Genomic DNA, 115,343 nt, shown 5'->3' on the forward strand with positions numbered 1-115,343 from the left:
CGGGGCGACGGGCACGCGTCCTATCCGGACTCGCAAAATGGGCCTACAGACAGCCTGGGGCCGCTTTTGTACCATGTAAATGCGAGTCAATGATAGCTCGCGGCGAGTCAATGTTTCTGCTCGCGATCATGGATACAAGTACACTTGAGGGAGGAATAGACAGACATGCTGAGGGCGGCACTTTTACTTTTCGTTCTGATGGTCCTGGCGACCATCTTTGGCCTGGGAGGCCTCACGCTTGCAGCGCTGAAATTTGTCAAGACTGCGTTCATCATCTTCATGGTCCTGACGGCCATTACGCTTCTGTTTGAGCGTGCGGTGCCCGCGGAGAGCCACCGCTACGATTTTGAGTAAGGCAGCTTTGAGTAAGGCAGCGAAGAGCTGCGATGTCAGCCCCGGCGGATCCGCTCCGCCGGGGCTTTTCTGTAGGATCACCTGACACGGCTGTAGGACCCGCCTGACAACCGGAAGGGCCAACGTCCTAAGGCAGTAGGGACGGCCTGCCTACAGACCAACTGACGGGGTGCCCGTATACTTGAATCGCGGGTCGGCAATACGGCTTCGCGCTATTGATTGACTGACCGCAGCAGGTCCACAACCCATGATTCAGACAGCGACTCTACTATTTGTATTGACTGTTCTCGCCGCTGTCTTTGGCCTCGCAGGGCTGGGCGGCATGGACGCCGCTCTTGCCAAGCTGGCTTTCGTGGTCATCCTGCTTCTGGCGGTCGTGTCGCTGCTTCGCAGCCGACGCGCCATGCCGGTCACCTAGTAGTACACAAGAAGTCGAAGAAGGTAGAGATCGAACCCGCGTTCTAAGTTTCGTCGCGGGGATGGTGCATCGCCTGGCGGACCCGAGTCAAACTCTGGTCCGCCAGGCGTTTTCTTGGCCGGACCGAGAGTGTGTAGGAGATCACCTACGACGGACAGGGATCCAGTCCTAACTGCCTTTGCTGGATGGACTTACAGACTTTGTCTTCTGGCAGTGGTAGAATGGTAGTGCGTTCGGGATAGAGCGCGCCAGAGTTCAACAATCAAGTTTGGAGGACCCATTATTATGCTTAGGGCAGCCCTAGTTCTTTTTGTGATCGCCATCATTGCCGCATTGCTCGGCTTCGGCGGCATCGCAGGTGCCGCAACCGGAATTGCGAAGATTGCTTTCTTCGTCTTCCTCGTGCTGGCCATTATCTCGCTCGTGACAGGAAGAAGCGTCACAGCGTAGCGTAACGCGCCAGCTAACAGCTGCTGCCCTGGCGGATCGGGAATCACACCACCCGGTCCGCCAGGGCTTTTTTTGTGGGTACGGGTGCGGTGCCTAACGCAGTCTGGCCAGGTCTGCTTCTGCTGCGATGTACCCGAAGGCGGGCCAGAAGCCGGTGTCCAGCACGCCTGCGAACGTGGTCAGAGCGCGGGCCGTATCGCCCTCTACCAGGTAGTAATTCCCCACGCCGTAGCCCTGAGTGGCCATTTCGAGCGCGGCCCCATCGCCCAGGAGGCTGTCCGGCTCCATCATTCCGCGATACATGAGGATGCGCCGGTGGTAGCTGTGGTTCTCGAGGATTTCGAGTTCCGGCGTCACAAAGGAGACCGCCGCGTCCGCAAGCGTCTCCATGCCCTGTCGCCGGTAAGCCATGTAGAGCCAATCCGCGGCGGCGACCCGCATGTCATTGTTGGCGGCCAGGTCGAAGCAGGTCTTCATCGCCGCTGCGGCCGCGTCGAATTCGCCTTTGTAGTAGTGAGCCAGTGCGAGGTGATACCAGATGTTGGTCTGCAGCGTGGACGTGGGAATGCCGGCAGCATTGGGCTGGCCGTCCGGTTCGACCTCGTCCGGTTGCCCGTCGGTCAATGCCGCAGCGCGTTCGAAATCGGCGATGGCGTTGTCGAACTCGCGCACTGACAGATAGCGGTGCCCCCGGTGCCGCAGCAGGTGCGGGGAGTCCGGGTGCTTGTCGAGTCCTTCGGTGTAGGTGGCAATGGCGTCCCGGTAGCGTCCCATGTAGGCCATGCGGCGTCCTACCCAGACGTAGGAGTCGACTTCATCGGGAGCGGCGTCAAAATTAGCCTGTGCCTCCTCCAGTTGCGCGGTCTGGCGGGCCACCGTGGCGGAGTCGCCCGGGACCGGGAAGAGCGCATCGCCCAGGAGAGAGGTCGCTTCCGGCTCCGGGGTATCGAGCGGAGCCTCTGAGTCTGTGGATTCAGCGCAGCCCATCAGAAGGAGGGCAGTTGCGAGCAGGAGATGTTTCATGGTCAGTATCCGAGGGCGATGCCGCCCAGTAAGATGGCACCCTGGCCGACGGCCTCGCCCTGGGTTCGCACGTTGATTTCAGCTCCGAGGCCCAGACTGAAGTCCAGGTCTGCCTTTCCCAGCGACAGGGTCCAGCCGGCCCTGGCCGTGGGCTGGGCTACGGTGACTTTGGACTCACCGACGCGCCCATCGTCAATCCAGTCGATGGTCAACTGCCAGACATCCATACGCAGGCCTACCCACGGCCCGGATCGTCTGCCCTGCAGGTACCGGTGACCAGCCACGCCGAGACCGAAGCCGGCACCCCGTTCATCGTCATGTTCGCCCCAGTCGCGCCGGCTGGTCGCGTTCATTCCGGCGTGGATGTGGACCCGGGAAGAGTCTGCCGTGTCGAGGGAGTAGCGGGCGGTCACGATCACGCCGGCCGGGTAGGCTTCAAAGGACGGGCCTACCTGCTGCGCGGAGACGGGTAGCGCCAGAAGCAGGCAGAGGGGGAGCAGTCGCATGGAAGCAGTATACGTCGCGCATCTTCTCCCCATCTTGCGATTGCGCCTGCAACGAGTAAGACTGGGGACCGCATACTACCCTCAACCCCCATCCCGAGGAGGTCAGCATGGCACATCCCTGGCACGACATCCCCATCGGCCCCGAGGCGCCGGAATGGATTCAAGCGGTGGTGGAGATCCCGAAAGGCTCCAAGGTCAAGTATGAGCTCGATAAGGAGACCGGGCTGCTGCGGGTGGACCGCATGCTGTATTCGTCCGTGATCTACCCGGCCAACTACGGATTCATTCCGCAGACGCTGGGCGACGACAACGATCCGCTGGACATCCTGGTGCTCATGCAGGAACCGGTGGTGCCGCTATCGACCCTGCGGGCGCGGCCCATCGGCCTGATGAACATGCATGATCAGGGCGAGGGCGACGAGAAGATCATCAGCGTTCACCTGGATGACCCGGCGTTCAACGGGTACTACCACATCTGGGAGCTGCAGGAGCACCATCTGAAGGAATTGCGGCGCTTCTTCCTGGACTACAAGGTGCTCGAGGAGAAGGAGGTGGTGGTCGAGGACTTTCTGGGACCGGACAAGGCACGGGCCGTTATCCAGGACGGCATGGCGCGATACCGTCAGACAATCCGGGACTGACGGGCGATGGGAACTGAGGCCCGCGGGCCCTCTAGTCGATGTCCACCGGCCGCGGGGCTCGCACGAACAGCACCTCGGTGAGCTCGGGGTGGTTCTCGAATACCGCGGCTCTTCGTTCTTTCAGCCCCTCAAGATCGAATCCGAAGATGGTGAGGCAGGCCTCTCCGGACCGGCGGATCACCTCATCGCGATACTCCTCCACCGAGTCCAGCGCCAGGTACTGGATGTTCTTTTCGGAGACGGGCAGCCTTCCGGTCTCCACGGACGAGTCCATTTTACTCTTCTCCAGCCCCACACGACCCGGAGGCAGGGCTACGAACACGCGGATTTCAGCGTCTGCCCACTCGGGGTGGCCGACCAGGATATAGGCCAGCAGGATCATCATGTTGGCGTTGGTCGCGTCGTTCCACGTGATCCAGACGTGGATGGACTTGCGGTCGCCGAAGAAATTGTCGCCGTGCCGCAGGACCATGGAGGTCATGTCCGTCGAGGCCGCGAAAATGCAGGAATCGACCACGGATTCGCGGGCCTGAGCGTCGTCGTGCACGCTGAAGGAGAACAGCACGGTGTTGTTGGGCAGGCCGGAGATGCCAGGCAGCTGCAGGGTCTGTGCCAGCGCACTGGTCATCGACGGACTTACCACCGTGTCCATGTAGACCGGGCTCTTCTGCTCCCGGGCCAGCCGGATGAGTCTTGCGCGCACGCGCTCGCTCTCGAGGAAGCTCTCGCGCTGCAGCATGCCGGGGATGAAGTGCAGGTAGGTGCCGAAGCCCTGGCGTGCGCACAGCCATCGCATCAGGGCCAGAGGGGCCTTTCGTTCAAACGTGTGCTGATTGACCGATATGATGCTGGGTCGCCATTCCTCCGCGGCCTCTTCCGGAGTCCGCCGCTGCAGGCGCAGGTGAAACTTGCGGTTCAGCTGCGTCATCACCCCCTCAAAAATGGCCGCGAGGTCATTGCCGCTCTGGGATCGCCGCGCAATCACGATGTACATCGCCACCATCACGCCGATGGCGAGAATGGCGAACAGCGGATCCATCTGGAACATCAGCAGGAAGCACATCACTGCGCCAAAGAGACTGATGTACCAACGCGAGCGGAACGAGGGACGGTAGCCGGGCCGCGCCGCAAAGTGCTCCAGGAAGGAGATCGCGCAGAGGGAGCCGTAGGTGATCATGAAGAACATCGAGATCAGCCGGGCAACGATATCCACGTTACCCGCGGCGATCGTGATGAGGGCCACCACGCCCGTCACCAACGTGGCGTTGCGGGGCTCGTTGACGGAGCCGACCCCCCGCGATACCCAGCGGTTGGCGCGGCTCATCGGGACCGCATCGTCCGCTCCCAGCGCCTGCAGCGTGCGCGGCGCAACCAGAATGGAGCCCAGCGCCGAGGACACCGTGGCCGCAATCAGTCCCGCGCGAACCACCCAGTCGAACACGGCGATCTTGCCCATCACCATCTGGTCTCCGGCCAGTAGTTCGGCCGGTGCCGAGACCGAGAGCTTGTACACGATCGCGACGTAGGTCAGCATGCCGACAATGGTCGCTGCGATCGTGCCGCGAGGGATGGACTTGCGGGGATTTGCGAGATCCCCGGACAGACCGACGCCGGCCGTCATGCCGGTGAAAGCGGGGAAACAGATGGCAAATACTATGATGAACGGGTCTGCGTCGACGATCGTGCCCGCCAACTGGCCGCCGGGTTCGTAGCCGTCCACCGGCCCCCCGGCGAAGAAGGCCACCAGCGATACGCCGAGGATCGCCACGACCCCGTAGAGCACCATCACACCCAGGTCGGCACCCTTTGTAAACATCAGGACCAGCAGGAGGGCCAGGGCCGGCATCGAGATGATGCGCGGATCGAAGAACCCGAACCAGGACTGGAAAAAGGGTGCTACAAAGTCGAAGGCCTCGGCGAAGGCAATCAGGTAGAAGGCGACCGAAACGGCCTGCGAGAGGTACAGCGATACCCCGATAACGCTTCCAATGGTGGTGCCGAACGAGCGCGAGATGATGTAGTACTCGCCGCCACCCTCCACACGACGGTTTGTGGCGATCTCGGCCAGCGCAAGGGCTGTGGGGATGGTCACCATGTGCCCGATCGCAATGATCAGGAGCGCCCCGCTGAAGCCGACATTGCCCACCGCGTAGCCGAAGCGGAGAAACATGATCGCACCAAGAATGGTGCTGATTCCCGCGAAGAAGACGGGGGCGGTGCCGAAGCCGTGCCCTCGGTCGTTTTCAGCCATGGGTCAGAATCGCACGACGATGTTGGGGGCGATGCGGGTCTGCTTGCTCTGCCCTACGATACGACCCAATCGCTCAACGGGCTCAAACGTCTGTCGGAAGCGAAAGCCGAGCAGAAGTTTTTCCCAGAATGCGTAGGCCAGTTCGAGCCGCATGATGCCATTCTCGGACGGACCGTTCCAGATGTCCTCGATCTCGTCCATGTTGATGCGGTCGAAGGTGAAACGGATCTGGTAGGGCAGGTCGCGGTCGTAGACGCGCAAGTCGATGTGAAACCAGTCCGATGCGGCCTTATTCCAGGTGCGCTCGAAGCTGGTGCGAACCCTGTAGCGGCGGCGCACGGAGGCCTCCACGGCGATGAAACTGCCGATCAGTGTCTCGTTCTGTCCGGCCAACTGGTTGCGCTTCGACTGGAAGGCCTCGATCTCCCGGTCGCCTGCATCGACGGTGGCGCGTTGCACGCGTTCCACTTCGTACAGGGAGTTGAAGTAGGAGGGCAGGTACTGGCTGCCGATCAGGCGCTGCTCCAGCCAACCCTCGACGAACAGATCGCCGCGGCGCCGCTGACCGTTGAGGCCCAGAGACAGGCCCTGGCCGAATCCGACGATCTTGGCCACCTCCGAGTAGACAAGCAGCTTGTCAACGTGGCGATAATGGAGGGGCATGGCCGCATCCAGAGCGATCATAACCAGGGCGCCGTCGCTTTCGCCGGGCACCACGCCGATGAGCGGGTTGCCGACCTCATCGTCCGCCACATAGGGGACGCCTGCGCGGTCCGGGTTGACCAGGCGGCCCTGATTGTCGAGATCTCCGGCCAGTGTGGCACCGACGACCGCCTCCCGGAACCGGGAGTCCTGCCTGTCCTCAAACGGCCACACAGCGCCCCGCGCACCAAATAGTCCCGGGTCGGTGATACTTGAGAACAGACCCTGCAGGAAGACGTCGCGGCGACCCTGTGATCCGGTCACACCGATCTTGGGGTTGTCGACCGAGATGGTATTCCGATACTCGCTGATGAGCTGGCCATAGCCAAAGGTGACCTCCTCAATTTCGCCGCCAAGCACATGGCGAGGAGAGCGTTTGTCCTCCGTCTCAGGCTCTTCGCCAAACTGCACGAAACGGGCAATGGACAGGATGTCGGCCAGCGAGTTGTAGTCCTCGGACCGAAACCCACCCTGATTCACGCGAAACTTGATCCGGGCGCCGACCGCCCAGTCTCCCTTACTGAACGTCGGCAACAGGACCGTTGAGAAGAACGATTCCTTGTCGCCGGCCTCGTTTTCGATGCTGAGAAGGCCTATTTCGGCGTCTATGTCGGTTCGCCAGGTGGCTGAACGGGTAGAGTCCTGGCTCTGTGCGGAGTGCGCGACGGCAGTCAGGACCAGAAGCAGCAGGAAACGTCGATTCATGGAGGGCCGGGTACGTTGCGCATGGAAACAACCGCTCTATATTCAGCCAAGCAAGTCCACATGACCCATACTTCGATGGTGCGCAATTCCCTTACCGTTCTGCTTCTGATCTTCTTTGTCGCTGCGTTCACGCCGAGCGACGCGTTCGCGCAGCCGCGACTGGGTGTGCATGTCGGCCTGAACACAGAAGGCACGGACCTTCTTCTTGGCGGACAGGCCCAATTCGGCATTGACCTCGGAGAACGCTCCGGAATGGGTCAGCTCGGTTTCGAGATTTATCCGTTCATCGACGGTGCTTTTCTCTCCCGGATCAACGCCAACGTGCTGTTCAACCTGATTGAGAGTGCGGGTGCTGAAATCTACGGTGGCGGCGGCCTGATGATCGGCCTGACTCGCTTCGACGAACCCCTTCCCAATGGTGACGAGACGGATTCTGACATCGGATTCAACATTCTTGGTGGGGTGGTTCTCAGCGGCGCAGATCGCAACTACCGTCCGTTCATCGAACTCAATCAGACGGTCGGCGGCGGGACCGACTTTGCCATTCGCGGAGGCGTGTTCTTCAAGCTCGGTAGCTGATGCGGGCCTGTCTTCTGGCCCTGCTTCTGGCCGTTCCGACGGTTGCGGCACAGCCCGCGTGGCTGGATGATCACCGCGCCGATGCGGAGCGGCTGATCGAGGCCGCGATGGACGGCGAGGACTCCTATGAGCGCCTGGCCTACCTCACCGATACGTTTGGACCGCGCTTCAGCGGCACGCAGGCGCTTGAGGATGCGATAGACTGGATCCTGGCCGAGATGGAGTCTGACGGCCTGGAGAACGTGCGCGGTGAGCCCGTTATGGTGCCCCGCTGGGTTCGCGGCAACGAGTCGCTGACCTTGCTCGAGCCGCGGGAGGCATCGCTGGGCATTCTCGGACTCGGCAACTCCATTGGGACTCCTGCCGGTGGACTGACGGGCGATGTGCTCGTCGTCAAGACCTTCCGGGAACTGGAATCCCGGGCGGAAGAGGCCAAGGGCAAGATTGTTCTTTTCAATGCAGCGTTTCTGACCTACGGGGCCACGGTTCAGTACCGCACCCGGGGGGCGATTGAAGCGGCCCGGGTCGGTGCCATCGCGAGCCTGGTGCGCAGCGTCGGGCCACGCTCGATGTACACCCCGCATACCGGCAACTCTGCCTATGAGGAGGGGGTGCCCCGCATCCCTCACGCCGCGGTTACCGTGGAGGATGCGATGATGATGCAGCGCATGCAGGACCGCGGGCAGCCGGTTCGGGTGCGCCTCTACATGGAAGCGCGCCATGAGCCGGATGTGCTCTCTCGCAATGTCGTCGGAGAGATTGTCGGATCAGAGTTTCCGGAGCAGGTGGTCGTGTTCGGCGGCCACATCGACTCGTGGGACGTGGGGACCGGAGCGATGGATGATGCCGGCGGCTGCGTGGCTGCGTGGGATGCGCTTCGCCTCATGAAGGAGTTGGGCATCCGCCCCAAACGCACCATCCGCGTGGTTCTCTGGACGAATGAGGAGAACGGCCTGCGGGGCGCAAATGCCTACCGTGACACGCATATGGACGCGCTGGATGACCATATCGCGGCCATGGAGTCGGATTCAGGCGTGTTCACCCCGCGCGGATTCGGTTTCACCGGGTCGGACGCAGCCTTTGAAATTGTCCAGGCGATAGGCTCGTTGCTGGAGCCCATCGGATCAGACACGATTACACGTGGCGGCGGTGGCGCGGACATCGGCCCCATCATGCGCGAAGGCGTGCCCGGAATGGGGCTCCAGGTCGAGGGTCGGGAGTATTTCTGGTACCACCACACCAAAGCCGACATGGTGGACAAGCAGACCCCGGATGACCTGAACCGCGTAGTGGCTACGATGGGGGTCATGGCGTTGACGTTGGCGAACCTGGAGGAGCGGCTGCCGCGGTGAACGAGGTCGGGGTTGGCAGGCTGCTGGTCCTGCTTGGCGTGCCCCTCATTCTGGGGGGCGTCCTGCTGCTCCAGAAGTGGCGGCGGCGAGAAGAGAAGCCTGATCCCAAGGTCGCCCGCGAGCGACGCAGAAGGCGGCTTGCCTGGATAATGCCGGTTGTATTCCTGCTCGGGCCTCTGAGCGACACCTCTCCGGTCCGCTGGCTCGATGAGTTCTTCCGCACGCCCCTTCCGCCCGAGCAGGCCGGTCTCGTGGTCCAGGCGGGGCAGCGCGCCCTGTCAGACGGAAGGGTCGCCTACGACCGCTCCGACCGTGACGGCTACGTGCTCTACCTCAGGAACGACAGCGACTGGATTGTCACCAGCGTGTGGGGCACGATTGAGTTTGAGTTTGAAGGGCTGCCGCCTCGCTCAGTCTCCGGCCTGCTGCCCATGTATGTTCAGTCCTCTCGCCACAACGTGTCCTGGCCGCAGAGCGACTTCAGCTTGATTGAACTCGATCTGGATCTGGGCGAAGACCCCATCGCCCAGACACTGACCGTCGAGAGTGTGCGGGGGTACCGGCGCTGAGCGATTTGGCGACGATGTGGAATTCGGTGGCGCGGTTATGTTTGTGGCTTCTCTCGGCCGGTGAAGGTGGAGAATGGGGGTGGTTTTACACATGGGCCAGATTGCGCTCCGGCCGTGAAGTGTAATCGGGGGCCAGTATTACACGTCGGCGCCAAATGCGGCGCGCGCGAAGCCCGCCGGAGCGACCCCAACCTTAAAAAGCCGACAGCCTACCGTTGACTTTTCGTGAAGGGGCGGTTATTTCTCGCTGCCCCCTCCTGAATCAACACAGGCACCATGCGATCCACGATCCCCCTGTTCGTGGGCCTCATTCTGATCGCCCTCCTGACGCTGGTATGCTCGTGCCACGTGGAGCGCGACGTCCAGGCAACCGCCGACGCGGCCCTCGCGGCCGGCGGGTATGACTGGGCCACGGCGGAAGCCGATGGCCGTTGGATCACGCTGACCGGTACGGCTCCGAACCAGGATGTCGTCGCGGCCGCCGTGTCCGCGGTTCACGGCACCGAAGCTGTGACGGAGGTCTACGACCAGACTCTCGTCCACGAAATGAGCGACAACGACGTCGACCCGGTGCGTGAGGCGCTGAGCGACGCAGATTTCGGCTGGGTTGGTATTGAGCGGGATGACCGTACGCTGGAAATGTCGGGCGTGGCGACGGATGCCTCCCAGGCCGACGAGGCCGAGTCCGTGGCCAGACCTCAGTGGCCCTGGGGCCCCCTGGACAACCAGATCCGCACCGCGGAGACCGAGGCAGATCGCCAGCTGTTGGCCTGCCGGGGAAGCCTGGAGCAGGTTCTGGCCGAGGGTACCGTCAACTTCGAATCGGGGAGCGCGGCTCTCACTCCTGCGGACCGCCTGATTTTGGACCAGATGGTCTCCGTGCTTGACGACTGCGCAGACACGCGTGTGCAGATTGAGGCGCACACCGACAACACAGGTGGGTTCGATTCCAACATGACCTTGAGCCGCGCCAGGGCGCAATCCGTCGTGGACTTCCTGGTGCGGCGAGGACTGGATGCGAATCGTTTCACGTCCGTGGGGTACGGGGAGACCCGGCCCATCGCCACCAACGCGACCGAAGACGGTCGTGCCCGTAACCGCCGTGTAGAATTCCGATTCGGTCTGTAGCCATGTCGTATCTCCTCCTCCAGATCCTTATCTGCCTGCTCATTGCGTTTGCGATCGGCCTCTTCATCGGTTGGCTGATCTGGCGTAACTCCAATCGAGACCGTGTCGAGGAACTCGAGGCGGCGCTCAAGAAATGCCGGGAGTCAAAGGCGGCACCGGCAGCCGCTCCTGTCGTGGCTGCAGCTCCGGTACCCGCAGCCGGCGCTGCCGCGGCCGTTGCCGCTGCCTCCGGGGGCGGAAAGGACGACCTGAAGATCATCTGGGGCATCGGTCCAAAGATGGAGCAACTCCTCAACAACGCCGGCATCGAGACGTTTGCGGAGTTGTCGCGCACGCCAGTACCGCGCCTCCAGGAAATCGTGCGCGCGTACGGCTCAAAACGGCTCACCGACATCGCCAACGAGGAAGTCTGGCCGGACCAGGCCGCGATGGCCGCGCGTGGCGACTGGGATGCACTCAAGGCCTACCAGAAAGACTTGAGCTGGCGCGAAGGCGGCGGCAAGCCGCAATAATCCATGGAGCTTGAAAATGAAGTCCTGGTCGGCATTCTGGACTTGCTGGCCAGATTTGGTGGGCGCCTGATCGGATCGCTCACGATCCTCTTTATCGGGTTGTGGGCCGCGCGCAAGCTGTCGACGCTCTCCGGCAAGGCCACCAGCAAGTGGGATCTGGACGAAACGGGGATTCGTTTCGTAGCCAACATCGTTTTCTACGTGCTCTTTGCCGTAGTCGCGCTCATCGCGGTCAACAACCTGGGCGTGGAGATCTCGGCCATCCTGGCCGCCCTGGGTGCGGCCGGTCTGGCTGTGGGCCTGGCCCTGACAGGGGCGCTCACAAACCTCGCCGCCGGCCTGGTGATCGCCGTGCTGCGGCCGTTCAGCATCGGCAATCACGTGGAGACGTGCGATGCCGAAGGCGAAGTCGTGGACATCGACATCTTCTCGACGACACTACGCACGCTCGATAACGAGACCATTGTCTTGCCCAACGCCGAGGTCATTGGAGGGCCGATCACCAACTATTCCACGGCAGAGTTTGTGCGCGTGGAAGTGCCGCTGTCCGTCTCGGTGAACGCAGACCTTGACGCGGTGACCCAGCACCTGATGGATGCGGCCGCGGCCTGCAGCCGCGTGATCCCGGAGCCTGTGCCTGAAGTACAGATCTCCGAATTTGGAGAAAACGCCATTCGCCTCCAATTGGAGGTGTCGGTGCTTCCGGTGGATCGCGAGGACGTCATTTTCGATGTGAATCGTGCGCTGGGCAGCCACTATCGCGCCGGCGGCTGGGCACCCCGGAAACTGGTTCAGCTCCACGAAGCGCCGAGTGCGGACACTCTGTAAAGACGTGTGCGGGTGATTCTGTCCGGGCTTCGGCCCTGCTATCATCCGGCGTGACGCCGAACCGCTTCAGCACATCGTTTCTACTGGCGATGGGGAAAAACCCCATGCGCGCGCTCCTGGAAGTTGCTCGCGAGGACCGTCCGTTTTGTCGCCTGGAGTCCGGTCCGTTCCGGTGTTTCATTGTGACGGACCCGGAGGTAGCGGCCAAGGCCCTCACCGGCCCGGGTGAGCTCTACAGACGCACCCCGGATCTGGCGTTCTGGTTTCCCCCGGCGGGTGAGGGGGTCGCGTCCTCGCCGCATGAGAAGTGGAAGCGCCAGCGTCGACTCCTGGCGCCGTACTTCAAGGCTTCCGCGGAGGATCGGCTGGCCGCCATCACGGAGGGGGAAGCGAAGCGTTTGATCGCGCGTATTACGGACGATGGGCCCGTGGTTGATCTTCAGGCACTGGTCATGGAGACCACCCTGCGAACGGCTGTGCAGCACCTGCTTGTGAAGCCGTTTCCCGGTCCTTCCGGCCGCATCTCGGAGGCGATCCAGACCGCGATGCACTACGCCACCCCCGGGCGCGCCATACGCTACCGGGTCCTGGCACCGGTCAACAGGCCACTGGCCAGGAGATTCCTGCATCCCCGTGCAAAGCGGCGTGCTCTGGCTGTGCTCGATGCATTCGTGGATGAGATGATCGCCACGGCTCGCAAGGAAGTTTCGGTGCGGGCACCGCTGATGGAAGGCCTTCTGGACGCCGAGTCGATGGGGCTGTTGGATGAGGGCGAACTCCGTGACCAGGTGGCGACGTTTCTTGTCGCCGCCGTCGATTCAGTGGGCTCGGCCGTCACGTGGACGCAGTGGCAGCTCGCCCAGGAATCAGGTCATGCGGAACGAGCGGGCCAGGACCCGGTGCATGCCGAGGCCTGCGCGCTGGAATCGATGCGGCTGATCCCACCGCTGTGGATCTACTGGCGGGAAATGCGTCGAGAAGAAGAACTGGCCGGCTTGTCCCTGCGAAAAGGGGACCTGGTGGTCTTCGTTCCGTTCGTTGTGCACATGCGCCCCGACATCTGGCCGGATCCCGAGCAGTTTCTGCCCGATCGGTTTCTGAATGGCGCAGGCACCACGGGCATTGATGCCTACGCGTACCTGCCCTTCGGACACGGAGCCCATGCATGCCTGGGTCGCAGAATGGCGATCAGTGAGGCCCGAATCCTGACGCACCAGCTGCAGGAGCACTTTCGCTTCGAGCTGCAAGACCGGCCGCGTGGAGAGGCGCCGGTCGAAGTGCGCGTAGCGGTCCTGATGGATGGGGGGATGCCCGTGCGGGCGGAGCGGCGCTGACGTACGCGCGCCCGGCGGATGGGCCGTGAGCGCTCACACGCAGGGTCACTGTTGAGTCGGCACCGGCTCCGCCACCTGCTGATTGATGAAGAAGTTCAGCGACGGGGTACCGTCCGGGGCCAGTCCGAAAACCATGAAATCCAGGTCTCCGTCCAGATTGTAGTCACCGGCCACCAGGTCCCCGTTCAGCGCGCCCTGGAAGTCCAATTCTGCCACGAATCGACCTTCCTGATTGCGGAAAACCCGGCCAATCTGTTCGCCGAGGACAGAGGTGGCACCGGAGATGAGAATATCCAGATCCCCATCACCCTCATAGTCACCCCACAACGCTCGGCCACCCATGAGCTGATTCAAGGGCGTGCTTACAATTTCAAAATCCCACGGGGCCCGCTGCCGAAGCAACACCGTGGTGCCTACCAACAACTCGCTGGTCAGCGCGCCGCCTGATATCAGCAGGTCTCCCAGTCCGTCATTGTCGTAGTCGGCCCAGGCGGCACTCGAGAACATGAGGCCGGGCACCGGTAGCGTAATTTCGGCAAAGGAGTCCCCGTCATTGCGATAGACAGCAGTCACAGGGTTACCGATGTCCGCATCCCCCGTCAGGGCGAGGTCGAGGTCCCCGTCGCCGTCTGCGTCAAACCAATCGGCGTCTCCGAACATGGCGCCGGGAAGTGTAGCCAGCTCGACGAACGTGTCGTCGACGCGCTCAAGTATGACGGTCGCTGCCGCGTAGGGTGGTGCGTTCGTTGTGCTGCCCGAGATCAGTAGATCGCTGTCTCCGTCGCCGTCGATATCGGCAATTTCAAGGGGCCCGCCCCAGCGTGCGGCGGCACCCAAGCCGCCTGAGACCATACTGCCTTCGAAGTTGAAATAGAGCGTCAGGGTCGGTTCCCCAGAGTCCCGATGGATCCCGGTTACGATGGCGTCCGTGTCTCCGTCTGAATCGAAATCGCCTACGGTCAGTCGGGGGTCGAGCACAGGCTCGAGCCCTGTCCCGGTATTGGCCAGGCTCTTGAAAAAGAACTCTGCACCTCCAGTGGTTGTCGTTACACCCTGATCGGTGGCCCGGTAGACCCCGCCCAGAGGTTGCTGCCCCGTTGACCCGACCAGGAAGAGATCCAGGTCCAGGTCTCCGTCCAGATCAAAGAAACGAGCCTGCCCGCTCTCCATGCCCGCAAGCGAGTGGTTGAACAAGGCCGGCGCCGTGATGGTCGAAACTGCCCGTGCGGGATCGCCAAAAGTGAATGTGCGAATGTTCGTACTTGGGCGGGCGCTGAATCCGTCCCAGGCTACCACCGACCACGAGTAGACCTGATCCTTGCCGAGTACATCCGTGTCGACGCTCAGCGAAGGCGATGTGAGATTCGGGAAGCGCAGGGTGGTACCCGGTGCGCGAATATGCAGCGTATAGGAGACCGCGTCCGCGTCGGTCGCAGGCTCCCAGGAAAAGTCGATCGCCGTGCGGGAGGTGTCGAAGAAGGCGGCATCATCGGGCGCGTTCACCAGGAAGCGTGAGGGGGGAGGATTGAGGCCTCCCCCTCGGCCGATCATCAGCAGCTGATTCGCCGGCTGCCCGGTAAGTACATCTTCCACACCGTCCTGCCAGGTCACCCGGATTTCGTCAATCTGTGCCGCATCGCCCAGGCCGAAGTGCAGCAGGGCGTCCTGACCCTGAGAGACACTGCCGCCGCCCGGCACCATCACCTTTGTCTGGGTGAGCCCGCCGGCTGTGACTCGAACCCGGGCGCCGAGTCCCTGCCTGTTCGGGCTGGAATCGCGCAGCGCGATCCGGGCCCAGTTGTTGGTTCCATCATTCAGGAACAGGCGATTCCCGGAGGGCGATCCGAACATGATGTCGACCCACCCGTCATCATTCACATCGGCGGCAATGAACCGGGACAACACGGGCTGCACGGGGAAAACCTCCCGCCTGACGTCCACGAAGGTCCCATCGCCCTGATTCATGAACACATGATGCCCGCCGCCATCGGTGGTAACCATGATGTCGGTCCACCCGTCGTTGTTGAAGTCTGCGGCGGCCGAATGCCTGCGCCTGGCGGTCGGGGTGCCTTCAATTCCGGCCGTTCCCGAGACGTCCTCAAAGCGGTTGCCGCCCAGATTGCGGAACAGCTGATTGCTGCCGTTCTCAATGTCGTTGCGCGCATTTACGACAAAGAGGTCCTGCCAGCCGTCATTGTCGTAGTCCAGGAACACCGCACTGTGCGAGAAGCGGGTCGTAGCAACCTGAAACGTCTGCGCGCCCTCATTGAACCGGTCGCGGACGTGGTCATACACCAGCAGGCTGTTTCGGGTATTGCTGCCACAGGCTGCGACATACACGTCCAGGTCAAGGTCATTGTCGATGTCGTTGACGGCGATCCCGCAGCCGCCTCCAAAACTGTTGGTTCTCTTTGTCTGGGAGACGTTGGTGAACTGGCCACCACTCGAAGTCAGGAACAGTTCGTGCGCGCCGTCCGCTGAGCCTACAAACAGGTCAATCCGGCCGTCCACATCAAAGTCACCCCAGGCACCGCCAATAGAGAGCGTCCTCGTATTCAGGTTTCGTTCCCCGTTCGCCAGCAGGTACCTATAGGCCGTTGAGTTCTCGTAGTAGCGCGAATTGGGCGCCTGATTGAGAATCACGATGTCCGGCAGGCCGTCCACGTTCGGATCACCGGGAAGCGCAAGAAGCGGCGCAAGACCCTCGGCCGTGATGCCCGAGGCCCCGATTACGTTGATAAACGTGCCGTCCGGCTGCTGACGATAAAGTGTGCCTGCCTGGTAGATGTCGGATCGTCCGTCACCGTCCAGATCGGCGACGGTCATCCTGATGAGTCCGGTGGGCTTGTCGAGCAGTAATTCGCTTGCCTCCGTGAAGGACTGAGCGTTTGCGCTATGAGCGAGAATCAGGAGCGCGACGCCGAAAACAAGGCGCATGCCAAGGGCGGTTGATTGCAGTCTGCAAGGTCTGCGTTCGCGTGGCCAAAGCAAATACCGATATGCGTGAACGGTCGGCTGACGATGGTGGGGAGTCGACGTCGCGAACCGAGGTCATGAAACCGCCTCCGGAAGCGCTTTTTCTTTTTAATCACCGCGGTTTTCGGGCCGATACAAATCGGGATTCAGCTCCCGAAAATCATGCCTCGACTCCCGGCCGTCCTCCTGCTTTTGTCAGCACTGTTTCTGACGCCGGACGCCTGGGCTCAGACGGCTACGCCGGAGGCAGGTGAAGGAATCTGGGGGCTGCTTCGCCGAAGTGGCATCACCCCCAATGCGGCGCGGGTCGAAGCCTTCAAGGCACTGAACGCCGAGCGACTGAAAGGCAGTGATCAGCTCGTGGCGGGGGTCGCCTACCAGCTGCCGGGCGCGGCTGGCTCGGCCCCGACGACATCGTCGACCGAAACTGTGGCTCAGGCCCCCAAGCCGGCGCCGCAGGCCCGGCGCTACCCGATCTTCGGCCCCGACCACGAGATGGTGGTTCGGAAATCCTCCCGGCTGGCGGGCCACGTGTACTATGTGGTGGCCGGGCACGGAGGTCCCGATCCAGGATCGGTAGGTCGTCTGAACGGCCGCTCCATGCCGGAGGACGAGATTGCGTACGATACCAGTCTGCGCCTCGCCAGACGATTGGTCGAAGAGGGAGGCAAGGTCTACGTCATCGTACGGGATTCGAACGATGGGATCCGTGATTCTGAATACCTCCCGCCAGATCGAGACGAGTTCTTCTACGGCAACGTGCGCATGTCGAGCAACTACGTGACCCGACTGCGTCAGCGCCGCGACGTGATCAACCGTCTCTACGACAAGAATCGGGCAACAGCCAAGTCGCAGCAGGTGATTTCCGTGCACGTGGATGCGATGGCTGGACGACACCAGCCGCAGATTGATGTGCACTTTGCCTACTCAAGTGACTCCGGACGCTCCCTCGGACGCGTCCTGCAGACTGAAATGCGAGCCCAGTACGCGGCCCATCAGCCCGGCCGGGGCTACAACGGCAAGCTGATACGCCGGGACGGACTCATGATTCTGAACAAGACCAAGCCCACGGCGGTGCTCGTGGAACTCGGCAACATCCGCCACACCGGCGACCAGATTCGCCTCATCAAACCCGGCAACCGGCAGGCGCTGGCTGAGTGGATCACCGAAGGCCTGCTCCGGCAGGCAGCGTCGACGCCTTCGCGCGGCAGGTCGCGGGCGGCGCAGTAGCGTGCCCCTGGCGCGCGCTTCGAGAGCGCAGTGGGGTGACACCGGCAGGTCGCGGGCGGCGCAGTAGCGTGCCGCTGGCGCGCGCTGCGCGAGCGCAGTGCGGTGACACTGGCAGGTCACGGGCGGCGCAGTAGCGTGCCCTGGCGCGCGCTGCGCGAGCGCAGTGCGGTGACACCGGCAGGTCGCGGGCGGCGAAGCACGGCAACTTGGGCGAAGGGTCCGGTAGCCCTGCCGTCGGAAGCGTCGTAGACTCGGGTTCTCATTATCTCCCGAGACCCGTGCGCTTCCTGACTCTCTTCCTGCTCCTGGCCCTCGCCGTCGGCCAGGATGTATTCGCCCAGCCCGTCGCCCTTCAAGCTTCTGGACTGATTGATGTTGAACGGGGGGAGTTGGTGACCCCTGGCATCGTTGTGGTGGATGGGGAGGAGATCATCCAGATCGGCGGACCGATTCCGGCCCATACCCGCGTCATCAATCTCGGGGCGCGGGTACTGATGCCCGGCATGATGGATGCCCATACCCACATGCTGCTGTCGACGCAGCAGGCACGCGACTTCGGACGGTTCTTCATTACCAACGTGCTCGAGAGCACCGCGTATCGCGCCATTCAGGGCACCGCGAACGCGCGCTCCATGCTGGAGTCCGGATTTACGTCCATCCGGGACCTTGGCAACAACGGGTACTATGGCGATCTGGATCTGGCCCGCGCAATCCGCGAAGGCTGGGTGGCGGGCCCGGACATGCAAGGGGTCGGCCGGATCATTGCGCCGTTCGGCGGCCAGTTTCACGTGCCCAAGACCAATCCAGACCTGGTAGAGCCCGAATACATCGTGGCGGACACGCACGATGAGCTCCGAAAGGGCATCCGGGCCAACCTGCACTACGGCACGGACCTGATCAAGATTGTTGTGGACGACTGGGGATACGTGTATTCCGAAGAGGACGTGCGATTCGTCGTCGATGAAGTCACGGCAGCCGGAACGAAGGTGGCCGCGCACGTGGCTACATATCGGGGTGCGGCCAACGCGATTGCGGCCGGAGTGCACTCTCTCGAACACGCGTGGGAGCTGACCGATCAGAACCTCGCCGACATGGTCGAGAAGGGCATCGTGCTGGTCGGCACCGACTTTCCGAGGTCCTACAGCGGATATTTCACCGGATACGACGATGAGCTGGCCGAACAGGCCTATCTGTCGCGCATCGAACGGCTGCGCCGAGCCTATGAGGCCGGTGTCACCATCGCGTTCGGCGCTGACGTCACAGACTACAATCCTGGCGAAACCCGCGGATCGATGACCCTGGAGTTTCTGGATTCCTTCAGGGATGCGGGCGTCACGCCGGCGGATCTGCTGCGCATACTGACCGTGAATCCTGCCGGGCTCATGGGCTGGCAGGACACCAAGGGCACGCTGACCGTCGGGAAACACGCAGACATCATCGCCCTTCCGGGAAATCCCTTGGAGGATCCGGAGGTGCTCAAGCAGGCCGACTTCGTTATGAAGCGGGGCCTGGTCTACGTGCGCGACGGACAGTTCGTCTGGGACATCCCGCTGGAGCTGGAGATCCGTGAGAACTGACGGGCGCACATAGCTCACCCCGTGAAGGGTGGAGAACGCTAAGTGAGGGGGACGCCTAGGAGGCGAAGGAGAAGGTTAGCGGCGCTTGTCCCGCTTTTCCTTCCAGTAAGTGACGGGGTCGTCGGCATTACACCAGCGGAACCACCATCCAAACTGATCCTTCGATGAACTCTTTTCCGGCATTCTGGCCCGTGCAGGACCGCTCCCTCTCGGGCGCTTCGGCTTCGGCATGTACTAGTTGGCCGCTTCCAGTGGGTGTGGGCGGGGATCGCGCGTGAAGAAAAAACGCGCAGAGCCCATAACTCGGGAATCCTGAGGACTTTTCCAAGTCAATCCGCCAAAAACTGTGGAACCAACTGCAGTTTGTGGCCCGTGTGAAGCCGTTCGGGTGGTCTGGGAGACGGTTTGGCGGGGGGCTCGGTACCATGGCATTCGTGTGCACGATGTCCAACAAAATCACTTCCGTCTCCAGCCGGACTGGTTACCTGACGCTGCTGCTTGTTTTGGGCGTCGGGATTCGGTCCTCAACGGCTCAGGTCCTGGAGTCCTCGGGCTCGATCTCACTGCACCTGGAGTGGTCGGTGGGTGGAGACGAGTCTGCGGAGGCCGAATACCTGTTCGGCCGACCGAATTGGGCAGCCGCCACCAGCACTGGAGGTGTGGCGGTCTCGGACGCCATGAGCCTCGACATCCGATTGTTCGGCCCGGAAGGCACCCACCTCTCAACGCTTGGCGCCAGGGGGGATGCCCCAGGCGAGTTTCAGGCGGTTACCAGCTTTACAGTCGATTCCCTTGACCGGGTGATCGTGCTGGACGGTCGCCTTTCGCGGATGACCATCTTCGGCCCTGCGGCATCGGAGGTGAGTACCGCCAGCATCAGTCGAGATGAATTGCTCTGGCCACGGAGAGTGCAGAGCAGCGGTGACGGGAGGTTGCAGGCACTTGCCAGGATGCCCACACACGCTCGCCGCGCGCAGGAAGCCGTTGCCAACCTCCTGCACAGCCTGGACGTGACAAGCGCACGTGTGGTAGGCCGGTCCGTCCAGTTCACGACACCCTACACCGAGAGTTCGTCCCTGGACGCACAACTCTTTGAGACCCTTTTGCAGTCCCACCCCGGATCTATGGTTCTGATGGGAGATCACGCGTGTGTCGCCCCCGGCCTGTATTCGGGGCGAATAATCTGCAGCGATGCCCGATTTCAGGGCGATCAATCCCGACCGGCCTTGCCCGAACCGGTCAGGGCGGTGGATTGCGACGCCGACTCAGAGACTGGATTGATCCGCATCCTGCGCAGAACGGAGCCTCGACGCCTTTGCGGTTACATACAGGTGCAAAGTGCGGGTCTATTCGCCCTGTCGACAGCAGAGTTGCTCCACTTCTACTTTGTGTCCGACACCTCCGGTGGAGAATTACGCTACGAGATTATCGGTGCCGGCGGGAGGCTGGTCGAAACAGGTGTTTTTTCCCGCTCCTGGCCGAAGGCCTGGCATACGCAGCCGCCGATTCTACTCGCGACCAGCACAGGCCGCCACATCTACGCAATCGACTCCTCACCGCCGAGTCCGACGGTCAGCAAGTACCTCCTGGTGAGGGACTGACGCCTACGCGGCCCGACCGCGAATCGAATCGATGTCCGCGTCAAAGTCGTCGCGCCGCTTGGCGTCGACCTGGCCACGCAGGTCCGAGATGAAGTCGCCAGAATCGAACTCGCGCTCCAGCTGCTGCTCGACCCACTCCTCTTCCATGTAGCGCAGGACTTCGATGCCGTACTCGATTTCGAAGTAGCGCATGAGCTCCAGGTTTGACGCGCGGTCACCGGCAAATTCAAAGCCGGCGTCCTGGAGAAACTGACGGATCTTGTCTGAGAGGCTATCCATGGGTCCAGGGGGATGTAATACCTGCATTATCGGCGTGGCCGCGCGGTGCTAAACCCGGGGTGGATTCCTGTGCGGGGATCGGGGATTTTGCAGGCCCGCAGTCTGCCGCACATCATGCCGGAATCCGCCGTAGTCAGTGTCGACATGTACGTCTTCCGAACGACACCGGAAGGCCTCAAGCACCTGCTCATGCGCCGGGCTGCTGGTCGACTCTACGAGGGTTCCTGGCGCATGGTGGCCGGCAAGATCAACGACGGCGAGCAGGCCTGGCAGGCCGCAGTGCGCGAGCTGTGGGAGGAAACCGGCCTGACGCCCATTTCCCTGTTCGCCGTGCCCAGCGCGAACCACTTCTACGAGTGGCAGACCGATCGCTTGCAGCTCATTCCGGCGTTCGCAGCAGAGGTCGCGGGGGATCCGCAACTCAACGAGGAGCATGACCGCTTCGAATGGCTGCAGATGGGCGATGCGGTCCGTCGCCTGGCCTGGCCCGAGCAGCAGCGATTGCTGCGGCTGGTGGACGAGTTGGTGCGGGAGGATCGGGTGCCGCCGAGCGTGCGCATCCCGGTGTAGCCCGTTACTGCGACACGACCCCAATCGTATTTCAGCCCCCCTGTTACGTCTGTGGCGCAAGGCTTCTCTGGTGAATACGGCCGCGGGCCGCGGCGGGCAGTCCGGAGCCCGGGTCCGCAAGTTCACTACAGGGCCCGGATTCAACCTAATCGCCCGAAAGGAGCCCCAAGAGGTTCCATTTAGGCCCAATTTGAACCTGTATCGCCCATTTTCCTCCCCAGAAGTTGAATTGGGGTGCCTTTCTCAATTTTAGCCCCAAATCGGAGGCGGTTCGGCGCCGCGGGCGGGCTGGTCGGCGCCGCGGGCGGGCTGGCGCGGCGTCGCGGGCGGGCTGGCTCGGCGCCGCGGCGGCCCGCCGTCACACCGGCTTCCTGAACCTCAATTCTCCGGCCTCAATGCGCGCATCGATGTGATGCGAGCGCGGTGGAAGCGGGCAGGTGGCAAACTCCGTGAAGGCGCAGGGCGGGTTGTACGACTTGTTGAAGTCCAGAATCACGGGCCCGGCGCTTCCGAGCGGCTTGTCGAACCAGACGTACCGCCCGGCGGGATAGGTGCTCTCATTGTTCGTCTCGTCCGAGAAGATCACGAAGTAGCCCGTTTCACTGGTATCGGTCACGTCCAGAGCATACTCCTCGCCTGCCACCGAAAACGTCACCCGACCGGGCGATTCCTCCAGGACATCTCCTCCGGTATAGATGGCCACAGGAAAGCGCTTTGGTGGGTCGTAGGGTTCATACCGAGCGTACAGGCGCCATTCCGGGTTGACCGGGTAGTACTCAAGGCCCGGGAAATCGGTGCGCAGCGAAGCCCGATTGTCGATCACGCGCACGGCGTACTGGTCCTGGAAGCGGCGTACAAACCAGGTGAGACCGTCCTGTCGGAATCGAACGGCACCGCTGTCGGAGATGGCGGGTACGGGCTCGGTCATTTCCACGCCGTCGGCTGTCGTCGGCGCGCTGCCATAGAACCACCATGCCTCTTCGGCGGCCGTGGAGTCCGTCAGCCCATCGTTCACAAACATGCCCAACATCTCCGGCCCACGGGGAACGGCGATGTTCATCCCCTGCCGGGAGCCCATCGTCATGGGATTGTTCCAGAGGACCTGGTAGTTCACCAGCGTGAGCCACGAATCCTCCGCAGTCAGTTCCGCCAGGCGTGCTTCGCGCCACTCGAGGACCTCCGCTTCGTGCGCAGCCGGATCGTACTCAGAACAGCCCGTCATCAGGGCCAGCAGCAGGAGGAGAGGGAGAGTTCGCATATGGATCACGTTCCGACGGGCCGCGTTGGCAAGCGGTCTAACCCCGAGGCCCTGTGGGATCGCTCGCGCAGCTAAACCACTACTACGTCAAGTATAAGCATCTCTTCCTGCCAGGATTGCTGGCGGCGATGGCGTCCGCGGCGGCCTCGATCGTGGTGCCGATCATAGTGCGGCAGGCGGTGGATACCATTCCCCGGATGGTGGCCAACTACAGGGCCTTTGAGGGGACTCCGGTCGGCGACTACCTGTACGCCCAGTTCTTTACCACGCTGCTGGGTTTTGCGCTGGTGATCCTGGGATTGAGTTTCCTGAGTGGCGTGTTCTCTTTTCTGATGCGCCAGACCGTCGTGGTGGCATCGCGACACATCGAATTCGATCTTCGCAACCGGCTGTACGATCACCTGCAACGGTTGAGTCACGGCTTCTACGTGCAGCACTCCACCGGAGACCTGATCACGCACGCGACGAGCGATATCGAGCAGGTGCGGCGCTACATCGGCCCCGCGCTCATGTACACCACGCGCGCGGTGGTCGTCATCGTGATGGCGATGTCCGTGATGTTCATCATCAGTCCGGGACTGACGGCGTGGGCCCTCATTCCAATGCCCTTCCTGGCCCTCAGCGTCTTCTTTGTGGCGAGGATGGTGCACGAGCGCTCTGACAAACTGCAGGCCCAGTATTCGGTGCTCACCAGTCGTGTGCAGGAATCTCTCTCGGGCGTTCGCGTGCTCAAGGCCTATGCCCGCGAGCACGCGGAGCAGGACGCGTTTGAAGTGGAGAGCGCGGGGTATCGCGAACGTTCCCTGGATCTGGCGATGGTGGACGCGGCGTGGCGACCGGTCTTCCTTGTCCTGGTGGGACTCTCGACAATCCTGGTGGTCTGGCAGGGCGGGCACCTTGTTGAACAGGGTGTCATTACCATCGGCAACATCGCCGAGTACATCATCTATGTGGCTCTGATGACGTGGCCGGTGGCGGCATTCGGGTTCGTGATCTCCATGGTTCAGCGGGCCGCAGCGTCCATGAGCCGGCTGCAGAAGATCTTCGACGCCGAGCCGGATGTGTTCGATGGCGACGAAACCGACGCCTCACTGGTGTCCGTCAAGGGTGCCCTGAAGTTCGAGCGTGTGGGCTTTAGATACCCCGACGGCGACGAGCCTGTCCTGCGCGACCTGGACTTCGAGGTGCCTGCCGGCACGACGCTGGGAATCGTCGGGCGCACCGGTTCCGGCAAGACGACGCTTGTCGAGCTGATTCCACGCCTCCTCAACGCGACGTCAGGGCGGGTTCTTGTCGACGGACGCCCCGTGGACCAGTATCCGCTCGAGGTCTTGCGAACAGCCATCGGCTACGTGCCGCAGGAAGTCTTTCTGTTCTCGGACACCGTGGCTGGCAACATTGCCTTCGGCCGCATGGACGCTTCGGAGGCACTGATTGACCGGGCTTCCGAGGAGGCGGACCTGCTGGAGAACATCCGGCAGTTCCCCAAGGGCTTCGAGACGTTTGTCGGGGAGCGCGGCATCACGCTGTCGGGCGGTCAGAAACAGCGCACGTCCATCGCCCGGGCCCTGGTGCGTGAACCCAGCATTCTGGTCATGGACGATGCGCTCTCTGCCGTGGACGTGCAGACTGAGCGTACCATTCTCGGCCACCTGCGCAAGCACTTCGGGCAGCGCACGATAGTGATCGTCAGTCACCGCATCTCGGCCGTGCAGGAGGCCGACCAGATTCTGGTTCTCGATGACGGTACGATCGCGGAAATGGGTACGCACGACGTGCTCATGGCCAGGGACGGTCTGTATGCCAACCTGTACCGCAAGCAGTTGCTGGAGGAAGAACTGGCAGCGATGGCCTGATGGCAGAAGAAACCAAAAAAGAGGGCCTGGACCGCAAGCTGCTGCGGCGCATCATCCGTCTGCTGGTGCCCTACAAGTGGTGGGTAACCATCGCTTTCGTGACGGTGATGACGGCCGCCTTTTTGGGGCCGCTCATTCCGAAGCTGGTGCAGGTCACCATTGACCAGTACATCGTGCCGGGTGATCTGGGCGGCATGAACCGCATGATCGGCCTGCTGGTGCTGGTCCTGATGGGGGAGGGCATCCTGTCTTTTGTAAACGCCTACCTCACCCAGTGGATTGGCCAGCAGGCCATCTATGACCTGCGTACCCGCGTGCACCAGCACATCTTCCGGCAGCCACTTCGATTCTTCGACCGGCAGCCGCTGGGCAGGCTGATCACCCGGGTAACCAGCGACGTGGAGTCGCTCTCGACGGTGCTTTCGGCCGGCGTCGTGACCATCCTGGGCGACACCTTCCGCATCATCTTCATCGCCTGGTTCATGTTCTCCCTGAACTGGGTGTTGGCGGTGGTGACGCTGGCCGTGGTGCCGATCATGCTGTACGCCACCTTCTGGTTCAAACGCAAGGTCCGGGACGCCTACCGGGACACGCGCAAACAGGTAGCGCGACTTAACTCCTTCCTGCAGGAGCACATCACCGGCATGCGCATCGTTCAGATGTTCTCCCGGGAAGAGGAGGAGTACCGGCGGTTCACCGACATCAACGACGACCATCGCGCCGCCCACATCAAGACCATCTTCTACTTCGCACTCTTCTGGCCGGCCATCGACATCATCGCGTCCTCCGCCCTGGGCCTGGTGATCTGGTTCGGCGGGCTGTCGGCGATGGGGGGCACGCTCACCCTGGGCGTGCTGATTGCCTTCATCCAGTACGCGCGGCGATTCTTTGAGCCCATCCGCAACCTGTCGGACCAGTTCAACACGCTGCAGAGTGCGATGGCGGGGGCAGAGCGCATCTTCGGGCTGCTGGACCAGGACGACGCGCTACCTGAGAAAGAGGACCCAAAACCCCTCAGGGAAACGCGTGGCGAAATCGAGTTCCGCAACGTGTGGTTCGCGTACGTGGACGGGGAGGACGGCAAGCCGGACTGGATCCTGCGGGATGTCTCCTTCAAGGCTTCCACGGGCGATGTGGTCGCGATCGTAGGGGCCACCGGTGCCGGGAAGACCACCATCATCAGTCTCCTGCTGCGCTTCTACGACATACAGAAGGGCCAGATACTGGTCGATGGAGTCGACATCCGGGACTACCGGCTGGCGGATCTGCGGGACCGTATCGGCCTCGTACTGCAGGACGTCTTCCTGTTCTCCGGCTCGGTGGAGAAGAACATTTCCCTGGAGAATCCGGAGATAGACCGCGCCCGAGTCGAGGCAGCCGCCCGGGAGATCGGCGCCGACGCCTTCATCTCCAGGCTGCGGGACGGCTACGATCAGGATGTGAGGGAGCGCGGCATGTCGCTCTCGCACGGGCAGCGGCAGCTGCTGTCGTTTGCTCGGGCGCTGGCGTTCGATCCCAAGGTGCTGGTGCTGGATGAGGCGACTTCCAGCGTGGATACCGAGACGGAGCACATCGTACAGAGTGCCCTGGAGCGGCTCATGAAGGGGCGCACGTCCATTGTGATTGCGCACCGGCTGTCCACCATCCAGCATGCGGACCAGATTCTGGTGATGCATCGCGGCGTGATCCGGGAGAGCGGCACGCATCAGGAGCTGCTTGCTGCCGATGGGCTCTACCGGCGTCTGTACGAACTGCAGTACAAGGACCAGGAGGCCAGCGCGGCGTAGCTACAAGGACTTTTTTCCCGACCGAGTGCAACTGACGGGTCTTTAATCGTATAATTACGATATACAATCAAACAGCCATGGCAGGCAGCAAACTGACCGCATTTACCGCAGCGCAACAGGACGTCGCACGATGGGCGAAGGCCCTCGGGCATCCCGCGCGTGTGGCCATTCTGGAAACGCTGGCGCGACGCGGTGCCTGCATCTGCGGGGAGATCGTTGACGAACTCCCTCTGGCGCAGGCTACGGTATCGCAGCATCTGAAGGCGCTGAAAGAAGCCGGGTTGGTGGAGGGCACGATTGACGGGCCCCGATCCTGCTACTGCATCAACAAGGAGGCCTACGCACGCATGGCGGAGTACCTGCGGCAGTGGATCTACGAGCAGGGATGCGCCTGTGGCTGTTGTTGATCACCAAACCAAGAGGACAACCATGACCTACGAAATCGTGCTCACGCGCCCCGAGAACAACGACGGAGGCTGCTGCGGCGGCGATTGCTGCGGCGACTGATCCCGCTCTCTCAAGAGAAGGGGAGTCGCTCAAGCGGCTCCCCTTTTTTCATGGCCCATCAGTAGAGCCACATGTCGAACGTGCGGCGGTGTGAGCGTGTAACGGCGTGATCCGGGCCGAGCACGGTGAAGAGCGCCACGCCGGTCTTGCGGGCAAAGTCGTCGTGGTAGTAGCGGTCCGCCTGGAGCAGAGCGAGCAATTCGAGCACCGCCGTCTCGTAGTCCTGCTGCGCGAGGGACGTGATGGCGGTCGCGGCGTGATTTCGGCCGGTCCCACCGGGGAGTGATTCCGGTCCAGACTGCATGACGTCTGCCAGGACCCGCACGGATTCACTGACCTGCACATGGCGCGGCTCGCCGGACATGCCGGTGTCCGCCAGTTCGCGCGCCCGAATCGGGTCCTCAAAGACAAGAATGCCAGATAGAAGTGCGCTGGCGGCCGGGCTGCTGGGCTCCTCGGTGAGGGCCGTCTCGAGCGCCGTGCGCGCAGCGAGTCCATCGCCCGTAACCAGCGCCTGCTCAGCCTGCTCGACCAGGTTGGAGGAGGCGGACGGCAGTGCTTTCTCCAGCCATTGCTTCACCGCGTACGCTGGAAGGGCTCCGGTGAACTCGTCTACCACCTGGCCATCCACGAAAAGTTTAACCGCCGGGATGCCGCGAATGCCGAACTGCGCGGAGATCTGCGGGTTGGCATCCGTGTTGACTTTGGCGAGTTTCCAGGCTCCGTCCGCCTCGGCGTCCAGCTTCTCCAGCACGGGCCCAAGCGTACGGCACGGGCCACACCAGGGCGCCCAGAAATCTACCAGGATGGGCGTGGTGTGGCTGGCCTCAAGGACCTCCGTATTGAAGTCAGTTACGTCGTGGCTCATCGTTCTTCACTGCGGATAAACAGGGCGTCGGCGTAGTTTTTTGGTCCCCCGAAATCAAAGATTCCGACGCGCATGCGTACCAGCGCTCCCATTTCCGGGTTCGCCCTGATCGTGATTTTCACCGCGGCACTGAGCGGCTGTGCACCGGTCGGCGATGGCGACTACGAGCCGGCAGCCGACAGCCTTCGATTCGCCGGCGAGGAGCATCTGCGCAACATCCGTCAGCTGACGTTCGGCGGCAACAATGCCGAGGCCTACTGGAGCCCGGACGGCGAGCAGTTGGTGTTTCAGTCAGAGTGGTCAGCGCTGACGCAGCAGGGCTGTGATCAGATCTTCGTGATGAATGCCGACGGTACGCCGCGGGACAGTGGCAACATGTACGATCTGGTGTCGACCGACACAGGGCGTACCACATGCTCGTATTTCATGCCGGATGGCCGGGTGGTGTTTGCGTCCACGCATGGTGCCAGTGCCGAGTGCCCGATTGCACCCATGTTTGGGCAGGGGCGCTACGTGTGGCCTGTATTTCCGGAGTACGATATCTACGTGGCGGATGCGGACGGCCAGAATGTGGAGCTCCTGATCGGCGGCCCCGGATACGACGCGGAGGCGACCGTCTCGCCCGATGGACAGTACATCATCTTCACGTCCACCCGAACCGGAGACCTGGAGTTGTGGCGGTACGAAATCGCGACCGGGGACCTGTTGCAGCTGACCGATGAACTCGGCTACGATGGCGGGGCTTTCTTCTCGCCGGACTCGCAGATGATCGTGTGGCGTGCGGACCGACCGGAAGGCGAGCGCGCCGAGGTCTACCAGAATCTCCTGCAGGATGACCTGGTGGAGCCGAGCGAGCTCAACATCTTTGTGGCCAACATCGACGGGTCGAACCCGCGCCAGGTGACGAATCTTCCGGGAGCGAACTGGGCCCCGTTCTTCCATCCCTCGGGAGAAAAGGTCCTGTTTTCGACCAACCACCACGTGGACGGCGGGCGCATCTTTGACATCTTCATGGTGAACCTGGACGGCACGGACATGAAGCAGCTGACGCATTCGGGCACGTTTGACGCGTTTCCCATGTTCTCACCGGACGGCACGAAGCTGGTCTTTTCTTCAAACCGGAACGGGGCGCGCGAGCCGAGCTCGGATACGAACGTGTTCGTCGCCGACTGGGTGGAAGAGCCGGGCGAGGCGGACCGCACGTTCGGTACCGACTGAGCGGGTCCCGAACCAGGCTAGCCGCGGCGCAGCTCCGGATCGCCGGAACGCGGCGGGGGATCCACGGCACCCACAAATGTGTTATTTTTAGCCAAGGCTAAAAATGACTTGTGGTCTATGCTAAAAAATGTCGTGGGGCTGTTGGGCCTCGTGATGCTCGCAGGCGGTTGCGAACCCGATTCTGCCCGCGATGTCGATCTGTCCCAGCGCACGATCCGCGTGGTGGCAACCACCTCGATGATCGCGGAGATGATTCGCGAGATCGGCGGGGATCGGGTTGAGGTCTCCGGACTCATGGGGCCGGGGGTCGATCCACATCTCTACAAGGCCAGCGAAGGGGATGTGGCCCGCATGGCCCAGGCAGATGTGGTGTTCTACAACGGCCTGCATCTGGAGGGCAAGATGGCTGAGATCTTCGAGCAGATGGGCACGCTCGGAGTGTATACGTTCGAGGTGGCGGCTGCCGTGCCGGAGGATTCCCTGCTCGAGTCGGACTACTTCACCGGCAATTATGACCCGCACATCTGGTTCGACGCCGGCTTGTGGCGACTCGCGGCCTCCAGCGCAGCCGATTACCTGACCGCGCTGGACTCCACTTCCGCCTCCGCGTATCGAGAGCGAGCCGAGGCCTATGCGGCATCTGTGGAGGATGCACACGCATACGTCCGGTCCCGGGTGTCTGAGCTGGATCCAACGCAGCGCTATCTGGTCACCTCGCACGACGCGTTCGGCTATTTCGGCAGGGCGTACGGCTTTGAAGTGAAGGGTCTGCAGGGCCTGTCCACCGCCACGGAGGCCGGCACGGCGGATGTCCAGGAGTTGGCTGACTATGTGGCTGAGCGCCGCATCCCGGCACTGTTCATAGAGTCCTCGGTGTCTCCTCGCGGCATTGAGGCAGTCCAGGCCGCCGTGCGCGCTCGCGGGTTCGAGGTACGCATTGGGGGCACGCTCTACGGGGACGCGCTGGGGCCGGTCGGTACCAGCGCCGATACTTACGTGGGTATGGTGCGGTCAAATATCGATACCATCGTGAACGGCCTCCTCGGTCAGGCGCCATGAACCACGCGGTCGACGTCCGGGACCTGACGGTAGCCTACCGGGAGCGGCCGGTACTCTGGGACATCGACATGGAAGTCCCGGAGGGCGTGCTGACGGCCATCGTCGGGCCGAACGGTGCCGGGAAGACGACGCTCATCAAGGCCATTCTGGGCCTGGTCAAGCCGGCCGCTGGCGACGTGCTGGTCTACGGCAAGCCCTACAGGCGGCAGCAAAGTCGCGTGGGGTATGTGCCGCAGCGTGGTTCCGTGGATTGGGACTTCCCGACAAACGTGCTGGATGTCGTCACGATGGGGCTTTATGGGCGGATCGGCTGGATTCGCAGGCCGGGACGCAACGAACGCGCTCTGGCCCTGCAGGCACTTGAGAAGGTCTCGATGGCGGACTACGCGGACCGGCAGATCAGTCAGCTCTCGGGCGGACAGCAGCAGCGGGTGTTCCTGGCACGAGCGCTGGTGCAGGACGCCGATGTCTACTTCATGGATGAACCCTTCCAGGGCGTGGACGCCACGACTGAGCGTGCCATAATGGCGCTGCTCCGGGATTTGCGCTCCAACGGCAAGACCGTGGTAGTGGTGCACCATGATTTGCAGACCGTGCCGGAGTACTTCGACGAGGTGATGCTGCTCAATGTGCGGCGAATCGCACTCGGTCCCGTGGACGAGGCCTTCACCGAGGAAAACCTGCGCCGTACCTACGGCGGCCGTGTGGGCTTCATGACGGCTCGCCGCTGATGCTGGAGCTGTTCTCCGACTACACGTTGCGCGTGGTGGCTCTGGGGGCGGCTGTGTTGGGCATGTCCAGTGGCGCGCTCGGCACGTATGCGGTCCTGCGGAGGCAGAGTCTCCTGGGAGACGCCATTTCCCACGCGGCGTTGCCGGGCATTGCGTTGGCTTTCATGCTGACCGGCAGCAAGGCGCCGTTGGTGCTTGTCCTCGGCGCGGCGCTGGCCGGATGGCTCGGCACGTTGGTCATAATGGGGGTGACCGAGACCTCGCGCATCAAATACGACAGTGCACTGGGCATGATGCTGTCCGTGTTCTTCGGATTCGGGCTGGTCCTGCTGACGTTCCTACAGCGTCGGCCGGATGCCAATCAGGCCGGGCTCGACAGCTTCCTGTTCGGCCAGGCTGCGGCGCTGCAGGTGGCTGACGTGCTTACGATGGCCGGAATCGGAGGATTGGCGCTGGTTGTGGTCGTCCTGTTGTGGAAGGAGTTCAAGGTGTTGTCCTTCGATCCCGACTTCGGTCGAACCACCGGCCTGCCAATCCGGAAGCTGGATCTGGCGCTGACGGGGCTGCTTGTCATTTCGATCGTGATCGGGCTGCAGACCGTGGGGGTGGTCCTTATGAGTGCAATGATCATTTCGCCCGCCGCTGCTGCCCGCCAGTGGACGGATCGACTGGGGCGCATGGTGCTGCTGTCCGCCGGATTCGGCGCTTTGGCCGGCGTGGTGGGAGCTGCCATCTCAAGTACCCAGGCCCGACTGCCGACCGGTCCCACCATTGTCGTCGCCGTCAGCGTGATCGTGGGCTTTTCGCTGTTTCTCGCTCCAAACCGCGGAATCGTCTGGGCACGCCTTCGGGCGTGGCAGGCAGGCCGTCGGCTACGCATGGACGCGGTTCTCATGGACCTGTATCTGCTGGCTACACAGCACGAGAGCCATGAGCATCCGCATGACCGTCGTGTGCTGGATGCCATGAGTTTTCCGCGGGGTGCTACACGCCGCAACCTTCGCCTACTCAAGGAACGCGGCTATGTCCAGCGCATCGACGCCCGCCGTTGGGCCTTGACCGATACCGGAGCCGAGCGCGCGCGACGGCTGGAGACCGATCTGCCCGAGGGCTGGGTGCAGGGATGATTCAGCCCCAGATCGAGATCCAGCTGATTGCCATGGTAGTGGCTGCTGCCTGCGCCATCCCGGGGGTGTTTCTCATCCTGCGCCAAATGGCCATGATGAGTGACGCCATCAGTCATGCCATCCTGCCGGGTATTGTGATCGGGTTTCTGGTGACGGCCGATCTCGGCTCCCCGCTGCTGATTGCCGGTGCAGCTCTCACCGGCGTCCTGACGGTGGCCCTCGTGGAGCTGATCTCATCGACGCGCCTCATCAAGGAGGATGCGGCCATCGGGATCGTTTTTCCGGCGTTGTTCAGTGTCGGCGTGATTCTGATTGCCCGATTTGCGGGCGATGTGCATCTGGATGTCGATGCGGTTCTGCTGGGTGAACTGGCCTTTGCGCCGTTTGACCGTATGGTGTGGGGCGGGACAGACGTCGGCCCACGATCGCTCTACATCATGGGCTCGATTCTGCTGGTGAATGTGCTGTTCGTGGCGCTCTTCTTCAAAGAGCTGAAGCTGGCCACATTTGATGCGGGACTGGCTGCGGCACTGGGTCTGATGCCCGGCCTGGTCCACTACCTGCTGATGGGGCTCGTCTCCGTGACGGCGGTCGGAGCGTTCGATGCGGTCGGGTCCATTCTGGTGGTTGCGCTGATGGTAGGCCCCCCATCGGCCGCCTACATGTTGACGGATCGACTCTCCGTCATGCTGGTGTTCAGTGCAGGGCTGGGCGCCGTCAGTGCGATCGCGGGCTACTGGATGGCGCACTGGATGGATGCGTCCATCGGAGGGGCAATGGCTACCATGGTTGGCGTCGTCTTTGGCCTGGCGTGGTTACTTGCGCCGGAGCGCGGTTGGCTGGCCAAACGTCGCCTGCGCGTTCGGCAACGGTGGCAATTCGCCACCAAGATGCTGACGGTACACCTGCTGTCACACGAGGGGCAACCGGATGCGGAACGCGAGTGCCGCGAGGATCACCTGACCGAGCACCTTCGGTGGAACAAGGCCTTCGCCGAGGAGGCTGTCCGAAATGCATTAACGCACGGACTGATCGAGCGTCAGGGGGCCCTCCTGGCGCTCACGGAAGCAGGGCGGGCGCATGCTGCCCGTGCGGTAGTGGAGATCTAGGGAGAGGCCCACAGGGGCGCGTGGCAATTCTGCAACGAAAAATTTCGGACGCGAATTGCGAAAAATCGGACGTACCCACCTAATGAGCCGACTGTACCTCGCGGGTTTCCACCCAGGAGACAACCACCCCGCATTCAATTATCGCCCTCTAGCGATGCACAATTCCTACGCAAAGCTGCTGATTTTGGCAGTTCTGATCGCCGCTGCTTCCATACCGGCCTCAGCGCAAACACGCTACGTGCGCACGTCCGGATCGGATGCTGCGAATGATTGCACGACCTCCGGCAGCCCCTGCCTGACGATCGTTCACGCACTTGACCAGGCCAACTCGGGCGATACGATTGACATCGGCCCGGGCACGTATCCGGAGAGCCTGTCGCTGGAGAAGTCCATCACCTTGCAATGCGCTCAGAATGGGACGGATGTCTCTGGTCGCACGGCCGGGGGGGGCGGAGAGACAGTCATCAAACCATCCGGTTCAGCCGATTACGTGATTCAGGTCCGTACGAGCAACGTGGCGATCAACGGATGCGACATCGACGGTGATTTCGACGGTGATGTCTGGGCGGGTATCAAGATCTGGAACTCCGGATCATCGTCGAGCCCGGACAACATCTCGAACATTGACATCCTCTACAACTTCATTCACGAAATCGACCAGCCCAACCCCAACGGTACGTTCAATTACGCCTACGGGATCTGGGCCATCGGCGGCGGCTCCAACGGTAATCGCGGCGACGTCAGCGATCTCGTCATCGACGACAACTCGATTTACATGATCGGCAACGGGCCGGATATCGGCTCCGCGTTGACGGGAGCTACAGAGGTAGCGGGTGCCGGCATGTACGTCAAGAGCGTGACCGGGGCGAGTGCGGGCCTGGGCACGACGATCACCGACAATACGCTGGACGACCTTTCCGATGGAGATCCCTCGTCGGCGACGACCCTTGCCGGGGGCACTCGCGAATTGGGTCTGGGCATCGCCGTGCTCCAGGACAACGAGACATCAACGAACGACAGCGGCGCCAGTGTCTCGGGCAACACCTACGGAGACGGCGACGTGGACGGCCCGTATGTGGGTGTGCTCGTGCAAACCAGCTCCAGCACCGTCGCAGAGGCACTCTCGGGCTTCGGAAGCCAGGTGGTGCCGCTCATCATCAACTTGGCGCACCCGGACATCAGTACGTTGCCGCTGGCAACCATCGATACGTCCGATTTATCCACGGCCACGGTTCCGGTATTTTCCGTCGACGGCCTGACGTTCTCCTCTTCGGCCAACGTGCCGAATTCGATTGGCTATTTCCGCTCCATCTCGGACGCCGCGGCGAATTCCACTACGGACGAGATCATGCCGCAGCCGCAGAACGGTACCGTTACCGGTGCCACGGTGACGCTTGGAGCAGGGCCGAGCATCGTGTTCACTTTTGCGAATGGGGACGTCTTTACCATTCTGCTGACGGACTATGGTGCTGCAACCCCGTCGATTGTAGGCACCCCGGGCGACGAGAACGTCACGATTGCCTCCGACCTGTTGGCGTCGACCAACCTGAACGTCGTGCTTGAAGGCGGCAGCGATGCCATCACGATGCAGGCGTTCACGGCGTGCACGCCTTTCGATACGACGCACAACCCCACGAGCGCCAACGACGGGACCTTCGTGTTCACGGCGGCTTGCACCGCAGGAGCCGGCACCCTGACGTATTCAGGGCTTGAGCCGATTGACGACTCGGCCAATTTCCCGGCCAACCGCACCTTCAACTTCTCCGCGAGCGCCGAAACCATCGTGCTGAATGCCGGCACGACGGCAAACGACAACATCTCGTTCATCGACTCCGAACTGGTGGAGGAGGTGGTCTTCGGCAACCCGACCGGCAGCCTCACCATCAACGCCGGGGGCGGCGACGACACGCTGAATCTGGGCGCCCTGGACACAAGTGGTGGAACGATTCCGGCCATTACGGTGACCGTAAACGGCGACGCTGGTGCAGACACGTTCAACGTGACTCCGGTCAATGCGTACACCAGCCATACCATCAATGGTGGTGCACCCGCGACATGCCCGGGCGATGCCCTGTCGTTCACACTGCCGACCGGCGCCACCGCTGACTATTCCACGTCCGGAACGGTAAGCTTCACCGGCGTCACCCTCGGTTCTGTCACCTACACGGGCATCGAGGCTTTCGGGGACTTCCAGGCCGACATCTCCGTCTCGGCGGCATCGACCCTGTACCCCGGCGACGTGGCGACGTACACCCTGACGGTGACCAACAACGGGCCGAATCAGGCGCAGTGCATCACGATCGCGGATGCCGTGGCCAACCTGACGTTCCAGTCGGGCCCGACCCTGTCGACAGGCATCATCGTTGGAGACGACTGGGTGATCGCATCCCTGGATTCCGGGGCCTCGGCTACGCTTACCGGCACGGTGTTCGTGAACTCGGCGACTGCGGTCACGGCAACCGCGTCAACTCAGACGACCGATACCGATTCCTCCAACAACTCGGACGAGGTTATCGGCACGCCCTTCAAGTTTCCCGCCAAGGCACATGGCCAGGTGGGCCTGGTCTACGAGTACACCGTCGGTGGCGTCACGTTCGAGCGCATCATCCTGGGCCTGTTCCAGGGCAGCCCGGGCGGATCCAGCGCCGTGCTGTGCCGCATTCCTGAGCCGGACGGCGTGGTGTTCACGGTCAATCCAGCGTTTGTAGACGAAACCTGGCGCGAGTGTGGCACGGGACTTCCGTACCCGCTTCACGTGAACGACCTGTTCTACGACGCCTCAGCCGACCGCATCTATCTGGCCTCCTGGGGCTCTGCCGGTCTCTACTACAGTGACGACGGCGGCATTTCATGGACGGCCTCCGAGCCGAACCTGCCGGACCAGGCCACGGGTTGGGTAAACGTCTACGCCATCACCGAGGACAGCGCGGGCATCCTGTATATCTCAGCCAACAATGGCTTGTTGTTCCGCTCACTGAACGGTGGAACGAGCTGGCAGCAGATCTCAAGTCTGCCGCACGGCTCGGCGGACACGCCGTGGGGTCTCGAAGCTGATCCGACCGATGCCGGTACCATCTACGCCGGAACGCGCGGCAAGGGTGTCTGGGTTAGCGCCGACTTCGGCCTCAGTTGGGCACCTGTGGTTGCCGCCACAGGCACAGGCGGTATCCCCGTGGACGCTCTGGCCAGCGTAGGCGCAGGAGACATCTACGACCTGAAGTTCTCTCCGGACGACTCGGACCGGCTCTATGCAGGCACGGCTGAGGGGCTGTACAGCATTGATCTCAGTGCGGGAACGCCGGCCTGGACCAGCCAGGGCCTCACTGTGACCGTGGACGCAGGTACCGTGGTACCCGAGGTCCGAGGTTTGGCCTTCACCGACGACGCTGGTGACGCGGACGACGACCTGTACATGGCGCTATGGGGCTTCGGAGTCTATGTGGACGGCGATCCGAATACCGATGGTTCAGACCAGGTGGAGTTCTCCCTGCGTGGATCAGACGTGACGTTCGTGGCGGTCGGCAGCAACGGGTCCGTCTATTCGGGTACGGCCGAGGGCACGTTCCACACGTCGCCGCTATCCACCCACACGAATACGGAGCCGGACGGCTCGCTGGAGGTCCCGACCGACTTCGCGCTTGAGCAGAATTATCCGAACCCGTTCAATCCGGTGACGACGATCGACTTCTCTCTGCCTGAAGCAGCGACCGTACAGATCACGGTGCACGACATGCTCGGACGCACCGTGGGCACGCTCTCCACCGGCTCCATGACGGCCGGCCGGCATTCGGTGCAGTTTGATGCGCGCGATTTGCCGAGCGGCACCTACCTGTATCGCATGGAAGCCGGCGGCGAAGTCATGACCCGTCTCATGGTGCTGCTCAAATAATACTTCGCTTGTTTGTCCTCTGGTTCTGGCAGACAGCGTCGGGGCCTTCGGTTGGCGGACCGAAGGCCCCTTTTTCTTGGGCGACGGGATTGGAGCGGCATTTGCCTCAGGAAGGGCAGAGTTATCATGCCGCCCATGCGCCCCCTCATCGCCCTTGTTTTCCTGACCGCCATTCCGGCGTCCGCACAGTCTTTCCTGGAGGTACCGGCACCCTTTGCCACCCCACCTGACGGATCGGCAATCATTTTCGGCTCGTCGCTTGCCGACGTCAACCGGGACGGGCGCCCCGACTACTACCATCGAGGCCGTCTTTATCTGCAGACCGACTCCCTGGTCTTCACTGATGTCATGGGCACGGGCCGATTTCCGGCCATCGACGGCACCGAGGTGTTCGGAGGAGTCGTTGGGGATGCCGACGGAGACGGATTCCGCGACCTGTACGTCGAGGACTTTGACCCGGGCTCCCGTTTCTTTCGCAATCGCTACGGCCTTCGATGGGATCTCGCCTCCGCCGAAAGCGGCATCGACATGTCCGAGGCACAATCCCAGGGCGCCGTGTGGGGCGACTACGACCGGGACGGAGACGTAGACCTCTTTGTGGGCGAGGAGTTTGGCGGCAACAAGCTCTTTGAGAATCTGGGCGGCGGCGTCTTCAGGGATGCCGGAATGTCCGCAATCCTGAACGAGCGCAAGTCCTACGGCGTTGCGGCGGCCGATTTTGACCGTGACGGCGATCTGGACATCTACATTGCGGCCTGCAGTCAGGGTGACCCCGCGCAGTCCCGGAATTCGCTCTTCCGCAACGAGGGAGACGGCACGTTTGTCGATATCGGGGCAGAGGCGATGGTAGCGGACTCCCTGGCCGGCTGGGCTACGGTCTGGCTGGACTACGACCGTGATCAGTGGCCCGACCTGTTTGTGGCCAACATGCCGATCTACGGCCCCAATGCGCGCACGGGAGTCAACAAACTCTACCGTAATCTGGGCGATGGGACCTTCGAGGATGTCTCCGTCGCGGCGGGAGTGGCCGGCGGGGATGATGACTGGGGCTTCGGCGCGTCGGCCGGTGACTTCGACAACGACGGTTGGGAGGACATCTACCTGGCCAATGATTTCTCGAACCATCAGCTCTTTCGCAACAGAGGTGACGGCACGTTTGAAGATGTCTGGCCGGATCTGGGCGTGGATCCGTTTACCGGTACCCTCGCAGTAGCCACGGCCGATCTCAACAACGATGGATGGCTTGACCTGGCATTCGCCTCACGTGAGGGGAACCGGGTGCAGACGGGAACCGGGGACGGCAACTGGCTGCGCATGCACCTGAGAGCCGAAGGAGAGAACCGGGACGCACTCGGAGCTCTGTTAACCACGTGGGTGAACGGCAATGCGATGATCCGCGAGGTGCATGCAGGCGACGGAATGACATCCCAGAATCACGACCTGTCGGTCCACGTGGGCCTGGGCCAGGCAAGCGTCGCAGACTCGGTTACGGTGAGATGGCCCGCGGGTGCCACCACGCGGTTCCTGGATGTCGGCGCCAATCAGGTGCTTCACTTGTCCGAATCCAGCGGCATCGCTGACCCGCCACCCTTCCCGGAGCTCGAGGAAGGAGACCTCGGCACGCAGGCGGGCCCTGAGATCCGATTCGCGTTGACGGCCACGGAAGCCGGCGTCAGTTACCAGTTGGTGCTGGCCCATCTGGAGTCGACAACCCTGGCGGAGTATGAACTCACTGGTTCCGAACTGTCGGTTGACGTGACCGGCCTGCCTAACGGCGACTATGCCTGGACAGTGATAGCGGAGCGTGACGGGTTTGTGCGTGCCTCGAGATCCACCGGGAGCTTCACGTGGTCTGGGGCCACGCATACCGACCGACTCGACGAGCCTTCATTGTGGTCCATGTGGCCGAATCCGGTATCGGAGATTCTGACGATCGAGACCAACGCGCGAGACCGGCTGGTAGTATTTGACCTGCTGGGCAGGGCCGTACTGCAGGCACAGGTCACGCCTGGCCGGAATCGCCTGGACGTGTCCGGCCTGGTGCCCGGTCTGTATGTGCTCCGGCTCGAATCGGGCCGCCTGACGCGTCCGGTTGTGCGGCGCTGAGTCGGACGAACCTGAGGCTTAGCTTCGCTGAAGCACCTTGCACAAGCGGTCTCGTTCCGCACGCATGCGATTGGCAATGGCCGGAAGGTCCTTTCGGGCTCCGCGACGGACGGCGTCCTCCGCTTCCCGGGCACACGTGCTCAGGCCGGTACCGCCAAAGGCCGCACTGGTGGATTTGAGCGCGTGCGCGGCACCGGAGACGGCGTTGAGATCATCTGCCTCAAGTGCGGACTGGACCGTGCTAACCAGTTCCTCGGAGTTCTCGACGAACTCGTCCACCAGCTCGGCGAAGAAGTCGGCATCTCCCATGTTCTCGCGAAGCTCCTCCAGCGTGTGTACGTCGATAAACTCGGTGAGCTCTGACAGCGTCTGCTCCGAAGTCTCGATCAGGCCACGGATGGTGTCCATGCGGATGGGTTTGGTCACGTAGTCGTTCATGCCGGCATTCATCGCCTCGATGCGGTCTTCCGGCATCACGTTGGCGGTTACCGCGAAGATCATGGGCGGCGCCGAAGGCCGACCGTCACGAATGCGCCTGGCTGCTGCAATGCCGTCGAGTTCCGGCATCATCAGGTCCATGAAGATGATGTCGTAGTCCTTTACCTGGGCGGCCTGCACGGCCTGCAGGCCGTTGCGAGCCACATCGGCCGTATGACCGAGGCGCTCAAGCATGCGGGTAATGACCATCAGGTTCACCGGGTCATCTTCGACGACAAGAATGCGAGGGGGCGTGTTCATGACGATACATGGTTGGTAGCCCATGTATCGGCCGCTCGGCTCTGAACTTTAGGCGCGGCCCGGAAAAGGGCGCTGTCGCCTATGCCGCCTCAGCGCGACGATACGCATGAGCCTGATCCTGGGCGCGCCGCACGATGGCCACAATGAAGCCGATCGACAGCAGAATGATTCCCAGCCAGACCAGGCTGATCAGCGGCTTCTCGTAGGCCTGCACCACAACCCAGTCTGCGGGCGCGGTGCGAACGCCCTCAACCACGATGTCGATCGTGCCGGAATCGACGTTCATGGCGGCAAAGCCCAATGCCAGGCCCCAGTCGTCGATGGTTTCGGGCACGACCTGAACCCTGCGCTCCTCGTCGATGCGGTACACAGGAGTGAGAAGGCGACGCTCCCCGGTTGCCGTATTCGTCACCGCGAGGAGGGCACCAACAGCAACTTCTCCGGTGTTCGGGTTGGCGGCCTCGTGTTCGACTTCAAGGTCATACTCCAGGAAGGCGATGGCGTAGGCGCCGTCCCCAACCAGAGTCGAGTCATTGCGGGCCAGGGTAATCGTCCCCCCGTTGTCGGAGTCGTCGACGCCCAGCATGACGTTCGGCGAGACGGCCACGAAGATGTCCTTCTCCAGGAAGCGCGTCACGTCAGGGTGCTGGATCCACTGATCCTTGTTGCTTCGGTACACCACCGGAGAAACCGAGAACGACCGTCCGTCAGGATCGACGAAATCGAGCAGGTACTCCGGTCGCGCCGCGTTGCTCATGTCCTTGCCGTTGTACGTCACCGTATAGCCGTCAATGGCCACGGTTTGGCCGGCTTCCAGCACGAAGTTGTCCCGCGAGTCTCCGATTCGCACCCCGTTGCCGGAGCCCACCGCGTCAGAGAACCCGCTGGAGGCAATGATGCCCAGAATCATGAGCGAGAAGCCCACGTGGGAGACCGCGCCGCCGGCAAGCTTCGGGTTGCCCTTCCAGATTCTTAGCACCACTTCCAGATTGCCGTAAAGGGCAAAGAAGGACACAAACAGCAGCAAGAGCAGCATGAGCCCCTGGCCGTAGGTGGCCCAGAAGGTGCCCAGGCCTGCGGTCAGAGCACCTTCAGGCACGCCGACGGAGGCCAGCACGCTGGTCACCGCAGATTCCTCCACGAAGGGCGTGAGCAGCAAGACCAGCAGGGTGGAAGCCACCGACAGGGCAATCGGTCGCGTCAGAACCTTGTTGACGCTTTCGACGGACATCTTCTTCCACCAGAAGAGCTGCCCGAGTCCTGCAAGGAAGGTCAGCGCCACCGACAGCGGAAGCGTCCACTTGTTGTAGAACGCTATCGGCACGCTGGATGGATTGTCCCGGAAGAGGCGGCCGATGATGGGTGCGCTGGTCCCGAGGATCACCACGAGGGCGATGGCGCAAAGCAGCAAAGCGCCCGCGAAAATCATGAACTCCCGCGAGAGCATTTCCGGCTCCTGGGCGGGTGTCGGCAGTTCGCGGTAGCGTACCGCGAGCAGCCCGAAGCCCACGGCTCCCATCGCCAGTATCCAGAGCAGCAATTGGTTGTACAGGCCCAGGTCCACAAAGGAGTGCACCGAGATGTCTCCCAGGATGCCGGATCGCGTGAGGAAGGTCGAGTAGATGACCAGCATGTACGCGAGGATGTTCAGGAAGAGGGCCGCCTTCTGGCTGCGCCCGCTGCGCTTCTGAACAATCATGGTGTGGATGGCTGCCACGCCAATCAGCCAGGGTACGAGGCTGGAGTTTTCCACGGGGTCCCAGGCCCAGTATCCGCCGAACGAAAGCGTCTCGTAGGCCCAGTAGCCGCCCATGGCGATGCCGACGCCGAGGATCATGGTGGCGAACAGCGCCCAAGGCAGGGCGGGCCGCACCCACTGCGTGTAGCGCCGCTTCCAAAGGGCCGCGACGGCAAAGGCAAACGGCACAATCATCGCCGCGAAGCCGGAGAAGAGCGTCGGCGGGTGAATGACCATCCAGTAGTTCTGAAGCAGATCATTCAGGCCCTGCCCGTCTTCGGGCACAAGGCCGGCGGCCAGCATCGGCGCGTTCGGGAATTTCTCTGACAGGAGTTGGAACGGCGACGCACCCAGCTTGATGAAGCCGAGGTCCAGCCCGATCACCATGGAGACCAGGAAGAACTGGCAGAAGCTGATGACCGCCATGACCGGCGCCTCGTACTCCCGCGCCCACTTCATCACGCTCCAGCCTACCAGGATGTTCATGAAGATCCACATCATGAACGAGCCTTCCTGGCCGGCCCAGTTGGCCGAAATCAGGTACTTGAGGCCGAGATCCCTCGCTGTGTGCTCATAGACGTACGCATACTCGAACTGGTGCGTCAGCGACAGATAGAAGAGAATGCCGTAGGCCACGATCAGGCCGACACCCATCACACTCCACGCCGCGCGACCGATGCGCAGCCAGTCCTGACCTCCGCGCTCGATCTGCGCACTGCGGAAGTACGCCAGTCCAGCGAGTCCTGTGGCCACGAAGCCGAGCAGGATAAGCAGCTTGCCTACGACTCCAATCATGTCCTGGGGGATGGGGCGAGGGAAGGGGGGATCCACCAAATGGATCGGGCTAAAGCACGAATCAGGATAGCCCGGGTTCATTAGGACGCCGTGAAGACCGCGCCGGCTGTCGGAATGCTGGCAAGAGGCGGGAGTGGGGCCGCCGGAGCAGTCGCGGCCCCCCTATTTCGCGTAGGACACCGCGCGTACCTCTCGTATCACCGTGACCTTGACCTGTCCGGGGTACTGCATCTCGGACTGGATGCGCCGGGATATTTCCACCGCCAATTGCTCGGCCCGCCCATCGGAAATGCGATCCTGGTTGACGATCACGCGGACCTCCCGGCCGGCCTGTATGGCGAATACCCGCTCGACACCCTCAAACGTGCGAGCCAGCTCCTCCAGCTGCTCCAAACGTTTGATGTAGCTCTCGAGCGCCTCCCGCCGGGCTCCCGGCCGCGCCCCGGAGATGGCGTCTGCCGCCTGCACAATGGGCGAGATCATCGAGGTCATCTCGATCTCGTCATGGTGGGCGCCAATCGCGTTGCAGACCTCATCGTCTTCCCCATTCCGGCGGCACAGATCCATGCCGACCAGGGCGTGCGGACGCTCGACGTCATCCTCGACGACCTTGCCGATGTCATGCAGCAGACCTCCGCGGCGGGCTTTCGCCGGGTCGAGGCCGAGTTCGGCGGCCATCATGGATGCGATGCGGGCCGTCTCAATGCTGTGCGCCAACAGATTCTGGCCGTAGCTGGACCGGTAGCGCATGCGGCCGATGTGCCGGATTACCTCCGGATGCACACCCTGCAGGTTGAGATCGATCACGGTGCGCTCGCCGATCTCGACCAGCTCCTCCTCGATCTCCTCACGGGTTTTTTCGACCACCTCTTCGATGCGCGCGGGGTGGATGCGACCGTCCTGAATCAGCTTCTCGAGGGCGATGCGGGCAATCTCGCGCCGGACCGGATTGAAGCCGGACAGGATGACGGCCTCGGGCGTGTCGTCCACAATCACCTCGATGCCGGTGGCGGCCTCGAAGGCGCGGATGTTGCGCCCCTCGCGGCCGATAATGCGGCCCTTCATTTCGTCCGAGGACAGATTCACCACGGAGACCGTGTTCTCGATGGCATGGCTCGCCGCCGTGCGCTGGATGGCCGCCAGAATCACCCGGCGGGCCTCACGTGCAGCCTTGAGCTTGGCTTCATCCCGAATGTCCTTCACGAGCGATGAGGCCTCCAGCTCCGCCTCTGTACGGATCTGCTCTACCAACTGGTGGCGCGCCTCGTCCGCGGTCATGCCCGAGAGCTCCGCCAACTGCTCCTCGAAGCGCCGCACCAGGGCTGTTGCGCGCTCCTGCTCGGCGTTCAGCTCCACCCGCGCAAGGGCCAGCTCGGTCTGACCAGCCTTGACCTCGCCGAACTCCCGCTCGAGGTCCGCACGCATCTCGCCCAGCCGGGTGGCCTGGTCGAACAGGCTGTTCCGTTGCGACTCCGCCTCGTGGGTGAGAGCCGATAACACGTCAGACGCCTCATGAAGAAGCGTCTCCTTGTCGTTTACGCGTCGGGTCCGCTCATTGAGGGACTCGTGCCGCTCTTCCAGTTGCTGTCGTGCGCGCCGCCAGCTGCGCCGGGACGATTCCGATTTCTCCTCAAGCTCCGCCTCGCGGCGTCTGAGGTCTGCTTCTGCCTTGACGATGCGCTCCTCACGAAGCGCTTCTATTTCACGCTCGGCATCGGCTACGAGGGTTTTGGCCTCCTCGCGGGCCTCAGCCAGCTTATTAAGTCCGACTACCTTCAGCAGGTAGCGGTCAACGATGAATCCGGTCCCGAACGCAGCGGCGATGGCGAGCACGATTTGCAGAATCGTGACTTCCATCCCCGTTGCAGCCAATCAGGCTGGAGCCTGATCGACTATTTATGTGCCTCAAACATACAAAAAAGCCCCGACAGGCGGATCCGCAAACGCGGGGGCCTGTCGGGGCCGTAGAGTCAGCACCACCCGAAGCGATTTGATATGAAGAACCTCCCTCATATCACAGTGGGCACCGCTCAGGCTCTTCCGCCTTCCCCGGTTCGTCTAAGACGAGACGACGCTACAGGAGCGCCGCTGGGGCCTGGCGTCCAACCCTGAAGGATGGTTCCCGCAAGTAAATCATTAAGGTTCTTACTTACGCTCGCAACGGGCCGTGCTGACAGCAGGATAGAGTCTTCGGCCATGACCGTCAACCACTTAAGGCCGACTTGGCAGGATGCTCATGCAGGCGGCGGCAGGGCACGGCGGATCGCGTGGCGGGCGGTTGTCGAGCTTCCGTAGCGCGCCGGACCCGGACCGCCAGCTCGCGCTAAGGTCGCGCGGTAAGCGCCCCGGCCAGCGCCTTCTCGAGGTCTCCCAGCTGCGCATCTACCGAGTCGCGCACCTCTTCCCGTGTCGCCCGCTCCAGAAACAGCTCTTCGGCGATGGCCAGTGCAGTGATCACGGCCGCCGTGGTATCCGACTGCTCGGGATGGGAATCCCGAAAGGCGGTCATTTTGCTGTCCACATACTCAGCCAATTGCCGGGTAAGCTCGTGATTCTCCTCACGCACCCGCAGGGTGTAGTCGCGGCCCAGGATCTGTACGCGCAGCGCGGTGCCCATTTCAGTCGATCCCCGCGCGTTCGCCGCGAATCTCGTCCGCCAGGTCCTCCTGCAGATACTGGTCGATGGCCTCGATGAATCCTTCCACCTTGGCGCGCAGTCCCGCGGGCGTCTCGGTGAAAACAATCGGCGTGCCTTCCACGGGGCTTCCACCGCCGGCCTTCAGGTCCTCCACCTGGCGCTGAAGCTCCGCATTCTCTGCCCGCAACCGAGCGAGTTCGCGCGTGGTCAGCTGCACGCGATCCCTGAGCCGCTCCAGAGACTTGTAGCTCTTAAGCTGCACGGTCCGGCGTCCGCCCACATCCTCGGCCACCGAAGGACTGTCCGTGGCGGTGAACATGTCCTGCTGGCGCTGTTCGTCCGGTTCGGGGAGGGACGGAAGGTCGTCCGGGTCCTGGTCGTGAGGCGGGATTTCCGACATGGAAGGGCGGGATGGGGCCAAATATACGCTCAGCCCCGCAGTTCTGCGGAGAACTGGTTGGACAGCGTCTTGACCACCTTGGAGACGGCCTTGTCCACCTCCTGGTCTTTCAGCGTGCGGTCCGCTCCGAAGGCCATGCCGATGGCCACGCTCTTGTGTCCGTCGGGGATACCCTTGCCCTCGTACACATCGAAGACGCGCGCGTTGCGGAGCAGCTTGCCCCCGGCCCGTTGCGCGGCCTGAAGCATATCACCTACCGGGGTGCCGCCGGAGACCAGCACCGCGATGTCGCGCTCCACCACAGGGAATCGGGACACCTCCTGGTACTGCACAGGTCGGGAAGAGTGGATGGCCGCAACCAGCGCGGAGAAGTTGATCTCCGCGAAGTACACCGCTCCCTCGATCCCGAACTCGCCGGCGACTTCCGGAGATACCGCTCCGATGGTGCCGATGGACTTCCGGTCCAGCGTCACGTTCAGATGGTAATGGGTCAGGTCCGAGCCTGTCGGCTCCGGGTTCATGCGCACCCGACGGCCCAGGCCAAGCGACTGCAGCAGCCCTTCCACAGTGCCTTTAGCTTCGAACAGGCTGGCTTCGGCGGCCGGACCGCTCCATGCGTCCAGGCCGTCCTTGCCGCTCACGAGCACAAGCAGATGCTCCTGTTCGCGGTACCCGGGAAGGATGGTGCCGCCGTCGTGCCGGTCAAACACGTGGCCGAACTCGAATGCCTGCAATCCGGGCTGTCCATGGTTCAGGTTGTGCGCCAGCACCTGAAGGGCACCGGGCAGGAGGGAGGGTCGAAGCGCGGCCATCTCCTGTGAGATGGGATTCAGTGTGCCCACCGGGGCCCCAACAGGTTCGCCACCACGCAGCCCGGCCGAAGCGAACTGCTCCGCTCGATCCAGCCGCATCATGCTGTTGGTGTACAACTCCCGATAGCCTAGACCCACCAGCCGGTCGGCGACCCGGATGCGCAGCGGCAACGGCTTCGGCGGAGCGAGGCGTGCGTTGGGCACCGTGCCGTGGCTCGGCTCTTCGATGCGGTCCAGTCCGTACAGTCGGGCCACCTCTTCGATGAGGTCGATTTCCCGTTCCACATCCGGGCGATGCGGTGGCACTGTCACCAACCATCCGTCGTCGGTGGCTTCGGTGACGAATCCGATGGCGTTCAGCAGGCGCTGGGCCTCAGCGTCCGGAACGGAAACGCCCAGTACCAGCGTGATGCGGTCCCGCCGGAGCGTCACGCGGGAAGGCTGCCAGCGCACCGGGTGTGCGTCCACCATGCCGGGCACGATGGTACCGCCCGCCAGATCACGCATCAGCTCCGCGGCCCGCGCCGCCGCCCAGGCCTGCCCGGTCGGGTCAACGCCGCGCTCGAATCGGTAGGAGGCGTCGGTTTGCAGGCCCAGTTTCTTGGAGGCACGCCGCACATCGCCCGGATCGAACCATGCGGACTCGATCAGCACGTTGGTCGTGGAGTCAGACACCTCAGAGTTCTGGCCGCCCATGACGCCGGCGATGGCCACGTCGCGCTGGCCGTCGGTGATCATCAGGGTGCCCACCGGAAGCTCCCGCTCCTGGTCGTCGAGCGTGGTGAACTTCTCCGGCCCGTTTGTGCGGCGCACGCGGATGGTCGCGTCCGCAAGGAGGTCGAAATCGAACGCGTGCAGCGGCTGGCCGCACTCCATCATCACGTAGTTGGTGATGTCTACCACGTTGTTGAGCGGCCGCAGCCCGGCGGATTCCAGGCGCGACTTCATCCATGCCGGAGAGTCGCCGATGGTTACGCCGCGCACCAGGATGCCCACGTAGCGGTTGCAGCCTTCAGGGTCCAGGATCTCAACCGTGACCTGGGAAGCGGCATCACCGCCCGCCTCCGGTACCGCCACGTCGGGCCGCGAGAGCGCCACGTCTGCGAGGGCCGCCACATCCCGGGCCACGCCGATGTGGGAAATGGCGTCCGGGCGGTTCGGCGTAATGGCGATGTCGATGGACTGGTCCGAGACGGCCACGCCCTGCGAAGCGAGGTACTCGGCAAACGGGCGGCCGAGCGGCGCGTCATCTGCGAGCACCATGATGCCGTCGTGGTCGTCTCCCAGGCCGAGTTCGTCCTCGGCGCAGATCATGCCGTTGGACTCTTCACCACGGATTTTGGAGCGCTTGAGCGTCACCGGCACAAGCGTGTCGGGGTCCTTGCGGTCCGGCAGATGCAAGGCGGTGCCGACCGTAGCCACGGGTACGCGCTGTCCGCCTGCCACATTCGGGGCACCGCAGACAATCTGCACCGGGACCCCATCGCCCAGATCAACGCTGCAGACTCGCAGGCGGTCTGCATTCGGGTGCTGCTTGACGTCCAGCACGTGACCGACCACCACGCCGGTCATGTCACGTCCCATCTGGTCGACAGACTCGACCTCGAGGCCGCTCATGGTCAGCCGGTCCGCGAGCTCGTCCGCGGACCATCCCGGCTGCACGTAGTCGGCGATCCAGTTGTAACTGATTCTCATGGTTAGCTGAACTGCTCGAGGAAGCGCACGTCGTTTTCGTACAGCACGCGGATGTCTGAGATGTTGTAGCGCAGCATGGCGATGCGCTCGACGCCCATGCCGAACGCGTAGCCGGTGTATTCCTCCGGGTCTACGTTCACGGCCTTGAGGACCTCAGGATCTACCATGCCACTGCCGAGGATTTCCATCCAGCGGCCGCCGTCCGGCAGGGAATCATCCTTCCACCAGATGTCGACTTCGGCGCTGGGTTCGGTGAAGGGGAAGAAGGAGGGACGGAAGCGCATGCGCACATCGTCCCCGAAGATCTCGCGTGCGAACGCGTGCAGGACCTGCTTGAGGTCCGCGAGCGAAACGCCCTTGTCCACGTAAAGGCCTTCCACCTGATGGAACAGGCAGAACGACTTGTAGGAGATGGCCTCGTTGCGGTAGACCCGGCCCGGTGCAATGATGCGGATGGGCGGCGGGTTCTGCTGCATGACGCGGATCTGCACTGGTGAGGTGTGGGTGCGCAGGAGCACACCCTTGCCTGCGTCATCCGGGGCGTCCAGCCAGAACGTGTCCTGCATGTCCCTGGCCGGATGATCCGGCGGGAAGTTCAGGGCACCGAAGTTGTGCCAGTCGTCCTCGATCTCCGGACCCTCGGCCACGGCAAAGCCGAAGGACTCGAGCACCCTGCGGATCTCGCGTTCGGTCTGCGTGATGGGATGCAGGCTTCCGAGGCTGCGGCTGATGCCGGGTAGCGACAGGTCGATGTCCACCGGCGCGGCGCGCTCGGCTGCCTTGAGGGCCTCCTGTGCATCCGCGATGCGCGATTCCACCGTGCGCTTGAGAGCGTTGACCCGTTGGCCGTAGGCCTTGCGGTTCTCGGGCGCCACCGACGGGATGCCTTTCAGCAGTTCGGTGATCTTGCCCTGCTTCTTGCTCAGGTAGCGGATGCGGAACGCGTCGATCTGCTCGGCCGAGTCCAGCGCTTCCTGCTGCACGGCGCCTTCAAGTTCGGCGAAGGTGCTGTCGAGGGGGTCTGACATGGATTGATGCGATAAAACAGAAAATCCCGCCGTGGCCATGGCCGCGACGGGATTTCCGAAACACTCAGAGTCCGGCAGGCGGCAATGACTAGCTAAGCCGCCCGATAAATCGTGTCGAGTGCCGGGTCTTGGTCATGACTACTTCGATGCGGTCTCAACCACTTTGGAAAACGCCTTGGGATCGTTCATGGCGAGATCAGCCAGCACCTTGCGGTTCAGCGTGATGTCGGCCTTGCGGAGCGAGCCCAGGAAACGCGAATACGACGTGCCGTTAAGGCGAGCCGCAGCGTTGATGCGGGTGATCCAGAGGCGGCGGAACTGACGCTTGCGCTGCCGGCGGTCCCGGTACTGGTACTGGAGCGCCTTCTCGACGGCGTTCTTGGCGACGGTGTAAATGTTGCGGCGGCGGCCCCAATAGCCTTTGGCCATGGCCATGATCCGCTTCCGGCGGGCGCGGCTCGCAACTCTATTCTTTGCGCGTGGCATGCTGCTCTATCTGTTTACGACTGGATGAGCCGCTTCATGCGGGGCTCGTCCGCCTTGTCGACCAGAGTCGTCTCCCGAAGATTTCTCTTCCGCTTGGGGCTCTTCTTGGTCAGAATGTGGCTGTGAAACGCCTTCTTTCGCTTCAGACGGCCCGAACCGGTCACTGAGAACCGCTTCTTGGCGCCGCTGTTGCTCTTCATTTTCGGCATGATATCTATCCGGCTGGAGGCCGTTTTGTGCAGTTGCCGAGGGGCAATTGCGCTTTATCCAGAGCCGACTAAAGTACGAATCCAGGCTTGGTTTCGCCAAGATCGTATGAGGCTCCGGCGGGAAGAAGCAGTGAAGCAGGGGGGCGTTCGGCCTCGGGCTCGGCGACCGCTTCAGCGCGGCTATGCGCTACGGCTTCTTCTTGTTCGGACTCAGGATGGTCGCCATGCGGCGGCCCTCCATGCGCGGCTCCTGGTCAATCCGGGCCAGGTCCTGCAGTTCGCTCATGAACCGCGCCAGGATTTCCATGCCGTGGTCCTTGTACACGATGTCTCGACCGCGGAACTGTACGTATGCGCGCACCTTGTGACCGTGCTCAAGGAAATTCTTGGCGTGCTTGACCTTGAACTCGAAGTCGTGCGTGTCGGTGTGCGGGCGGAAGCGGATCTCCTTGAGCTCCGCGTTATGCGACTTCTTGCGCATCTCCTTTTCCCGCTTCTGCTGCTCGTACTTGTACTTGCCGTAATCCATGATCTTGCAGACCGGTGGATCGGCGTTCGGGGAGATTTCGACCAGGTCGAGCTGCTGGTCCTGGGCCATCCGAAGGGCTTCACGGGTTTCGTAGACGCCGTGGTTGCCTTTGGGATCAACGACGCGGACCCGCGGGGCGCGGATGCCGTCGTTCACTCGTACTCGTTGCTTGGAGATAGTCTTCGTTCAGTTAGTGATCGGGCGGGCGGAAACAGGCCTGGAAGCAAAAGCCTCGCCAAACACCGTGATACCGCAGGCGATACCCCGGAGTTTCGCACGCATATTACGCGCTGGAGGCTATTTCCACTATGAGGCCGCCTGCGCCGTCACCTGATTCTCACGGGCGATGTGGTCCAGGAATGCCTGGATGTCCATCGAGCCCTGATCGCCTTCGCCGTGCCGGCGCACCGCGACCGTACCGGATTCCATCTCACGGCCACCGACAACAAGCATGTAGGGGACCTTCTGCATTTCGGCCGAGCGGATTTTGTAGCCCACTTTTTCGTTGCGCAGATCGGTCTCCACGCGGATGCCGGCTTCCTGCAGTTTGGCCGCCACTTCCTGGGCGTACCCCTCGAAATCCTGCCCCACGGGCAGTACGGCAACCTGCACGGGGGCCAGCCATACCGGGAAGTTGCCGCCGCAATGCTCGATCAGTACGCCGATGAAGCGCTCGAGCGAGCCGAACGGAGCGCGGTGGATCATCACGGGGCGATGCTTCTCGTTGTCCGCGCCGGTGTACCAGAGGTCGAAGCGCTCCGGCAGGTTGTAGTCGATCTGGATCGTGCCCAGCTGCCAGGAGCGACCAAGCGCGTCCTTGACCATGAAGTCCAGCTTGGGGCCGTAGAAGGCGGCCTCGCCGACCTCCTCTACCGTGTCCAGGCCCATCTCCTGAGCGGCCTCGCGGATGCTCTGCTCGGCGACGTCCCACAGTTCGGCACTGCCGACATACTTGTCCGGGTTGTCCGGGTCGCGCAGGGACACCTGTGCCGTGAAGTCGGAAAATCCGAGCGAACGGAAGACGAGCAGTGTGAGGTCGATAACGTCCTTGAACTCGGCCTTCACCTGATCGGGCATGCAGAAGAGGTGGGCGTCGTCGACGGTGAAGCCCCGCACGCGGGTGAGGCCGCCCAGCTCACCGGACTGCTCGTACCGGTAGACGGTGCCGAACTCCGCCAGACGTACTGGCAGCTCGCGATAGGAACGCGGCCGCGCATCGTACACCTGGGTGTGGTGCGGACAGTTCATGGGCTTGAGGAGGTAGCCGTCCTCCTCGTCATCCATCATGGGTGGGAACTGCGAGTCGCTGTAATACGGGTAGTGGCCTGAAGTCCGGTACAGGTCCAATCGCCCGATATGCGGCGTGATGACTGGCAGGTACCCGCGGCGAAGCTGCTCCTGCTTGAGGAAATCCACCAGCGTCTCGCGCACCATCGTGCCCTTGGGCAACCAGAGCGGCAGGCCGGAGCCGACCTTCTGGCTGAAGGTGAAAAGCTCCAGCTCCTTGCCCAGCTTGCGATGGTCGCGCTGGCGGGCGAGCTCCAGCATCTCCAGAAACTCGTCCAGCTGCGCCTTCTTGGGGAAGGTGATGCCGTAGAGGCGGGTCAGCTGCGGGCGATCCGAGTCGCCGCGCCAGTAGGCCCCGGCTACATTCAGGATCTTCGGGTTCTTGAGGTTCTTGCTGGAACGCACGTGCGGACCCCGGCAGAGGTCCACGAAATCACCCTGCTGGTAGAAGGTGATCGTGCCGTCCTCGAGCTCCTCGATCAGCTCCAGCTTGTACTCGTCGCCTTTTTCGGAGAAGTAGGCGTGGGCCTCGTCCTTGGAGACCTCGCGGCGCTCGAACTCCACGTTCCGGCGCGCGAGTCCCGTCATCTTCTTCTCGATGGCTTCCAGGTCCTCCGGGCCGAGGGTGCGGTCTCCGAGGTCCACGTCATAGTAGAAGCCCTTATCGATCGAGGGTCCGATGCCGAACTTGACACCCGGGTACAGCGCTTCGAGCGCCTCTGCCATGAGATGCGCGCTGGAGTGCCAGTACGTGGCACGGCCCTGATCGTCATTCCAGGTGAAGACCTGGAAATCGGCGTCCTCTTCAATGGGCCGGTTGAGGTCCCGCGTCTCGCCGTTAACGCCGACGGAAAGCGCATTGCGGGCCAGTCCCTCCGAGATGGAGCGGGCCACATCGAATCCCGTCACGCCGCTGTCAAAGGAGCGTTGGGAGCCGTCGGGAAAAGTCAGGGTGATGGTGTTTGCCATGAGTGCCGTTCGATCAAGCCGGCGAAATCTAGCCGATTGGGAGGGGGGAGTCTGTGGATCTTCGGGTCAGAATCCGAAGCCGGAGGTGCCGGTGCCCCGGCTGGGCGGCGTTCGGCGCGGCACTTCCTCATCGTCCAGAATGCGATTCAGGATGGCGGGCGTGATCTGGTGTTCGGCGCAGATCTCCTCGCGCGTCATGTCGGAGTCCAGATAATCCGCGACGACAGCGCGGACCAGTTCCTGATCCAGGGGCTGCTTGCGCGGGCGCGGCGGCTCGCCGTGCACCTTGAGCACCTTGATGAGCAGGCTCACCGGGATGTGGAACTGGTCGCAGATTTCCTTCTGTGTCAGGCCTTCCCGGGCGGCATCGATCAGGCGATAGTCACGCACGCCGTACTCATACTGCCGCTCCAGCGCGCCGGACTCCAGCAGAATCCTGCGCACCTTGTATTCCTGCATGCCAATAAGGCGGGCGATGCTGGCCGCGCCGAGTCCTTCGCCGTGCAGTCGGTGGATTTTATGCCACGTTTCGCTTCGCATAGAAAACGGGAAACGCGTGAGCGTGGCGGAGGTGCCGGGGAGTTTTCCACAGGGGGGCGCTGTGGCGCTCGGGCGGGGCGTGGCGCTGGCGCGGGGTGCGGGCGGTCCGTGGCGCGGGGCGCGCGGCGTGGCACTGGCGCGGGGTGCGGGGCCCGCCGCGATCGATCCGCCGCCGAACTGGAATCGGGGGGCTGGATTCCACATCTTCGGCACCCAGGCAGGCCGAGATGTCGAAGAGTGCCCCCGTTTTCGATATCGAGACCAGACGCGGAGGATCAATTATGGAAACAGGAGGGTGATTCCATGTCGTGTCACTCGGTTGGGCGCCATCGGGAGGTGCCCGTCAGCCGAACCGCATCAGTCACTTCTACGCCGCTGGCGTTGTACGGGTACGAATCCAGGGTAGACGGCTGCACGAGCCGGAGCCGTGGTCGGTAAGCGAACTCGTCAGCTATTGCCTGATGCAGGAGCCGTGAGGGTCTTGGGGCGATGCCTAAACCTGATCAGGGACCTGGTTCAGTGTGTCCCTTCGGCCGGCTTCAGGTACCGGTCGTACCACTCCAGATAGCGCTCGTACCGGTCCTTCTGATAGGACGGCACCCGTAGTCCGTGCCCCTGCCGGGGATAGACCACGAGCTGCGTCGGCACGCCGAGCTTGCGCAGCGCCTGGTACAACTGCTCCGAGTTCTGAATCGGCACGTTCCAGTCATCCTGCCCGCCCATGAGCAGCGTCGGCGTGGTTACGCGGTCCACGTAGTTGAAGGGGCTGATGCGCTCCCAATTCTCGGCCGTTTCCCCCCATGGCACCCCGAGCTCAGCCACCCATTGCCGCTGGTAGTGGTCGTGGCCGTAGTTGGCCCGGTACAGCACCTCGGAAGCCCCGGAAATGGCTGCCTTGAAGCGATCGGTCTTCGTGATCACATGGTCAGTCAGGATGCCGCCGTAAGACCAGCCCCCGACGCCCAGCCGATCGGGATCGGCCCATCCACGGGCGATGGCGTGGTCAACGCCCGCCATGACGTCCATGAAGTCCGGACCGCCCCAGTCCGCCCAAAGCGCCTGGGAGAAGTCCTGCCCATACCCGCTGGACCCGCGTGGATTGGTCTGCACCACGAGGTAGCCATGCGCGGCAAACAACTGCGCCTCGAAGCTGAAGCGATGCGCGTACTGCGACACGGGGCCACCGTGGATCCGCAGCAGGGTGGGGTAGCGTTGCCCGCTGTCGTATCCAATCGGAAAGGTCACGAAGCCTTCCACGGGGGTGCCATCGGGACTCTCGAACTGGATGTCCTCCACCCGGGCAAGCTCAATGCCGCCCAGAAAATCGGCGTTGACCTGCGACAGCTGCCGAAACGTACCGTCCTCGAGCACGTGGATCTCACCCGGCAGGTCCATCCTGGAAACCAGGGCTGCCGTGACACCGCCGGATACATCGACGCTCGAGACACTCATGGGCCCATCGGCCATGCGCGTGACCCTTCCGGTGCGCGCATCCGCAGAGGCCAGATGGAAGTCTCCCGAGTCCTCCAGAATGAAGCGGATTCTGCTCCCGTCTTCGGTGAACTCCGGCGAGCGGGCGTTGCGGTCCAGCCGGCCGGTGATGCTTCGGGATTCGGCAGTGGCCACATCTACCACCGCGATCTCGTTCACGTCATACCAGATGATTTCGGGCTCCAGGTTGCGCAGGTAGGCGATGTGGGATCCGTCGGGACTCCAGGAAGGCCACCAATCCGAGCCCGGCTGCGTGGTCAGCCGGCGTGCCTCGGCGCCGGGCTCGGCAGCAATCACAAAAATGTCGGAGTTGCTGTTGGTGTCGGGATCGTCGGTGCGGTTCGACACAAAGGCAATGTGGCTGCCGTCAGGACTCCACTCGGGCGACGACTCGTCCCAGCGCCCATCGGTCAGCTGCGTGACCTCACGGCTTGCCACATCGAACAGGTAGAGGTGTGTCTTGCGATTCCCGGTGAGGTAGCCGGCGTAGTCCCGCTTGAACTGCAGCCGGTCAATCACATACGGCTTGGTGGTCTTGGCCCGCGCACCTGACAGAGTATCGGGCTCCTCAGGATCGGTGATGGTCAGGACCAGCTTCGACGCATCCGGACTCCAGGCGTAACTGCCGATGCCCTGTTCGACTTCCGTGAGTTGCTGGGCCTCGCCGCCGCGACGATCCAGCAGCCAGACCTGATTCTTGCTGCCGTCCCGGGACGCAGTGAACGAGATGTACCGGCCGTCCGGGCTCCACGCCACGCTGCCGGCGGATCCGCCCTTGGCCGTGAGCGGAATGGCCTCGCCGCCTGCGGTCGGCATCATCCAGAGCCGGGTCTCGCTGGATTCCTCCTCCAGACTGGTCTCGCGCACGGAATACGCCACCCATTCGCCATCCGGGCTGACGGCTGGGCTGCCGACGGAGTGGATCTCAAACAGATCATCCACGGTGAGGGCGCGACGCTCCTGCGCGGAGGCAGTCGACACGAGCAGGGCAAGAACGATGGCAGGGAGAGCTTTCACGACATCAGGGCGGGATAGGTGGACGCAATCTAGTTGATCCGGCAGCCCGCGGGGAGGTACTCTGGCTCCGATCCACGCTCGACCCTACTGTCATGTCCCCCGACGCAGCCTTCAGCATGGCCGGCACCCTTGTGATGCCGTGCTGGCTCCTCCTCATCTTTGCGCCCCGCTGGTCCTGGACCACACGGCTCATCACAACCGTCGCCGTGCCGGCCCTATTGGCGGTGGCCTACATCTACTTCCTGGCCAGCGGGTTTGGAGAGACCGACGGTGGATTCGGCTCGCTCGATGAGGTGGCTACGCTGTTCTCGGACCCCCGCAACCTGCTGGCGGGCTGGTTGCACTATCTGGCGTTCGACCTCCTCGTCGGCAGCTGGATCGTGCGCGATGCGGCCCGTGTGGGGGTCAACCACCTGCTCATCGTCCCGTGCCTGGTGCTGTGTTTCCTTGCCGGGCCGGTCGGCTACCTGCTCTACCTGTTACTGCGCGCGGGCATCAAGCGGCAGATCCTTATGGATCCAATGCCGAAAAAGGGATGATCAAGCAGTTCTACGCACGCAGCAAGCCGCTGACAGTCGGTGGCCTGATATTCGTTGTCGGGTTCGTCGTTGCGGTGGTGCTCTCGTTCTTCGACGACCGCATCATCACCGGCCTCAACGCGTGGTACAAGCCCATCAAGTTCGCTGCGTCGCTGGCCATCTACATGTTGACGCTGGCGTGGCTGGTGACGCACCTAAGGGAGTTCGCGCCGCGCTCCATCAAGGCGATCGAGTGGGTGATTGCCCTCGTGATGACCGCAGAGGGCGCCGCGATCTTCTTGCAGGCCGCCCGGGGCGTGCCGAGTCATTTCAACTTCTCCACGCCCCTCGACGGCAGCATCTTCGGCATCATGGGGCTGCTCATCATCGTCAATACGGTGACCGCCGCCTGGTTGACGATCCTGTATTTCCGGTATTCCCCACCGCTTCCGACCGCCTATTTGTGGGGCATTCGACTCGGTCTGGTGGTATTCCTGTTTTTCAGCATGGAAGGCTATCTGATGATCCAGCGCATGGCGCACGCCGTGGGCGCTCCGGACGACGCCGCCGGACTCCCGATCCTTGGCTGGAGTCGGGTAGGAGGTGATTTGCGATGGGCTCATTTCATCGGTATGCATGCGTTGCAGCTCCTCCCGCTCACCGGCTGGTTCCTGAACCGGCGCGCTGACCGACTGCCCTTTCGGCCGGTCCTGGGAGTCGTCGTCGTGGCCCTGCTACATACGGCTCTGGCCGTCTGGGCGACTCTGCATGCGTTGGCCGGCAAACCCGTAATTCCCCTCCCGTGATGATCCGAGTTGTTTGTCTGGGCATGATGATCTTGCCGTTGGCTGCCCAGGCCCAGCAGGGCAAGTCGTTTGTCTCCGAACACATCGACGCCCATGCAGCGGCATTCTCCGAGACCGCCCAGACCATCTGGGACCTCGCCGAGGTCGGCTATCAGGAAACCGAGAGTGCTGCACTGCTTGCGGTGCACCTGGACGAGGCCGGTTTCCGCATCGAAATGGGAGTGGCCGAGATTCCGACCGCGTTCGTTGCCGAGTGGGGCTCGGGCTCGCCGGTTATCGGCATCATGGGTGAGTACGATGCGCTGCCGGGCATCGTGCAGGACCGGGTGCCCGAACGTTCCGTCATCGAGGGCATGGGCGCGGGACACGCGTGCGGTCATCACCTGTTCGGTGCCGGATCTGCAGCGGCCGCTGTGGCCGTCAAGGCCTGGCTGGAGGCCAGTGGCACTCCGGGGACCGTTCGCTTCTATGGCACGCCGGCCGAGGAAGGTGGAGCGGGCAAGGTCTATATGGTGCGCGCCGGTCTCATGGACGATGTAGACGTGATGCTGCACTGGCATCCGGGCGATGGGAACTCTGCCGGGGCGGAAAGCACGCTTTCCAACAAGTCAGCCAAGTTTCGCTTTCACGGCGTCTCGGCGCACGCAGCTGCTGCCCCGGAACGTGCGCGCAGTGCGCTGGACGGCGTGGAGGCCATGAACCACATGGTCAACATGTTGCGGGAGCACGTTCCGCAGGAGACGCGCATCCACTATGTGATCACTGCGGGCGGTCACGCGCCGAACGTTACCCCGGATTTCGCCGAGGTCTTCTACTACGTGCGCAATCCGGACCCGGAAAACGTGCGGTCCATTTTTGACCGCGTGGCTGCTGCGGCCGAGGGTGCGGCCTTGGGCACCGGCACGCGCGTCGAGTTCGAGGTGATCCACGGGCTGTACAACATGCTGCCCAACGAGACGCTGCAGGAGGTGATGCACGCCAACCTGGAACGTGTCGGCGGGGTGCACTACACCGCCTCCGAACGCGACTTTGCCCAGGCCATCCAGGCCACCCTTCCGGACCCGCCGTCACTGGCCACCGCCGCCGAAGTGCAGGCGTTTTACGTCACGGACCGCGCTTCTCCCGGCAGCACGGACGTTGCCGATGTGTCCTGGATGGTGCCCACGGCCGGCATGAGTGCCGCCACCTGGGTGCCGGGCACGTCGGCACACTCCTGGCAGGCGGTGGCGGCCGGCGGGACCTCCATCGGCAACAAGGGCATGGTCGTCGCGGCCAAGACCCTTGCCATGACCGCGATTGACCTGTTCCTGGATCCTGATCTGCGACAGGCTGCCATGGCTGAGTTTCAGGTCCGGCGCGGAGACGACTTCGAGTACCAGCCGTTGCTGGGAGATCGGGACCCTCCCCTGAACTATCGAAAGCCGGCAGGACAGTGAATCCCTCTATTCGACCGAGGCGGAGGCACCCTTCGCTACGATTCGGGTGACGATTCGCCGGCGCTCTCAGGGCGCATGTATACGGTTCGGCGCGGGAAGGGGATTTCGATGCCACGCTCGTCGAATCGTTGCTTGATCAGCTTGAGCATGCTGCGTTCGGCGATCCACTGCTCTCCCGGCAGGACGCGAACGACCACACGCAAGCGCACGGAGGAGTCGGTCAGCCGCAACACCGAATGCACTTCCGGCTCCTCATCGAGCATGATGGAACGGTTGGTCTCGGACCACTCGGCCGCGATTTCTCCCAGCGCGTCGGTGACCTGATTGATGTCGGCCTCGTAGGCCGTGTCCACTTCACACACCACGCGCGCGAAGTCAATGCTGCGATTGCCGAAGATGCGTAACTCTCCGGCCGGGATCATGACCAGTTCCCCATTGAACCGGCGCATCTTGATGAGACGCAGGCCGATGTCTTCTATGATGCCCTCCTGACCGTTGACGGTGATGACGTCGCCAACGTGCACCGTATCGTCAAACAGCAGGAAGAAGCCGGCGATGACGTCTCGCACCAGCGTTTGGGCCCCGAAACCCAAAGCGATGCCCGCGATGCCGGCCGTTGCCAGCAGTGCGTTGAGGTTGAATCCGAACTCTGTCAGGATCAGCACGACGGCTGCGGGCCACAGGAGATAGCGTGCCGTCGAGCTGAACAGGGCAGCGAGCGTGGTAGCCCGCTGTTTTCTCGGATTGCCGTGTGGCAGATCCTCAAACTGGCGCATGGAGGCGCGTGCCACCCGATCGATAATGCGGATCAGGATGAGCGTGGCCACAAGCAGCACGACGACGCGGGCTCCCATCCATGCGAGATCGGTGGCCGTCAGGTCGTCGGGAAGGCCTTCAAACCAGACAGGAGCATCTGAGGCGGCCGTGGTATCCGTTTGCGCCGAGGGGCTGCCGGATGTTGCGGTCGTATCGGCCGCCGCCGCGCCGGCGACGGCGCTGCTATCCTGGAAAAAAAGGTTCATTTCTGCCATGCAGAATAGTCATTTGACACTATTGAGATTCTCCGGAAAGGAACGATGTTGGTGGTCATGGCGGAAGAGGAACGGACCAGAATGGCGTTCGAAGAGGTGTTTGTAATCCAAATGGGACGATTCGTACCCATGTTGACTGTCCGGGTGGGTACCGAGACCCTGGAGAAGGGACATCCCGTGCACGGCTCCTACAAGCTGGACGGCATCCCGTTGTACGCACTCATGGGTACCGAGTTGGAGTTGGTCCGGCTCATGGATTCCGTGCCCGAATTGCGAGTGCCTGGGCTCGAGCTCGGAGAGACGTCCGCCTAACTCTTGTTCTTGCGGACGAACTCGGCCTCCTCGAAGGTCTTTTCGTACTCGTAGACGTCTATTTCAAAGACCCCCAGGCGCCACGCCCAGGCCACGATGGCCGGCCGCCAGCGCACTCCGCTGGCGGCCTTGAGGCGGTCTACCTGGTTGCGCACCGTGTGCTCGGACTTGAACATCTTCTCTGCAATCTGGGCATTGTTCTGCCCCTGCGCGACCTGAAGAAGAATGCGCAACAGCTTGGGAGTGATGCCGAGCTTGAGCAGTTGCTGTGTGGCGTTCTCGATCTCCTTTTCGCGATTGTGACTGTTCATCTGACGTGTCACAATCTGCTGAGAGACCCGCGGGCTGATGTAGACGCCGCCACGCAGCACTTCCTTGACGGCGTTCACGATGGTCGACAGCGACTCGTTCTTCATCACATAGCCTGAGGCTCCCGCCTCAAGCGTGCCCATGACGTACTCCGGGTCGGCATGACCGGAGAGAGGCAGGACCTTGGACTCGACACCGCGCTGATGGAGAAAACGCACCACTTCAAGCCCCGTCATAAGGGGCATGTCCATGTCGATTAGCAGGAGGTCCGGCGGGTTGGCCGTAACCAGTTCCAGCGCCTCTTCGCCATTATACGCGCGTCCAACGATCTTGAGGTTCGTCTCTCGCTCAAGCTTCATGGACACTCCTTCCATGAAGGCAGGGTGGTCGTCTGCCAGGACAATGCTGTGGATCGACATCAGTCGGTCACTACGGGGATGGTCAACGTGAGCCGGGTACCGCTGCCGCGGGAGGATAACACCTGCAGGGTGCCTCCGGCGCGCTTGGCCCATTCATGCATGCCCAGCAAGCCAAAGTGTCGGTTCCTGGCGAGGGCCACGAGCGATGTGCTCGAGTCGAACCCGCGGCCGTTGTCGTACACCGAGACCTCCAGGGCGTTTCCGACTCGTCTCAGTGCCACATCCACGGCGGAGGCGGCGGAGTGGCGCGCCACATTGCCCAGGGCACTCTGCAAGACACGATAGGCGGTAACGGCCACCGGTTCCTCCATCATGCCGACCGCTTCCAGGTCGGTCTGGACCTGGATATCCTCATGGTCCAGCTGGAAGTCCTGGCAGTAAGCGCGGAACGTGCGTTCGAGCGGGGTAGTGAGCAGGCCGGACGGCCGCAGGTTGGCGCAAATGCGGCGCAATTCTTCGATCGTGGAATCGGTGCGCTTCTGGATCTCCTCCAGCGTCTCCTCCGACCCGTCCTCATGCAGCATTTCCGCCAGGTGCCGGAACGTATACAGAGCTTGCAGCGGCCCGTCGTGGATGTGTCGCTGCAGCGTTTTTCGTTCGTCCTCCCGGCTTTCCGCAAGCGCTGTCTGTATCTCGAGCGCCTCTCGACGGCGGCGTTGCGTTCTTGTGAGGATGCTGCCTCCGACCGTGCCGAGTATGAGGCCTCCAGCCAGGAGCTGGAACCAGAGCGTCTGGATCAGCGGACGCCGCACGACTACGTCGTACAGAAAGCGGCCGGTCTGGCCGTTCCCGGCAAGCGTGCGGATCTCCAGGCGATAGGGCTCACGACGGGGCGGGATGTCGCGGAAGACCTGGCTCACCATCGACTGCCGGTATTCTCTCGGCAAATCGTCGTCGCCGTGGAGCTGGGTCCATATCCGAAGATGTTCCAGTCCGCCGAGGTCAGCCAGGGTGATGTTGGCCTCGAATTCGTAGGCACCGCGGCGGAGCTCAAGACGTGAACCCTGTAGCGTGCCGCCGGAGGCAACCAGGGTGATCTCCGGCTCTGGTGCGGGAGGAATCTCAAGGTCCGGATCGAAACTCCAAAGGCCGTTCTCGCGGGCGGCGACCATGCGATCGCCGACACGGATGAGCTGCTTCTGGATGAATTGTCCGGCTCCATCCCTTGGGTCAGGCCGAATGGTGCGCCATCCCATTTCCGGGCGCAGGGGATCGAAGCGTGAGGCTGCCGAGCTGCTCAGGGCCCAAATCCGACCCAGGTGGTCAGCTTCTACGGCGATCTGCCCGCCCGGCGGGAGCCCCTGATTGGTGTCGAAAAGGGAGGATGTTTCGGATTCGGGGTCCCAGCGGAGGACGCCGCCGTCAGTGGCAGCGAAGATTTCTCCCCCGCGGGCCTCGGTTAAGTCGTTGGTGGTGAAGAATGCGCCCGCCAACGTGTCCGTCGCCCAGGGCCCCACCAAATCCCATTCGCTGCTGTCTGACCGGGCTTCCGTAAGTCCTCCCGTACCCGGGCGTGCGTACAGCTGCCCAGACGAGTGGGCAAGCAGTTCAAGCATGTTCGCACCCGCTGCGAAGGACTCCACACTCAAGTCACGTACTATGCCGATACCCTCTCCAACGGTAGAGACAGCAATCGCACCCTGCCATGCCGCCAGGTCCATCACGCTGAAATCGGTCGGAAAGGCTCCTGCTAGGGACAGCTTCTCGATCGGGCGATCTCTCGGAATTCGGAAGAGTCCGTGCTGCGCAGTTCCCATGGTAACTGCGCCGTCTTGCTCCAGCATTGCAGTAGGTTCTCGGGGGCGCCCTTGGGACGGCTGCGGAATGGGTTCACTACGTTTGAGGTCGCCGTCGAGCGCGAGCTTTTGAATACCTTCTGTTGTGGCAGACCACAAGGTCCCGTTTTCCGACGCCGGAGCAATCGCTGTAAGGGGTGCCACGCGATACTCACGGATGGTGTACCCGTAGCGAGTTCGTGAGACGCCACAAACACCGTTGTCTGTGGCAGCCCACAACATGCCGAAGGCATCGGCGTGGAGCTTTCCGACGTCGTCGTTGCATAAGCTCGAATCGTCGCCGGGTCGATGACGGTACTCCACCAGCCTACCCGTCTGTTGAAGGAAGACGTAGAGGCCTTTCTGGTTGCCGATCCAGAGTTCGCCGTCAGCAAGCAGGAGGTTCCAGACCACGGTGTCGGCCATTCCGGTGCCGTCGAAGGTCAGCGTCTTCAGCCGGGCAATTTCTCCGCTTGCGAGGTCAAGTCGCTGGACACCCATGCCGGAGGTCCCCAGCCATAGATATCCAGCCGGGTCGTAAACGAGGTCGTTAACGTCCAGACTGACGCCCGGTACCGATTCTAGGCCACTCAACTGACCGTCCTCCCACTTGAAGCGGATAAGCCCGGCTCCGCGGGTGCCCATGTAGACGGCTCCGTCGGGCGTGCGCACCAGCCGGGTCGGGTTCGTGGCCACTTCACTTTCTTCAACGCTGGCGAACGGCACCGGGCAGAGGCGACCGTCCCGAATCGAGATGACACCGGCGCGTGAGGTCGTCACCCAGACTTCTCCAGGAACAACGCGGTCCAGAGAGCGAGGTCGGCCGAGCTCTACTGGGATGGGATCGCAGGCTGGATCCACCGGGATCGCTGCAAGCGATCGGGTAGTCGGGTCAAGCCGAAGAGGGTGGCCGTCCAATACTGCGACGAGGATGCCCTCGTCGGTTTGGAGCAGGGAATAAACCCACGGGTTCGCAAGCAGAGAGTTGCTCTCATTGAACGTGGTCCTGACCTGCCCGCCTTCCCACTCCTGCAGGCCCTGCTTTGAGCCAATCCAGAGGCTGCCGTTCTCGGTTCGGAGTGCAACCCAGGTCTCGGGGCTTGCCAAGCCCCCCTCGACTCCGATCCGAACAAATCGATCGCCCTCCTGGGCCGCTGTTGTTGTCGAAAAAAACGGCCAGAGGAGCAGCAGGATCAGGTATTTGCGAGGAATCAGGGACAGGGGATGCAATGGGGAGAGCAACTTCCGGGTAAAAAAAGGTCATTTTTGACCACCCACAATAAGGTGAAACGACTATTCGTAAGTCGGAATGACCGGCGAGATTGGTGCAAATCGGGCCGAAAAACGAGCAATTCTGCTCTTGATTCGCTCCTCAACTCCACCAAAGCCCCCGCTGCACAATGCAGGTATTCTCTCGCCTCCAAGTCCTCTGCGTCGCTGCGCTCATCGCCTTCACACTGACCGCCTGTGATTCGAATCCTGTCGGTCCTATAGACCACTCTGAGCGCGTTCAGCCAGTCGAAGAGTACGCCCCGGTTCCAACCGGTACGATTCTGAACATTGACGTGGTGGACCGTACACCCCAGGTTGCTGCGAAAGACACTCTCAACGGCTAGCACATTACCCAAAGGCTGCTCGGTCCCGGCTATCACCCTCGACAGTTCCGGTGCCAGTCCGGTTGGGTTTCGCGGCCCAGTCAGGGAGGGACGAGCGGGTAATCAGGTGAGCGAGTCCCCCGCGCTCTGGCGCGGGGGCATCGCCTGACTGATCTCCTTTGCCCATGACTCGAATCGAGTCATGGCGGAGAAGAGCGCAGGGCGGCATGGCAGGCTGTCACCGGAGACGGCATCCAGCCCGGCGCCCCCAAATGCGAGCCGGAATGGGGCCTGACCCGCGATGCGCTCGAGGCTCAGGCCGACTTGCCGAATTTCCGGAATCACGGGCGCAAGCGTGATAGACACGCAAACCAGGTCGGCCCGATAGTCGAGTTGTGCAGACGCGATGTCCTCGGGGGGCACGTTCAGCCCGAGGTAATGAACCTGCCAACCCAGTCTTCGCAGCACGAGCCGCGCCATCAGTGCGCCCAGTTCGTGGCCTTCCCCTCGCGCGCACGTCACGAGCGCCCGAGGTCCGAGCGTGTGCGGCAGCGCGACAGTCCGCGCGACGACGAGGTCCCGCAACAGATAGGACACCGCATGTTCGTCCGCGATGCCCATGCGGCCTTCGTGATAGGCCTGGTCGACTCGAGCCATGACACCGGCCACTACGCCGTCCAGAAACGGCCCGGCCGCTGCAGCCTGCAACTGGTGATCCAGCATGGCTAGTAGCGATCTGCCATCTCCCCCAAGGGCCCAGTAGTACGCGAGTCTGGCGAGCGCCTCAAAGTCGTCCTCCTGGTGCCGCAGTTCCTCAGCCTCGAGGTAATCCCGCAGACGGTCGCCAAAAACCGCCAAGGCGAGCCCCTCGCGACTGATCAGAGCCGCAAGGTGGCGGGGACCAATTCGCCGGTGGCCCCCGCGGGTCACTTCATGCGGTAGTTCGCCCCCGTCGCACCACCGCTTGACGGTGGACTCGTGAACGCCGCATAAGTCGGCGGCTCGACCGGTGGTGATCAGCATGTCGCGAAATAAAAAACGATCATGGTAATACGTATGATCGTTTTTGGGTCCGTTCGTGGCGACTAGTGGAGTAGGGAAGCGATCGCGGAGGTTGGATCGTGCGCGACGGCAGTCGACTTTTGCAACTGGATTCGTTCAGATGTGGTTCCGTGATCGTTTGTCATACCCGATAGGCTCTTGGCGAACCCGCGGAAACGATCTCTGGACGAGCCTCCACGTTGTTTTAAACTTGAATTGCGGGTCCAATCATGGAGCTCCCAACCCTCACTCCAGGCGAATACAGTCTCGTCTACAACTTTTTCTCGCTCACGATCGCCTCAATGCTCGCAGCGTTCGTGTTTTTCATCATGGGTCAGTCCCGCGTGGCACCGAAGTATCGGATTTCGCTGATGGTCTCGGCCCTGGTCGTAGGTATTGCCGCCTACCACTACTTCCGAATCAGTTCCTCCTGGGCCGGAGCGTACGTGATGGCTGACGGACTCTACACGGCCAGCGGCGCTCCCTTCAACGATGCCTACCGCTACGTGGACTGGCTGCTGACAGTGCCACTCCTGCTTGTCGAGTTGGTGCTCGTGCTGCAGCTGACGCGCGAGAAGAGCGGTCCGATGCTGACCAAATTGGTCATTGCCGCGACGGCCATGATCGCGCTCGGCTACCCAGGCGAGATCACGACGGACGTCACCGCACGAGCCATCTGGGGTGCGCTCTCCACGGTGCCGTTCATCTACATCCTCTATGTCCTCTGGGTGGAGCTGGGCAAAGTTCTGGTGACGCAGCCGGAGCGTGTGCGCATCCTGACACGCAACATCCGCCTGCTACTTCTGGCTACATGGGGTTTCTATCCCATTGCCTACCTCGGCCCCATGCTGGGCTTCGGGGGTGGTGAAGCGGTGGTCTTCCTGCAGGTCGGCTACTCGCTCGCAGATGTGCTTGCGAAGGCCGGCTTTGGCGTCATGATCTATGCGATTGCGCGTGCAAAGTCCGATGCCGACGGCTGGGACCTGAACGCCCAGCCCGCGATCCTGCGCGCCTGAAAACCGCGATAGCGTGTCGTACACGACACATATTGCCTCGGGTGTTCCCGATGCGGCCATGTCCCGCCAGGCCGACTACCTCCCGGTAGTCGCTGCCCTGGCGGGACTGGCCGCATCCGGCGCCCTCGCCGGTGGACCGATCTGGACGCTCCTGCTGCCTCTGGCAGTCAGCGCCGTCTGGTTCGGACTGCCCCATGGAGGCGCAGATCACATCGTTGCTGCTGCTCTGCGCCAGCGACTCTGGGGACCCATCGCCGCCTACCTGGCAGCGATCGGTCTCTTCCTCGCAGTCTGGTGGATCAAAGCGCCTCTGGCGTTCTGGCTGTTCATCGCCATGACGGTCTTTCACTGGGGTACGGGCGATGCCCATTTCGCGATTTCCAGAGGGTGGGTGCCTCGTTTCGCGGCACCGACCTCCGCGTTGGTCAGAGGAGCGCTGCCGATGCTTGGCCCGCTGGCATTCTTTCCAGGGCGCTTTGCCGAGGTCGAGCGCGCAGCAACTTCCCTCTTTGGAGGGTCCGGGGTTGTCGCAGGTCCCATCGCCCAGATGGTTGCACTGGGGATGTTGGCGATGATCATTCTCGCGCACGTCGGGCACCTGTACCATCGAGGAGCCTTGCGGCATTCCGGGCGTGACGTGATGGAGCTGGCCGTTCTGCTGGTCCTGTTTGCTGTCGTCGATCCGCTGGTGTCTGTCGGGGTGTATTTCACGTTCTGGCACAGTGTGCGCCATCTGGACAGGCTCGGAGGCTTCTATGAGCGGAGACTGAATGGGCGCAGTCTGCTCCGGGACGTGATTCCAACCACCCTAATCTCTTTGGTCGGCATCGCTGGTCTTGCCATTCTGGTGCCTCAGACGCCCGATTCGGGGTTTGCCTTGCTGGGTGTGTACCTGGTGGCGATTTCCGCGCTCACATTCCCTCACATGCTGGTCGTCCACCTGATGGACCGCGCTGAACACGCATTTCCGTGGAACGGCTAGAGACTTGGTATCAGGACCACTTTCTCGGTCCCGAAGCAAAGGAGCAATGGGAGCGCCGGATCGTGTGGCTCGCCATCGGCGGTTTTCTGGTGCACCTCGCGCTGATCTTCCTCACCCGGGCAGAGTGGGTAGTGCTCCCGCCTGAGTCGAGGCTTCTGGGAAGCCCCATAGCAGCCATATACACCCCGTTCTCGTTCATCTTGCTGTACGAGGTGTATCTGCTCATTTACTACCTGCCGCACTCGATCAGCACGTACATCGGCAAGCAGTATGAGATCGTCGCGCTGATTGTCATCCGGCGCATATTCAAGGACATCTCGAACCTGGACCTGACGACCGAGTGGTTTTCAAACCCGGACGACCTGCAGTTCACGTACGACGTCGTGTCGACCGTACTGCTTTTTGCGCTGATTCTCGTGTTCTATTGGCTGAACAAGAGGCGCCACGTCATCGAAGGGAAGGGCGGCGAGCTGACTCCGAAGCTGCAGCGTTTCATTCGCATAAAGACCGGACTTGCGATGGTGTTGATACCGGTCTTCATCGGTCTCGCAGTCTACACGCTCGGCGACTGGCTGTTGACCATCTTCTCAGACGCTTCAGTCGAGCGCAGCCTCTACGATCTGAATACCATCTTTTTCGATGAGTTCTTTTCGGTGCTGATCGTGACCGATGTGCTGTTGTTGCTGGTTTCGCTGATTCACACGGACCGCTTCCGCAAGGTGATCCGCAACTCCGGGTTCATCATTTCCACCATCCTGATCAAGCTGTCCTTCAGTGCCGTGGGTCTGTTGAATGCGGCGCTGACTACGGCAGCGGTGCTGTTCGGAGTGCTCATTCTTGGCCTTCACAACCTGTACGCCCGACTTGAAAATGACTGATACCAGAGTTTCTCCACTTACTCCCTCCGCAGCGGTGGCGTTGGGGATGGTCTTCATGGCGGCGCTGGCCGTGTCTTTCCGACACGGAGCGTTCATTTCCCCTCCGGTCGTATTGGGTGTCGGGCTGGCCCTCCTGTGGATCTTCCGGCCTCGGTCAGTCGAGGCGGCCAAGCGTTAGCGCGACACGACCAGGATGCGCGAGAGGCGTTGCCCGGCGGCCTCCAAGTGCACCACGCACATGCCCGCCGAGAGGTCGGCTGTGCGTAGCGACGTTTCGTAACTGCCTGAGGAGTGATGCCCCTGTTCGATGGCCATCAGCCTTCGCCCCAGGATGTCATACAGGCTCAGGACAACGGGGCCTGGCTCGGAGAGCGAATAACGCAGCCGGGCTTCACCCTTGGCAGGGTTGGGATAGGGCGACTCCAGCGTGACGGCGATGGCAGGCCGCTCCGGCTCAATGGTCGTGGCTGTCTCGCACTCGACCCCCGTCACTTCTCCCGGGCCGCCGGGGCCGTCAAACGCCGGCCCCATGGCGAATGCCCAGTCCCGCATGGACTCCGTCGGCGGCAGACACAGGCTGGTAAAGTTGAACCGGAAGTTGGACATGGAGAGATTCAGGAACGTCTCGGGGATGGGACCGCTCAGGTCCGCGTTGTAAAACACCTCCAGCGAGCGCAGCTGTGACAGCGAGCCAAGAGACGACGGAAGTCCACCGGTCAGATTATTCGTTCCGAGATCCAGGCCGCTGAGCTTCGCGGCGTTCCCAAGCGAGTCAGGTATGGGCCCGGAGAGTTGGTTGTCTCCAAGGTTGATGTAGCGAATCTGGGGAAGCATGCCCAACTCTGACGGAATCCCGCCGGACAACTCGTTGTTGTTCAAAAGCAGAATGCGCAGTTGGGGCATGTCTCCGTATTCCGACGGAATCGGCCCTGTAATGCGGTTGTGCTCGAGGTTCAGCTCGGACAATCGTTCCAGGCGACCCAGTTCTGGCGGGAGAGGCCCGTCGAGGCGGTTCATGCTCAGGTCCAACTCGGAAAGGTTGTCCAGATCGCCAAGCGAGCCTGGAATCGCCCCGGTCAATTGGTTATTGAACAGATTGAGGCTGGTCAGACCTGACATGCCCCCGAGGCCCTCCGGCAACGTCTCAATCAGGTTCTGGTGCAGGTCGAGGGACTGCAGCGTAGTGAGCGCACCAAACTCCGGTGGAATGGTCGTAAAGAAGTTTCGCGACAGGTCCATAACCCGCACGCTGGCCAGTTGACCGAATTGACCGGGAATCGGCCCAGACAGGTAGTTGCCGCGGACGTCGAGCACGCGCAGTGCGCTCAGAGCGCCGAGTTCCGGGGGCAGGGGTCCTCCCAGACGATTGGCACCAAGGTCCAGGTAAGTCAGTTGCTTGAGATTGCCGAGTTCAGGAGGCACCGTGCCTTCCAACTCATTTCGCCGCAGGGTGAGATACTCCAGGTTCAGCAACTGACCGAGCTGCGGAGGAATGGCACCTGAGAGGCGGTTGTCGTCCAGCCGCAGCACTTTGAGAGCGGACAGTCCACCGATCTCAGCAGGAAGGCCGGTCAGCTTGTTGTCGCCTGCATCGAGGTGTTGCAGCGAGCTCAGGTTGCCGAACTCGGCCGGAAAGGAGCCCGAGAAACTGTTGTCGTGGAGGTCGAGAAACTCCAGCGCCGATAGCTGCCCAATCTCCGGCGGCAGACGACTGTACAGGTTGTTGCCCAGGTGCCATTCCCTCAGCGCAACCAGGCCGCCAATGTTGGTCGGCAGCGTGCCGCCGAGCAGGTTGTCATTCAGCCAGGCGACTTCCAGGCTGGCCAGCGTGCCGAAGCCTGCTCCAAGGTTGATCAGCCGGTTGCGCGAGAGATAAAGGTGGGTCAGTGCCTGAAGGCCTGCCAGGCTGTCGGGTAGGCGACCTGTCAGGCGGTTGTGCTGTAGCCTCAACTCCGTCAGCTTGGTGAGCCGTCCAATCTCCGACGGGATGGTTCCGTGCAGGTCGTTGCTGGGGAGATACAGAAAGACCAACTCCGTCAATTCCCCGATCTCGGGCGGCAATTCGCCGGAAAGGTTTCGTCCTCCCAGATTCAGGCCTGCCACGCGTCCGGAGATCATCACAACTCCCGACCACGAGATCAGAGGTCCGGTCAACCAGTTGGTATTCACGTGCCAGTTTGCACCTCCGGTGGACCGGTAGAGCGCGACCAGCGCGAGAGAGTCCGCCTGATTGGCGGCCGATGGGAGCGAAGGTCGCGCCGGCGTGTTCACAGTGGCCCCGACCGCCAGGGCCAACGTCAGCGCAGCGGCCAGGCCTGTAACCTTGTGAGGGAGTCGTTTCAGGGGAGCTTCGGGAGAATGCCCTGCAAGCTATCCGATCGAACGAGGTCAGGCCGAACCCTTCCGGGCGGGTCGCCTGCGCACGCCTCCCGCCCGCGTCTGCGAGATGTCGAACCGCACATCTACCCCAGCACATCGACCGGGTCGCCGACCCGAATCAGCCCGTCCGAAAGAATCTGCACCCGCAAACCCCCGCGCCCGATCATGGCGGGGAGCACGGTGATGCCGGTTTTCCGCTCCAGGTATTTGCAAGGCTGGCAGAGGCGCACTCCCTTGACGTCGATCTCTCCAAGGCGAATGCGCTGTTTGACCAGCGCATTCAGTTCAATGCCGGAGACCAGCACGTTGCGCCGACTGTCGGCCGCAGTCAAGGGAACGCCTTGCCGATTCAATTCCTCGAGAGCCTCGGTAGAGATCAGCGTCAACTCTCGTTTGGGTCCGGCCCAGCGAGAAAGCGAGCCGGCATTGGCATAGTACCGGTCTCCCACCAGACCGCGGCCTGCGACGGCCCGGGCCTCCGCGACCGATTGCATCGGAGCGCCGCGATCGGCGGCGATGAAGATGGCTTCGATGCGGCCGGGAGGGACCGTCACCTGTCGAGCACGACGCTTGTGACACGAACCCCTCCCGACTCCACGAGTCGGATGAAATACATCCCGGGAGCAAGGTGTGACAGATCCAGGCCAGTCGGCCCTCCGCTCGTCTCATGCCGGGTCATCACGCGTCGTCCCAGAAGGTCCACCACCTCAATGGTGACTGGCGCCTGGTGGCTGCCCGCGACGAGGGTCGTCCGGCCATGTGTCGGATTCGGAAACACGTGCAGACCGTCTTCGGAAGGTGAGTCGGGTGGTGCAACGGACGTGGGCGATGTCTCAGGTGCCCAAAAGGTGGAGTCTGTGGCCCAAATAAACAGGCGGTCGCTGGGCGCCCAGGAGACGAGTTTGTCGGCCCGCATCCCTCCGCGTGCCATCAGCCGACCTTCAGCGCCAATCGTGCCCACGGCGCCTGCCGCGTCAACGGGCTGCCCGAGCGTGCCGTCTTCGGACCGGGCATACCAATAAGCTGTCCGGTGGCCGATGGCCGAGAGCCAGGCCTCAGAAGGGGGCATGACGATACGCAAGACGGACTTGCCATCCGGGGAGTCGAAATGTGTCGGGTCTGAAAGGGCCCCTGTAGCGGGATCGACCTGCCATCGCGAGAAGCCGCCTGCTCGACCGGTGAAAGCTTCGTCGCCGGCCGCGGTGAGCGTGATCGACGACATATCGTCATCCTGAACGACAAAGGAAAGCGCGAGCGATCCGTCTGCAGAATTACGAGTCCAGATTCGCATCTGCACATCGCCCTCGTCATACACCGTATAGACATGCGCTCCATCCGGAGATACGGCGATGTCGGAGGCCCGTCCCTGGTACTGCTCTCCCGCGCTGAGCCTGCCGGTGACCGCGTCCCGACTCAGGACACCGATGGGTCTCCCGGAATACAGGTGGTTCCAGTCCGGGCTGAATGCCACGGCTCTCGCAGATAGGGGAAAGTCGGCGTTGTTGTAGGACTCGATCAGGGACGGGACGCCGCTGTCGTCGTCCACGGCGTACACCGCGATTTCGTCATCGTTCGTGTGGGGGAACTGCCAGAACAGGTAGAGAAAGCGATCGTCGGGGCTGACCCGCACGGACGTCAGGATGTTCGGCCATCGCGCTCCCGAGTCAGCCACCTGGGTCGACGTCCATCGAAATGGCGCATGAGCATCAGTCCGCACAAACGTGTCCAGCGTATTGTTCTCCGTGATGGCCCAAACCCGGTTGCCGGAGTGCGCGATGGCAACGTCCGACACACGCCGCAGGCCCCAGCCCGGGTAGTCAACGCCTGAAACGGTCTTGACCAGCGTCAGCTGGCCATTCTGCTTGTCTCGTGCATAGATCGCCCATCGATTCACGTCGGGCATGGCTCCGAGCAGGTATTGGTCGTCGAGCACCGAACGTATCCATTCCAGGCTCCAGAGCCCATCGTCCGCCACCACCTGGTGGGCTTCGAGCCCTCCGTCTGCAGCAACGCTGTAGCCGTGAATCCGGCCGGTTTCGGACTCCAGCGCGTAGACGAAACGCTGATCCATGGACCCCGCCACTGCCGCAATCCTCACCCCTGCCAGGAGGCGATCGGTCGTAGTGCCCGTGCCGGACCCATCTGCGGCGAGAATGGAGAATCCCCAGTAGTGGTAGACGGGTTGGCTCAACCCTTCCGGCACGTGCAAGTCGATTTCGTCCGTCATGGGAACCGGAAACTCGACCAGAGTCGGGGTACCCAGTTTCCCCGTGGTCTGGTCGATGGGAATCCAGTGGTAGCGCATGGTTCTGTGGCCACTGAAACCCGCAGCGACCGACGTATTCACGTAGACACCCTGGTCGCCGGCGCGGTAGAAAACCGACGCGTGTTCGTTGTGGGCATACGAAATCTGATCCGTCTCGACGAGGGATCCGTTGTCGGAGGCGCGCCGGAAAATGCGAACCGGCCCTCCTCCCGGGTAACCGAGAATCGTCGTGACCAGGAAGTCACCGACGACCGCAAAGTCGCTCATTTCGGCCTCCAGGCGCTGCACCAGAGCCGGCGGGTCCGAGCGGCCTGCCTGCCTCCACACTTGGAGTCCATCGGCGGTGCGCAGGTAGATGGTGTGGCCATCGTCCGCAAGCTCCAACTGCTCAAGGTCGGCAGGACCGACGTCGGTGCTGAGACGGTGCTCCGGCACGCCGTCGGTTCCCAACTCAAACAGTCTGAGTTCACCTCGCGTGGCCGACAGGGCCCAGAGATAATCGCCGCTCTCGGTCAGTGCCCAATGGGTAAGGCCCGCCGACGGATTGCTCCGCCCGTCCGCGGTATCTCCGTAGCCGAAGACGGCCGGCGCTTCCAAGTTTGGGGCAACCTGTCCCGTCGCCCATGGCGGAAGGCTGAGCAGAGCCGCTGCGCACAAAAGGACGGTCCGTGCCCTCGTGCGACAAGTCATTGCAGCCGTTTCGAGCACCCCCAGGCAACCCATGTTTAGTCCCGTGCCGGAGTGATCATCACGTGGGCGCCCGCAGTCCCTGGATACATCAGCCACGGTTGCAGCGGCCCGGCCGGGGAGGTAGCCAGGCCCGTGGATTCCGCTGTGGCGTACGGCGTGTAGATGACATAGCGGAGGAATCGATTCTCGACCGTTCCGGTAGCAGCATCGAAACTGTCGCCTGTCAGCACATAGAGCGCCGCGGGCGTTTCCGGCATGGGCAACTCCCCCGAATCTGCGGCGGCGTAGCGCCTGGTTCGCACGGTCTGGTTGTCCATGCCCTGGGCGCGAAGCTCGCGTCCCATCGCCATGAAGGGCTCAATGGAGGCGTGATAGCAGGCTACGTTGAAGCCATCTCGGCTGGGGTCGTCCGCGAGACAGACCAGTTCATTTTCTCCGACGCGCAGGTCGGTATAGGCACCGTTCGCGTCGAAACCAATCACCCTCGCGCCGTCACGCAGATCTTCCGGGGCGGCCTGAACGGCCCCCGCAATCTGGTCGGCGGCAGGGACCATCTGGGCGCTGCTCGTTGCGGGGTTGCAATGCAGGAGAAGCAGACCGAGCAGTGAGGTCAGCAGGACGGCTTTCATGGATTACGCAGGGGACGTGTCTGGTGTCATTTGAACGAAGTCTACGGGTGTGAATTCGTTCCGCGCCAGGCACGTTCAGGCGGCCGGGACAAGGCGGCCGATTACCCCTCGCAATTCCTCGATATAAACCGGCTTACTCAGGTACGCGTCTGCCCCTGCGGCGAGGTATTCCTCCCGGGCCCCGCTCAGTGCGTTGGCGGTGACGACGATGATGGGTACGCGTGCCGCGAGCGTGCCGGACATCCGGATCCGCTGGATAGCCTCATCTCCGGTCATCTCCGGCATCTGGATGTCCATGATGACCAGGTCGTATTCGCCGCTGCACGCCAGCTTGAACGCGTCACGGCCGTTAGTCACGGTGTCGACGCGGTCGAAGCCGTCGACCCGCAGGAATTTTTCGATCACCCGCTGGTTCAACTCATTGTCCTCTGCCAACAGCACACACCGACCGGTGGGTCCCCTGTCCACTTCCGGGATCGACACAGGCGCCGCGGTTGCCCGGGGTTCGAGCTCGACATAGAGCCCGCCTGTCGGCACGTCTACGCTGAATGTCGTTCCCCGCCCGATCTCGCTTTCCACCGCGATGCTGCCTCCCATCAGTTCGACGAGGTTCTTTACGATGGAAAGTCCAAGTCCGGCGCCGCCGTGTCGGCGGGTGTGGGAGCCATCGGTTTGATAGAACCGCTCGAAGATGTTCGACAACTCCTCCTGCGGAATACCGGGTCCGGTGTCGACGATTTCGAAGCGAACGGTCTGCTGATCAAGCGGGATGGTGCGCACCGACACCGAGCCCTGTTCGGTGAACTTTGCGGCGTTACCCAGCAGGTTGACAAGAATCTGCTTCAGCCGGTCCGGATCCGTGTTGAAGCGGGCGTTGCGTATCTCTCCGGTCTCGATTGAGAGCCCTTTATGCTCCACGGTGCCTCGTACCGTATCGACTGCCTCCGAAACGATTGTGGCCAGCTCGGCCTCCCGCTGATCGATGGTTACGTAGCCGGCCTCGATGCGAGCGATATCAAGCACATCGTCGATAAGGCTGAGCAGGGTGGTCGAGGACGCCTTGATCACGTCGAGCCAATCCTGCTGGGCCGAGTCGGGGCCCATCGCCTGAAGCACCTGGCAACCACCCACAACACCGTTGAGCGGTGTTCGAATCTCGTGACTCATGGTCGCGAGGAATTCCGACTTGAGGCGAGACGCCCTTTGGGCTTCTGCGGTCTGTTGTTTGAGCTCTTCTCGCACGGCAATGTCGTCAGACACGTCGTAGTTGACTCCCGTCAGTCTGTAGTCACCCTGTTCACCGGTGCGCTGGGCCTGAGTTCGAATGTGCCGAACCTGCCCGTCCGGGTGGTGAACCCGGAACATGCCGTGGAACTCGCCTCCGAGCTCCATGACATCGGCGACCTTGCCCTGCACCCGTTCCAGATCCTCCGGATAGACCCGCTTGGACCAGAACTCGTACGACCCGTCAAACGCCTCCGGGTCTGCCCCGTAGAGTTCGAACATGGTCTCGTCCCAGCTCAGTTTGCCCGTTTCAGGATTCCATTCCCAAATGCCGATCTGACCTGCCGTCGTGGCCAGCGACAGCCTCTCGGACAGCTTGCGGGACTCACGCTCCGCCTCGGATCGCGATTCGATTTCTGACTGGAGAAGCTCGTTCTGATCGCGGTAGTGCTGGGGACCCGGAATGGCCAGTGCATCTGGCAGCAGCTTCCAGAGCATTGCCGCCGTAATCAGGGAGACGATGCCCGTAACGGCCTTCAGAAGGCCGTCTGGACCGTAGAGGGGGTTCCAGACCAGATAGATATTGAACAGGTGGGTCGCACCGCAGAGCAGTATGAACGCAGTGAACAGGTAGAACACGCTCTTGAAACCCAGGTCCTTCCGCCGTTTGGTGAAGAGGTAGAGGGCGATGGGAATCGAGAAGTACGACAGCGCGATGACGGCATCGGATATCACATGCAGCCAGAGGATTTCTGGCTTCCAGAGGTAGCACATGCCGTGTGGCATGAACGAGCCGGACTGGAAGAATTCGGCGATCTTTTCCATGAGACGGAAAAACGGTCAATTTGAGGGTAGGAGGCCGGTTTTTGACAATCGGCCCTTGGTGCGTCGAAATGGGGCGCCTACCTCTCGTTCGTCGCGCCGAAGCACGGGGGATGCTCCGTGGGAATGCGTGGGGCCACCATCATGCCAGTTGGAGCCTGCGGGGCGCACCGGGGCGCATCAATGCGACAAGCGGCTGTCGCGGCACCGTAACGAGAAAGCCAGAAACAACTCGTAGAGCCGACTTCCATCTAGTACAGGTTCTACAGCATGCAACGCATACTCATAACAGGAAGCAGCAGCGGATTTGGATTCCTTGCGGCACAAACACTGACAAAAGCCGGCCATGTGGTTTTTGCGACCATGCGGGACCCCGCCGGGCGCAACTCCGAGGCGGCAGCCAGGCTGACCGAGTCTTCCTCTCAGCAGGACGGCAGATTGCACGTGCTTGATCTCGATGTGACGAGTGATGCGTCCGTCGAGGCGGCCGTGGAGCAGGCAAATGAGTTGGAGGGAGGCATTGATGTTCTGGTGAACAACGCCGGATTCGGCGGCGGTGGCCTGACGGAGACATTCACGCCGGCGCAGTTCAGCCGGATGTTTGAAGTCAACGTGTTTGGTGTTCAGCGCATGAATCGCGCCGTACTGCCGGCGATGCGGCAGCGGGGTTCCGGGCTGCTCATCCACATCTCCAGCACCATGGGCCGCATCGTGATCCCGTTTGCCGGTGCCTACACGGCCACCAAGTTTGCCCTGGAAGGGCTCTCTGAAACCTACCGGTACGAGCTGGCGCCCCACGGCATTGAGTCGGTCATCATCCAGCCCGGCGGGTTCGGCACCGACTTCTTTGGATCCATGCTCCAGCCGGAAGACGCTGCCCGGGTCGAGACCTATGGAGAGGCGGCCGCCATGCCCCAGCAACTCTGGTCCGGCATGGGCGAGATGATCGCGAGCGGGCAGGCCCCGGATCCGCAGATTGTCGCCGACGCCATCCTGGAGGTGATTTCGGCTGAGCCCGGCGCCCGACCGGCGCGCATGGTTGTCGATCCAATGACGGGCGGCGAGGGTCCCAAGGCGCTGAACCAGACTGCAGCAGCCGTTCAGGAGCAACTACTCTCCGGGTTCGGCATGGAATCGTTGCTGCACGTGGCGGAATCAAGCGAAGTCTGATCCCGCCTCCGGATAGACAGACACCCATCCGCCGGGTGCTGGTCACAGCCAAAAACAGGGGACGACCGGCAGGGTCGTCCCCTGTTCTGATTTTGTGCGCCTCTGACAGCGACGGGCGGCGTGTTTCCCTCCGCATGGCCTTCTTCGAGTGGGCCGCCCCGACAGGGCAGTTGCAGCTACCACACTGAATCCTGTCAGGCCAGCATGCGTAGGGACGCGTGATGCGCAGATTCCGCGCCATAGCTTCCATCAGCCTGCTCGCCAGCCTTTTGCTGGGCACGCTGGTAGCTCCGCTGGCCCACCTGGGCTGGATGGAGATGGGCGGCATGGAAATGACGGCCATGTCCCACTCGATGGACATGGAGTCTGCGGCCGAAGACGGGGACTTCTTTAGCCCGTTCGAGGAGTGCATCGAGGAATGTCCGTACCTCCAGCTTCTGCAGACCCAGTCGCCCGGACTGGCCGATCTGGCCGCCCGGGACCGGGGTGCCGAGGCCGTGGAAAAGGAATTCTCGGAACAGGGAAGGCAGGATGACGGCCGGTTGGACCGCACCATCCGGCCACGTGGACCGCCAGCAGTGGCCTGAATGGTGCCGCTCGGCACCTTGATTTAGGTAATTCGCGCTCCCGGACGCGTGTCCGGGCTCGCCATTGGCATTCGGCCCCACGAGTTGGACGATCCGCTGCTAGCGGTTCGCGTCCGCATATCCCCTTGATTCCATGTCTCGTCTCGTTCTGCTTCCGCTCTTTCTGGCTCTGCTCATCACTGCCTGTGACTCGAATGTCATGGACGATGAGGACATGATGGCCATGACTACCCTGCGCCTGGAGCCCGTATTCGACGGTCAGCCGCTGGTCATGGGCAGCACATACACCCACAACGGCACGGCCATCAATTTCTCCGCCGCTCGTGTCTACATCTCTGACATCACCCTCATCGCCGAGGATGGCACCGAGACGGTGATTCAAAGCGATCCGCTGACGGTCCCGGCCAAGGCCGCCGATGACTCGGATGTGACGCACACAGTCTCGAACCGGGTAATTTTCGCCAAGCACGACCACGCGCATCACGAATACGATCTGGGTCACGTGCCGGTCGGCGAGTACCACGGCGTGGAATTCAACGTCGGCATTGCCGGTACGGACAACCGCATCGACGCGACGCAGGTGCCTGCAAGCCACCCGTTGGCCAAGCAGACCGACCTCAACAACCACTGGAGCTGGTCCAACGGCTACATCTTCGTGCGCCTGGACGGCCAGGTAGATTCCGACGGCGACGGCACGCCGGATACGGCCTGGGAGACCCACCTTGGCAAGGACAACTTCCTGCGCGAAGTGCACCTGCACGCAGACTTTGAAGTGGATCAGGAAGGCACGACGCAGATCCATGTGATGCTGGACTACCACAAGCTGCTGGAGGGCGTGGACCTCGCTGACCCGGTCCAGCGCATCTGCCACACGGGCAACAATCTGCCGGTGGCCAACGCGGTTGCCAGTGAGATCTCGGGCTCCTTCATGTTCCACGGCGTGCACGACTCCGACCACGACGGACACGACCACTGATGCGAGCCTGGACTGCGCTCATAGCGGTCCTGGTGTCGGGTTGTGTGTTGGCGGGGCCGGAAGGCTCGGAATCGCTGTCGGTGCCTGATGACCTGCCGGCCGGCTTCGAGCCGATTCCGGTGCCCGCCCACACACCCCTGACAGCCTCGCGGGTGTCGCTCGGTGAACGCCTGTTCTTCGATCCGTCGCTCTCGGCGGATGGCAGCGTTTCCTGTGCGTCCTGCCACAAACCCGAACTGGCGTTCGCGGATGACGTGGCCGTCAGCCCGGGAGTGGAAGGACGAACCGGCATTCGCAACGCACCTTCCCTGGTCAATGTGGCATGGCAGGACCTGCTGTTCTGGGACGGAGGGGCCTTTACGCTGGAGCTACAGGCCGTCGGGCCACTGGAGGCCAGGGACGAAATGGACCGGCCCCTCGCCGAGGTACTGGAGCAACTGAACGGCGACCCTTCCTACCGGGAGGCCTTTTTGGACGCGTTCGGCGATGAGGCCACGGTGCAGACGTTCACGCAGGCACTCGGCGCGTACCAGCGCACTATTCGCAGCGGGGGATCCCGCTTCGACCGGGAGGCGCTGACGCCCCACGAGGACGCGGGTCGTGCGCTTTTTTTCGGCCGGGCAAACTGCGCCTCCTGTCACAGCGGGTTTCTGCTGACGGATCAGAGCTTCCGCAGCAACGGACTGTCCGTCGCTGCGGACTCCGGCCGGGCACGCATCACGCTGCGTCCGGAGGATCGCGGCCTGTTCAAGGTCCCTTCCCTTCGAAATGTGAGCCTCACGGCACCCTACATGCACGACGGCCGCTTTGAGTCCATCGAAGATGTGATCGAGCACTACGACAAGGGGGGCGAGACCGCATCGCCCGGCATCCGGCCGCTGAATCTGACCGCGGCGGAGAAGCGGCAGCTCGAGGCGTTCTTGCGCGCGCTGGAGGACACCTCAATTCGCACGGGACTATGAAACGAATCCTGTTGACCCTATTCGGCCTGTCGCTGGTCGGATGTGCCCCTGACATCACGGAGACGGACTTCTTCAGCCGTCACCCGGACGCACCGGTGGGGGACGAGAGTGTTGAGGTAACGTCGGTGCAGGACGGTGCCCTGGAGCTTCGGGTCACGGCGCCTCGCCCATTACAATGGGGTCACAACCTGATATCACTGGAAGCCTTTGCGGGCGGCGACCCTGCCGGCGCGGAGGCAACCGTCACGCCCTACTTCCTTGTTGAGGGCGACCGTATTCCGGTGCCTTTTGATCCCGTAACGCTCAGGAGCGGGGACGAACCAGCGGTCCTTTATCTGCTTGAGCCTGTTGAGCTCGATGGGCGCTGGGTGCTGGATGTGGTCTGGCAAAGTGCCGGCAGCTCGGGGACGCGCACGGTCGATGTCACAGTCCGCCCCGGTCTCTGGGTGGGCACGGTGCCCGGAACCGGAGAGTACCTGACGTGGGTCCGTCCCACGGAGCCGCGCACCGGGCAGGACGTGCTCGAGCTAGCGCTGCATCGCTTCATTGAGGGCCGCTTCCAGCCAGTTGAGGGCGTGCCGTTCGACCTCTATCCGTATATGGACATGGGCGGGGGAGAGGGTCACAGCACGCCGTATGCGCCCCCCGGAAGTGTCGGAAATGGACGGTATAGGGGCGAGATCAACTTCATTATGTCCGGCGGTTGGGACCTGACTGTGTATGTGGGCGCCAACCGGACGGCGGTGCTCTTTGAAGGATTTGAGGTGCGATGATGATGAGACTCATTCTCCTACTCGTTTTGCTGACGCCGGCGCAGGTGATCGCGCAGTCGCTGCATGGTCGCGTGCTGGATCACGCCACCATGGAGGGCATCCCGCTGGCCACCCTGCTTGTGGTAGGTACCGATCAGGGCACGGCGGCCGACATCGACGGACACTTCCACCTGGATCTGCCCGAGGGCGCGCGCGAACTCCGCGTCTCTGCCGTTGGTTACACGTCGGAGCGCTTCCTGATTACGGACGCCATGCGTTCCGGCGAGCCCTTCCACCTGCATCTGCATCCCAACGTGATTCAGCATCAGGAGGTGGTGGTGAGTGCAGACGGCGGTGCGGTGCGGGACCCAGCGGCATCGCCCCATGTGCAGCGCGCCACCGAAGATCTGATGGATCGCGTGCCGGGTGCCGACTTCATTCAGCGCGCCAATTTTGCCTGGGAGCCCGTGATACGCGGCATGAGTGGCGGCCAGATTGGCCTGGTGATAGACGGCATCAAGGTCATCGGCGCCTGCATCGATGAGATGGACCCCACCTCAGCGTACGTGGAGGTGGAAAACCTGGAGCGCCTCGATCTGACCAAGGGCGGGTTTGATCTGAGCAGCGGCTCCCAGATTGGTGGTGCAATCAATCTGGTTACCCAGAAGCCGTCACTTTCTGACCCGTTCAGCCTGTCCAGCGAAGCCGGCTTCGAGTCGGCCTCCGGGCTTCGGCGCGGGCGCGTGGTAGCATCCGCCTCCGAAGGTGACGTCGGTGTGCGTTTCAGCTATTCGTACAAGCGAGCGGCGGATTTCCGGCCCGGGGGCGGCGCAGCCGACGTGGCCGGTTCGGGGTACGAAAAGAACAATTACAAGGCGGACGTCGCGTGGCAACCGCACCATGCCCATCGTCTGGAGGCCTCATTTCTCGGGGACAATGCGTGGGGCGTCGGCTATCCGGTTCTTCTGATGGACGCCACGCTTGCCAAGGCCCGGATTTACAGCCTGACGCACACGCTGACGCCCCATAGCGGTGGCGCGCCGCATCATGTCGAGACCAAGGTGTATCACAACACCGTGGATCACTGGATGGACGATTTCGGCCGCGATGTGCTGGAGCGCCAGGTTATGCGCGGCATGAATATGCCCATGTATGGCCTCACGCGCACGAGCGGTTTGATCAGCACCGCGGACATCCGGCTTGATGGGGGCAATCGCGTGGGGGTGACCCTCGATGCCTATCGCACGAAGAGTTTCGGTGACATGTGGATGTTCAGTGTCTTCGAGGGCATCCAGGACATGTACCTGTTGAATCTGGGCGATGTGGTGGTCAACCATGCGGCCCTCGCAGTGAACGGTACGTACCACCTTTCAGAGCGGCTGTCGCTGCGGGCCGACGCCCGAATGGACGTGTCGCCTCGAGATGTGAAGCGGGAGGAATCCCGGTCGATTCTCGAAGGACGATGGGACACGGATGATCTTTCCCGCACGTACGTGCTGGGCAATCTCAGCACAACGCTGGAGTATGCGTTTTCGCCGGCCACGCGGGTGCGGTTCGGCATGGCCAACGTCAGCCGTCTGCCCACACACATCGAGAACTACGGCCACTACGTGTACAACTACGTGGACGGCTACTTCTATACCGGAAATCCCGATCTGAAGCCGGAGCGTTCGAGGCAAGCGGAAATCGGCATCGATCATTGGGGGCAACGAGCAGGATTGCGCGCCAGCGTATTCGCCAACCACGTGCGCAACTACATCATCGGTGAGGGGGACACCGGTCTGACGGAGGGGTCATCTACCTACCGGTTTCGGGTGTACCGCAACGCGGACGCAGCGCTATTGATGGGCGGCGAAGTGTCTGCGGTTGCCGAGTTGGGCAAGGGCATCTCAATCGCAGGCGCGGGGTCGTACACGTGGGGGCAGAACCTGGAGTTCGACGAGCCGCTTTACCTGATGCCGCCCCTCAGCGGCATGCTCAGCCTGCGGGCTGATCGGGGGAGACGCTGGGCGGAGCTCGAAGCACGCATGGCCATGCCCCAGAACCGCGTGTCCCGCCAGGTTGCCCGGGAGGACGGCACGGACGGCTACTTCATCCTGAATGTGCGTGGCAGTCTGCCGGTGCCGGGTGGCGCCGAGCTGAAGGTGGGTGTGGAGAACCTGCTCGACACCTTCTACCAGGAGCACCTCAGCTTCGGCAATCTGCCGAACGAGGGGCGCAACCTGTACGTAGCGCTCGCCTGGGCGTACTAGAGTCAGTCTGCCTACCCATCGCCCAATTTTTGAAAGGCCCAGTAGCCGATGCCCGCGATGCCGGCGAGTTGCAGTAAGTGCAGCCACCACAGACGGGTGCCCTCAAGCAGCACATAGCGGGAGCCCATCAGGGCCTCTATGCGCTGGGCCTGCACCTCCACCGGGCCCCGGTAGAAAGGGGCCCACATGAGGTCGCCGGAGGGTTCGACCTGCCAGGGGATGTAGAAGACGGCAACGATGAGAAAGGCGATAACCGCCGTGCCCAGGGCGCCGCGCTGGTTGTGGTTCATGGCTACAGGTAGACGCGATAGACCAGACGCACGTTGCGACCGGGTTCCGGCATCACACTCTTGACACGGGACAAGTGGTCCCGGTACTCCGTATTCGAGACGTTGTCGATGGCCAACGTCAGACTGTGGAGTGAGGTGCGGGAGCTGAACAGGTACTCCAGGAACAGATCTGGGACCAGATAGCCGCTGGTCGGCTCCTCGAACTCGCCCAGGCGCTCCTGCCGGGCCGAGCCGCGCAGGGTCGCCCCGACGGTCAGCGGCGAGCGATCGTAGCGAACCGACAGGCTTTGCCGAAACGGCGGTGTCCACGGAATTGGCTCGTCCAGCTCAGTCAGGGTGCCACGCACGAAGCTCAGGTTGCTGGAAACGGACCAGATATTGGACAGTCGGATGTCCACACTGCCTTCGGCGCCCTCCATCCTGGCATCGGAGCCGGCGTACTGGAAGATGGGCAGGTAGATGCGCGTGTTGAGCTCTCCGGTGTTCCTGGGAAAGATGTATCCCGAGAAGCGGTTCAGGTAGGCGGCCGCGTACCAGGAGACCCGGGGGCCTTCCCATCGGGACGATAGTTCGAAGCCGGTACCAGACTCCACCCCCAGGTCCGGATTGCCCACCTCGAAGGAATAAGCCGCAAGGTGCGGGCCCTCGGAGAAGAGTTCTTCGATGCCGGGCAGGCGAATGGAGCGCATACCGGACGCGGCGAGGGTGAGTCTGGGATTGAGGGGCCACTTCAGGGCCGCTGATGCCGAGACTCCTCCGAACTTTTTCTGGGCGATGAGGCCGATGTCGGACATGAACTCCCGGCTGGGCGTCACCTGGCGGAGATCGTAGCGCGCTCCGACTTCGAGTGAGGTGCCGCCCAGATCCACCGTCTGGTGACCGAAGCCGGCAACAGACCATTCGGTCGTCGCAGGCGTGGACGAGAACCCTCCCGATGCGTAATCGCGATGCTCGACCCAGAACCCGACAGCTCCATCCGTCAGGCGCCCGCGTCCTGCCGTGTGGGCGATGGCCGTCGCGTGATAGGAGAGGAGGCCGAATTCAATACCAACCGAGCCGTTGGATTCGAACTCCTGGTGGAAGTACCTGGAATAGCTTCCTTTTGCTTCCAGATGTCGAATGCCGCGGATTGGTGTGATCCACTCGCCCCTGGTCCGAAAGTGGCGTCGGTTGAGCTCGATGGAGACTCCTTCCGGGTGTGCACCTACAAATCCCCCGGGGATACCGTAGTGCGAATCATACAGGGACCCTGAGACTCCCAGGTAGCCCCAGGACCGGACAAGACTGGCGCCCAGGGACGCGGTACCCGTGTCCAGGGCGGTGTTGCCTAGTCGACCGTCGGGTGTGGCTACATCACCAGCAGCTCGATATGCGCCGTCCGCCCGGACCACGGCGCTGGTGCCTATCGGAGCCACGACCACGGCGCCGCCCGCCAGGCCTCGACTGGCACTCTGTCCCTGTCCCGAGAGGGTTGTGCGGACTTTGGAAGGCACGGAGCTCGGCACGTAGTCTCGCACCACGTTCACCGCACCGCCCAGCGTATTGGGGCCGTAAATGAGCGCGGCAGGTCCGCGCACGATTTCTATGCGGTCCGCGGTGATCGGGTCTACCACGAGGGCATGGTCCGATGTAGTGGCCGACAGGTCACCCGTGCGGCCTCCATCCTCGAGCACGAGCAGGCGCTCCCCGCCCAACCCGCGCAGCACCGGTCGGGCGGGCGCGGGGCCCATCGACCGCATGGAAAGTCCCGGCTCCTGGTCCAGAGTTTCGGCGATCGTCGTGCCGAGCTGTTGCCTCAGTCGGCCGCCCCGCAGTTCGGAGGCAGCTTCGACAGTTTGCGCACCAAGTCCTTCGTCTACGACTACGACCTCAGCCGATTCGATGACGGAATCGCGCATGCGCAGCGTCAGTTCGAGCGTGTCCCCGGTAGCCACCGTGATGGTGGTTTCGAAGGGGAAGAAGCCGATGCGGAAGGCCTTGAGGGTGAACTGGCCCGCAGGCATTCTCCTGAGCAGGAACGCACCGTTCCCATCCGAAGTGGTGGAACGGTGCGCTTCCTGCACCAGGATCTGAGCAAACTCGACCGGCTCGCCTGAGGACGCACTAACTACGCGGCCCGTCAGCACGCCGGATTGCGCTCTTGCCGGAGCGCTGATCATCCAGATCGCCAGTAGGGCTATGGCGATCCGGATTGTTCTCATTGAACGGTGATCTGAATGGCGTTGCTTGCGCTGACCGGCGGCGTGGTGAAGTCCGCGTGGTCATTGTGAAGCAGGCGCAACTGGAATCCAGTCGTTCCGGCGGATTCACCGTGCAGGTGGAAGGCCCATTTGCCGTCTTCGGAGTGCTGCTCGAATTCGGCGATGCCCTCTGTGGCAAACGCGTGGCCGAGGGAGAACTCCGCTCCGAGATCCTCGGAATGAATCTCCTCACCTTCGTGGCCGAGGAATTCGACCGAGATCAGCGGGGTCTCTTCACCCGCCGAGATGGCGAAACCGCACTGTGCGGTGGCACAGGTGACTTCGCCCTCCAGGACGCGCCAGACTTCGGCGCCATTCATCATGACGGCGATGCCTTCAATTTCGTCTGCATGATCGTCGTGGTCGTCATCATCCACGGGGTTGCTGTCACATGCAGCAAGAAAGAGGACAGCGGGGAGTACAAAAAGGGTGGCCCAGCCGCGGGCCGTAAGGAACGTGGGTTTCATTGTTTCCTGTTCGCAAAGCTTGAGTCAATCGGATCGTTGGGGCGATGGGCTCCGCAACGATCACGTTGCAGAGGCTCAAGCGGCGACAGGGGGGCCACGTATCGGCGCGCGGTCACGTGTGAGCGCACCGGAGGTCTCATGGGATGTCAACCAGGCCTTGCCGAGTCCGCTCAGGTCAACGAGGTCCTCCGCTGTCCCGGATTCGGCGACGGTGCGGGTTACGCAAAGCGTGCAGTCGTCCGGAGAGGCCGCGGACAGGTCGTGCCCATCGCTGAAGCCGCCTTCCGGGCCGTGGTGGTGCTCGGTGCCGGCCCATTCGAGCGCATGCTCAATCTGGTGCAGTGGCGGCGCGAGCACCCACCCGAAGACCAGGAGGGCGAGCAGGGTCAGGGCGCTATGTCGGCGGTGGCTGGAGGCCATGGATACAGGATCTCGGCTAAAGCCCGCCTCCGTGAAGGGGTTCCCGAGTTCGCGGCCGATGGCCATGTTATCCGGGGGCCGGGGCCGCGCTGTTGGCATTGCCACCCGTATACTTCCGGTCACCCCGGTTTGCTTCCCATCGCCTTATCTCGTGATCCCACCCATGTCTCGATTCGGACCCCTTGTTCTGCTGCTTGCGCTGAGCCTGACGTCCTGCACGACCGTCAACGTAGACCCAGGCATGCAGGCCGCTTCCACTCCGACTGCGACGACCGCAAGTCGCCCGGCCACCCCTTCCTCAGCGACTGCTGCGAAGAGTCCATTCAAGAAGGCTTCCGAAGTACTCAAGGACACCCGCAAGGTGGACGGATTTCTGACCTTCAACGTCAAGCGGGACCAGACGACGTATCTGACGCTGCCGCCGAGCCGCATGGACGCCGACATGGGTCTGGTCATGCATTACTCGTCCGGCAACGGCACGTTTGGTATTCAGGAGGGGCTGTACCTCTTCGATACCCGGTTGATGCGTTTCGAACGCGCGGCGGACAAGATCCATCTGGTGCACCGCAATACGCGGTTCATCGCCGATGAGGGCACCGGCATGCAACGCGCGCTGGAGGACAACATCGGACACTCGATTGTGCAGACATTCGACATCGCCGGTTTCGACTCCACGTCGGGCGCCTATGTGATCGACTTCACGCCTTTCCTGGTGTCCGACTATGCCGACATCGCGAGAGGCACCCGCTTCTACTTTCAGAGCCAGCGGGAGGCGCGGTTCGACAAAGGATCGAGCTGGGTGGAGCGCGTGCAGTCTTTCCCGAACAACTCGGAAATAGACGCGATGCTGACATTCCGGCCGACCGCTCCGGCCACCGCACAGGCGATCGGGATGGCGGATGCACGCTCGTTCTCGGCAGGGGTCCGGTACTCCTTCTTTGGACTGCCGGAGGTGCCCATGGCTGCCCGCGCCGCGGACAATCGCATTGGCTACTTCATCGATGCGGCGAAGGATTTCTCACAGGACAAGGCCTTCGATCCCATGGTGCGCCACATCAATCGGTGGCGACTTGAGAAAAAGGACCCGAGTGCCGAACGGTCGGAGCCGGTCACGCCGATCACCTTCTACATCGACTGGTCGGTGCCGGAAGAGTATCGGCCGTATGTGCACGAAGGTGTTGAGGCCTGGAACAAGGCGTTCGACGCGGCCGGATTCATCAACGCGATTCGCGCCGTGGACCCGCCGAAGGATGATTCCACGTGGAGTGCAGAGGACATTCGTTACTCGACCATCCGCTGGACCGCGGCATATCGCATGGGGTTTGCAATCGGCCCATCGCAGACCGACCCCCGCACCGGTGAAATCCTGAACGCAGACATCCTGCTCTCCAGCGAGTTTGTGAGCGGTTGGAGCAGCGAGTACGACGAGCTTCTGGAGACCAGGAGTTTCGAGCAGATGGAGGCGGAAATGGCCGAGTCGCTGGCGTTCGGTCTCCATGAGCGGATCTGCACCAACCAGATAGGGCGCCAGCAGTCCATGGGCTTGCTGAACGCCACGCTGCTGAGCGACGGTGTGGTTGCGAAGACCGGCGACATTCCGCTGGAGCTGATCGGAGTGCAGCTGCGTGACCTCACCATGCACGAGGTGGGGCACACGCTCGGTCTCATGCACAATTTCGAGTCCTCATCGGCGATCGACTTCGGCATGCTGCAGGACAAGGACTACACGCGGCAGAACGGCGTGTACTCGTCGGTCATGGACTACGCCATCGTCAACATCAATCCCGACCGGGAGCGTCAGGGCTACTACGTCAACCCGGAGCCGGGTGCGTATGACGTGTTTGCCATTCGCTTTGGCTACACCCCGGAGGAAGACAAGATTCCAGGCATCCTTGCCGAGTCGGCCAACCCGCTGCACATCTACGGCTCGCACGAGGACGGGCCCAACACCGGAATCGACCCTTACGTGAACACCTGGGATCTGTCGAGTGACCTGCTGGCTCACGCGCGGACACGCGCTGAGCTCGTCTCGGACATTGAGCCGAACCTGACCGAGCGCATGGTGGCCGATGGAGAGTATTTCGATGCCCTCCGCGGTGCGTACGCCGGGCTGCTGTTCGAGCGCTACAACACCGTGAACCACGCCACCAAGCTCGTCGGCGGTGTGCGGCTGAACCGCCTGCACAAAGGGCAGGGGATGGAGCCTATGGTGCCGCTGTCCGCGGCTGAGCAACGGGAGGCCGTTGAGTTCGTCATGAGCCAGTTCATAGACGATGGGGTCATCGTGCCGAACGAGACGCTGCTGAACCGGTCGGTCCCGAGCATGCATCTGGACTTCGAGCGGCGCCCGACGGGGGCGCGCGACATTCAGATTCACAACCGGGTGGCCCAGCTGCAGGGCATCCTGCTCTCGAATCTCACGTCAGCCACGCGCCTCACGCGCATGATCGACAATGAGGTCCGTATGCCGGGTGGGGCAGAGGCCTACACCGTTTCCGAGCTCTTCGGAACCATGACGGACCGTATCTGGAGCGAGTTGTCGCACGAGAACGTCATGATCAGCTCGATTCGGCGCAATGTGCAGCGCGCCTACGTGGACCGGATGACCCAGATCATGCTGAATGACCGGCCGTTCCCCTCATCGCCCAGCTGGCCTGAGGACGCTCGTTCGATCGCGCGACTGGATCTGAGCAACGTGAACGCGCAGATCGAATCGGCGCTGTCAGCAGGGATTTCGGATCGCACGACGCGGGCGCATTTGATGGAGTCGCACGCGAGGATTCATCAGGCACTGACGCAGAGTATCAGCAAGTCGCTGGACTAGAAATACTCCCGGCCGGGTGCCCGGGGTGTCCTGACGTTGTGCCAGGTGTTTTCCGGGTTGCCTCACGCTTGCTACTTGAGGTAGTTGGGTTTAAGAAACCTTCAGCTCCGACGTGCCGATACACCTAGAACCATTCCGGGACGGCCTTCTGGTTACCTGCACCGGGAGCGTGCACATCGCCGAGATCATGGAATCCCACGCGGCGAAGTACACCTCTGGCAGGAACTCCCGCTTCGTCCTGTGTGATCTGACCGACCTCGACGAACTTGCGGTGACGCACCGCGAGCTTGCCTTTGTTGCGATTCAAGACGCAAAGGTGGGCGCCAGGGCCCAGGGCATTCCGCTGGCGGTGGCTGTCACCCGTGCGGATATTCGGCGATCTGTCCTGGAGTATGGCGGAAACGTGGTGCAGGCCGGAGGCGGCGACCCCCGCTGGGCGCTGGAAGTGTTTCCGGACATGGAGGCCGCGAAGGCCTGGTGTCTCGAGGAGGCGGTGAAGGCGGCCTGAGGGGCGGCCTCTTCGGTGGTGCGGTTGCTTGGGGGCTGGGCTCGGCTCTTGTGGGGGCGGCGCGACCTCTGCGAGCGCCCGAGTGGAAAAACCGCCCCCGTTTCCACAAAGCTCCCGTTTCAGGCTTGCCCGAGGTGGACTCAGGCGGCGTATTACACTTGGGGTAGCGCCGGCCGGCAGGCGATGTGGAATCGGGCTATCGGATTCCGTTTAGGCCGGTGCGGGATGGGGCTCGGAGAGCGCACCTCTTGTCACACTGGCCGAAAGGAGTGCCGCCTGGAAGCAGTGATGGCGGTATGGGTGTCTTCCCGGCACCCTCGGCCACGCTCAGCTTAGTTCAAGGGTTTGTCGGTTGGAGTTTCAGGGATCTCCCGGTTGCCTGGTGGCGGGCTGGATGATTTACCTGACAGGAGCTACACGCCGGACTCATGCCAATTCACTCGAAACCCCTTCGAGACGGTCTTCTGGTCACCTGCACGGGCAGCATCCGTATCGGCGAGTTCATGGAAACGCATGCTGCCAACTATGCGTCTGGCGTGAATGCTCGGTTTGTCCTAGCTGACCTTACTGGAGTTGACGAGTTGGATGTCACCCTGCGTGAACTTGCCTTTCTGGCCGTACACGACGCGGGCGCGGGGGCAATGGCTCAGGGGGTGCGGATTGCGATTGTGGTCAAGAACGAGGCAATCAAGTCGAAGGTATTTGAATACCGGCGGAACGTGGCTTCAGCGGGTCGGGACAACACGGGCTGGGCGATGGAGCTGTTTCCCGACATGGATTCCGCGGAGGCCTGGTGCCAGGCTGAGGTCGTCGAGAAGTAGCACGTGCCCGCGCCAACGCCGGGACGGCCTCATCGGAAAGACCGTCCCGGCGTCAGGCTGGCGCTAGCTCGACTCTTCGTCCCCATCGCTTGGCGGACGGAGAGGGACTTAGCTATTCCCCGTCCCCGGTGGCCTCCGTCACCACGACGTAGTTGCCGAGGAGTAGATCCAACTCCAGCGTGAGCTCGGCCTCGTAGTCAGGCCCGGAGTACCCAAGGTGCCGGAATGCCTCTCGCCCATCGGGGTCCAGTACAACGGTAGTGGGAATGCCGCGCACCCGGAAGGCGGTGGTCATCACCTCGTTGTGATCCATGGTGTAGGGGAATGCGTAGTCCTGCTTTTCGGCAAACTCGCGGGCATCCTCGATGGTGTTGCTCCAACCGGTGTTGACGACGAGGAACTGCACGCGCGGATTGTCCTGGTACTTGAGATAGGTTTTGTTCAAGTCAGGAAACGCTTTCAGACAGGGGCCGCACCAGGACGCCCAGAAATCAATCACTACCACTTTTCCGCGCAGGTCGGCGCCGGAAACGGTCTGACCTGACGCCAGCATGGTGGTTTCAAATGCTGGCGCGAGTTCGGTCCCGCGCTCCGCCACGAGCTCCGCCGCCCGCTTGACCCGCCAGGCCGCCTCGATGTCCGCCACGGCCTCGTAGTAGCCCTCATCGCTCCCCTTCCAGCCGATCCAGGACGACTTCAGGCCGGCGCGGGCCTCCTCGTGAGCTGGGGAAAGCATCGCCACGGCCTCGAAGCGCTCAAACGCTTCCTCGTGCCGGTCCCCAAGAGCCAGGGTCTGGCCAAGAAGCAGAATGCCCTCCTCCGAGTCGCCAAGCAGCGCCTCCGCGTCCATCGCAATGCGCACGCCGCGGTCCACATTCCCCGACATCGCCTCCACATAGCCGCGCGCTACATCATTAGCGGCGGCTACGCCGTCAAGGAACGCCTCAGCCTCGGCTTCCTTGCCATACATCGGACGGGCGCGGAACGGCTCTCGGGAGATCGGCCGCATGGAGTCGTAGCCGTACTCGTCGGCCTCCACCTTCTCCGCCCGACGCACGTAGGACTCGGCACCTTCCAGATCGCCGGCGCGGGCCAGCGCAATCGCTACCCGGCGGAGCTCCGACGACGCCCGGCCATACATGTCGTCCCAATCAACCTGGTCGGCCATGCGGGCAATGCCCTCGGCATTCTCGGCGTCGATGTACGCGCTCAAGAGGGTGCGCTCGTACCGGTCTGCCATGGTTCTATCCCGGAAACCCGCGGACGCATTGCCCCACTCGGCAAGGAACCCTTCTATCAACTCAACCTTGTTGGCCGCATCTTCCTCATCGGAAAGCTTCTCGGCAAACGCCTCGCGCGCCCAACGCGCCTCAAAGTCCCGGTTCGGCGGTTCCGCCTTGTACCGCTCCTCGATGGACTCCGCCTCATCGTTCAACTTGGCCGTTTCCAGGGCACGCACGGCCAGGCTGAAGTTCTCCATGGACTCCGGATCTTCGGTCAGAAGCTCGTCCGCCATCGCCCGGGCTGCCTCCTGAATCGGCTCCAGCTCGAAACCGAGCAGAATCTGGTTGCGCCAGATTGAAATCTGCAGTCCGGAATTCTCCGGATCACGCGCCAGGTCGGCCATCAGGTAGCCGTTGCGAAGCGCGATGGGGTCCACGCCCGCGGGCAAAAACTGCTCCTTCAGTCGTCCGATCCACGAGGTGGTGTACTTGCCTTCCTCGTCCAGCACATAGAGCTCCCAGTACTGGCCGCCGTTCGTGTCCGTCCTGCCGTCCGCACTTTCTACGCTCAGCAGCGCGCCGCGGCTCATGTCCTCGTAGGTTTCGTAGCGGACGGTCCATCCCTTCCGGGTCTTCCGCATCGGGATGCGCTCGGTGCCCTCATCCATGTACGCGTGGTCCACCAGGAACAGGTCGGCGGCGTCCTGGATAGCGGCCCCGTGGGCATCCGGATGGTAAGTGAACACCACGGTCTCTCCGGCGCGCGGCATGGCCGGATCCATGGTCAGAATCTGGGCCCAGGCGGCAGTCGCGCCGAGAGCCAGAACAAGCAAGAGGGAGGTCAGACGTTTCATGACAGCGGAGGGTTTGGGTGACGCCCCCCAACCTCCCCCTCGCACGCACCGCGCTCTACGGGATATCTCGCATAGTCTTGCACGGATCTCTGCGCGAAGGCTCAGCAGCCCGCCTGAGGCGGCGCGAGATACCGTCAGGCCTGCTGGCGGAATGCGCTCGGAGATGTCCCGTAAACAGCCTTGAAACAGCGATTGAAGTAGCTCAGGCTGTTGAAACCGACGGCGTAGGCCGCCTCGGAGATGGTACAATCCTCGCGCTCGAGCAGGGCCACGGCGTGCTCCAGGCGAACCCGCCTCACCAGTTCGGTTGGCGTCACGTCGGCCTCGGCCTTGAGCTTGCGGTGGAGCTGCGAGTAGCTCAGCCCAACCTGGGCGGCGAGGTCCTCCGAGGTCAGGTCCGCATCCGCCAGGCGCTCCTCCACGACAGCGCGGACCTTGCGCTCAAACGGTCCGAAAGGCGCCTCGGGCTCTGCGGAGACCTGCATCGCCCCCCGAAGCCGATCCACCAACCTGCGCCGTGACTCGAGGACCCCGGCCATCTCGGCCAGCAGCAGCGCGGGATCCAGCGGCTTGGTCAGATACCGGTCTGCGCCGCTTCGCGCACCCTCGAGGCGATGTTCGTCGTCGGCCAGCGCCGTCAGAAAGATGAACGGCAGGCCCTCGGTATCGGGCGTTGCCTGAAGCGCCCGGTGAAGCTCCATCCCGTCCATCCGCGGCATCATCACGTCGCAGACAATGACGTCGGGCAGGAGGCCTCTCTCCACGTGATCCAGCGCATCCCGCCCATCGACCGCTTCCACAACCGCATAGGTCGCCTGGAGCGCCGACCTCATGAACGTTCGAATGTCCTCGTTGTCATCCACGAGCAGAGCGGTCGGGCGGTCTTCCTCGCCCGGCGCGGGGCTCGGATCCGCACCAAGGTCGGCGGTCGTGGACACGGGCCCGTCGCCCCGCACATCCGGCGTGATAGTTTGACGTGCGCCGTCCAGCTGGTCAGGAACGAGCGGCATTCGCACGAGGAATGTGGAGCCGTGGCCCTCGCGACTCTCCACGGAGACGTGCCCTCCGTGCAGCTCCGCAAGTTCCTTGACGAGGCTGAGTCCGATCCCTGTCCCCTGGTAGCGACGGGTGGAAGTGGGGTCGGCCTGGTAGAAGCGATCGAAGATCAAGGGGAGCTTGTCGGCGGCAATGCCGATGCCAGTATCGCGCACCTCGATAAGGGCATGCTCACCCGCTGAACGAACGTTCACGAAAACGTGCCCGCCGCGGTCGGTGAACTTGACGGCGTTCGAGACCAGATTGGTGACGATGCGCTCCATGAGACCGCGATCAAACAGCGCAAACAGGGGCGGTGCGGCACCCACAATCAGCGTCAGCCCTTCGCGCTCGGCCAACGCCGTCATTCCGAGCGCAGTCTGACGCACGTGGGCGGACAGATCGATGCACTCGGGCTCATAGGGCAGGGTCTTGCTCTCCAGACGGGCCAGCTCCAGAATGCGGTTCACCATCCCGAGAAGCCGGTCTGCGTTGCGCTGCATGAGCTCGAGCGATTCCCGGTCCGGATGGCCTTCCCGCGCCAGAAGCTGCCGGAGTGGACCGATGATGAGTGTCAGCGGCGTCCTGAACTCGTGACTGACATTGGCAAAGAACCGGCTCTTGGCCATGTTCAACTCGCGAAGCTCGGCCGCCTGTCTTTCAGTCAGCTCTTTCTCTCGTCGAAGGTCCAGCGTGCGCTCCGCCACCTGGGCGTTCAGGCGACGCTCCCGCTCCCTGGCCTGCCGGGACACAAGTCGTCCGGCCCCGAAAACGAGTCCTACGGCCGCAAGCACCATGAAGAGCCTGAAAGCCAGCGTCTCGTACCAGAACGGCAGAATCGTGATGACCCTCGCCGCCACCGGCGCAGCGTCCGCATGGGCGCGCGCGCGCACCTCGAACGTGTAGGCTCCGGGATCAAGGTTGGTAAAGGACACCTCGCGGGCGGGTGTCACGCGCCATTCGTGATCGTATCCCAGCAGGCGATACTCGAATCGGAGGCGCTCGGGCGCGGTGAAGTCCGGAGCCGTGAATCGAATGCTGAAGTCCCGCTCGTCGGGGGCCAGCGTCGGCCCGGCCACTGAGCCGTTTGCACTCATCCCGAGGATCGCGGCCCTGGGGGGCGGCCGCTCCGAAATGCGTGCTGGGTCAAACTCGGCCAGGCCTCCCTGCGTGGGAAACCAGATGTGCCCATCGCTGGACTTGAGGCCGGCGCTGCTGTAGCCACCGTTTCCCTCGCGGTTCGCCAGCCCCTCGCGATCGGTGTAGACTACCGGCTCCACGCGAGCACGGAGCCCATCGGCCACCGCATTCAACTCGTCCTTCCAGACCCAGAACACCCCGTAGTTGGTGTTCATCCACAATCGCCCAAAATCATCCTGGAGCACGGCGTGAAGTCCGTTCCGGAAGAGCCCCTCCCGTTCGGTGAAGTGCACGATACCGACCGGATCCGCGGTGTCGCGGTCCAGATCGACCCGGTTCAGACCGTTGTCCTCCGTGGCCACCCACAGGCGGTCCGGAACGTCCGGATCGGTCAGGATCCAGCGAATGGTATTGCTCCCCAGGCCCTGCTCGTGGCCGTAGAAGGTGAAAGCGCCGTCCTTGTGCCTGGCGATGCCCCGCTTCTCGCTGCCCAGCCAGACGACGCCAGGCTCCGATTCGGCCACGGTGCGGAACTGGGCGCCCTGATGGACGAGCGATGAGCCCGTGCCCTCGATCACCCAGAGGTCCCTTCCCGGCGCCGCGAGCCAGATGCGACCCAGGGAGTCCTCGAAAATGGCCCGTACGGGCCCCCCGCGGTGGTTGTAGGGTACGCGCTGCCACTCGTCCGGGCGAGGCAGGCGATGCGGCACCGTCCGGGTCCAGTGGCTGTCGAGGAACAGCCGGCCATCCCTCGCCGCCATCCCGACAGGGTGCCCGTCCGAACCCGGGACCTCCCTCCAGGCTCCGTCCGTGAACACCCAGTCGGTCACCAGGCCCCACGAAGACGTCCACATCCTGCCATGTTGGTCCTCAATGATGGTGTAGACGTTGTCGTCGCCGATGCCCGTGTGCATCCGGACCTCGGACGGGATGTAGGCGTGCAGGCCCTTCTCGCTGCTGGCCCAGACGGTCCCGTTCGCGTCTTCGATCAGTCGGGTGAAGTTGGTGCCCTCGTCCAGGACCGTTCCATTGCGAACCAGGGTCGTTCCGGTGGCCATCCAGAGAATGCCGCGGCTGTCCACGAACTCGTGGCAGCCTCCAGCCCGAAGGGCCGAGAGCCGGGTGATCTTGCCGTCGTGATAGCGCCAAAGGCCATCCCGGGCGCGTCCGATCACAAACGCTCCGCCCGGCTCCCGTGCAAAACAGTTCCAGCCTCCCTCCAGTTCGAGGAACCACGTCGGGAGGTCCATGGAGACGCGCTCAAACCGGCTCCCGGAGAGGCGATACAGGGCCCCATCCGGTTCGAGGTGCCAGACCACACCCTCCGGATGCTCATAGATGGGACCTCCGGCCAGGAAGCGCCCGTCCACTCCGCGGAGGGGCCTCGCCTCGCCTTCCGTCCAGTCGATATAGCCCCTGATGTTATCCTTTGTCACGGCGAGGCGGCCGTCCCGGATCCAGACCGTGACCTCCACCCCCGGAGCCTCCGGGAGTCTCATTTCTGCCGGACCCTCGATGTTGGTGACGCCCGACTCGGAGAACGCCAGCCAACGAGGCTTCTGCCCCGGGTACCACCCGCCCTGATGTACGTCCACGACGACGTTCGGCCCAGAAGACCGGACTCCCCGCTCGAATCGCTTTATCCAGCCATTGATGACCTCTCCACCGACCAACAGCGGCCCGAAGCTTCCGTCCGGTTGGCGGACAAACAGCCCGGTACCCTCCAATTCTATCAGGAGCTGTCCACCCGAAACGGCGGCCACCCGCAACAGGCGATTGTTTGGAAAACCGTCCGAATTGCCGGCGTTGAATACCGTAAACTCCTGCCCGTCAAACCGCACCAGGCCTTCCACCGTGGCCAGCCACAGGAAGCCTCGCTCGTCCTGCGCCAGGTCCCGGACGGCGTTCACCGGCAGGCCGTCTTCCACGCCCCAAAATCGGTGAATGAACCGCGTGTCGTCCTGGGCATGGGCTCGGGATGGGTCCAGAGCGACGACCAAACTCGCGATGACTATGCAGACAGAAGGCCGCATACCCTAAAGATGCAGGATTTGGGCCGGGATTTCCCGCACCATGCCCGCAGGGGCTTGCACGTATCTCGCCTGGTGGCGCTGGCACTCGATGTTCGGCGGCCAAGGCCCTACGGCGCTGCACGGGGAGAGTGTGGCCTACTGACGCCCATCGATTCTTTGCGCCATGAACCGCCCCGGGTTTTTCGGAGACCGGTTTATGTGAGTGCCGCCTGAAGGGTGGTGTCTTCGAGGCGGTGGTGAAAGTGGTCCTCGCATTCTGCTGGCAGGTATCCAAGGGGTGCGAGAGCCGGTGGTTATTGTACCACCAGACCCACTCCAGCGTTGCCAGTTCGACGTCTTCAAGGCTCCGCCAAGGACCGCGGCGTCGGATTAGTTCGGTCTTGTAGAGTCCGATGACCGTCTCGGCCAAGGCGTTGTCGTACGAGTCGCCCTTGCTGCCCACCGACGGCTCGAGGGCCGCGTCGGCCAGGCGTTCGGTGTAGCGGATGGACAGATACTGGACGCCGCGGTCTGAATGATGGATGGGCGGCCGTTCCCAGCCGTGCTCGCGGTCCCAGAGAGCCTGCTCCAAGGCATCCAGAGCCAGGTCGCTCTTGAGCGAGTTCGATACCCTCCAGCCGACAATCCTGCGGGCAAAGGCGTCGATGACGAAGGCCACGTAGACGAAGCCGCGCCAGGTCGCCACGTAGGTCAAGTCCGATATCCACAGGCGATTCGGAGCGGCAACCTTGAACTGGCGATCCACCAGGTCCTCTGGCCGCTCCTCCACGCTCGCAGGAACGGTGGTGTAGACGCGGCGGCCACGAACAGCGCCCTTGAGGCCCATCTGACGCATCAGGCGCGCCACCGTGCAGCGGGCCACGGAGAAGCCCTCCCTTAGCAGTTGCCGCCAGACCTTGCGGACTCCGTAGACCGAGTAGTTCTCCTCGAATACCCGCCGAATCTCGACAGAGAGTTCCTCGTCTCGTACCGATCGGGCGGACCGTGTCGACGGATCGCGTTCACGCTCTCTGAAAGCGTAGTAGGTGGACGGAGCAATCGGCAAGACCTTGCAGATTGGCTCGACTCCATAGGCTTCTCGGTGATCGTTGATAAAGGCCACAATTACCGATGTCGGCGGTCGAGCTCCGCCTGGGCAAAATAGGCCGACGCCTTTCCGAAGGATCTCGTTGGCGCGTCGCAGTTCGCGGTTCTCACGCTCGAGTTCCTTCATCCGGGCGCGCTCCTCAGTCGTCACGCCCTCTCGCCGCCCCGTGTGTTGTTCTACTTGCCTTACCCAACGGCGGAGCGTCTCCTTGGTGCAGCCAATCTTCGGGGCTATGGCCTGGATCGTCGCCCACTGGGAGCTGTGCTCGTGCTGGTGATCAAACACCATCCGGACGGCCCGCGCTCGGACCTCCGGAGAATACCGTGATGCTGGACTCATGACTCCAAGTTCTCATACGTTGGAGTCTCCGGCAAACCCGGGGCGGTTCAAAGATTACCACCCCCGTGGCTGGTGTGCAGGAACTACCGTAACCCAACAAGCTCCTGCAGGCACTAGCGCCGGATCCAGTCAGTCGATAAGTGCAGGCTATCGATATATGGAGTGTATCGCTACGACCGGCACAAAATACAAAGTGGATTCCTGAAGCGTACGGCAGGGTGAAATCCTCAGAGCCCGAGGGTTGATAGTCACGGCCGACCCCGAGGGTTGACGGTAATCTCCTTTTGTACGGGATTGGCTTGGCGGTCGACCTTCGTGGGCTTGATCAACGACACTTAGAAATTCGCCTCGCATTGCCTCACGTTTTCTGCTACTGAAGCCGGCCCGTTGCCTCACCTTGGATGCTACCCACCGCCATCCAGAGGTAACCCATGTCGAAATTGGCCCGCGAAGCCCGCGCTCAACTCATCCTCGCTATCTCGGAACGCTACAGGCGGGCGGACAAGACCGCGCGATCGGTCATCCTTGACGAGTTCGTCGCCGTCACCGGATTCCACCGCAAGCACGCGATTCGTGTGCTCAACGGCGGCCAGGAACTGCGCCCATCCACGCGAAGCGCTCGGCCGACGCTCTACGACGAGGCCGTCCGGCAGTCGCTGGTCGTCCTCCGGGAGGCGTCTGACCGCATTTGCGGGAAGCGGCTGAAGCCGCTGATTCCGCTCCTCATCGAATCTTTGGAACGGCATGGTCATCTGAATTTGGACAGCGTGGTGCGGTCAAAGCTACTTAAGGTGAGCGCCGCCACCATTGATCGCCTGTTGGCCCCGGCCAGGCACGCGACGGGTGACAGGCGGCGACCCAGCAAGCCTCGCGTCAGAGCGAGCATCCCAGTCCGAACGGCCGGCGACCGGCCGTCCGATGTCCCCGGATTCGTGGAGGCGGATCTGGTCGCCCACTGCGGCGGAAGCATGGCGGGCAGCTTCGTGCACACCCTTGTTCTCACGGATGTCGCTACGGGATGGGTGGAGTGCCTGCCGATCGCCGTGCGGGACGCCTCGATCGTCCTCGATGCCGTGCGAGCGATTCGACGGAGCCTACCCTTCCCGCTTCAGGGTCTGGATACCGACAATGGAACCGAGTTCGTGAACGCAGCAATGAAGGCCTACTGCGACGAGGAAGGAATTGAGTTCACGCGTTCGAGGCCCTACCGGAAGAACGATCAGGCCTGGGTGGAGCAGAAGAACGGTGCGGTCGTCCGGCGAATGGTCGGATACGGCCGGCTCGAGGGTGTCGCGGCTGCGGAATCACCCGGGCGGCTCTACTCGGCGACGCGACTGTTCGTCAACTTCTACCAGCCGTCTTTCAAGCTGATCAGCAAGTCGCGGCATGGCGGAAGGACCCGCAAGCAGTACGAGACGCCCACGACTCCTGCGGCACGTCTCGCGGCACACCCGTCTCTTTCAGACGAGATGAAGTACCGGCTACGCGCGGTCACGCTGAGCACCGATCCGCTACGGCTGCTCGAGGAGATCCGAGCCGTTCCGCACCACATCGCGAACCTGGCGGCCGGAGCCAAGCTCACCGGTGTACCAACACGCGACGCCGACCTCGACGCCTTTCTGGCCGGTCTATCCACCCTGTGGCGGTAAGGCGATCCCCGGCCGACACACCGCAAGCCGGCCAAGGCGAAGCGGTGGTGGCGAACACACCCCGACGATTTCGAGGACGTCTGGCCGAAGGTTTTGACCTGGCTCAACACCGAACCACACCGGACCGCGAAGGAGCTCTTCGAGCGACTCCGGGAGGAGCACCCCGGCACCTTCTCTGACGGCCAGCTCCGCACGCTCCAGCGCCGGGTCAAGGCGTGGCGTGAGCAGGAGGCCCGGCGCCTAATCTTTGCCCAATCACCAATCTGACCCGTAGCCTTGGGTAACATTCCATGTGAGGCACGCGGGTAGCAAAGTTTGGTGAGGCAACGCGCCGGGGAATCTTAACCGTCGTCAATCGTGGGCTTGACGCTCGCTCTCTGAAGGCCGTGATCGTTTGGCCGGTGTACTTCTTGAAGACTGGTCCGGCCGTTTCCTCGCGCTTGAAACCCACTGCTGGTGCAACAGAAAAACACGGAAGGTCAGTCCCGCGAAGAAGCATTTTCATCTGCCTGACGGGTCGAGCCCGATTGCTTCGCCCAAAGAGTGGCCGCGAGCCCTCCTGGTAGGACTTTCGAGTTGTCTCGCAATTCAGGTTTGCCTGTAGGCAGACGTCTGTAGGCGAGCTGATTTCGGGCAGTCTGAACGCAAGAAATCGTTCAATCTCGGTGGGGCTGTTTGTGCGATTGTCGGTTCCCGACGAGACTGAGACTTCGCGCCGGCGAGAGGGGGCTACTCACCTATGCAAGCGGAAATGGCAGCACTTTTCCGACAGGCTTTGTCGACTCAGACCGTCAGCTTTTTGGCACGACTTGCTTAACGGTTGTGAAGAGTCCGGCAGAGCGAATTCAAAGACAGGTTCGCGGTCGGCCGAAAAGAAGAGAATCCGACTTGACCAAGCCTGGGGTCTGGCGTATCTCGACCTCAGCGGGTAGCGAATACCAGCCAACAACAGGACAAGAACATGGTGAGTCGCGAGGAACTTGATGCAGCGCTCTTAGACGCGGGGATTCCCCGCGATGCAGTAATTGACCTGGCTGGCCTCGCTGAAGGCCGGTCCATTGAAATAGATGGTCAGGTCCTCGATACGGCAAACACTGGCTGTCCTGGGGTCGTCTTGAAACGACTGTCCGGGGGGCGGTGTCTCAAACTCACCCTTGCCCCGCCAAAGCTCTATGTTTGCCCGGACTGCGACTAGTCTTCTGGTGGCCATTAGCCTGCTGTCGGGTGCTCCGAGCGCACAAGCCCAGGACAAATCGGACGTGGAGCGACGAACAGTGGAGCGGCTCACTCCCAGGTCATTCTTCAACCTCGGCGCACTCTCTCTTCACCGGACAACAGGGAAACCTTGGAACGCAAATGAGCAGGACATTGCCGATGTATGGATCCGCGAGAAACTGACCTTCGAAGCCTACTTGTCGACTGCGGTTGACTGGGACATGAGTGGTATTCCTCGGAGTATTGGGATAGGTGGTAGGTTTTTTGGCGTGTTGGCGATGAGGACCCACATTCGAATGCTCGAAGAGTTGGGAAGCATCCAAGTCGATTCTCGGCCGGTCCGTTCACCCTCGTACAACCCCGGCGGATACGTTATGTACTTCCCTAGGACCAACTTGGGCGCCGGTGGCGGCTACTTCCACTATTCGAACGGGCAAGAGGGTCAGACTTTCCACCCGAACTGTGGTCTAGACACTAGTGGTGCCTTCTGCGTCGAGGAGGGGTTCTTCAACACCTCGGACGGGAATTTTTCGACCAACTACGCCTACCTGGTAGTAGCCTGGACACGAGGTCCCCGGCTCTTCACGATCGAGGGATTTCACTACACATCTACGGATGCGCTTCAGGCGCCGCATTGGCCGAAGCGTCGATTGGCGGTGTCCGCGTACTTCGACACCAAAGACATCGCCGGAAAGGTGCTAGGGTCCCATTCCAAAATCACCGCGACCCTTAGTAGCCAGCCCAGCCGAGGCGACAGGCAGGCCGGCGTTGAACTGTTCCACGGCCTATTTGGCCACGAGAAACTCGGCGGGGCGGAGATTGGAGTTCACGTCTACTACGGTTACGACACATACAACCTCCGATTCAAGGCTCGGAGATTCTCTGCGGGAATAGGCTTGTCGGTACCGATGCATTCTCGCCAGAATGAATCGTAGAACTGACTTTGCTACGCTGGAAGACTCCCAAGGTGACCCCGGACAGGTGGTTTGGCCCCGATTGGCCACCTTCGCATTCGTTAAATCGCTTCTTGAGCGGTGAGACCTGCTCTCAATCGCGGCGAGGCGGGCGAGAAAGGTCTTGGAAGTGGCCCCTCCCTGACCCTTGCATGACCCATCTAGACTGTATCCGAGCATGGCAAACTTCTGGCAAATCGCACTCACCGTATCCGGCCTTGCTGCTATTGGAGCGTTTGTTTTTTGGTCGCTGTACAAGGGCTGGCTGAGTCTACCCGTGTGGGTGCCGATGACAAAGGAGCAGCAATACTCCCTGTTCAAGTTATTCCTGATTCTGGTCTTCCTGTTTGCGCTTGTCCTGGTTGGCGGATACATCTTCATGACGACCTACGAATCGGAAATCGAAGCCGGGCAGGAGATCAGTCTAGAGGTCCCGGCACCCATGGTTCGCGCGACCTACCACACCGTTCAAGGTCACGCTATAGCACTACTTTCTCAGGGAATGCTAGGAAGCCAACTCCAGCGGCTTGTGGGGGGGACACCAGTGGTCGCCGAGAACGAAGTACTGGGAGCATTCGCCAATCTCCAGCGACGGTTCGGCTGGTCGCTGGATGAGGAACACACACAACTTCTGGAGGCTGACTCGGCCTTTGCGCCCCCCGAGACCCTTAAGGTAGTCCCGAGCGTCTTCGGGGCAGCCGGGTCGATCGAGCTCGATAGACTCGCTTCAGAGCCCTTGTTTGCCCAGCCGTTTTCTGGTCCAGACTGGAGAGGAGACGTCGTTTCCGACCCGAACTTCGGCGGGACTCCTTCGGAGATTATTGCTCAACTGTCAGAAGGTAGAATCAGCGCCGGCAACCTTCTGTTGCGTCGAAACGTTCCGCTGGCAAGAATCGGACTATTTGAAGGGGCTGCAACCTCGTTCTTCGAAGAAGTAGCTGGGGACGGGCACCCCGCAGACTTTTTCTCGGTTGCGGTGGGCTTCGAGGGGTGCGGAGACTATTGGGCAGCGGACTTAACTACGCCCTTGCTGGCGATGAGGCTCCTAGTCGTGAAAAACGTCAGTGTCGATCCCATCCAATTCGAAGGCGGAAGTGGTGTGATCGGCAGAGCGACGGGTATCGGCTCTGTGGGAGAGCGCTTGGACTCCGTCGCCGTCAGTCTGAACCTCGAAGGCGCGGTCATTGAGGCCGGCCAAGCCCTGGTGATTCCGGTTGCTCTGTTTTACACGAATCAACAAGATGAGGTGGGCGAGTCAGAGGACCGAGACTGGGAGTCGCCAATCGCGATAGATGCGGATAGCCTGGCCGAGGCTTTGGCTGGCATCGAGTCGTTGGAGGTTTTGCCCCCTGAGGGATGGTGCGCCGATTGTCCGGCGATCAGGGTCTCGCCATCAATCTTTACAGGCTCCACCCGGAATACTCTGGCCGGGGATAGTACGGTCGACCCGTACAGATATCCGCTGAAGGTACTTCGGGTGGACACTCTTCAGTACAACGGATTCAAACGCCCAGTGCTCTCCGATTCCGGCACAGCCGAACGTCCGGTATTCATCTCCGCTGGCAATCGGTTTCCCTTCGGAAGCTGTCCATTCGTCTACTCTACCGATGGGCGGGCGCTAGGTAGGACTTTGACCGGCAGAGACCGTCGGGAAAAGCGAGGGACCTACTCAAAGTGGATCGTCCCCCCGGCGGAGGGCATCGTCATTTCGGAAGAGGAGGATGAGACTTCATTCATTAATGCCGTCTCAATGACCTGTCGAGACGGGCAGGGCAGGTGGGTCCAACACCTGCCCGAAGACTCGGTGATCGTCAGAGAGGATGAACGCTACCACATACTCCGGAAGGGTGACCAGATTGAGGTGCAGTTCAGTTTCGACCGCGAATACGTCGAGTGTCGGATGGATGTTAGTGGGTACTATATCCCTGATACTCCCGGACCGGCGACCCTTCCACTCTAAGGTCCATGGCGAAAAACATCGCGCTGTTCCTCCACGGCACCCCCAATAAGGCCTCGACGAACACGAATGTCTGGCGGCTACATGAGGCGCTGTCCGATAGACGATCGGACGATGTTGCGCAGCAGAAGCATTGCGACGAGGGTGTCGGCACTGAGTGGTTTCATTGCTGAGGGCGCCGCATTTGGGAGGGGGCTCAACAGGAATGTGAGGCAAGCTTGTGCCTTCCTTCGCGGCCCTGAGGGGAGGCGAGTTCGATCCAAGCCCGGGCGCGTCGGAAGAATTGCGGGGCAAACACGCTAGAAGCTCTGGCATTGCGTGACCCGCCCCCAGGTTACCCCAAGGGCCTCATCAGACTTCCCGGTTTGCCCTCCAGGGCTAGTCACCAGCGATATCTGGACCGTATCGCTATACGAGGACCGACAAAGGAGCGATTTCCGTTCAAACTTCCTCCCGTCTTGTCGTCGGTCTGGACGTCCACAAAGACACGATTATGGCCTGCACATTTGATCCCGCCTCAGGGAAGATCGGCAAGGCCCGTCAGTTCAAGCACACGCCGGATCGGCTACACCGGTTCATTGATGGTCTTCGGGGCCCAGGGTTGGAACTCCAGGTCTGTTATGAGGCATCCTCGTGTGGCTTCGTGATCTACCGGCAGCTCGCCGCGATGGGGGTGGCCTGCGCGGTGATTGCCCCGAAATCAATTCCGCGCCGAGCCGGCGACCGGATCAAGACCGACCGCCGTGATGCGGAGAAGCTGGCTACCATGTACGCCGGTGGCCTCCTGGAGTCGGTCCGCGTTCCGGACAAAGAGCTCGAGCAAGTGCGGGTGACCTGACCTGATTTTCTATACCACCCGCTATGCTAGGATTGGCGCAGGTTTGAGGTTTAGGCTCTGGGCAAACTCGGCGGGCGTTCTGTAGGCGAGACTGCCGTGCGGATGTTCTTTGTTGTATTGCTGACGCCAGAGCTCGATCAGCGTCTTGGCCTCCAGCAGGCTGCCGAATTGCTCTCGGTCCAACACTTCGTCTCGAAGCCGGTTGAATGGAGATGTTAGAACGGCACGCGGGTACAACAGAAGATGTTGTCCATCATTTGAGACAGCTTGAGATAGACTTGGGTCATGGCCACCCCACGCGCGAGGTCTCAATTGCCGACATTAGAGAATGCGCTATTCCGATGGCAAGGTTTCAGGGATTGGCGAAGACATATCTTCAGGACTGCGAGTGGGAGAGGTTTGAGAAAGAGCGTTTCCTCGGTAGAAGGGGGATCCAGCACGGAGATCTGCATCCCGCCAATGTCCTTTTGATAGACGAGAGGCCGCTGCTTATCGATTACGAGAGGTACGAATCCAGCGCGCTACTCTGCACAGATCCCGTGACGCTGGAGTTCAGTCTCCTGTTCCACCCTGACGCCGTTCGTTGGCGTGGCGACTGGCCGTCAGAGGAGCAGGCGGCCGAATGGCACGACATTAACACCTACACCAGAAACTGCCCGGCGGCGGAGTTTGTAATCGCGTGCCGAGAGTGGGCTTACGCCACGGAAGAGGACCCGCGAGCTGTGGCTGCATCGGTCTACGCATACGCATGTCGTCAATTACGCTACCCGAAGACCGACAAGGCGCTCGCCATAGCCCTCATCCGGAGGTCGATCGCCATGTTCGAATGAGGCAGCGGGGACAGAGTTTTCAACGATTGTCCCTTGGGTGGTTCTGATCCGGCGATTAGGGGGGCGGGGTTCGCTGTCGAGACCGGCACTATCCCCTCGCCGAGGTGGCGTCCATGGCCGGTAGGGGGTGTCATCCTCCGACGCCAATTCAAAACAGGAATGGCCCACAGTCCGAAGGAGAATCAGGCTGTCCACGCCGATGACGAACCGCTGGCTCCCGAATCCGGCGGATGGCTAGGTCCCTGCCCGGGGACGAGCGCGGACTCCTCGCTCTTGACGTCTTGACACGCTTTAGCCTTGGACTCTGAAGCCCAGCGCCTATCGGACTCTTGCTGGTCTTGCCTCCATCTCCATCCGCATGCGATTCAGCCTCTGCTCTCGAGACATCTCTCTCTCATCGTGTGGGATAAGCCGTCCGGTGTTCACCACCAGGACTCTTGCGTCTGCTCGAATTGTCCCAAACAGTCCCAGGAACAGGTGAAGACCGGCTATGCCGGAGGGTTCGGCAAGAATCCCGTTTGAGGCGGCAACCATCATCGCCTCTTGGGTGAACCGGGGGTCCACCTCGACAAGGCCTGACCCGCTACCACAGACTCCGCGAAATTCATCCATGATGCGATCCAAATGATGGGGCTGAGCGTGGTAGAGTTTGTCGAATTCATCCTTGTCCTGCTCGTTTCGACAACATGCCCCGTAGAAGACACATTGGGACAGCCGTTCAGTGTCACCACGCCAACGAGGGTCTTTCGTATCCGCAGATAGTTGCTCCTTTAGTGTTCTCAGCGTCTTACGGAATAGATCTGCCGAACCGACAGGAATGAAGCAGTAGTCCGGATTGGTGTTGAGGATTTCGAACGCCATCCAGTCGTAGTAGTCCTCTGTTATTCTCTCCAGGTCCGGACCAGTCCCAAGCGTCAGATCGATTCCACTGGGGTTGTTCGTCAGCCGGAGAATATCACGCGAGTCGAGGTCCTTCGGCTCAAGAGGACTCGTGAAAACCTCACAACCATCGGCCCTGAGCGAATCAATCATCCTTGGATTCGTTGCCTCGTCCACCAATACCCTCAGCGGAGGCAGTGCCAGTCCCGTTGGTCCTTGCAGTTCTCGCTGAATCGCAGTCGCTGCCGAACCTGCGGACAGGATTGACAGGCACCTAGGTTCTCTCCCTGCGTCCCGGTCGTCTTCTACTGCCTTGGCGAAGGCCTTCGCGACCTCCCAGCCCAACCGATCCTTGTGAGTGCCGGACCGCCTATTGTAGCTCTCGTCCTTGACAAACAGGCAGAATCCTTTCGCTTCAATGGGAATGGTTGGCGTAGCCGGAAACAACGGTGCCTGCCTCGGGAACTCCGGATTGAATGGATCACTTTCTGACACTGAGCTAGCGAACGTTCGAATAGCTCGAGCCTGGTCAAAGGGCGCCCGACGATCCAACCACAAAGCGAGCCCATCCTGGTTTCCCTTAATGAAGGAATAAATCCTCGCGAGAGTCGAGGTGAGGATCTGCTCCTCGTCATGCTCCTCAAGCTTGCTCAGTCTGTGCTCCAGATCTCGCAGGTACGTCGATCCCATCCCCATTTTCTGAGACAGACGTGCCTTTTGCTGTTCGCTGAGCAAGTATCTACCGAGTTCCGGATAGGCGTGCTTGTAGAGTTCGTCAAGTAGGCGATTGAGCTCCCCTTTTGACCACGCGTGTCTTGACACTGCACTTCCCGTCTAACTGAAATGTGACCATTTCGGCGCTTTCTGGCAGGAACGGACCTGGCCAGCTGCACCATCCAACGACCATAGGGAAATCTCAGGACGGTCGCCATGGGCGTTTCGCCTCGTTTCTACCATGAGGGGCTCCGGAACCAACAATCGGGAGCCACGACCGGAGGCGTGTCGGTTCCGACCGAAAAACGTTCGGGTAGTTCTGATGTGAAGGTGTCCGGGATGTGTCGGCGCGTCTGGCGCTCGGTGTCGCGACCTCCGTCGGCGTTGGCGCCGAGTACGCCTTGATTGGAGGTCCTAGGCTCTAGATGGCGCTCAAAAACTCGGTGTCGCGACCTCCGTCGGCGTTGGCGCCGAGTACGCCTTGATTGGAGGTCCTAGGCTCTAGATGGCGCTCAAAAACACAGCTGCCGGAGGCGGCCTCCCGGTGGTGTCCTGTGCCTAGGTTAATCATAGCTCGACACGCGCTTCGAGCGCGGTCAGCCGAATTGGCCTCTCTAGGTCCGACGAATTAGCCTCTCCTGCAACCGCGTTGGACTGGACAAACGAGTTGTCTGAACTAGCCTCCCGAAGCGGCCGAAAATCTGACCTCGGTGACCGAGAGGCGTCTGCTCCCTGTTGCCATTGGAGCGAACGGCGACCGATAGTTGTACGGAAACAGATCGGGGCCCACGTCTATCGCCGGACAGCTGCAGACGGGACCCCCTTGAAGAACCCCTCTCGGGGCGCATTCTGACCGAAGTCTAAGGAACCTGGTTCGGAATTGCCCTCCGGGAATCAAGAAAGGAGGAGGGAAATGTCTTTTGGTTCAACTGAGCATCCCCACCAACCCGGCGGAGGCATCCCTCTGTGTCCCGAAGTGGTCCAGAAGGCCATGGAACCCGACCGTTGTGTGGTCGAAGCGGTCGGAGGCCCGGCCGGAGGGTTTATCACGTTGACCCGGGTTGGCGTCGGTCCGCTCCTGACGCCGGCTGGGAGGTTCTGGATGTACCAGTTCGTCGCCGATGACGAATGGGGGAACTACCAGGCTCTGGTTAAGGTCGATGAGCTTGGTCAAGACCTGCGGCCTCGCTTCGTGCGAGACGAGTCACTGCTGGTACGCCTTGACTCCGGCTGCGCCACCGGCCAGGTGTTTTCGGATGTAACATGCGAGTGTTCCGAGCAACTCCGGCTGGCCATGGAGCGCATCCAGCGGTCTGGCCAGGGCGTGGTAGTCCACTGCCGGGCCCAAGATGGCCGTGGAATGGGCACCGCCTTCAAGTTGGGGACGCTCTGGATGCAAAGCGATTGGGGCCTCGATACCGTCGGGGCTGCCGTGGCCCTCGCCGGAAGCCAGCACATCGACCGTCGCACATATGGTGGGATGATCGCCGTGCTGCAGTACCTCGGGGTGCGTCAGTCCCAACCGATAACGGTTGCGACCAACAACCCTGACAAAATCGCGGCGTTCATCTCCAACGGATTCTCGGAGGTCAAGCGCCAGGAAATCGTCATCGGAGCTACTCGACACACGGGTAGGCACCTTAGGGCGAAGGCAGAGCACCTTGGCCACCTCGGACTGGGGGCGCGGTCGTGAAGGATCGAGCATGGACCGGTGTGCTTGCCGTCTCAGGTCCGTCGGGCGTCGGTAAGACAACTCTGCGCCAAGCGCTGCGCGCGCGCGACGGGCGCTTCGAGAACGTCGCAGCATTTACCACACGACCCATCCGCCCGGGCGATTCAGATAGACTCCACATTTCCGACCAGGAGATGGACCGATTGATTTCTTCAGAGCATTGCATTGGCGTCAACGATGTCTACGGTGCGAGATACGCAACGCCTGTACGCCCCATCACGGATGTGGTAAGGCAAGGGAAGGTCGCTGTGCTAGACTGGCCGTGCGATCGCATTGGCGAACTCCGGTCGACGTTTAGGGCAGAATGCGCCGTCGTTTATCTGATCCCCCCGAACAGTCGGGTACTTCGGGAACGACTTACAGCCGACACGAGAGATCCGTCGGGCGAGCGACTACGGCTTGCGATAGAGGAACTGTACAGGATCCGGGCGTCCGGCTACGCCCATGTTGACCATGTCCTCACAACAGCCTCCGATCCGCGCGAATTGGCGAGGGTAGTTGAACAGCTCTTGGCCAACGCATAAACCAAGCGAACGTGGGAAAGAGAAAGCTTCGTCGCGATCGTTTCTTCAGTGCCCGTGGTGGAACTGCGACCATCTTGTCTATCCGTTGTGCGCGATGTGGTGCCATTCTTCTAGAGTATCAGAAAGACGGCCGCGGGAGGCTATTCCGACTGTACGCCGACAGGATCAGGAGTACCCATCGCATGCTGGCACCAATGCTCAAAACAACTAGCGTATCGGAAATGTCACCGCTGATTTGTCCGGATTGCGACTCAATTCTGGGTATTCCGACTGTCTACGAGCGCGAGGGACGGTTGGCCTGGCGACTCCAGAGAGGAAGTATCCAAACCGCGCGGCGATAAGTCACCTACCCCGCACCACAGCAGGAGTCTCGGCCGCGGCTAGGGTTGAACTCACGGACCCTGCGTGCAAGCCTCTGTCGTAACTCATATGCCCGCAGACAGGGGGGCGATCCGATTGTGCCGCGTGCAACTCCAATGTGTGGTCGAACTGCCGCGGGGGGCCGCAGAGACGTAGCGCGACAAGCCCCAGAGCTGAGCCTTGCAGCATAATGTGTCACCACGGTGGCACCATGCCGGGCTAACGCCTTGCACAGCAAGGGGTTATTCTATCCTGTGTGGGTCCTAGTGGATTCGAACCACCGACCTCTACGATGTCAACGTAGCGCTCTAACCAACTGAGCTAAGGACCCGACTACGGGCAGGGCGGCGAAAATAGGGGGGTGGTTCAGATTCGTCAAGCACTTTGCGGGGTCTTGACGGGCGACCCCGGAAAGCGAAGCCCGCGGCGGTCGCGTGGGCAAGAAGCCCCAGGCGGGCGCGTGGTTGCGCCACACCGGCAAGCCCCCATCCAGTCGCGCCCGCGACTTGGCACGCCATTGGCAACACGGTGCGCAAGCCGAAAAGGGAATGGGGTGCTTGAAAACGCACCCGGTTCTGGCCGATACCCCCCGTAGGCACTCTGGCACTTACCACCAACATGAAGTACGACGTCATCATCGAAGGCAAAGGGCAGCGCTCGGGACAGTCTGAAGGCTGGTCCGCGGATTCCACCGAGGGGCCGCGTCCGGTGCCAGTGGCCCGGCGCTATCCGCCGGTCATCCAGGTGCTGACCCCAACGGATGCAGCGATCGAGCAGCAGCTTTCTGCCTTCGCGCGCCAGTCGTACAAGCAGGGCAAGCCGCTCAAGGACATCTGTCGCGACCTCTATCACTTTGCCCATTCCCTGGGTTTTGAGGCCACAATCGGGGTTCAGGAGGTCTACAGCGCCTCCATGCCGTCCTTTCCGGGACAAACGGTCATCTCCGCATTGCTCATGGTGGACATCCGCCCGCTGTGGATGCAGGATGAGATTCGCGGCGAAGCAAGAATGGGCTACGCATCCTGACCCAAACGGGTTGATGCGGGTATAAGGCGGCCTTTCAAAACCGCCCCGACACGCCTTTGACCACCGACCAGCTGCTGCGCACCCGCCGCACGGTGCACAACTTTGAGCCACGCAAGGTGGACCTCGCAATCGTGCGGGAAGCGGTCGATTCGGCCCGGTGGGCGCCCAACCACAAGCTCACCGAGCCCTGGGAATTCGTGCTGATCGGCGGGGAAACCGCTGCCGCCATTTCGGAACGGAATGCCGAGATGTTGCGGGAGACAAAAGGCGAAGCCCGAGCGGCCCACAAGCTGGCCCGATGGCGGGCCATCCCGAACTGGATGCTTCTGACGTGTCGCCGTTCGGACGATGCCTTTCGGGAGCAGGAGGACTACGCAGCGTGCTGCTGCGCGGCCCAGAACTTCATGCTCAGCCTCTGGGCGCGCGGTATCGGTAGCAAGTGGGGCACGGGCCCGGTGACCCGGGACTCCGAGTTCTTCAAGCTGGTGGGCATCAACCCCGCAGAGCAGTTCGTGGTCGGCCTCTTCTTTTTTGGTTACCCGGCGGACGAGCCCAGGTCCGTGAGGAAACCGCTGGGCGATGTGCTCCGCAGCCTACCCTAGAACCTGACGGCCACGTACGCGCCGTTCGGCGCAACAGCGAATGCCATCGCCGATCTCCCTGCCCGGCCTGCGCGGCGCGCTGCGCTGAGACCGGAGACCAACCGGTTCGCCACCAGGCTGGCCACCAGGACAGTACGCCTGCGCCGCAACGTCTCGCTCTCTTCCCGCAGTTCGCGGTACTCCAGGTAGTCTCGCTCCTCCTGCCAGTTCCATTGGAAACTCGGGTCGGCGACGTAGTCGATGTCGTCCCACGCACGATTTCGAAGGCTCACCTCCAGAAACTCCTCTGAGCTGCGATAGGTGGCCAGCCGCAGAAAGAACGTGCGATTCTTGCCATTGAGATCGGCACCTGCGCCTCCGGCCGCCAGGGTGCGGTAGCTCTCGACCGCAGCACCCCGGCGCCACTCCGCGCTGCCGGCACCCAGCACCATTCCGACGTCCGCGGTCGCAAACAGGCTTCCTGTCGTTCCCCACGCGCCTCCGTTGGCGTAGTGGTGCCCCCACCCGGGGAGCACGAGCGACCTGAAGAACGCACCGCGAGCGCTTTGCGCCTCCGCCGTAAGGGGGAGCGCCGCGACAATCAGAGCCAGGGCAAGGGTCTTTCGCATCGCCCGGTCAACGTGACCTGGCGCGCTCGGATCCGCCGGCCGTGTACCTTTCCCGCTCACCCACCGCCACTGCCATGCGCATCGCCCTCCTGCTGCTCCTCGCCTGCACCGCTCTTCCGTCACAGGCCCAACGTGCGCGAGATCTCGGCCTTCCCATGGAGGGCGTCGCCGGTCCACTGAACGCCATCACGGATGTGGCCGGTATCGAAGTCGGTTTTACAACATTGATCGAAGGCGAGGGACTGGTGGAAGTCGGCAAAGGCCCGGTGCGAACGGGCGTCACCGCCATCTTTCCCCGCGGCAAGGCCGGCGTGACCGACCCGGTGTTCGGAGCGTGGTTCTCCCTCAACGGAAACGGCGAGATGACCGGCACGACGTGGATTGAGGAATCCGGGTTCGTCGAGGGGCCGGTGCTCATCACCAACACGCACTCCGTCGGCGTTGCCCGCGATGCGGTCATCGCCTGGATGGTCCGGGAAGGCCATCTGGACGGCGACTTCATGATGCCAGTCGTAGCCGAGACCTACGATGCGCTCAACGACATCAACGGTCAGCACGTCACGACCCAACACGCACTCGATGCGATGGACGCGGCGGCGGCCGGCTCCGTGGCGGAGGGCAATGTCGGAGGAGGCACTGGCATGATCTGTCACCAGTTCAAGGGCGGCACCGGCACGGCGTCGCAGGTGGTGTCCATCGGCTTCGACCGGTACACGGTGGGTGTGCTGGTTCAGTGCAACTACGGCGGGCGTTCGCAACTGCGCATTGCCGGGGTCCCGGTCGGCCGTGAAATGCAGGACCCGCGCATCTGTTGGGACCACACGGAGCTTCCCAGGGCCGGGTCACGCGCACCGCTCTGCAGCGAGACCGGATATGCCCCGGATGAGGATCGTGGCTCGATTATCATCGTGCTCGCGACCGACGCGCCCTTCCTTCCGCATCAGCTGAAGCGTCTGGTTACCCGCGCTTCACTGGGCGTCGGCAAGATGGGCGGCATCGGTGGCAACAGTTCCGGCGACATATTCCTTGCGTTCAGCACGGCCAATCCCGAAGCCGGTTTCGGCCGCGCCTCCCGCGATCTCAGCATGCTGCCCAACGAGTTCATGAACCCCTTCTTTCAGGCGGCGATCTGGGCCGTCGAGGAGGCGATCATCAATGCCATGCTGGCCGCCGAGTCGATGACCGGAGCGGACTACCTGCATGTGCCGGCGCTGCCCCACGACCGCCTTATCGAAGTCATGAAACAGTACGGACGATGCCCCGACTGCTGATCCTCGTGCTCCTCGCCGGCTGTTCGGGCCCCCAAACCCTGACGGTTACCGAGCGGGCTCCCGCCAATCTGGACCGGCCGGCCGGCACAGAGCGCATCGACCGGCGCGGGGTCACCCAGGTTTGGGTGCCGGCAGGGGAGTTTGTCATGGGCACGGCGGACACGACCGGCCTCAATCCGCCCGCATGGGCCCTACGTGTGCTGGATTCCGAGCTGCCGGCCCATCCGGTGCGACTCACCCGCGGCTACTGGATCGACAAGTTTGAGGTTACGATCGCGGACTACTGGGCATTCATCGACGCCGGCGGCTACGAGGATTCCACCATGTGGTCCGAACAGGGCCGGGAGTTTCTTCGCCGAACGGAGTCGCCTGCCATCTGTGGCGATGATCCGGAGCATCCGGTGACCTGTGTTTCGTGGTTCGAGGCCGAGGCCTATGCCCGATGGAGAGGTGGCAGACTCCCGACCAACGCGGAGTGGGAGTTCGCTGCTCGAGGTCCCGAAAGCCGCATCTACCCCTGGGGCGACGAATGGGACCCATCGCGCGCAAACGTGGTCGGCTCCGAGGGCACTACCGCAGTCGGATTCTTTCCTGGAGGCGTGTCCTGGGTGGGCGCGCATGACATGGCCGGCAACGCGATGGAGTGGGTCAGCGACTGGCTCCGGCTCGACTACTACCAGCCTGCGCTGATGATTGACCCGCAGGGTCCGGAAACCGGCCGCATCAAGATCGAGAAAGGCGGCTGGTGGGGCAGCAATCCGTTTGTGGCACGCTCGGCGTACCACCATTTTGAAGACCCGCCGAGCTATCGCGACCACCACATCGGATTCCGGGTGGTCACCGGGGACCGCTAGAAGATCACCCGCGCACGCACATTGAAGGTCCTGGGAGTGAGCCGCGTCGGCACGCGCGTCCAGATACCCGCCGCGTTCGGTATCCAGGTGTAGGACACGGTGTTCGTCATGTCGAACACGTTCAGCACCTCCATGGTAGCCTCCAGCCGCACCGGCTGCGACGAGCTGCGCTCAAACAGGTCCAGTTCCCGGGTCACCCCCATGTCAAATCGGAAGTAGCGCGGATAGCGCGCCGAGAACCGGTCGCCTGGGGCCTGTACCAGCAGGTTGCCCACGCGCGGTCCCGGCACCGGAGGCGTATACGGAAGGCCCGACCCGAAGAGCATGCGCATGTGCAGCCGCCACTGGGGATCATTCGGAATGTAGTCCTGCAGGTAGATGGAGACGGTGTGCCGCTGATCGGTCGGACGCGGAACGGCACTGGTCCCATCGCCCGTAAGATCCTCGCGGGCATGCAGAAAGCTGTAATTGACCCAGCTCTCCATGCCGGGCACGAACTCGCCGCGCAGCTGCAGATCCAGGCCGCTGGCCCGCGCCGAGCCGTCATTGTTGCCGGAGTAACGCACGCGCACGTTGTCGATGTCGTACGAGATCAGATTGGCGATGCGCTTGTGGTAGGCCTCGCCGCGCAGCACAAATCGAAGCCGCGGCAGGAAGTACTCGATGCCCGCCACAAACTGAGTCGAACGCTGGCTCTTCAGGTCCCGGTTCAGCGCTCCGAGAATGGTCTCGCCGATCTCCGGCTTGCCGCGCAGCTCGCGGTAGGAGGGACTCTGATGGTAGATCCCCCATGAGCCGAGCAGCACGGTATTGGCATCCAGGCGGTAGCGGGCGGTGACGCGTGGAGAGACGGTCCACTCGTCATTGAAATCGAAGTAGTCGCCGCGCAGCCCGATGGTAAGCAGGAAGCCGTCTCGCGCGGGATGGGGAAGGGCGATGGCGTCCTGCACATGCCAGGCGCCGCGGAATGCCCCCAGGGACGCGGCGTCGGTCAGGCTGTCGGCCACAATGCGAACGGGCGTGCCGTCCGTGGACCGTCCCGATATGACCGACTTCTCTTCGATCCGGTCGTCAAACTCGAGATCGCGAAGCTGCCAACCGGCTTCGAGGGCGTGGTTGCCCACCACCGCCGAGTAGCGTCCGGAGCCCGTCAGCGTACGCACGGCAACCCGGTTGTCGGCCGCGTCCTCCTGCCGCGAGTTGCCTATCGGGAACAGGCCGTCGTCAGGCCTTGGGTTGGCCGCGCCAGGGTCCACCAGGAAAAGCAACGCGGAGCCGGAGAGCTCAAAGCGCTCGCTTTCTTCGGTGTCGAAGAGTGAAAACGCATGCTCGGCGCGGATCCTTCCAATGGGCGTCGTTATCCGCAGGCCGCCGAAGGTGGTCTCGTAGCCGTCCACTTCCTCGTTGCCGGCGTCATAGCGGATCCACATCGACTGGAGGTTGGTCGGCGCGAGGTCAGTGTCCTGGCTGACCGTGCCGAAGAACGTGCGACGGGCGTTCGGATTGAGCGTGAACTGATGCCGGGCACGGATGCCCAGCACCTCCACCACTGCGCGCGCGTTGGGCCGCCACCGCAGGCTGACCTGCGCATCGGTGAAGTCGGGGTCGTAGTCGCCCTGCAGTTCCTGGGTGCCGAAGAATCGCCGTGGCCGGGACTTGCGCACCCCAGCCAGCCAGCCGAGACGCCCCGGGATGACGGCTCCGCCGGCGGACACGCCCGCATCCAGCAGGGAGGCGTAGGCAGCTCCGGA

94 protein-coding genes, 1 tRNA gene, 1 pseudogene and 1 other annotated feature (1 of these 97 running past the window's edge) are annotated in these 115,343 nt (G+C 62.4%); of the genes and pseudogenes, 54 read left to right on the forward strand and 42 right to left on the reverse strand.

The window, feature by feature from the left end:
* The first annotated feature begins 198 nt into the window (after positions 1-198).
* From JJ896_11510 to JJ896_11520, 3 genes are all read left to right on the forward strand, one after another.
* A complete protein-coding gene (locus JJ896_11510) occupies positions 199-354 on the forward strand; it encodes a hypothetical protein (protein MBO6780270.1) in 156 nt (51 codons plus the stop codon).
* Between the two features lie 247 nt (positions 355-601).
* Complete coding sequence (locus JJ896_11515) at positions 602-772, forward strand: hypothetical protein (protein MBO6780271.1); 171 nt, start codon at positions 602-604, stop codon at positions 770-772.
* 285 nt (positions 773-1,057) lie between these two features.
* Positions 1,058-1,222, forward strand: a complete 165-nt coding sequence (locus JJ896_11520; GenBank protein MBO6780272.1) for a DUF1328 domain-containing protein — start codon at positions 1,058-1,060, stop codon at positions 1,220-1,222.
* Between the two features lie 93 nt (positions 1,223-1,315).
* On the opposite strand, the gene JJ896_11525 is transcribed toward JJ896_11520, so the two are convergent.
* Both JJ896_11525 and JJ896_11530 read right to left on the reverse strand, forming a co-directional pair.
* A complete protein-coding gene (locus JJ896_11525; protein ID MBO6780273.1) occupies positions 1,316-2,245 on the reverse strand; it encodes a hypothetical protein in 930 nt (309 codons plus the stop codon).
* Positions 2,246-2,247: 2 nt separating this feature from the next.
* The gene (locus tag JJ896_11530) at positions 2,248-2,751 is read right to left on the reverse strand and encodes a hypothetical protein (GenBank protein MBO6780274.1); all 504 of its coding nucleotides are present in this window, start codon (positions 2,749-2,751) and stop codon (positions 2,248-2,250) included.
* A 107-nt stretch (positions 2,752-2,858) separates the two neighbouring features.
* Between JJ896_11530 and JJ896_11535 the strand changes: the two genes are divergently transcribed.
* Positions 2,859-3,392 carry an inorganic diphosphatase gene (locus tag JJ896_11535; GenBank protein MBO6780275.1) on the forward strand — a complete coding sequence of 178 codons (534 nt, stop codon included), beginning with the start codon at positions 2,859-2,861 and terminating at the stop codon, positions 3,390-3,392.
* A 31-nt stretch (positions 3,393-3,423) separates the two neighbouring features.
* Here JJ896_11535 and JJ896_11540 read toward each other — a convergent pair whose 3' ends face one another.
* Positions 3,424-5,643, reverse strand: coding sequence for a hypothetical protein (locus tag JJ896_11540; protein MBO6780276.1), 2,220 nt, complete (start codon positions 5,641-5,643; stop codon positions 3,424-3,426).
* A gap of 3 nt (positions 5,644-5,646) precedes the next feature.
* Positions 5,647-7,050 (reverse strand): hypothetical protein, encoded by a 1,404-nt coding sequence (locus tag JJ896_11545; protein ID MBO6780277.1) that lies wholly within the window; start codon positions 7,048-7,050, stop codon positions 5,647-5,649.
* Between the two features lie 60 nt (positions 7,051-7,110).
* On the opposite strand from JJ896_11545, the gene JJ896_11550 reads away from it, so the two are divergent.
* From JJ896_11550 to JJ896_11580, 7 genes are all read left to right on the forward strand, one after another.
* Positions 7,111-7,629, forward strand: a complete 519-nt coding sequence (locus JJ896_11550) for a hypothetical protein (GenBank protein ID MBO6780278.1) — start codon at positions 7,111-7,113, stop codon at positions 7,627-7,629.
* Positions 7,629-8,981: a M20/M25/M40 family metallo-hydrolase gene (locus tag JJ896_11555; protein MBO6780279.1), complete on the forward strand. Its 1,353-nt coding sequence runs from the start codon at positions 7,629-7,631 to the stop codon at positions 8,979-8,981. The genes JJ896_11550 and JJ896_11555 overlap by 1 nt, the downstream gene beginning before the upstream one ends.
* Positions 8,978-9,550 (forward strand): hypothetical protein, encoded by a 573-nt coding sequence (locus tag JJ896_11560; GenBank protein MBO6780280.1) that lies wholly within the window; start codon positions 8,978-8,980, stop codon positions 9,548-9,550. Before JJ896_11555 ends, JJ896_11560 begins: the two co-directional genes overlap by 4 nt.
* Before the next feature lie 276 nt (positions 9,551-9,826).
* The gene (locus tag JJ896_11565; protein MBO6780281.1) at positions 9,827-10,678 is read left to right on the forward strand and encodes an OmpA family protein; all 852 of its coding nucleotides are present in this window, start codon (positions 9,827-9,829) and stop codon (positions 10,676-10,678) included.
* A gap of 2 nt (positions 10,679-10,680) precedes the next feature.
* Positions 10,681-11,190, forward strand: a complete 510-nt coding sequence (locus JJ896_11570) for a hypothetical protein (protein MBO6780282.1) — start codon at positions 10,681-10,683, stop codon at positions 11,188-11,190.
* 3 nt (positions 11,191-11,193) lie between these two features.
* Positions 11,194-12,018, forward strand: coding sequence for a mechanosensitive ion channel (locus JJ896_11575; protein MBO6780283.1), 825 nt, complete (start codon positions 11,194-11,196; stop codon positions 12,016-12,018).
* 104 nt (positions 12,019-12,122) lie between these two features.
* Positions 12,123-13,352 carry a cytochrome P450 gene (locus JJ896_11580; GenBank protein ID MBO6780284.1) on the forward strand — a complete coding sequence of 410 codons (1,230 nt, stop codon included), beginning with the start codon at positions 12,123-12,125 and terminating at the stop codon, positions 13,350-13,352.
* Between the two features lie 45 nt (positions 13,353-13,397).
* Here JJ896_11580 and JJ896_11585 read toward each other — a convergent pair whose 3' ends face one another.
* Positions 13,398-16,289, reverse strand: coding sequence for a VCBS repeat-containing protein (locus JJ896_11585; GenBank protein MBO6780285.1), 2,892 nt, complete (start codon positions 16,287-16,289; stop codon positions 13,398-13,400).
* A 201-nt stretch (positions 16,290-16,490) separates the two neighbouring features.
* Here JJ896_11585 and JJ896_11590 point away from each other — a divergent pair, with 201 nt between their 5' ends.
* The 3 genes from JJ896_11590 (at position 16,491) to JJ896_11600 (ending at position 20,736) form a co-directional block, all read left to right on the forward strand.
* Complete coding sequence (locus tag JJ896_11590) at positions 16,491-17,558, forward strand: N-acetylmuramoyl-L-alanine amidase (GenBank protein ID MBO6780286.1); 1,068 nt, start codon at positions 16,491-16,493, stop codon at positions 17,556-17,558.
* Positions 17,559-17,836: 278 nt separating this feature from the next.
* Complete coding sequence (locus JJ896_11595; GenBank protein MBO6780287.1) at positions 17,837-19,135, forward strand: amidohydrolase family protein; 1,299 nt, start codon at positions 17,837-17,839, stop codon at positions 19,133-19,135.
* A gap of 443 nt (positions 19,136-19,578) precedes the next feature.
* On the forward strand, positions 19,579-20,736 hold the full coding sequence (locus tag JJ896_11600) for a hypothetical protein (GenBank protein ID MBO6780288.1): 1,158 nt from the start codon (positions 19,579-19,581) through the stop codon (positions 20,734-20,736).
* A gap of 3 nt (positions 20,737-20,739) precedes the next feature.
* Here the strand turns inward: JJ896_11600 and JJ896_11605 are convergent, their stop codons facing one another.
* Positions 20,740-21,015, reverse strand: a complete 276-nt coding sequence (locus tag JJ896_11605) for a hypothetical protein (GenBank protein MBO6780289.1) — start codon at positions 21,013-21,015, stop codon at positions 20,740-20,742.
* Between the two features lie 114 nt (positions 21,016-21,129).
* Between JJ896_11605 and JJ896_11610 the strand changes: the two genes are divergently transcribed.
* Positions 21,130-21,585 (forward strand): NUDIX domain-containing protein, encoded by a 456-nt coding sequence (locus JJ896_11610; GenBank protein ID MBO6780290.1) that lies wholly within the window; start codon positions 21,130-21,132, stop codon positions 21,583-21,585.
* 358 nt (positions 21,586-21,943) lie between these two features.
* Here the strand turns inward: JJ896_11610 and JJ896_11615 are convergent, their stop codons facing one another.
* On the reverse strand, positions 21,944-22,843 hold the full coding sequence (locus JJ896_11615; protein ID MBO6780291.1) for a DUF1684 domain-containing protein: 900 nt from the start codon (positions 22,841-22,843) through the stop codon (positions 21,944-21,946).
* Between the two features lie 53 nt (positions 22,844-22,896).
* On the opposite strand from JJ896_11615, the gene JJ896_11620 reads away from it, so the two are divergent.
* The 3 genes from JJ896_11620 (at position 22,897) to JJ896_11630 (ending at position 26,893) form a co-directional block, all read left to right on the forward strand.
* On the forward strand, positions 22,897-24,699 hold the full coding sequence (locus JJ896_11620) for an ABC transporter ATP-binding protein (protein ID MBO6780292.1): 1,803 nt from the start codon (positions 22,897-22,899) through the stop codon (positions 24,697-24,699).
* The gene (locus JJ896_11625; protein MBO6780293.1) at positions 24,699-26,486 is read left to right on the forward strand and encodes an ABC transporter ATP-binding protein; all 1,788 of its coding nucleotides are present in this window, start codon (positions 24,699-24,701) and stop codon (positions 26,484-26,486) included. Before JJ896_11620 ends, JJ896_11625 begins: the two co-directional genes overlap by 1 nt.
* 77 nt (positions 26,487-26,563) lie before the next feature.
* Entirely contained in the window at positions 26,564-26,893 is a 330-nt protein-coding gene (locus tag JJ896_11630) for a winged helix-turn-helix transcriptional regulator (protein ID MBO6780294.1), read from the forward strand.
* Between the two features lie 158 nt (positions 26,894-27,051).
* Here JJ896_11630 and trxA read toward each other — a convergent pair whose 3' ends face one another.
* The gene (gene trxA / locus JJ896_11635; protein MBO6780295.1) at positions 27,052-27,861 is read right to left on the reverse strand and encodes a thioredoxin; all 810 of its coding nucleotides are present in this window, start codon (positions 27,859-27,861) and stop codon (positions 27,052-27,054) included.
* 72 nt (positions 27,862-27,933) lie between these two features.
* Here trxA and JJ896_11640 point away from each other — a divergent pair, with 72 nt between their 5' ends.
* From JJ896_11640 to JJ896_11670, 7 genes are all read left to right on the forward strand, one after another.
* A complete protein-coding gene (locus JJ896_11640) occupies positions 27,934-29,079 on the forward strand; it encodes a PD40 domain-containing protein (GenBank protein ID MBO6780296.1) in 1,146 nt (381 codons plus the stop codon).
* Positions 29,080-29,196: 117 nt separating this feature from the next.
* A complete protein-coding gene (locus tag JJ896_11645; GenBank protein ID MBO6780297.1) occupies positions 29,197-30,138 on the forward strand; it encodes a zinc ABC transporter substrate-binding protein in 942 nt (313 codons plus the stop codon).
* Positions 30,135-30,869: a metal ABC transporter ATP-binding protein gene (locus tag JJ896_11650; GenBank protein ID MBO6780298.1), complete on the forward strand. Its 735-nt coding sequence runs from the start codon at positions 30,135-30,137 to the stop codon at positions 30,867-30,869. The genes JJ896_11645 and JJ896_11650 overlap by 4 nt, the downstream gene beginning before the upstream one ends.
* Positions 30,869-31,996 (forward strand): metal ABC transporter permease, encoded by a 1,128-nt coding sequence (locus JJ896_11655; GenBank protein MBO6780299.1) that lies wholly within the window; start codon positions 30,869-30,871, stop codon positions 31,994-31,996. The genes JJ896_11650 and JJ896_11655 overlap by 1 nt, the downstream gene beginning before the upstream one ends.
* Complete coding sequence (locus JJ896_11660) at positions 31,993-33,105, forward strand: metal ABC transporter permease (protein MBO6780300.1); 1,113 nt, start codon at positions 31,993-31,995, stop codon at positions 33,103-33,105. The genes JJ896_11655 and JJ896_11660 overlap by 4 nt, the downstream gene beginning before the upstream one ends.
* 154 nt (positions 33,106-33,259) lie before the next feature.
* Positions 33,260-36,994 carry a T9SS type A sorting domain-containing protein gene (locus JJ896_11665; GenBank protein MBO6780301.1) on the forward strand — a complete coding sequence of 1,245 codons (3,735 nt, stop codon included), beginning with the start codon at positions 33,260-33,262 and terminating at the stop codon, positions 36,992-36,994.
* 135 nt (positions 36,995-37,129) lie between these two features.
* Positions 37,130-39,100, forward strand: a complete 1,971-nt coding sequence (locus JJ896_11670) for a VCBS repeat-containing protein (protein MBO6780302.1) — start codon at positions 37,130-37,132, stop codon at positions 39,098-39,100.
* Between the two features lie 18 nt (positions 39,101-39,118).
* Here JJ896_11670 and JJ896_11675 read toward each other — a convergent pair whose 3' ends face one another.
* From JJ896_11675 to JJ896_11735, 13 genes are all read right to left on the reverse strand, one after another.
* Positions 39,119-39,838 (reverse strand): response regulator, encoded by a 720-nt coding sequence (locus JJ896_11675; protein ID MBO6780303.1) that lies wholly within the window; start codon positions 39,836-39,838, stop codon positions 39,119-39,121.
* Positions 39,839-39,917: 79 nt separating this feature from the next.
* Entirely contained in the window at positions 39,918-42,371 is a 2,454-nt protein-coding gene (gene ccsA / locus JJ896_11680; protein MBO6780304.1) for a cytochrome c biogenesis protein CcsA, read from the reverse strand.
* Positions 42,372-42,533: 162 nt separating this feature from the next.
* Entirely contained in the window at positions 42,534-44,243 is a 1,710-nt protein-coding gene (gene rny / locus JJ896_11685; GenBank protein MBO6780305.1) for a ribonuclease Y, read from the reverse strand.
* 451 nt (positions 44,244-44,694) lie between these two features.
* On the reverse strand, positions 44,695-44,988 hold the full coding sequence (locus JJ896_11690; protein MBO6780306.1) for a cell division protein ZapA: 294 nt from the start codon (positions 44,986-44,988) through the stop codon (positions 44,695-44,697).
* Between the two features lies 1 nt (position 44,989).
* On the reverse strand, positions 44,990-45,409 hold the full coding sequence (locus JJ896_11695; GenBank protein ID MBO6780307.1) for a hypothetical protein: 420 nt from the start codon (positions 45,407-45,409) through the stop codon (positions 44,990-44,992).
* A 29-nt stretch (positions 45,410-45,438) separates the two neighbouring features.
* Complete coding sequence (locus JJ896_11700; protein MBO6780308.1) at positions 45,439-47,916, reverse strand: phenylalanine--tRNA ligase subunit beta; 2,478 nt, start codon at positions 47,914-47,916, stop codon at positions 45,439-45,441.
* A gap of 2 nt (positions 47,917-47,918) precedes the next feature.
* Positions 47,919-48,944: a phenylalanine--tRNA ligase subunit alpha gene (pheS, locus tag JJ896_11705; GenBank protein MBO6780309.1), complete on the reverse strand. Its 1,026-nt coding sequence runs from the start codon at positions 48,942-48,944 to the stop codon at positions 47,919-47,921.
* A gap of 138 nt (positions 48,945-49,082) precedes the next feature.
* On the reverse strand, positions 49,083-49,430 hold the full coding sequence (gene rplT, locus JJ896_11710; protein ID MBO6780310.1) for a 50S ribosomal protein L20: 348 nt from the start codon (positions 49,428-49,430) through the stop codon (positions 49,083-49,085).
* Between the two features lie 14 nt (positions 49,431-49,444).
* The gene (gene rpmI / locus JJ896_11715) at positions 49,445-49,639 is read right to left on the reverse strand and encodes a 50S ribosomal protein L35 (protein ID MBO6780311.1); all 195 of its coding nucleotides are present in this window, start codon (positions 49,637-49,639) and stop codon (positions 49,445-49,447) included.
* 187 nt (positions 49,640-49,826) lie between these two features.
* Positions 49,827-50,324, reverse strand: coding sequence for a translation initiation factor IF-3 (locus tag JJ896_11720; protein MBO6780312.1), 498 nt, complete (start codon positions 50,322-50,324; stop codon positions 49,827-49,829).
* Between the two features lie 150 nt (positions 50,325-50,474).
* Entirely contained in the window at positions 50,475-52,412 is a 1,938-nt protein-coding gene (gene thrS / locus JJ896_11725) for a threonine--tRNA ligase (protein ID MBO6780313.1), read from the reverse strand.
* A gap of 78 nt (positions 52,413-52,490) precedes the next feature.
* On the reverse strand, positions 52,491-52,964 hold the full coding sequence (locus tag JJ896_11730) for a hypothetical protein (GenBank protein ID MBO6780314.1): 474 nt from the start codon (positions 52,962-52,964) through the stop codon (positions 52,491-52,493).
* A 516-nt stretch (positions 52,965-53,480) separates the two neighbouring features.
* The gene (locus JJ896_11735; GenBank protein ID MBO6780315.1) at positions 53,481-55,472 is read right to left on the reverse strand and encodes a S9 family peptidase; all 1,992 of its coding nucleotides are present in this window, start codon (positions 55,470-55,472) and stop codon (positions 53,481-53,483) included.
* A gap of 92 nt (positions 55,473-55,564) precedes the next feature.
* On the opposite strand from JJ896_11735, the gene JJ896_11740 reads away from it, so the two are divergent.
* The 3 genes from JJ896_11740 to JJ896_11750 are packed head-to-tail and all read left to right on the forward strand — an operon-like array spanning position 55,565 to position 58,232.
* The gene (locus JJ896_11740) at positions 55,565-56,011 is read left to right on the forward strand and encodes a DUF4281 domain-containing protein (GenBank protein MBO6780316.1); all 447 of its coding nucleotides are present in this window, start codon (positions 55,565-55,567) and stop codon (positions 56,009-56,011) included.
* Positions 56,008-56,796, forward strand: coding sequence for a hypothetical protein (locus JJ896_11745; GenBank protein ID MBO6780317.1), 789 nt, complete (start codon positions 56,008-56,010; stop codon positions 56,794-56,796). Before JJ896_11740 ends, JJ896_11745 begins: the two co-directional genes overlap by 4 nt.
* Positions 56,796-58,232 (forward strand): amidohydrolase, encoded by a 1,437-nt coding sequence (locus JJ896_11750; protein ID MBO6780318.1) that lies wholly within the window; start codon positions 56,796-56,798, stop codon positions 58,230-58,232. Before JJ896_11745 ends, JJ896_11750 begins: the two co-directional genes overlap by 1 nt.
* Before the next feature lie 35 nt (positions 58,233-58,267).
* On the opposite strand, the gene JJ896_11755 is transcribed toward JJ896_11750, so the two are convergent.
* Positions 58,268-59,254: a mechanosensitive ion channel family protein gene (locus JJ896_11755; protein ID MBO6780319.1), complete on the reverse strand. Its 987-nt coding sequence runs from the start codon at positions 59,252-59,254 to the stop codon at positions 58,268-58,270.
* Between the two features lie 54 nt (positions 59,255-59,308).
* Here JJ896_11755 and JJ896_11760 point away from each other — a divergent pair, with 54 nt between their 5' ends.
* Positions 59,309-59,575, forward strand: coding sequence for a hypothetical protein (locus JJ896_11760; protein ID MBO6780320.1), 267 nt, complete (start codon positions 59,309-59,311; stop codon positions 59,573-59,575).
* Here the strand turns inward: JJ896_11760 and JJ896_11765 are convergent.
* The 3 genes from JJ896_11765 to JJ896_11775 all read right to left on the reverse strand — a co-directional run bounded on the left by JJ896_11765 (position 59,572) and on the right by JJ896_11775 (position 64,696).
* Entirely contained in the window at positions 59,572-60,303 is a 732-nt protein-coding gene (locus tag JJ896_11765) for a response regulator transcription factor (protein ID MBO6780321.1), read from the reverse strand. The two genes, JJ896_11760 and JJ896_11765, sit on opposite strands and share 4 nt — an antisense overlap.
* Complete coding sequence (locus JJ896_11770) at positions 60,303-63,308, reverse strand: hypothetical protein (GenBank protein MBO6780322.1); 3,006 nt, start codon at positions 63,306-63,308, stop codon at positions 60,303-60,305. The genes JJ896_11765 and JJ896_11770 overlap by 1 nt, the downstream gene beginning before the upstream one ends.
* Positions 63,309-63,796: 488 nt before the next feature.
* Entirely contained in the window at positions 63,797-64,696 is a 900-nt protein-coding gene (locus JJ896_11775; GenBank protein ID MBO6780323.1) for a cobalamin-dependent protein, read from the reverse strand.
* 248 nt (positions 64,697-64,944) lie between these two features.
* Here JJ896_11775 and JJ896_11780 point away from each other — a divergent pair, with 248 nt between their 5' ends.
* The 4 genes from JJ896_11780 to JJ896_11795 are packed head-to-tail and all read left to right on the forward strand — an operon-like array spanning position 64,945 to position 67,768.
* Positions 64,945-65,730: a bacteriorhodopsin gene (locus JJ896_11780; protein MBO6780324.1), complete on the forward strand. Its 786-nt coding sequence runs from the start codon at positions 64,945-64,947 to the stop codon at positions 65,728-65,730.
* Positions 65,731-65,743: 13 nt separating this feature from the next.
* Positions 65,744-66,712, forward strand: coding sequence for a Brp/Blh family beta-carotene 15,15'-dioxygenase (locus tag JJ896_11785; protein ID MBO6780325.1), 969 nt, complete (start codon positions 65,744-65,746; stop codon positions 66,710-66,712).
* Positions 66,700-67,590, forward strand: coding sequence for a hypothetical protein (locus JJ896_11790; GenBank protein MBO6780326.1), 891 nt, complete (start codon positions 66,700-66,702; stop codon positions 67,588-67,590). Before JJ896_11785 ends, JJ896_11790 begins: the two co-directional genes overlap by 13 nt.
* Entirely contained in the window at positions 67,583-67,768 is a 186-nt protein-coding gene (locus JJ896_11795) for a hypothetical protein (GenBank protein MBO6780327.1), read from the forward strand. The genes JJ896_11790 and JJ896_11795 overlap by 8 nt, the downstream gene beginning before the upstream one ends.
* On the opposite strand, the gene JJ896_11800 is transcribed toward JJ896_11795, so the two are convergent.
* From JJ896_11800 to JJ896_11820, 5 genes are all read right to left on the reverse strand, one after another.
* Positions 67,765-69,885: a leucine-rich repeat domain-containing protein gene (locus JJ896_11800; protein MBO6780328.1), complete on the reverse strand. Its 2,121-nt coding sequence runs from the start codon at positions 69,883-69,885 to the stop codon at positions 67,765-67,767. The two genes, JJ896_11795 and JJ896_11800, sit on opposite strands and share 4 nt — an antisense overlap.
* A 167-nt stretch (positions 69,886-70,052) precedes the next feature.
* Positions 70,053-70,523, reverse strand: coding sequence for an MOSC domain-containing protein (locus JJ896_11805; protein MBO6780329.1), 471 nt, complete (start codon positions 70,521-70,523; stop codon positions 70,053-70,055).
* Positions 70,520-72,832: a beta-propeller fold lactonase family protein gene (locus tag JJ896_11810; protein ID MBO6780330.1), complete on the reverse strand. Its 2,313-nt coding sequence runs from the start codon at positions 72,830-72,832 to the stop codon at positions 70,520-70,522. The genes JJ896_11805 and JJ896_11810 overlap by 4 nt, the downstream gene beginning before the upstream one ends.
* Positions 72,833-72,960: 128 nt before the next feature.
* Complete coding sequence (locus JJ896_11815; GenBank protein MBO6780331.1) at positions 72,961-73,554, reverse strand: hypothetical protein; 594 nt, start codon at positions 73,552-73,554, stop codon at positions 72,961-72,963.
* A 75-nt stretch (positions 73,555-73,629) separates the two neighbouring features.
* On the reverse strand, positions 73,630-75,603 hold the full coding sequence (locus JJ896_11820; GenBank protein MBO6780332.1) for a response regulator: 1,974 nt from the start codon (positions 75,601-75,603) through the stop codon (positions 73,630-73,632).
* 267 nt (positions 75,604-75,870) lie between these two features.
* Between JJ896_11820 and JJ896_11825 the strand changes: the two genes are divergently transcribed.
* The 6 genes from JJ896_11825 (at position 75,871) to JJ896_11850 (ending at position 82,299) form a co-directional block, all read left to right on the forward strand.
* Complete coding sequence (locus tag JJ896_11825) at positions 75,871-76,770, forward strand: SDR family oxidoreductase (protein MBO6780333.1); 900 nt, start codon at positions 75,871-75,873, stop codon at positions 76,768-76,770.
* Between the two features lie 221 nt (positions 76,771-76,991).
* Positions 76,992-77,357 carry a hypothetical protein gene (locus JJ896_11830; protein ID MBO6780334.1) on the forward strand — a complete coding sequence of 122 codons (366 nt, stop codon included), beginning with the start codon at positions 76,992-76,994 and terminating at the stop codon, positions 77,355-77,357.
* 133 nt (positions 77,358-77,490) lie between these two features.
* Positions 77,491-78,333, forward strand: coding sequence for a hypothetical protein (locus JJ896_11835; protein ID MBO6780335.1), 843 nt, complete (start codon positions 77,491-77,493; stop codon positions 78,331-78,333).
* A complete protein-coding gene (locus tag JJ896_11840) occupies positions 78,333-79,295 on the forward strand; it encodes a hypothetical protein (protein MBO6780336.1) in 963 nt (320 codons plus the stop codon). The genes JJ896_11835 and JJ896_11840 overlap by 1 nt, the downstream gene beginning before the upstream one ends.
* Positions 79,292-80,068, forward strand: coding sequence for a FixH family protein (locus JJ896_11845; GenBank protein ID MBO6780337.1), 777 nt, complete (start codon positions 79,292-79,294; stop codon positions 80,066-80,068). The genes JJ896_11840 and JJ896_11845 overlap by 4 nt, the downstream gene beginning before the upstream one ends.
* Before the next feature lie 2 nt (positions 80,069-80,070).
* The gene (locus tag JJ896_11850; GenBank protein ID MBO6780338.1) at positions 80,071-82,299 is read left to right on the forward strand and encodes a TonB-dependent receptor; all 2,229 of its coding nucleotides are present in this window, start codon (positions 80,071-80,073) and stop codon (positions 82,297-82,299) included.
* Positions 82,300-82,310: 11 nt separating this feature from the next.
* On the opposite strand, the gene JJ896_11855 is transcribed toward JJ896_11850, so the two are convergent.
* The 4 genes from JJ896_11855 to JJ896_11870 form a co-directional block, all read right to left on the reverse strand.
* Complete coding sequence (locus JJ896_11855) at positions 82,311-82,589, reverse strand: hypothetical protein (protein MBO6780339.1); 279 nt, start codon at positions 82,587-82,589, stop codon at positions 82,311-82,313.
* 2 nt (positions 82,590-82,591) lie between these two features.
* Positions 82,592-84,790 (reverse strand): TonB-dependent receptor, encoded by a 2,199-nt coding sequence (locus JJ896_11860; protein MBO6780340.1) that lies wholly within the window; start codon positions 84,788-84,790, stop codon positions 82,592-82,594.
* Positions 84,787-85,296: a hypothetical protein gene (locus JJ896_11865; protein MBO6780341.1), complete on the reverse strand. Its 510-nt coding sequence runs from the start codon at positions 85,294-85,296 to the stop codon at positions 84,787-84,789. The genes JJ896_11860 and JJ896_11865 overlap by 4 nt, the downstream gene beginning before the upstream one ends.
* A 75-nt stretch (positions 85,297-85,371) precedes the next feature.
* Entirely contained in the window at positions 85,372-85,716 is a 345-nt protein-coding gene (locus JJ896_11870; protein MBO6780342.1) for a hypothetical protein, read from the reverse strand.
* 163 nt (positions 85,717-85,879) lie between these two features.
* On the opposite strand from JJ896_11870, the gene JJ896_11875 reads away from it, so the two are divergent.
* The 3 genes from JJ896_11875 to JJ896_11885 all read left to right on the forward strand — a co-directional run bounded on the left by JJ896_11875 (position 85,880) and on the right by JJ896_11885 (position 89,869).
* On the forward strand, positions 85,880-88,540 hold the full coding sequence (locus tag JJ896_11875; GenBank protein MBO6780343.1) for a zinc-dependent metalloprotease: 2,661 nt from the start codon (positions 85,880-85,882) through the stop codon (positions 88,538-88,540).
* A 112-nt stretch (positions 88,541-88,652) separates the two neighbouring features.
* On the forward strand, positions 88,653-89,048 hold the full coding sequence (locus tag JJ896_11880; protein ID MBO6780344.1) for a hypothetical protein: 396 nt from the start codon (positions 88,653-88,655) through the stop codon (positions 89,046-89,048).
* 428 nt (positions 89,049-89,476) lie between these two features.
* The gene (locus tag JJ896_11885) at positions 89,477-89,869 is read left to right on the forward strand and encodes a hypothetical protein (protein MBO6780345.1); all 393 of its coding nucleotides are present in this window, start codon (positions 89,477-89,479) and stop codon (positions 89,867-89,869) included.
* Positions 89,870-89,981: 112 nt separating this feature from the next.
* On the opposite strand, the gene JJ896_11890 is transcribed toward JJ896_11885, so the two are convergent.
* The 3 genes from JJ896_11890 to JJ896_11900 all read right to left on the reverse strand — a co-directional run bounded on the left by JJ896_11890 (position 89,982) and on the right by JJ896_11900 (position 97,580).
* Positions 89,982-91,946, reverse strand: a complete 1,965-nt coding sequence (locus JJ896_11890; GenBank protein ID MBO6780346.1) for a TlpA family protein disulfide reductase — start codon at positions 91,944-91,946, stop codon at positions 89,982-89,984.
* Positions 91,947-92,080: 134 nt separating this feature from the next.
* A complete protein-coding gene (locus JJ896_11895; protein ID MBO6780347.1) occupies positions 92,081-96,154 on the reverse strand; it encodes a helix-turn-helix domain-containing protein in 4,074 nt (1,357 codons plus the stop codon).
* Positions 96,155-96,348: 194 nt separating this feature from the next.
* A protein-coding gene (locus JJ896_11900; protein ID MBO6780348.1) for an IS3 family transposase occupies positions 96,349-97,580 on the reverse strand; the annotation gives its coding sequence in 2 pieces (ribosomal slippage) (positions 96,349-96,440 and positions 96,440-97,580; 1,233 coding nt in all).
* Positions 97,185-97,301: a sequence feature (AL1L pseudoknot), on the reverse strand. (Overlaps the previous gene by 117 nt.)
* A gap of 431 nt (positions 97,581-98,011) precedes the next feature.
* Here JJ896_11900 and JJ896_11905 point away from each other — a divergent pair.
* The 5 genes and pseudogenes from JJ896_11905 (at position 98,012) to JJ896_11925 (ending at position 104,192) form a co-directional block, all read left to right on the forward strand.
* A pseudogene (locus tag JJ896_11905) lies at positions 98,012-99,496 on the forward strand (transposase family protein).
* A gap of 935 nt (positions 99,497-100,431) precedes the next feature.
* Positions 100,432-101,379 (forward strand): hypothetical protein, encoded by a 948-nt coding sequence (locus JJ896_11910; GenBank protein ID MBO6780349.1) that lies wholly within the window; start codon positions 100,432-100,434, stop codon positions 101,377-101,379.
* A 196-nt stretch (positions 101,380-101,575) separates the two neighbouring features.
* Positions 101,576-103,357 carry a hypothetical protein gene (locus JJ896_11915; GenBank protein MBO6780350.1) on the forward strand — a complete coding sequence of 594 codons (1,782 nt, stop codon included), beginning with the start codon at positions 101,576-101,578 and terminating at the stop codon, positions 103,355-103,357.
* Positions 103,358-103,362: 5 nt separating this feature from the next.
* The gene (locus JJ896_11920; GenBank protein ID MBO6780351.1) at positions 103,363-103,527 is read left to right on the forward strand and encodes a DUF2235 domain-containing protein; all 165 of its coding nucleotides are present in this window, start codon (positions 103,363-103,365) and stop codon (positions 103,525-103,527) included.
* A 320-nt stretch (positions 103,528-103,847) separates the two neighbouring features.
* Positions 103,848-104,192, forward strand: coding sequence for a transposase (locus tag JJ896_11925; protein MBO6780352.1), 345 nt, complete (start codon positions 103,848-103,850; stop codon positions 104,190-104,192).
* Between the two features lie 21 nt (positions 104,193-104,213).
* Here JJ896_11925 and JJ896_11930 read toward each other — a convergent pair whose 3' ends face one another.
* Complete coding sequence (locus JJ896_11930; protein MBO6780353.1) at positions 104,214-104,375, reverse strand: transposase; 162 nt, start codon at positions 104,373-104,375, stop codon at positions 104,214-104,216.
* 74 nt (positions 104,376-104,449) lie between these two features.
* Here JJ896_11930 and JJ896_11935 point away from each other — a divergent pair, with 74 nt between their 5' ends.
* Positions 104,450-105,022 (forward strand): phosphotransferase, encoded by a 573-nt coding sequence (locus JJ896_11935; protein MBO6780354.1) that lies wholly within the window; start codon positions 104,450-104,452, stop codon positions 105,020-105,022.
* A gap of 318 nt (positions 105,023-105,340) precedes the next feature.
* Here the strand turns inward: JJ896_11935 and JJ896_11940 are convergent, their stop codons facing one another.
* Positions 105,341-106,723 (reverse strand): PLP-dependent lyase/thiolase, encoded by a 1,383-nt coding sequence (locus JJ896_11940; GenBank protein ID MBO6780355.1) that lies wholly within the window; start codon positions 106,721-106,723, stop codon positions 105,341-105,343.
* An 883-nt stretch (positions 106,724-107,606) separates the two neighbouring features.
* Between JJ896_11940 and JJ896_11945 the strand changes: the two genes are divergently transcribed.
* Together JJ896_11945 and JJ896_11950 are read left to right on the forward strand one after the other, a co-directional pair.
* Positions 107,607-108,308 carry a hypothetical protein gene (locus tag JJ896_11945; GenBank protein ID MBO6780356.1) on the forward strand — a complete coding sequence of 234 codons (702 nt, stop codon included), beginning with the start codon at positions 107,607-107,609 and terminating at the stop codon, positions 108,306-108,308.
* A gap of 20 nt (positions 108,309-108,328) precedes the next feature.
* Positions 108,329-108,871: a hypothetical protein gene (locus JJ896_11950; GenBank protein ID MBO6780357.1), complete on the forward strand. Its 543-nt coding sequence runs from the start codon at positions 108,329-108,331 to the stop codon at positions 108,869-108,871.
* Positions 108,872-109,488: 617 nt separating this feature from the next.
* Here the strand turns inward: JJ896_11950 and JJ896_11955 are convergent.
* Positions 109,489-109,562, reverse strand: a tRNA-Val gene (locus JJ896_11955).
* 287 nt (positions 109,563-109,849) lie between these two features.
* Here JJ896_11955 and JJ896_11960 point away from each other — a divergent pair.
* Entirely contained in the window at positions 109,850-110,257 is a 408-nt protein-coding gene (locus JJ896_11960) for a hypothetical protein (GenBank protein ID MBO6780358.1), read from the forward strand.
* A gap of 56 nt (positions 110,258-110,313) precedes the next feature.
* Positions 110,314-110,859, forward strand: a complete 546-nt coding sequence (locus JJ896_11965) for a nitroreductase (GenBank protein MBO6780359.1) — start codon at positions 110,314-110,316, stop codon at positions 110,857-110,859.
* Here the strand turns inward: JJ896_11965 and JJ896_11970 are convergent.
* Complete coding sequence (locus JJ896_11970) at positions 110,856-111,467, reverse strand: hypothetical protein (GenBank protein ID MBO6780360.1); 612 nt, start codon at positions 111,465-111,467, stop codon at positions 110,856-110,858. The genes JJ896_11965 and JJ896_11970 overlap by 4 nt on opposite strands.
* A gap of 74 nt (positions 111,468-111,541) precedes the next feature.
* On the opposite strand from JJ896_11970, the gene JJ896_11975 reads away from it, so the two are divergent.
* Entirely contained in the window at positions 111,542-112,738 is a 1,197-nt protein-coding gene (locus JJ896_11975; GenBank protein ID MBO6780361.1) for a P1 family peptidase, read from the forward strand.
* Positions 112,723-113,592 (forward strand): SUMF1/EgtB/PvdO family nonheme iron enzyme, encoded by an 870-nt coding sequence (locus tag JJ896_11980; protein MBO6780362.1) that lies wholly within the window; start codon positions 112,723-112,725, stop codon positions 113,590-113,592. Before JJ896_11975 ends, JJ896_11980 begins: the two co-directional genes overlap by 16 nt.
* On the opposite strand, the gene JJ896_11985 is transcribed toward JJ896_11980, so the two are convergent.
* Positions 113,589-115,343, reverse strand: partial view of a TonB-dependent receptor gene (locus JJ896_11985; GenBank protein ID MBO6780363.1) — the 3' portion only. Its footprint extends 714 nt past the window's final position; 1,755 of the gene's 2,469 nt are visible here — the last part of the coding sequence; its start codon lies beyond the right edge, outside the window; its stop codon occupies positions 113,589-113,591. The genes JJ896_11980 and JJ896_11985 overlap by 4 nt on opposite strands.

This window comes from Rhodothermales bacterium, from assembly GCA_017643395.1.
In the GTDB taxonomy this organism is placed as follows: Bacteria; Bacteroidota; Rhodothermia; order Rhodothermales; family UBA10348; genus JABDJZ01.

Excerpts from the sequence above, each read along its gene's own strand:
- JJ896_11850 (MBO6780338.1), top strand. The coding sequence starts at position 80,071 with ATGAGACTCATTCTCCTACTCGTTTTGCTGACGCCGGCGCAGGTGATC.
- JJ896_11640 (MBO6780296.1), top strand. The coding sequence starts at position 27,934 with ATGCGTACCAGCGCTCCCATTTCCGGGTTCGCCCTGATCGTGATTTTC.
- JJ896_11605 (MBO6780289.1), bottom strand. The coding sequence starts at position 21,015 with ATGGATAGCCTCTCAGACAAGATCCGTCAGTTTCTCCAGGACGCCGGC.
- JJ896_11625 (MBO6780293.1), top strand. The coding sequence starts at position 24,699 with ATGGCAGAAGAAACCAAAAAAGAGGGCCTGGACCGCAAGCTGCTGCGG.
- JJ896_11870 (MBO6780342.1), bottom strand. The coding sequence starts at position 85,716 with ATGGCCTCCAGCCACCGCCGACATAGCGCCCTGACCCTGCTCGCCCTC.
- JJ896_11875 (MBO6780343.1), top strand. The coding sequence starts at position 85,880 with ATGTCTCGATTCGGACCCCTTGTTCTGCTGCTTGCGCTGAGCCTGACG.
- JJ896_11570 (MBO6780282.1), top strand. The coding sequence starts at position 10,681 with ATGTCGTATCTCCTCCTCCAGATCCTTATCTGCCTGCTCATTGCGTTT.
- JJ896_11855 (MBO6780339.1), bottom strand. The coding sequence starts at position 82,589 with ATGAACCACAACCAGCGCGGCGCCCTGGGCACGGCGGTTATCGCCTTT.
- pheS (MBO6780309.1), bottom strand. The coding sequence starts at position 48,944 with ATGTCAGACCCCCTCGACAGCACCTTCGCCGAACTTGAAGGCGCCGTG.
- JJ896_11745 (MBO6780317.1), top strand. The coding sequence starts at position 56,008 with ATGATCAAGCAGTTCTACGCACGCAGCAAGCCGCTGACAGTCGGTGGC.
- JJ896_11690 (MBO6780306.1), bottom strand. The coding sequence starts at position 44,988 with ATGGGCACCGCGCTGCGCGTACAGATCCTGGGCCGCGACTACACCCTG.
- JJ896_11825 (MBO6780333.1), top strand. The coding sequence starts at position 75,871 with ATGCAACGCATACTCATAACAGGAAGCAGCAGCGGATTTGGATTCCTT.
- JJ896_11980 (MBO6780362.1), top strand. The coding sequence starts at position 112,723 with ATGCCCCGACTGCTGATCCTCGTGCTCCTCGCCGGCTGTTCGGGCCCC.
- JJ896_11610 (MBO6780290.1), top strand. The coding sequence starts at position 21,130 with ATGCCGGAATCCGCCGTAGTCAGTGTCGACATGTACGTCTTCCGAACG.
- rplT (MBO6780310.1), bottom strand. The coding sequence starts at position 49,430 with ATGCCACGCGCAAAGAATAGAGTTGCGAGCCGCGCCCGCCGGAAGCGG.
- JJ896_11975 (MBO6780361.1), top strand. The coding sequence starts at position 111,542 with ATGCGCATCGCCCTCCTGCTGCTCCTCGCCTGCACCGCTCTTCCGTCA.
- JJ896_11630 (MBO6780294.1), top strand. The coding sequence starts at position 26,564 with ATGGCAGGCAGCAAACTGACCGCATTTACCGCAGCGCAACAGGACGTC.
- trxA (MBO6780295.1), bottom strand. The coding sequence starts at position 27,861 with ATGAGCCACGACGTAACTGACTTCAATACGGAGGTCCTTGAGGCCAGC.
- JJ896_11565 (MBO6780281.1), top strand. The coding sequence starts at position 9,827 with ATGCGATCCACGATCCCCCTGTTCGTGGGCCTCATTCTGATCGCCCTC.
- JJ896_11585 (MBO6780285.1), bottom strand. The coding sequence starts at position 16,289 with ATGCGCCTTGTTTTCGGCGTCGCGCTCCTGATTCTCGCTCATAGCGCA.
- JJ896_11675 (MBO6780303.1), bottom strand. The coding sequence starts at position 39,838 with ATGAACACGCCCCCTCGCATTCTTGTCGTCGAAGATGACCCGGTGAAC.
- JJ896_11775 (MBO6780323.1), bottom strand. The coding sequence starts at position 64,696 with ATGCTGATCACCACCGGTCGAGCCGCCGACTTATGCGGCGTTCACGAG.
- rpmI (MBO6780311.1), bottom strand. The coding sequence starts at position 49,639 with ATGCCGAAAATGAAGAGCAACAGCGGCGCCAAGAAGCGGTTCTCAGTG.
- JJ896_11660 (MBO6780300.1), top strand. The coding sequence starts at position 31,993 with ATGATTCAGCCCCAGATCGAGATCCAGCTGATTGCCATGGTAGTGGCT.
- JJ896_11845 (MBO6780337.1), top strand. The coding sequence starts at position 79,292 with ATGAAACGAATCCTGTTGACCCTATTCGGCCTGTCGCTGGTCGGATGT.
- JJ896_11580 (MBO6780284.1), top strand. The coding sequence starts at position 12,123 with ATGCGCGCGCTCCTGGAAGTTGCTCGCGAGGACCGTCCGTTTTGTCGC.
- ccsA (MBO6780304.1), bottom strand. The coding sequence starts at position 42,371 with ATGATTGGAGTCGTAGGCAAGCTGCTTATCCTGCTCGGCTTCGTGGCC.
- JJ896_11740 (MBO6780316.1), top strand. The coding sequence starts at position 55,565 with ATGTCCCCCGACGCAGCCTTCAGCATGGCCGGCACCCTTGTGATGCCG.
- JJ896_11830 (MBO6780334.1), top strand. The coding sequence starts at position 76,992 with ATGCGCAGATTCCGCGCCATAGCTTCCATCAGCCTGCTCGCCAGCCTT.
- JJ896_11600 (MBO6780288.1), top strand. The coding sequence starts at position 19,579 with ATGTCCAACAAAATCACTTCCGTCTCCAGCCGGACTGGTTACCTGACG.
- JJ896_11920 (MBO6780351.1), top strand. The coding sequence starts at position 103,363 with ATGGCGAAAAACATCGCGCTGTTCCTCCACGGCACCCCCAATAAGGCC.
- JJ896_11860 (MBO6780340.1), bottom strand. The coding sequence starts at position 84,790 with ATGAGAACAATCCGGATCGCCATAGCCCTACTGGCGATCTGGATGATC.
- JJ896_11515 (MBO6780271.1), top strand. The coding sequence starts at position 602 with ATGATTCAGACAGCGACTCTACTATTTGTATTGACTGTTCTCGCCGCT.
- JJ896_11890 (MBO6780346.1), bottom strand. The coding sequence starts at position 91,946 with ATGAAACGTCTGACCTCCCTCTTGCTTGTTCTGGCTCTCGGCGCGACT.
- JJ896_11555 (MBO6780279.1), top strand. The coding sequence starts at position 7,629 with ATGCGGGCCTGTCTTCTGGCCCTGCTTCTGGCCGTTCCGACGGTTGCG.
- JJ896_11545 (MBO6780277.1), bottom strand. The coding sequence starts at position 7,050 with ATGAATCGACGTTTCCTGCTGCTTCTGGTCCTGACTGCCGTCGCGCAC.
- JJ896_11970 (MBO6780360.1), bottom strand. The coding sequence starts at position 111,467 with ATGCGAAAGACCCTTGCCCTGGCTCTGATTGTCGCGGCGCTCCCCCTT.
- JJ896_11815 (MBO6780331.1), bottom strand. The coding sequence starts at position 73,554 with ATGAAAGCCGTCCTGCTGACCTCACTGCTCGGTCTGCTTCTCCTGCAT.
- JJ896_11765 (MBO6780321.1), bottom strand. The coding sequence starts at position 60,303 with ATGTCGATCCACAGCATTGTCCTGGCAGACGACCACCCTGCCTTCATG.
- JJ896_11895 (MBO6780347.1), bottom strand. The coding sequence starts at position 96,154 with ATGCGGCCTTCTGTCTGCATAGTCATCGCGAGTTTGGTCGTCGCTCTG.
- JJ896_11695 (MBO6780307.1), bottom strand. The coding sequence starts at position 45,409 with ATGTCGGAAATCCCGCCTCACGACCAGGACCCGGACGACCTTCCGTCC.
- JJ896_11525 (MBO6780273.1), bottom strand. The coding sequence starts at position 2,245 with ATGAAACATCTCCTGCTCGCAACTGCCCTCCTTCTGATGGGCTGCGCT.
- JJ896_11925 (MBO6780352.1), top strand. The coding sequence starts at position 103,848 with ATGGCCTGCACATTTGATCCCGCCTCAGGGAAGATCGGCAAGGCCCGT.
- JJ896_11960 (MBO6780358.1), top strand. The coding sequence starts at position 109,850 with ATGAAGTACGACGTCATCATCGAAGGCAAAGGGCAGCGCTCGGGACAG.
- JJ896_11645 (MBO6780297.1), top strand. The coding sequence starts at position 29,197 with ATGCTAAAAAATGTCGTGGGGCTGTTGGGCCTCGTGATGCTCGCAGGC.
- JJ896_11795 (MBO6780327.1), top strand. The coding sequence starts at position 67,583 with ATGACTGATACCAGAGTTTCTCCACTTACTCCCTCCGCAGCGGTGGCG.
- JJ896_11530 (MBO6780274.1), bottom strand. The coding sequence starts at position 2,751 with ATGCGACTGCTCCCCCTCTGCCTGCTTCTGGCGCTACCCGTCTCCGCG.
- JJ896_11590 (MBO6780286.1), top strand. The coding sequence starts at position 16,491 with ATGCCTCGACTCCCGGCCGTCCTCCTGCTTTTGTCAGCACTGTTTCTG.
- JJ896_11840 (MBO6780336.1), top strand. The coding sequence starts at position 78,333 with ATGCGAGCCTGGACTGCGCTCATAGCGGTCCTGGTGTCGGGTTGTGTG.
- JJ896_11615 (MBO6780291.1), bottom strand. The coding sequence starts at position 22,843 with ATGCGAACTCTCCCTCTCCTCCTGCTGCTGGCCCTGATGACGGGCTGT.
- JJ896_11755 (MBO6780319.1), bottom strand. The coding sequence starts at position 59,254 with ATGAACCTTTTTTTCCAGGATAGCAGCGCCGTCGCCGGCGCGGCGGCG.
- JJ896_11820 (MBO6780332.1), bottom strand. The coding sequence starts at position 75,603 with ATGGAAAAGATCGCCGAATTCTTCCAGTCCGGCTCGTTCATGCCACAC.
- JJ896_11655 (MBO6780299.1), top strand. The coding sequence starts at position 30,869 with ATGCTGGAGCTGTTCTCCGACTACACGTTGCGCGTGGTGGCTCTGGGG.
- JJ896_11750 (MBO6780318.1), top strand. The coding sequence starts at position 56,796 with ATGATCCGAGTTGTTTGTCTGGGCATGATGATCTTGCCGTTGGCTGCC.
- JJ896_11535 (MBO6780275.1), top strand. The coding sequence starts at position 2,859 with ATGGCACATCCCTGGCACGACATCCCCATCGGCCCCGAGGCGCCGGAA.
- JJ896_11670 (MBO6780302.1), top strand. The coding sequence starts at position 37,130 with ATGCGCCCCCTCATCGCCCTTGTTTTCCTGACCGCCATTCCGGCGTCC.
- JJ896_11510 (MBO6780270.1), top strand. The coding sequence starts at position 199 with ATGGTCCTGGCGACCATCTTTGGCCTGGGAGGCCTCACGCTTGCAGCG.
- JJ896_11665 (MBO6780301.1), top strand. The coding sequence starts at position 33,260 with ATGCACAATTCCTACGCAAAGCTGCTGATTTTGGCAGTTCTGATCGCC.
- JJ896_11700 (MBO6780308.1), bottom strand. The coding sequence starts at position 47,916 with ATGAGAATCAGTTACAACTGGATCGCCGACTACGTGCAGCCGGGATGG.
- JJ896_11915 (MBO6780350.1), top strand. The coding sequence starts at position 101,576 with ATGGCAAACTTCTGGCAAATCGCACTCACCGTATCCGGCCTTGCTGCT.
- JJ896_11650 (MBO6780298.1), top strand. The coding sequence starts at position 30,135 with ATGAACCACGCGGTCGACGTCCGGGACCTGACGGTAGCCTACCGGGAG.
- JJ896_11945 (MBO6780356.1), top strand. The coding sequence starts at position 107,607 with ATGGAACCCGACCGTTGTGTGGTCGAAGCGGTCGGAGGCCCGGCCGGA.
- JJ896_11780 (MBO6780324.1), top strand. The coding sequence starts at position 64,945 with ATGGAGCTCCCAACCCTCACTCCAGGCGAATACAGTCTCGTCTACAAC.
- JJ896_11730 (MBO6780314.1), bottom strand. The coding sequence starts at position 52,964 with ATGCGAAGCGAAACGTGGCATAAAATCCACCGACTGCACGGCGAAGGA.
- JJ896_11520 (MBO6780272.1), top strand. The coding sequence starts at position 1,058 with ATGCTTAGGGCAGCCCTAGTTCTTTTTGTGATCGCCATCATTGCCGCA.
- JJ896_11835 (MBO6780335.1), top strand. The coding sequence starts at position 77,491 with ATGTCTCGTCTCGTTCTGCTTCCGCTCTTTCTGGCTCTGCTCATCACT.
- JJ896_11575 (MBO6780283.1), top strand. The coding sequence starts at position 11,194 with ATGGAGCTTGAAAATGAAGTCCTGGTCGGCATTCTGGACTTGCTGGCC.
- JJ896_11885 (MBO6780345.1), top strand. The coding sequence starts at position 89,477 with ATGCCAATTCACTCGAAACCCCTTCGAGACGGTCTTCTGGTCACCTGC.
- JJ896_11550 (MBO6780278.1), top strand. The coding sequence starts at position 7,111 with ATGACCCATACTTCGATGGTGCGCAATTCCCTTACCGTTCTGCTTCTG.
- JJ896_11865 (MBO6780341.1), bottom strand. The coding sequence starts at position 85,296 with ATGAAACCCACGTTCCTTACGGCCCGCGGCTGGGCCACCCTTTTTGTA.
- JJ896_11540 (MBO6780276.1), bottom strand. The coding sequence starts at position 5,643 with ATGGCTGAAAACGACCGAGGGCACGGCTTCGGCACCGCCCCCGTCTTC.
- JJ896_11760 (MBO6780320.1), top strand. The coding sequence starts at position 59,309 with ATGTTGGTGGTCATGGCGGAAGAGGAACGGACCAGAATGGCGTTCGAA.